The organism is Plantibacter sp. lyk4-40-MEA-4, from assembly GCF_030209415.1.
Taxonomy (GTDB): domain Bacteria; phylum Actinomycetota; class Actinomycetes; order Actinomycetales; family Microbacteriaceae; genus Plantibacter; species Plantibacter flavus_A.
In genome coordinates, this window is sequence record NZ_JARVSA010000005.1 from 460615 (window position 1) to 574599 (window position 113985).

Here is a 113985-nt window from a genome sequence, read left to right on the forward strand (position 1 = left end):
AGAGCCGCGTCGCCTCGTATGTGATCCTCGCCACCGGTTCGACCGTGCGGTCCACGGTGGCGGAGCGCCTCGACCTCGACCCCGCGTCGCTCGTCGGGACGATCTCAGCCTCCAATCCCGCACAGTCGGTCCTGATCGACATCTCCGCCGTCGACAGCGATCCGGTCGCGGCAGCCCGCATCGCGAACACCGCAGCCCAGGTGCTCGTCGACCTCGTCGACGACGTCGAGAGCGCCAACGAGGTGGACGCTGCCGGCGCACCGGGCGATCCGACCCCGGTCGGGCTGACGATCGTCGAACAAGCGTCTCCACCCCGATCCCCTGTCGCACCCAACGCGCTGCAGAACCTCACGGTGGGTGTCCTCATCGGCCTCGCCCTGGGCGTCGGGATCACACTGCTCATCGAGGTCCTCGACACCCGTCTCCGCGGTCGCGCGGCGATCGAGAAGCTCACGGACACGAGCATCCTCGGCGCCTTCCACACGGAACCCGCCGACACGGCCCAACTCATCCTCGGATCGACGGAGAGCTACAGCCGTCGCGCCGAGAGCTTCCGGCAGCTTCGGACGCACCTCCAGTTCGCCTCCATCGACGGCGGACTCCGCAGTGTGATGGTCACATCCTCGGTCCCGGGCGAGGGGAAGAGCACCACCTCGGCGAACCTCGCGCTCGTCCTCGCGGAGGCGGGGAACTCCGTCCTCCTCGTCGATGCGGATCTGCGCCGACCCCGCCAGCACGAGATGTTCGGTCTCGAGGACGCGGTCGGGCTCACGACCGTGCTCACCGGCAGGATCAGCCTCGGCGATGCGGCGCAAGCGGTCGACGGGACGGGACGCCTCGCCGTCCTCACCTCCGGCGAGCTGCCGCCGAATCCGAGCGAACTCCTCGGATCAGCGGCGATGGAGCGCGCGCTCTCGGAGATGGAACGCGCGTACGACGTGGTGATCATCGACACGCCCCCACTCATCAACGTCTCGGACCCGACAGCGCTGTCGACCCTTGCGAGCGGCGTCCTGCTCGTGGCGTCGGCCGACGGGCGACTGCACCGTGACCAGCTCCGGCAGTCGCTCGAGAACCTCAGCTTCGTCCAGGCGAAGCTCCTCGGAGTCGTGCTCAACCGTGTCGAGGTGGCTCGGGGAGAACAGTCGTCGTCCTACGCGTACTACCACCGGACCGACCCGACGCGTCGACCAGGGCGGACCACGGTATGAACACCCCGCTCGATCCGTCTCCGACCCGGATCCTGATTGTCTGTACCGGCAACATCTGTCGATCCCCGTATGCCGAGGTCCTCCTCACGAGCGGGCTGGCGGAGGTCGAGGCGTGCGGCTTCGAGGTGCGGAGCGCCGGGACGGGCGCGCTGCGCGGACACCCGATCGACCCCTCGAGCGCGGCGCTGCTCGGTCCGCTCGCCGCGACGGCAGCCGGCTTCGCCGCGACGCAGCTCACCGCGGGCCTCATCACTCGACAGGACGTCGTCCTGACCATGACGCGGGAGCATCGCGGCGCCGTCCTCAGGTTGTGCCCGGAGGCGCTGCGTCGGACCTTCTCCTTGCGTGAGTTCGCCCGGCTCCTCGACACCGTCGAGTCGGGACGACTCCCCCGTTCGCGAGCAGGGCGCTGGAAGCATCTCGGCCCCGAACTGGCGGCCAACCGGACGGGCGCACGACTCCCGGATCCGGCCCAGGACGACGTCGTCGACCCGTTCGGCCAGGAACCTGAGGTCTTCCGTCGGATGGCCTCACAGATCGTCCCGGCCGTCGAGCGCATCATCGCGTTCGAGCGCACTGCCGTCCAAGAGGATTCCGGACCGCGGTGAGGACGTCGGCGTGCCTCCGCGTCCACCGGCCAACGGACGGGCTGATCACCCCGGAAACGACGAAGGCCCGCGATGATCGCGGGCCTTCTTCGTGATGTTCCTGTCTGGCTGGGGTACCTGGACTCGAACCAAGAACAACTGAACCAGAATCAGTCGTGTTGCCAATTACACCATACCCCACTGTCAGAACCGAAGCCCCGACCGAAGAACAACACTAGCCTACGGAGGCGGCCGTCTCAAATCGAAGCGTCCCGGGCGCGTCGCGGGTCACTCAGCTGGGGACGCCCGCGAGGTCCCGGTTGAGTGCGCGGGACACTCGAGCGCCGTTCCCGGCCGCCACGATGAGCTGCTGCGGACCGGGAGGCGTGATGTCGCCGGCGGCGTACACGCCCGGCACGGACGTGCGACCCCAGGCGTCGACCACGACGTAGCCGTCGGTGTCGCGATCGAGGGCGAGCCGTTCCAGATATCCGAGGGGCATGGCCCACTGCGGCCGGACGAAGCCGCCGGAGCGTGGGATGAGCACACCGTCGGCGAGGCGGACACCGGTGAAGCCATCGCGACCGCCCTCGAGCTCCGCGATCACACCGCGCTCGACCCGGATGCCCGCGGAGGCGAGCGCGGCCTCCTCCGGGCCGGTCACGGTGTCGGTCCCGTTCGTGAAGACGATGAGGTCCGACGACCACTGTGCGACGAGGATCGCCCATTCCGCCAGGTCCGTCGTCTCCCCGATGAGCGCGAGCGGCGCGTCGGCCTTCTCGTACCCGTCGCACTCGACGCAGCTGTGCAGATCCGTTCCGTAGAAGGCCCGCAGATTCGTGACCTTCGGCAACGTCTCCGTGAGACCGCTCGCGACGACGACCGTCCGGGTCACGACGTCGCGATCCGGCTCGCCGCGGACCCCCTGGGCGACGACGTGGAAGCCGTCAGCAGTCGGCTCGATCGACTGCACGGACGCGAACTGGACCTCCGCGTTCGCGTACGCCGCGACCTCCTCGCGCCCCATCCGCCGGAGATCCAGCGGAGCGATGCCGTCGCGGGTGAGGAAGCCGTGCGAGCGCAGCGTCGCAGCGTGCCGTGGGCGATTGCCGTCGAGCACGAGGATGCGCCGACGCGCGCGCGCCAGGTTCAGCGCGGCCGAGAGTCCCGCGGGTCCCGCGCCGACCACGACGACGTCGTACGAGTCGCTCATGACGCGAGGTGCGCGGAGAGCCGATCGAGTCGCGTGATCGATTCCGTCTTCCCGAGGATCTCGAGCGACTCGAAGAGCGGCGGGGAGATCCGACGCCCGGACGCGGCGACGCGGAGCGGGCCGTAGGCGATACGGGGCTTCAATCCGAGGCCCTCGATGAGTGCTCCGGCGAGCGCGTCCTGGATCGATCCGGCCGTCCACTCCGACTCCGGGACGAGCTCGAGCGCGCCGATGGATGCGGCGAGCACCTCGCCGGCGTTCGCTGGAAGGCCCTTGAGCGCGTCCTCCTGGTACTCGAGCTCCGAGGCGCCGCGGAACAGGAAGCCGAGGAGTGTGGGGACCTCACCGAGCAGCGCGATGCGCTCCTGGACGAGCGGGGCGGCTTGCTCGAGCACGGCCTGCTGCGCCTCGGTGACCGGCTCGCTCACCACACCGGCCTCGACGAGGTACGGCGTGATGCGGCCGAGGAAGTCGGCCGGCTCCAGCAGTCGGATGTGGTCGCCGTTGATGGACTCCGCCTTCTTGAGATCGAAGCGCGCCGGGTTCGGGTTGACGTCGACGACGTCGAACGCGGCGATCATCTCGTCGATCGAGAAGACGTCGCGGTCGCCGCTCAGCGACCACCCGAGCAGCGCGAGGTAGTTGATGAGCCCCTCCGGCACGAAGCCGCGGTCGCGGTGGTGGAAGAGGTTCGCCTCCGGGTCGCGCTTCGAGAGCTTCTTGTTGCCCTCGCCCATGACGTACGGCAGGTGACCGAACCGTGGGACGAAGGTCGTGAGGCCGATGTCGATGAGCGCGTGGTACAGCGCGATCTGCCGCGGCGTCGACGGCAGCAGATCCTCGCCGCGGAGGACGTGGGTGATCTGCATGATGGCGTCGTCGACGGGGTTCACGAGCGTGTAGAGCGGCTTGCCGTTCGGGCGCACGAGGACGAAGTCCGTGAACGACCCGGCCGGGAAGGTGATCTCACCGCGCACGAGGTCGTCGAAGCTGAGGTCGTCGTCCGGGACCCGCAGACGGAGCGCCGGCTCGCGGCCCTCGGCTCGGAACGCGGCGCGCTGCTCGTCAGTGAGGTCGCGGTCGAAGTTGTCGTACCCGAACTGCTTCGGCCGGCCGGCCGCCTCGTTGCGGGCGTCGATCTCGTCGGCGTTCGAGAAGCTCTCGTAGAGGTGCCCGGCAGCCGTCAGCCGCGCGATCACGTCGGCGTAGATGTCGCTCCGCTCGGACTGCCGGTACGGCGCGTGGGGTCCGCCGACGCCGACGCCCTCGTCCCAGTCGAGCCGCAGCCACGTGAGCGCGTCGACGAGCTGCTCGTAGCTCTCCTCGCTGTCGCGAGCGGCATCGGTGTCCTCGATGCGGAAGACGAGCTTGCCCCCCGTGTGCCGGGCGTACGCCCAGTTGAACAGCGCCGTGCGGACGAGACCGACGTGCGGCGTGCCGGTCGGCGACGGGCAGAACCGGACGCGGACGTCGGTGCCGGAAGCCGTGGAGAAGGGGTGCGTAATCGTGTCAGACATCGCCTGTCATCTTAGTCGCGCCGCCCAGGGACGCGGCGATCCGCAGGAGTGCAGCGACGGCGGGGATGCGGTCCGCGTGCTCGGCGCTGACGAGGTGGAGCGCCCGGTCGTCGTCGTTGCGCGTCGGCAGCACGACCACCTCGGTCGGCAGCTGCGCGGCCGCGAGCGCGAGCGTTGGTAGCAGGGCTACGCCGAGCCCGGCCGCCACCAGGGCGGTGACCGCGATCGCATTGTCGGTCTCGTGCGCGATGACGGGCTCGAAGCCGCTCGACCGGCAGAGGCCGAGGAGATGACCTCGGCAGCGCGGACAACCTGCGATCCAGCGCTCACCGGCGAGCGCGGCGAGGTCGACCTGTCGGTCACCGGCTCGAGCGTGGTCGACCGGGAGCACGAGACGCATCGGGTCTGTTCCGAACCGGCGCACGCGGAGCCCGGCCGCGCTCTCCCGATGCGGGTCGTCCGGGTCGTCCGGGTAGCTGAAGGTGATCGCGACGTCGGCTTCACCGGCACGGACCGCGGCGACGGCCTCCGGCGGTTCGGCCTCGACGAAGGAGACCCCGATCCCCGGATGCTCGTCGGCCAGACGAGCGAGGAGCTGCGGCACGAGCATCGACGACGCCGAAGGGAAGGCGACGAGGCGCACCCGGCCACTCCGCAACCCCGCGAGTGCCGCGACCTCCTCGGAGGCCGCGCGGACCGCTCGGTCCACCGCCACCGCGTGTCCGGCGAGGATCGCACCGGCCTCGGTGAGGCGGACGCCCCGACCGACGCGCTCGACGACCGGCATGCCGAGCCGACGCTCGAGCCGACGAAGGTGTTGGCTCACCGCAGGTTGACTCGAGCCGAGCGCGTGCGCGGCGGCCGTGATCGACCCGGTCGAGGCGATGGCGCCGACGACGAGGAGGGAACCGGCGTCGAGGGTCGATGACGAGGGATGCGGTGAGAGGGTGGACACCCTCGAAGCATAATCCACGGTTATGGTTCTCATCGAGAGCCTGTCCTTGTCGCATGGATACCGGGCGAAGAGACTGGATGCATGAGCACCCTCAGCCTCCAGGAAGCCAGCGGATCCTTCCCATCCGCACCCGGCTACCTGGCCGCCTGCACGCTGGGACTGCCGACGATCGGCACGACGGACGCCGTCATGGCCGACCTCTCCGCGTGGCAGGCTGCTCGAACCGATGCAGCCGCCTACGGCGCCGTCGTCGAGCGCGTGCGCGGTTCCTTCGCCGAGCTGGTCAACGTGCCGGTCCGTTCGGTCGCGATCGGATCCCAGACCTCCGCCATGGTCGCCATGATCGCGGCGTCGGTGCCGGACGGCGCCGAGATCCTCTGCGTCGAGGGCGACTTCAGCTCGCTCGTCGCTCCATTCCTCGTGCAGGCGCACCGCGGCGTGCGTGTCCGCCACGCACCGCTCACCGAACTCGCCGCCCACATCGACGCCTCGACCTGGCTCGTCGCCTACTCCGCGGTGCAGTCCGCGACCGGCGCGGTCGCCGACGTGGTCGCGATCCGTGAGGCGGCGGCCGTCCACGGCACACTGACGCTCAACGACCTCACCCAGGCCGCGGGGTGGCTCCCCGTCGACGCCTCGGCCGACGACATCACCGTGTGCCACGCCTACAAGTGGCTCTGCGCGCCACGAGGTGTGGCGTTCATGACGGTGCGCGACGAGGTGTCGGACCGCCTCCGACCGAGCCAGGCCGGTTGGTACTCGGGCGACGACGTCTGGTCGTCCTGTTACGGACCGTCGTTGCATCTCGCCGAGAGCGCTCGACGGTTCGACGTCTCCCCCGCGTGGCAGGCCTGGGTCGGCGCCGAGCCCGCCATCGCCCTCTTCGCGGCGGTCGACGCCGTCGCCGTGTACGAGCACGACACCCGGCTCGCAGCATCGCTCCGGGAGGGCATCGGCGAGAGCCGGTCGCTCCTGACGGGAACTGCCTCGGCGATCGTGACGTGGACGGACCCCGATGGACACGACCTCCGGGCGCTGCAGTCGGCCGGGATCACCGCATCGGGTCGCGCGGGCCGTGCGAGGGTCGCGTTCCATCTCTGGAACACCGACGACGACGTCGCAGCTGCGCTGACCGCTCTCGGCCAGCGCAGCTGACGCGGGTCAGGGCCGGCGGCCGGTGTTCCGGAGGATGCCGATGCCCGAGACCTCGACCTCGACGACCTGCCCGTCGGTGAAGGGTCCGACGCCGGCCGGGGTCCCGGTCAGGATGACGTCGCCCGGGAGGAGCGTCCAGACGGCGGACGCGTACTCGACGATCGCACCGATGGAGTGCACCATGTCGGAGAGCGGGGCGTGCTGGCGGACCTCACCGTCGACTCGGGTCTCGATCGTCGCGCCGTCGAAGGAGAACTCCGTCTCGATGTAGGGGCCGAGCGGGCAGAACGTGTCGAACCCCTTCGCCCGGGCCCACTGACCGTCGGACTCCTGGAGGTCGCGGGCCGTGACGTCGTTCGCGATCGTGTAGCCGAAGATGACCTCGTCGGCACGCTCCGCGCTGACGTTCTTGGCGACGCCGCCGATCACGATGGCGAGCTCACCCTCGAAGTCGATGCGCTCGGACTGCTTGGGGAAGACGACGGCGTCTCCCGGCCCGACCACGGAGGTGTTGGGCTTCAGGAAGAGCAGCGGCTCGGTGGGAGCCTCCCCGCCCATCTCGGCTGCGTGGTCGTGGTAGTTCTTGCCGACGGCGACGACCTTGGAGCGAGGGATGACCGGCGCGAGCAGGACCGCATCCGCGAGCGGGACACGCTCCCCCGTCGGTTCGAAGCCCGAGTAGAGCGGATCGCCGTCGAGGACGACGAGATCCGCATCGTCGATGATGCCGTAGCGGATGGCCTGATCGTGACTGAAGCGAGCGATTTTCACCACTCCAGCCTATCCCGAGGTGCCCCGGCGACACGGAAGCCCCGCACGAGGTGCGGGGCTTCCCAGGCTGCTCGGAGGCTACTCCGCGTCGAGCCGCGTCATCCACCCGTGACGGTCGGGCAGGCGGCCGTACTGGATGTCGGTCAGTTCCTGACGCAGCGACATCGTGAGTTCGCCCGCCGGAGCGTCGGCGTCGCCCACGGTGAAGTCCTTGGCCTTCAGCTGCGCGATCGGTGTGACGACCGCAGCCGTCCCGCAGGCGAACACCTCGACGATGTCGCCGCTCTCGACGCCGTCGCGCCACTCGTCGATCGTGACCCGACGGCGCTCCACCCGGTGTCCACGGTCCTCCGCGAGCTGCAGGATGCTGTCGCGGGTGATGCCCTCGAGGATCGAGTCCGACTCCGGCGTGACGAGCGTGCCGTCGCGCTTGACGAGGACGACGTTCATCCCGCCGAGCTCTTCGATGTAGGTCGCCTCCTGTGCGTCCAGGAAGAGCACCTGGGCGCACCCGTGCTCGTACGCCTCGGCCTGCGGGAGCAGGGAGGACGCGTAGTTGCCGCCGGTCTTCGCCGCCCCGGTGCCGCCCTTGCCCGCACGGCTGTAGTCGGTGGACAACCAGATGGACACGGGGGTGACGCCGCCCGTGAAGTACGCGCCGGCCGGGCTGGCGATGACGTAGTAGTTGACCTTCTTCGCCGGGCGGACGCCGAGGAAGGCCTCCTTGGCGAACATGAACGGTCGCAGGTACAGGCTGGTCTCCGGCGCGGACGGCACCCAGGCGCCGTCCACGGCGATGAGCTGCTTGATCGACTCGACGAAGTACTCGACCGGGAGCTCAGGCAGCGCGAGCCGCTTGGCCGAGCGCTGCAGGCGGCGGCCGTTGGCGTCGGGGCGGAACGACCAGATGGAGCCGTCGGCGTGACGGTACGCCTTCAGTCCTTCGAAGATCTCCTGGGCGTAGTGGAGGACGGCGGCGGCCGGGTCGAGCGAGATCGGACCGTACGCCTGGACCCGCGGGCGGTGCCATCCACCGCGCTCGGACCAGCAGATGTCGACCATGTGGTCGGTGAAGTGCTGCCCGAAGCCCGGATCGGCGAGGATCACGTCGCGCTCGGCGTCGGGGACGGGCTGCTCGTTGGGGGTCACGGTGAAGGCGAGCTCGCGCTGCGCCATGGGGAGGTTGATCGTCATGATGGTGTCTTCCGTCGTGATCTGCGTGTCTGGTGGGCGTCTACCGGTTCGCCGCGAGGGCTGCGATCGCATCGCCGACCTCGGTCGTCGTGCGTGCTGCGCCGGTGCGGGCGGCGATGTCGGCGGTGACGGCAGTGGCGACTCGCGCCGCCTCCGTCTCGAGCCCGAGATGCGACAGCATCAAGGAGACGGAGAGGATGGCGGCGGTCGGGTCGGCCAGCTGCTTCCCGGCGATGTCGGGCGCCGATCCGTGGACGGGCTCGAACATGCTCGGGTACGTGCCGTCCGGGTTGATGTTTCCCGAGGCCGCGAGTCCGATGCCGCCGCTGATCGCGCCGGCCAGATCGGTGAGGATGTCGCCGAAGAGGTTGTCCGTGACGATGACGTCAAATCTAGCAGGATCCGTGACGAGGAAGATGGTGGCCGCATCGACGTGCAGGTAGTCGACCGCGACGTCGGGGAACTCCGCGGACACCGCGTCGACGACGCGCTTCCAGAGCGACCCGGCGAAGACGAGGACGTTGGTCTTGTGGACGAGGGTGAGCTTCCCCCGACGCGCGGCCGCAGCGGCGAACGCATAGCGCACGACCCGCTCCACACCGTACGCGGTGTTGACCGACACCTCGTTCGCGATCTCGTGCGGCGTGCCCTGGCGGATCGCTCCGCCGTTGCCGACGTACGGCCCCTCCGTGCCCTCGCGGACGACGACGAAGTCCACGTCGCCGGGCTCGCTCAGCGGGCTCGGGACGCCCGGGTACACGACGGTCGGGCGCAGGTTGACGTAGTGGTCGAGGCTGAACCGGAGCTTGAGGAGCAGCCCTCGCTCGATGTTCGCGTTCACGAGCCGGGGGTCGCCGGGCACGCCGCCGACCGCTCCGAGGAGGATGGCGTCGTGCGAGGCGATCGCGGCGAGGTCCGCGTCGGTCAGCACGTCGCCCGTCTCGAGGAACCGGGCGGCGCCGAGCGAGAAGGGCGTCTGCTCGAACCGGACGTCGCCACCCTGCACCGCCGCATCGAGGACCTTGAGCGCCTCGCCGACGACCTCGGGACCGATCCCGTCGCCGGGGATGACTGCGAGCTTGACGGTGCGGGACATGCGACTCCTGAGGATGCGACGACGGTGTGCGCCCAGCTTAACGCCTCCGACCTCGGGCGGATCGTGCCACCCGTCTCCGGGTGGCACGATCGACGGAGCGCTACCGGATCCGGCGCAGACCGATCGCCGCGACGAGCATGGCGGCCACGATGAGGCCGACGCCGATCCACGCTGCGACACCGACACCGCTGTCGAAGGCGTGCCGCGCGGAGTCCATGAGTGCACCCGCGAGGTCGCCGGGCAGCTGCGCGGCGACGTTCGCCGCACCACCCAGTGTCTCCCCCGCCGCCTGCTGCTGCGCAGCGGTCAGTCCGTCCGGCAGGACGACCGACGACCGGTAGGAGGCGGTGAGCACGGTGCCGAGCGTCGCCGTGCCGAGCACCGCGCCGAGCTCGTACGCGGTCTCGGAGACACCGGACGCCGCGCCGGCCTTCTCCGGCGGCGCACTCGCGATCACGAGTTCGTTCGACACCGTCTCGGCGGACCCGATGCCGAGCCCGAGGGCGACGAACGCGAGACCGATCCCGAGGGCCGACACGTCTCCCCCGGTGATCGCGATGGAGGCGTATCCGACGGCGGAGACGACGAGTGCGATCGGGACCACGATGCCCGGACGGACCCGCTTGGAGATCGGCACGATCACGAGGCCGGCGATGATCATCACGATGAGCCCGGGGAGCAGGACGAGCCCGGCGTCGAGCGGCTGCAGGCCCAGCACCAGCTGCAGGTGCTGCGACACGAAGAACAGCCCACCGACGAGCGCCGTCACGCTCAGCAGGTTGATGACCACGGCGCCGCTGAACGAGGCCCGCCGGAACAGGCTCAGGTCGAGCAGCGGGTGCTCGAGGCGGAGCTGACGACGGATGAAGAGGACGCCGCTGACCACGCCGACGACCATCGAGACGACCGTGAGCACGTCGAAGCCGGCTTCCGCCAGATGCTTGATGCTGAACACGAGTGGCGTCATGGTCAGGAGGATGAGCAGGATGCTCGGGACGTCGATGCGTCCGGGGTTCGGGTCCTTCGACTCCGGGATGAGGAAGGGCGCGAGGACGACGAGCGGCAGGAGGACCGGTACGGCGAGGAGGAACACCGCACCCCAGGCGAAGTGCTCGAGGATGATCCCACCGACGATCGGCCCGAGCGCGCTGCCGGCGGCGAACCCGCTGGCCCAGACGGCGATGGCGAACCGTCGCTGGTCGCGGTCGAGGAAGATGTTCCGCAGCAGCGACAGCGTCGACGGCATGAGCATCGCTCCGAAGAACCCGAGAGCCGCCCGAGCCGCGATGAGGATCTCGGCGCTGGGCGCGAACGCCGCGGCGACGGAGACGACACCGAATCCGACGGAGCCGATGAGCAGGAGGCGACGACGACCGATGCGGTCGCCGAGGCTGCCCATCGACACGAGCAGGCCGGCGAGGACCAGCGGGTAGACGTCGACGATCCAGAGCAGCTGCGTGCCGGTCGGGGTGAGCGCGCTCGAGATCGCGGGCAACGCGAAGTTGAGGACGGTGTTGTCGACCGACACCAGCAGGACGGGGAGCATGAGGACGGCGAGCGCGAACCAGGCTCGCCGGCCGGCACGGGGAGCGGCGACGGCGGTGGGTTCGGTGGCGGTGGACACGGGGACCTCTTTCACGGCGTGGAGAACGGCGCCGGTCGGGCGCCGCCCGCTCGACTATACCGTCCAGCCGGTATAGTATCAATCCGAATCCGACGAGCCGAATACCATGGAGCCATGGCGAAGCAGACCGCAGCCCGAGAACGCGTCCTCGACGCCTTCGCCGAACTCCTCATCGAGCAGGGTGAACGCGCCGCCACCCTCGAAGCCGTCGCCGCGGCGGCCGGCGTCTCCAAGGGCGGTCTGCTCTACCACTTCGGCAGCAAGGAGGCCCTCGTCGACGGCCTCATCGAGCGGCTCTCGGACATGAGCGAGGCCGACACGGCGCGGATGCTCGCGGCCCCGGAGGGTGTCGTCGAGTACTTCGTGCGGACCTCCGTCGACTGCGGCACCCCGTTCGACCGGACGATCATCGCCGTCGCGCGGCTGGCGCAGGGACAGCACGCCCAGGCGAGCGAGGCGATGGCGGACATCCGTCGGAGCTGGTTGCGCACGGTGGAGGACGCCGTCGGCGATCCCGACACCGCCCGCGCGATCGTGTTGATGTCCGACGGCCTGTACGCCAACACCGCGCAGCTCGGCATGGGGATCAGCGATCCCGATGAGGGCAGTGACGAGTCGATCGAGCGGCTCCTGGCCGTCATCGCGCGACTGCTTCCCGCCGGCGGTCGCTGAGCCGCGACCCACGCCGGGCGTACCGAAGCGGCGACGGCGTCTCGGCGTCTGGACCTAGCGACGACGATGCCCCGCACCGGACGGCGCGGGGCATCGGGTCGGAGCAGCGGTCTGGCTACTGCTCGGTGATGTCGATCTCGCGGAGCAGCGTCGCGTCGATCGTCTCGCGGATGACCTCGAGGACGTCGTCGGCGACCGGCGAGTCGACCGTCAGGACGCTCAGCGCCGGGCCGCCGGCCTCGTGACGGGCGATCTGCATGCCCGCGATGTTGATGCCCGCCTCGCCGAACCGCTGACCGTAGACGGCCACGATGCCGGGCCGGTCGGTGTAGACCATCACGATGTGGTGCTTCGCGAACGGCACCTCGACGTCGTAGCCGTTGATCTCGACGATCTTCTCGGTCTGCTTCGTGCCCGTCAGCGTGCCCGACACCGAGATCTGCGATCCGTCGCTGAGGGCTCCGCGCAGCGTGATGACGTTGCGGTACTCCTCGCTCACCTCGTCGGTGAGCAGGCGCGTGACGACACCGCGCTGCTCGGCGAGCAGCGGGGCGTTCACGTACGAGACCGTCTCGCTGACGATGTTCGTGAAGATCCCCTTGAGCGCGGCCAGCTTCAGCACGCTGACGTCGTACCCGCTCAGTTCGCCGTGGACCTCGACGTCGACGCTCGTGAGCGACGAGGTCGACAGCGCGGCGAAGACCTGACCGAGCTTCTCGACGAGCGGGATGCCGGGACGGACGTAGGGGTCGATCACACCGCCGGCGACGTTGACCGCGTCCGGGACGAGTTCGCCGCCGAGCGCGAGGCGCACGGACTTGGCGACCGAGACGCCGGCCTTCTCCTGCGCCTCATCGGTGGAGGCACCGAGGTGCGGCGTCACGATGACGTTCTCGAGCCCGAGCAGCTTCGTGTCGGTGGGCGGCTCGCTGACGAAGACGTCGAGGCCGGCACCGGCGATGACATGGTTCGACAGCGCTTCGTACAGCGCATCCTCGTCGATCAGGCCGCCGCGGGCGACGTTGACGACGTAGGCCGTCGGCTTCATGAGCGCGAACTGCGGGCCGGCGATCATGCCCGTCGTCTCCGGCGTCTTCGGCATGTGGATCGTGATGAAGTCGGACTGCGCCAGCAGCTCGTCGAGCGTGACCAGCTGCACCCCGAGCTGCTGCGCACGAGCGGACGTGATGTAGGGGTCGTACGCGATGACGTTCGTGCCGAACGCCTGCAGACGGGCCGTGATGAGGGCACCGATACGGCCGAGGCCGATGATGCCGATGGTCTTCTCGTACAGCTCGGTACCCGTGTACTTGGACCGCTTCCACTGTCCCTGGGCGAGCGCTGCGTGCGCGGCCGGGATGTGGCGGGCGAGGCTCAGGATGTGCCCGACGGTGAGCTCGGCCGCGGAGATGATGTTCGAGGTCGGCGCGTTGACGACCATGACCCCGGCCGTCGTGGCCGCCTTGATGTCGACGTTGTCGAGACCGACACCCGCGCGCGCGACGACCTTCAACCGGGTGGCCGCCTGGATGGCCTCTTCGTCGACCTTGGTCGCGGATCGGACCAGGATGGCGTCGGCGTCGGCGATCGCCGCGAGCAGAGCCGGACGGTCCGTCCCGTCGACGGAGCGCACGTCGAAGTCGGGCCCGAGGGCGTCGACGGTTGCTGGTGAGAGTTCTTCGGCGATCAGTACGACCGGTTTCGACACGGAACGGTTCCTTCGCAGTAGCAGTGGGGTGGGCAGCGCGTCGGTGTCCGGCGGCCATCGCAAGCCTATCGGAGGCGCACCGGGCGCTTCGTCGTGTGACGAGGCGGCGGCCGGGTCAGACGGAGAGGTCGATCAACTGCTGGGCGCCGAACATCGCGAGGACCGACAGCGAGATCGCCGCGACGACGCACAGTGCGACGAGATAGCGCACGGCCTGCTCGCCGAGCGACCGGTCGCGACCGGTCCAGAAGGCGATCGCGAAGGCCACGATCGGCAGGAGCAGGCCGCCGATGAGGACGACCCAGCCGAGTGGCAGCACCGGCACGGCGAGGCCGTTCGCCGTTCCGACGATGCCGACGAGGTTACCGACGGCCTCGAAGACGTCATAGGCGAAGAACAGGCCGAACAGGACGGCGATGGACCAGCTGAGCCAGCCGGGCCGCTCGGCGGCGGGTTTCGACACGGGGTCCGCGGTGGTGGAGGGCATCAGGGTCACACTCCTCGGAGGAACGGCCAGGGCAGGATGAGCACGACACCGAGCAGGAGCATCGCGATCCTGACGACCGGTCTGCCGCCGCGGGTCAACCAGAGGGTCGCCGCCATCCAGACGGGTCCCGCGGCGACCGCGAGTCCCTGTCCGAGATCGAACATGAATCGGCCGACCGCGTCGCTCGGGACGGCCGCGTCAGGGCGGAACGCCGAAATCAGCCAACCGACGCTGTACAGCAGGAAGACCCCGCCGAAGATACCGAGCGTGACGAGCATGACCGAGCTCATCTGCTCGCGCTCTCCGACACCAGCCTCGTCCGTGACCCGATCGGTCGACTTCGCGACGTCGACCTCGACAGGAGGGGCCACCGGTTCCGCGACCGGACCGGCCGACTCCGAGGCCGACGGGACCGCCGCGGTCGCCCGACCACGCGTGATCGGCTCCTGTGATGCGGGCTCGAGCGTGGTCCGGTCGCCGGAAGCCGAGGTGTCGAGCGTCGGATCATCGTCGCCCGCCCAGCTCAGCGCGTCTTCGTCCCGCGGCTCAGTCATACCGCCAGCCTATCGCCGCCGGGCCGACCGTCGAGCGCGGCGATCTGCACTCGACGGAGCAGAATTGCCTCGTGAACCCGTTCCCGCTCCTGCAGTCCGTCCTGACCGTCGTCCTCGCGATCATGTTCATCGGCATGGGAGTCCTCCACTTCCTCCCGGGACCGGCGAAGACCATGGCCGCGATGATCCCGGGACCCTTCCGGAACAGCACCATCACACCGCGGATGCTCGTCGTCTTCACCGGTGTGTGCGAGATCGCGGGCGGCGTCGGGCTGCTCGTCCCACCCACCAGGCTCGCCGCAGTGGTCTGCCTGATCGTGTTCCTCGTCGCGGTGTTCCCGGCGAACGCCGCGGCCGCACGCCAGCCCGAGCGGTTCGGTCGCCTCGCCGTACCGTTCGTCCCACGACTGATCGGTCAGCTCGTGCTGATCCTCGCCCTCGTCATCGTGGCGCTCTGATCGCTCGATAGGACCGATCGACGATCCCCTCGGTGGCGACGGGTCTCAGACGGCGACGGCAGCGCGCCTGGCCGCGGCCACCGCGCGAGCGACGGTCGTCGCGTCCGTGATGTCGTAGCTCGGCGACCCTCCGCCGGGGCCGGTCTCGGTGACCCGGCCGGCACGACGACGGGCGGACAGGTGCACCGCGTCGACACCCGCCCGGGCGAGGGCGGGGATCGCATCGATCGTGACGCCGCCACCGGCCATGATCTGCATCGAGCTGTCACCCCTCGAGGCCATCTGCGCGAGCTTCTCCGCGCCGTCGATGCTCGCGCGCGCGCCGCCGGAGGTCAACAGACGGTCCACACCGGCGTCGCGCAGCTGGTCGGCGGACCGGACGGGGTCGGTCGTGGCGTCGACGGCCCGGTGGAACGTCACCGCGAGCGAGCCCGCAGCCTGACGCAGCTGAGCCAGCGCCTCCAGGTCGATCGTCCGGTCGGACCGGAGGGCGCCGACCACGATGCCCGCAGCACCTGCGGCCTCGAGCGCGAGGATGTCACCGGACATGACGTCGATCTCCGCGGGCGAGTAGACGAAACCACCCTCTCGCGGACGCACGAGCACGTGCACGAAGTCGCTGAGCCCGGCTTCGTCCGCAGCACGGACCGCCGCCATGACCAGTCCGATGGAGGGGGTGAGCCCACCGGTGCCGAGGGCCTGGCACAACTCGACCCGCTGGGCTCCCTCGCGGATGGCGATGCGGACCCCCTCCACGTCCTGGACGGCGATCTCGACGGCGATTGGCGACTGGAGGCTCATTGAACCCATTGTTCCAGTGATCCGCTCGAGCCGAGGACGCGCACGCCGCGGCGCTACTTGTCCGTGCCCTGCGACACCGAACCCTGCAGCTGGCGCTGGAAGATCAGGTACACGATGAGCACGGGGACGACGGTGATCACGGACGCCGCGAAGAGTGCGCCGAAGTCCACCGAGTACCCGGCCTGGGCGGCGAACGACGCCATCCCCTGCGTCAGGACGTAGTTCTGCGGGTTCGAGTTGAGCGCCACGGGCAGGAGGAACTGGTTCCAGAGCCCCACGAAGTTGAGGATCGCGACGGTCGCGAGCCCCGGCCTCGCCATGGGCAGCATCACCTGGAAGAAGGTCCGCCACTCCCCTGCTCCGTCGATCGCGGCCGCCTCCGCGATGGAGACCGGCAGCGACTTGAAGAACGAGAACAGGAAGAACACCGTGAACGGGAAGGCGAACGCCGCGTACGTGAGGATGAGTCCCGGGAGCGAGTTGAGCAACCCGAGGCTCTGCAGCACGAAGAACAACGGCACGATCGCGAGGAACACGGGGAACGTGAGGCCGGCGAGCATCAGGTAGTAGATGGCCCGGCTCCCGAAGAAGCGGAACCGCGCCAGCACGTACGCACACATCGAGCCGAACAGCATGGTCACGATGAGGGCGCCGAACACCACCACGATCGAGTTCAGGAAGAAGCTCCCGATACCGGCCGTCGTCCACGCGTTCACGTAGTTGTCGAAGTTCCATTTCGACGGCAGCGAGAACGGCGAGGCGAAGATCTCGGAGCTCGTCTTGAACGACGACATGACCGTCCAGAGCAGCGGGACGACGACCACGATCGACCAGATGATGAGCACCGTGTGCGATGCCGTCCCGACGACGCGGTCGCCCGTGGTCGGCTTGCGGCTGGCCGGTGTGCGCGTGCCGGTTCCGACGACCGCCGGGTTCGCGGTCGTCGCCGTGGTCTGGACGGTCATTCCGCCACCCCTTCATCGTTGCCGCCGGTGAGTCGGCTGACCAGGAAGACGACGCCCGCGAACATCAGGGTGACGAGCGCGAGCACGACTCCCATCGCACAGGCGTAGCCGAACTGGCCCTTGGTGAACGCCGTCGTGAAGAGCTGCTGCGACATCACGAGCGTCGTGTTGGACGGGCCGCCGCCGGGATTCAACGCGGCCATGTACACGAACGCGTCGAGGGCGAGGATGCCCATGTAGATGTACGCCGTCTGGATGTTGTCTCGGATCAACGGGATCGTGATCGTGAGCGCGGTCCGCAGGCGCCCCGCGCCGTCGATCCGTGCCGCCTCGTACACCTCGGCCGGCACGCCCTTGATCGCCGCGATGAAGAGCACCGTGTAGAACCCGATGAGTCCCCAGACGATGACGAACATGGTCGCGATCATCGCCGTGTCCGGTGAACCGAGCCAGGCGAAGGAGGTGAACTGGTCGAGCCCGATGCCGGTCAGGAAGCCGTTCAGCAGCCCGGACGACGGGTCGTAGATCTGCTTCCAGATGAGGCCGATGACGATGGCCGGCACGACGTACGGGAAGAAGGTGATCACGCGGTACACGCTCGAGTTGCGGAGGCCGCGGATCGGACCGTTGCTCGGCCCACCGATCGTGATGAGGGAGGCGAAGAGGAATGCGATCCCGAGGGTCACGAGCGGCAGGACGATCGCGAGCGCGACGCTGTTGCCCATGGACTGGAGGAAGGTCTGGTCCTGGAAGAGCTTCGTGTAGTTCGAGAACCCGACGAAGTCCATGCCCGGGGAGAACCCGGACCAGTTCGTCAACGAGTAGTACGCCGCTTGCGCGAACGGCGACACCACGAAGACGACGTACCCCACCACCGGCACGATCAGGAAGACCAGGAAGAACGTGACCCGGTCGAACGTGAAGTCCCGGCGGCGCAGCCGCCGGGCGGCGGGAGGGGTAGCCCCTCCCACCTTCCCGAGCGGTGTGCCGACAGCCGTCATTTGACGGTGACCTTGTCCACGGAGTCGTCGTTGCGGACCTTGTCGGAGATGTCCTGCATGCCCTTGGTGAGCGTGGCGACGTCGGAACCACCCTGCAGGAACGTGTTCCACAGGACGAGGAGGTCCGTGTTGAGCCCGTACAGGTCGATGAAGTTCCACGAGAACACATCGGAGCCGGCGTCGTTCAGCATCTTCACCTGGGACACGAGCGCCGTCGAGCCGAAGCCGTCCTCGGGGATCGTGTCCTTGACGATCGTCGACGAGAAGGTCGTCTTGGCGAAGTTCACCGCGGCGTCGTTCGACAGCATGGCCCGCAGGAACTCCTTGCCGCCGCCGACGTTCTTGCCCTGCGACGGGACGATGAAGCCTTCACCCGCGGTGCTGTGGAGCGCCGTGTACGGCAGGGCCGAGTTCGCGGTGACGGTCGGCTCCGGGGCCCCCGTCATCTTGAACCCGTCCTTCGTCTGGGTCTTCATCTCGTTCTCGATCCAGCCACCCGAGGGGTAGAGGATGAAGTCCTCCGAGTTGCTCCACTGGGCCTGGGCCGCGGTGAACTGCGTCCCCGCACCGCCGGGCTTGATGTAACCGGCGTCGACGATCTGCTTCATCGCGGTGAGCACGTCCTGCACGGCCGGCTTCGACCAGCAATCGGCTTCGAGGTTCTCGAGCGCGAGACGGACCTCGTCGCCACCCTCCTTGATCGCCGAGGCGATCGCCATCGTGAGGTAGTAGGTGGCCGCCTCGGTGCCCCAACCGAACAGGTACTTGCCCTGCGCCTTGGCCTTCGCACCGAGGTCGAGCGCCTCGGCCCAGGTCTTCGGGGGCGTCCAGCCGTTGGCCTCGAAGAGTGCCGCCGAGTACCAGATCGCGTAGACCGTCAGCACGTAGTTCAACTGCACGAACTTGCCGTCGAAGGTGCCCGGCTCGACGACACCCGGGTACAGGGTGTCCTTGATGACCTTGCCCTCGTAGTTCTTCGCCTCGATGACGTCCGTCAGGTCGGCGAGCTGCTCGCGGATGGTGTTGATGCCGATGAGGCCGGCACCGCTGTTGTCGATGACGTCCGGCGGGTTGCCGGCGACGAATCGCGGCTGGAGGGTCTGCGCGATGTTCGTGGCGGCCGTGACCTTGACGGTCGAGCCCGCCTGCTGCTTCTCGACGAGCTTCCCGGCGAACTCGGTGTACTCGATGCCGTACCCGCCCTTGAAGATGACGGCGTCGACGGTCGAGTTGGCGGCCATCCCGAACGGGTTGTCGGCCGAGACCGGTCCGCCGGTGGTGGTCGCCCCGCCTCCGCCGCCGACACAGGACGCGAGCGTCCCGCCCAGCGGGAGGAGGATCGCGGTCGCGAGTGCTCCTCGCAGGAAATCGCGGCGTTGGAGCGTTGCTGGCTGCTTGTCCATCGGTCTACCTTCCAGTGATTCGAGTGTTGCCCGGGTGTGGTGCTGTCGGGGTGGTGTTGTCGGGTGTGTGGTGCGGGTGCAGCGACGCCTCGGGTTCAGGCGTCACGTCTGATCCGGCCTCGGTAGCGGTCCTCGAGCACGCTGTTGTGCTCGTCGCCGCCCGGGATGTTGGCCGAGATGTAGAGCGGTGGGGTCTCACCGGTGTCCGCGATCCTCGCCGCGACGCCGATGGTGAGGAGCTGCGCGAGGTAGGCCGCCGTGATCGAGGACACCGCGCCGACCGGGACGCCGTCCTGAACCTCGATGGTCGCGTCACCGAACGGAGCACGGTTGTCGAGCACCACGTCGGCCACCTCGGAGAGCCGCAGCCCGCTCGGGTGCTTCGGCTCGACGCGCGAGGTGTGCTCGAGCGAGGTCACGGCGATGACGGGGTGGCCGTGTTCCTTGGCGATCAGGGCGAGTCCCACGATCGACCCGTTGACGCCGGAGTTCGACGCGATGATGAACACGTCACCCTCCCCCACCGGAGAGATCGCGAAGAGCTCCGCTGCGACATCGCCGCTGCGCTCCAGCGCGGCACCACCGAGGTCGTCGACGGACCGTGCGCCGCGGAGGACGACGTCCCGCAGCGCGATCTTGTTCGTCGGGATCAGTCCCCCGGCGCGTCCGGCGATCTCCATCGCGAACGCCTCCGAGTGGCCGGTGCCGAACGCCTGGATGACCGCTCCGCGCTCGAGGGCCGCGACCAGCAGGTCGATCGCGGGGTCGAGTTCGCCGGACCGTGCCGCCCGGGTGATGTCCGCGAGGCGCGAGGTCACCTCGTCGGTGTAGCGATCGACGTGATCGGTCCAGCTCGTGGTGGATGTGGTGCTCATTCGGTTCCTCTCAGACGCCCACGGGCGAGGCGGTCTCGGACAGGGCGCCGGCCTTGGTCGGTCGGCGGTGCGGGGCGACCGCGAGGGCGGAGGCCGCGAGGCGCTTGGTCGTGCGCTCGAAGTTCTGCTGCGCGACGAACAGGTACAACAGATCCAGGACGAACAGCTGACCGTGCTTGGCGGAGAGGTCGTCGGGCTGCAGGAACCGTTCGTGGGCCGAGGTGATGATGGCCAGGGTCGACGCGGCGACGAGCGGGGAGTCCGGGTTGTTGCTGATCGCCACCGTGAGCGCGCCCGCGCGACCCGCCTGGCGGAGCATCTGGATGGTCTCCTCGGTGCGCCCGGTGTTGCTGATCCCCAGGGCGACCGAGTCGGGGCCCTGGATCGCAGCGCTCGTGAGGCCCGCGTGGACCTCCGACCAGGCGTGCGTGCTGATGCCGATCCGGTACAGCCTGGCCTGCATCTCGTCGGCGAGCATCGCACTGCCGCCCACACCGTAGATGTCGACGTTCCGGCTGCGCGCGATGGCTGCGGCGATCTCGAGCATGACCTCGAGGTCGATCACGTCGGCGGTCTCCCGCAGCGTCCGCGTGTGCGCGTTGAGCAGCGTGCTCAGGACGTCCGGCGCCGAGTCGTCGGGGCCGAACGCCCGGCCGATGTCGGTCTGCCAGGAGTCGCGAGCGGTGCTGCGACCGAAGTCCTTGGCGAGGTCGACCCGGAACGGCGCGTAGCCGGTGTATCCGATGATCCGGCAGAAGCGGGTGATGGTCGCCGCTGAGACGCCCGAATCGGCGGCGAGTTCACCGATCGTGAGGGTCAGGGGGGCGTCGGGGTTCTCCAACAGATAGTCCGCGATACGCAGCATGACCCCGGACATCTCCGGCATCCGCGACCGAATCCGGTTGGTCACGCCGGTGGCGTGCTCGACCGGTGGGTCGGTGCGGATGGAAACAGTCATGGAAATTCCTTTTCTCCTTCGTTGGAGTGACGCGAAACTGATTCTTACAGTACGTTGTGGCCCACGGCAACATGTTTCGAGATGATGACGACCATGAAAACAACTCTGGCGGTCGACGCCGGCGGCACCTCGTCCCGGGCGGTGCTCGTCGACGCCTCCGGACGTCGCCTCGGTTCCGGTCGGGCGGGCGGCGGGAACCCGACCTCGTCCGGCGTGGACAGCGCTGCCACGCAGATCGCGCTCGCAGCTCGTGCCGCGCTCGACCTGGCCAGGACGACGACGTCCGTGTCGCCTCTCCCGTCCGGGTCGCCCGTGGTGATCACGCAGGCGGGGCAGGTGTCCGACGCCTACCGCCGCGCCCTGGACGCGCACCTCGCACCGCTCGGACTCGGACCGGTCGTCATCGAGCCGGATCTGCTCGGCATGTACGGCTCCGGCTCGGCGGCGCCCGACGGCGTCGTGCTCGTCGCGGGGACTGGGAGCGTTGCAGGACGGATCAGGGACCGTCTCGTCGTCCGAGAGGTGGGCGGCGCGGGCTGGCTCCTCGGTGATGGCGGCTCCGGATTCTGGATCGCTCGACGCGTGATCCGCGCGGTCGCCGCCGATCTCGACGGCATCGGACCCCGCACGGCGCTCACCCCGCTGCTCTCCCAGGCGATCGGGTCCACTCCGGACCCGTCCTCATCCGGTGGCGCCGACCACCGCCGGTCCCCGATACTCGACACACTCATCCGCTCGGTGAACGACGGTCCCCCCATCGCCATCGCCCGCCTGGCGCCGCTCGCCTTCCAAGCCGCGGATGACGAGGTCGCGCGGTCCATCCTCGACGCTGCCGTGGACCGTTTGGCCGTCCTCGTCGAACGGGTGCTGGCTCCGGATCAGGACCACCGAGAGCGCACGCTCGTCGTCGGCGGCAGCGTGCTCGTCGACGGACTCCTCCCGTCCGTCCCCTGCGCCGCGGAGCGCCTGTCATCGGCTGCCGCCGGGGCCCGACTCGTCCCGGTCGCCGACGGCCTCGTCGGAGCCGCCGCCCTGGGCATCAGGATGCTGGGCGGGGACGTCGACGACGCGACCCTCAGCCGCCTGCGCGAGGACCTGGCTGCTGGGGCGACGCGGTGACGGCGGACCGGATCGCCGTCATCGGCACCGGCGCCATGGGACTGGCGCACGTCCGCGCGCTCGCCGGACTCGGTGCAGCGGACCGGATCGCCTACCTGTGCTCGGCCCGGTCGCCGAGAGCCATGCCGCAGGCACCGGCAGCACGACTCACCACGTCGGTCGACGAGGTGTTCCTCGATGCCTCCGTGGGCATCGTCGTCATCTGCACGCCGACCGACACCCATCGGGACCTCACCGTCAGCGCGCTCCGTGCCGGCAAACACGTCCTGCTGGAGAAACCGATCGCTCTGACGCTCGCCGACGCCCACGCGATCCTGCGCACCGCCGACGCGTCCGACCGGATATTCATGGTCGCGCACGTCGTCAGATTCTTCGGCGGGTACGAGGCGATCGACGACGCGGTGCGCGTCGGCGCCGTCGGCACACCCCTCGCCGTCACGGCCGAACGGCTGAGCTCCCCTGCCGCCCCGTCACCGTGGTGGCAGGACGAGCGACGCTCCGGCGGCCCCCTCGTCGACTTCGCGATCCACGACTTCGACCAGTTGAACCAGCTCCTCGGCCAACCGCGATCCGTGTCAGCACGCCGCACCGGCGCCGGTCGCCCGATCGAGACGACCGTCGACTACGCCGACGGCGGCATCGGGCGTGTCCTCACCTCCATGGAGCTCCCGCCGGCCTTCGGCTTCAGCTCGGCCATCGAGGTGCTCGGCAGCACCGGGCTCATCGCCCACCGATTCATCGGCGCGTCCCCGACCCACACACCGCCGCTCGCGATCGACGCGCTCGGGTCGGCCGCCGCGCACGGCTTCGTCGGCCTCGACGAGACCGATCCCTACCGACGGCAGATGGCTTCCTTCCTCGGCTGCGTGGATCGAGACGTCCAACCGTTCCGGGTGACCGGCCGCGGCGCCCTCGCGGCCCTCACGGTCGCGTTGGCGGCGAAGGAATCATTGGACACCGGCATACCGGTGCAGTTCTCCGAATCCAACGACGTTCGAACCACCGACACGTAGCAAATCCGCTGGCCCGACCACACCGGTCCACCAGACAGCAGACATCCGACCTTTCGTGTTAGCCTGCCCCCGCACCGCCGTGAACCCACTCGACGATCGAAGGGCCGCCGTGACCGAGACCACCATCCCCAGACCCGACACCGCCTGGTTCGACGAGGCGAGATTCGGACTGTTCCTGCACTGGGGCCTCTACGCCCTCCCCGCACGCCACGAGTGGGTGCAGACGCGGGAGCGCCTCTCGGCCGAACACTACGAGCGCTACCGCGAACACTTCGACCCCGACCGGTTCGACCCCCGCGCCTGGGCCAAGCAGGCCAGGGCGGCCGGCTTCCGGTACGCGGTCCTCACGACGAAGCACCACGACGGCTTCTGCCTGTGGGACTCGGCGCTCACCGACTTCACGTCCACGCACACGCCCGCCGGCCGTGACCTCGTGGCGGAATTCGTGGAGGCGTTCCGCGCCGAGGGACTCCGGATCGGCTTCTACCACTCGCTCATCGACTGGCATCACCCCGATTTCACGGTCGACGGCATCCACCCGCGACGCGAGGACGCCGAGGCGCTCGCCGCGAACGCCGACCGGGACTGGTCCCGCTATCGCGACTATCTGCACGGCCAGGTGCGCGAGCTGCTCACCGGTTACGGCCCGATCGACTACCTCTTCTTCGACTTCAGCTATTCGCAGGGCATCGAAGGCCTGCCGGGCAAGGGCGCCGCCGACTGGGGCTCCGAGGAACTCGTCGAGATGATCCGCGGGCTGCAGCCGGAGATCCTCATCAACGACCGCCTCGAACTCCCGGGCGACGTCACCACCCCGGAGCAGTATCAGCCCGTGGTGACGCCGGTCGGTCCCGACGGCGACCCCCTCCGGTGGGAGGCCTGCCAGACCCTGAACGGCAGCTGGGGGTACGACCGCGACAACCTCGACTACAAGTCGCCGGAGCTGCTCCTGCGGATGCTCGTCGATTCGGTCTCGAAGAACGGCAACATGCTGCTGAACATCGGACCGACCGCGCGCGGGACGATCGATCCGCGCGCGATCGAACGACTCGACGTCCTCGCCGACTGGTTCGCGCTCCACGAGCGGGCGATCCGAGGATGCGGCCCGTCGGAGTTCAGCAGTCCGACCGACGTCCGGTATACGCAACGGGGCGACCGGCTGTACGTGCACGTCTTCGCCTGGCCGTTCGTGCACCTGCACCTGCCCGGTCTCGGCGGCCGGGTGCGCTACGCCCAGCTGTTGTCGGACGGCTCCGAGGTGCCCTTCCAGGTGCATCGCCCGGAGCACGACCTGCCGAACCAGCACACCCAACCGAAGGGACTCGGTCCCGACACGGTGACCCTGCACCTGCCGATCGGTGAACCCGACACCCCGATCCCGGTCATCGAGATCTTCCTCGAGCCCGGCACGACCGGAGCGACGACAGCCTGAGGTCTTCCGCAGACGACGGAACGCCCGCCCCGACGGATCGGGGCGGGCGTTCCGGCTCGGCGCCGCTGAGCGGCTGGTCGAGCGGAGACTAGCGGGCGACGCTGCCGTCGACGTAGTCGTCGTCGTTCGAGGCGTTCCACGCGAAGAGCTTGCGCAGCTCGCGACCGGTGGCCTCGATCGGGTGGTCCTCACCCTTCTTGCGCAGCTCGAGGAACTCGGGCGCGCCGGCGTCCTGGTCGTCGATGAAGCGCTTGGCGAAGGTGCCGTCCTGGATGTCCTTGAGGACCGCCTGCATGTTGGTCTTGACGCTCGGGTCGATGACGCGCGGGCCGGAGACGTAGTCGCCGTACTCAGCCGTGTCGGAGACGCTCCAACGCTGCTTGGCGATGCCACCCTCCCAGATGAGGTCGACGATGAGCTTCAGCTCGTGGAGCACCTCGAAGTAGGCGATCTGCGGCTGGTACCCAGCCTCGGTGAGGGTCTCGAAGCCGTACTGGATCAGCTGCGAGACACCACCGCACAGGACGGCCTGCTCGCCGAAGAGGTCGGTCTCGGTCTCCTCGGTGAAGGTGGTCTTGATGCCGCCGGCACGGAGGCCGCCGATCGCCTTGGCGTAGGACCAGGCGAGCGCCCAGGCACCACCGGTCTCGTCCTTCTCGACGGCGACGATGACGGGGACGCCACGGCCGGCCTCGTACTCGCGACGGACGGTGTGGCCCGGTCCCTTCGGGGCGACCATGAAGATGTCGACGCCCTCGGGAGCCTCGATGTAGCCGAAGCGGATGTTGAAGCCGTGGCCGAAGACGAGCGCCTTGCCCGGAGCGAGCTGGTCCTTGATGGACTCGGCGAAGATCGTGCGCTGGTGCTGGTCCGGAGCGAGGATGACGATGACGTCGGCCCATGCGGAGGCGTCGGCGACGTTCTTGACGGTGAAGCCCTGCTCCTCGGCCTTGGCGATCGACTTCGAGCCGTCCTTCAGGCCGACGACGACCTCGACACCGGAGTCGCGGAGGTTGAGCGCGTGTGCGTGGCCCTGCGAGCCGTAGCCGATAACGGCAACTTTCTTGCCCTGGATGAGCGACAGGTCTGCGTCCTGGTCGTAGAAAATCTCAGTCACTGGTGGTTCTCTCCTTGGTTGTGGTTTCGCAATACGTCGCAGATGCGACTAGTTCTTGAAGACGCGTTCGGTGATGGACTTCGAGCCGCGCCCGATGGCGAGGAGACCCGATTGGGCGATCTCCTTGATGCCGTAGGGCTCGAGCACCTTGAGGAGCGCGGTCGTCTTCCCGGAGTCGCCCGTGACCTCGATCACGAGGGCGTCGGTCGCCACGTCGACGACGCGGGCCCGGAACAGGTTGACGGCTTCCAGCACCTGGGAACGGGTGGAGTTGTCGACGCGGACCTTGATGAGCAGGTGCTCGCGCTGGACGGACTGCGCCGGATCCAGCTCGACGATCTTGATGACGTTGATGAGCTTGTTCAGCTGCTTCGTCACCTGCTCGAGCGGAAGCTCCTCGACGTCGACGACGACCGTGATCCGGGACAGACCCTCGATCTCGCTGTGGCCGACCGCGAGGCTCTCGATGTTGAAGCCCCGGCGGGCGAACAACCCGGCGACGCGGGTCAACAGACCGGGCTTGTCCTCGACGAGGAGGCTCAGGACGTGGCTGCTCATGCTCAGGCCTCCTCATCGAACGACGGACTGTGGTCCTTGGCGTACTGGACGTAGCTGTTGCTGACACCCTGCGGCACCATCGGCCACACCATCGCGTCCGCACTCACCACGAAGTCGATGACGACCGGACGGTCGTTCGTCTCCAGGGCGAGCTTGATGGCGGCGTCGACCTCCTCCTCCTTCGTCACGCGGATCGCGAGGCAACCGTAGGCCTCGGCCAGCTTGACGAAGTCGGGGACGCGGATGGTGTCGTGCCCGGTGTTCAGGTCGGTGTTCGAGTACCGACCGTCGTAGAAGAGCGTCTGCCACTGTCGGACCATCCCCAGTGAGGAGTTGTTGATGATCGCGACCTTGATCGGGATGTTGTTGATCGTGCAGGTCGCGAGCTCCTGGTTGGTCATCTGGAAACAGCCGTCGCCGTCGATCGCCCACACGTGGCGATCGGGCTGGGCCACCTTGGCGCCCATGGCCGCTGGGACCGAGTAGCCCATGGTCCCGGCACCGCCCGAGTTCAACCAGGAGTTCGGACGCTCGTACTTGATGAACTGCGCCGCCCACATCTGGTGCTGGCCGACGCCCGACGCGAAGACGCCCTCCGGACCGGTGATCTCGCCGATGCGTGAGATGACGTGCTGTGGCGAGAGCAGACCGTCGGTCGGCTCGGCGTAGCCCAGCGGGAACTCCTCGCGGAGGCCGTCGAGGTAGGACCACCACTCGGCGATGTCGGGGGTGACCTCGCGGGCGGCCGACTCGAACGCCGACTGGAGGTCGACGATGACGTCCTTCGCGTCGCCCACGATGGGGACGTCCGCGATGCGGATCTTCGAGATCTCCGCCGGGTCGACGTCCACGTGGACGACCTTGGCGTTCGGCGCGAAGAGCGAGGCCTTGCCGGTCACGCGGTCGTCGAACCGGGCACCGAGCGACACGAGCAGGTCGGCCTCCTGCAGCGCGAGCACTGCCGGGACGGTGCCGTGCATGCCGGGCATGCCGAGGTGCTGCGTGTGCGAGTCGGGGAACGCCCCGCGAGCCATGAGCGTCGTCACCACCGGAGCCCCGGTCGCCTCCGCCAGCGCGAGCAGTTCCTCGGAGGCCTTGGAGCGGATCACGCCGCCTCCGACGTACAGCACCGGCTTCTTGGCGTTGACGAGCAGCTGCGCAGCGGCCTGGATCTGCTTGCCGTGCGCCTTCGTCACCGGACGGTAGCCGGGCAGGTCGACCTTCGGCGGCCAGATGAACGGCGCCTCGGCCTGCTGGGCGTCCTTCGTGATGTCGACCAGCACCGGTCCAGGACGGCCGGTACCCGCGATCTCGTAGGCCGCGGCGATGGCCGCCGGGACCTCCTCCGGGGTCTTGACGAGGAAGGAGTGCTTGGTGATCGGCATGGTGATGCCGACGATGTCCGCCTCCTGGAACGCGTCAGTGCCCATGAGGGTCGAGAACACCTGACCGGTGATCGCGACCATCGGCACCGAGTCCATGTAGGCGTCGGCGATGGCGGTGACGAGGTTCGTCGCGCCGGGGCCCGACGTCGCGATGCACACGCCGATCCCGCCGCCGGCGGCGGCGTATCCTTCCGCCGCGTGGCCGGCGCCCTGCTCGTGGCGGACCAGGATGTGACGGAGCTTCGTCGAGTCCATCAGCGGGTCGTAGGTCGGCAGGATCGCGCCGCCGGGCAGACCGAAGATGTCGGTGACCCCGAGGAGCTCGAGCGACCGGACGATCGCCTCGGCTCCCGTCAGGATCTCCGGTGCGGCCGGGGCCGCAGGTGTTCTGGGATGAGGCACGGGTTGGGATTCCGTGGGCATGATGATTCCTTCAGCGATGAGATGCACGAACGAGATGCTCGGTTATCCCGTGATCGCGCCCTCCGCTGCGGAGTGCACGAGACGAGAGTACTTTGCGAGAACGCCACGGGTATAGCGCGGGGGAAGAGGCGCCCAGCCGTCGCGGCGGGCTTCCAGCTCTGCTTCGTCGACGAGTAGGTCGAGCGAGCGGCCAGCGATATCGACCCGTATCAGATCACCATCGCGCACGAAGGCGATCGGACCTGCGTCCACCGCTTCGGGTGCTATGTGGCCGATGCACAGTCCGGTTGTGCCGCCTGAGAATCGACCGTCCGTCAACAGTAGTACATCCTTGCCGAGTCCGGCGCCCTTGATGGCTGCCGTGATCGCGAGCATCTCGCGCATCCCCGGTCCGCCCTTCGGGCCCTCGTAGCGGATGATGACGACGTCGCCCTTGTTGATCTTGCCCTCGGTGAGTGCGTCCATGGCACCGCGCTCACGTTCGAAGACCCGCGCGGGTCCTTCGAAGACCTCGGCGTCGAATCCGGCCGTCTTCACGACGGCGCCCTCGGGCGCGAACGACCCCTTGAGGATCGTGATGCCGCCGGTCGCGTGGATCGGGTTGTCGAGCGTGCGGATGACCGTGCCGTCGATCGGGTCGGGGTTGATGTCGGCGAGGTTCTCGGCGACGGTCTTGCCGGTGACCGTGAGGCAGTCGCCGTGCAGCAGACCGGCGTCGAGCAGCGCCTTCATGACGACGGGGACGCCGCCGTGACGGTCGACGTCGTTCATGACGTACTGGCCGAACGGCTTCAGGTCGCCGATGTGCGGCACCTTGTCGCCGATGCGGTTGAAGTCGTCGAGCGTGAGGTCGACCTCGGCCTCGCGGGCGATGGCGAGCAGGTGCAGGACCACGTTCGTCGATCCGCCGAAGGCCATCGCGACGGCGATGGCGTTCTCGAACGCCTCCTTCGTCAGGATGTCACGCGCGGTGATGCCGAGTCGGAGCATGTTGACCACGGCTTCGCCCGAACGGTGCGCGAAGTAGTCGCGACGGCGATCGGCCGAGGGCGGCGAAGCCGAACCCGGGAGGCTCATCCCGAGGGCCTCGGCGACCGACGCCATCGTGTTGGCCGTGTACATCCCGCCGCACGCACCCTCTCCCGGGGCGATGGCGCACTCGATGCGCTTGAGGTCCTCTTCGCTCATGTTGCCGGCTTTGCAGGCCCCGACCGCTTCGAAGGAGTCGATGATCGTGACCTCCTTCTCGGTGCCGTCGGAGAGCTTGACCCAACCCGGCGCGATCGATCCGGCGTAGAGGAAGACCGAGGAGAGGTCGAGTCGTGCGGCCGCCATGAGCATGCCCGGCAGCGACTTGTCGCAGCCGGCGAGCAGGACCGTACCGTCGAGGCGCTCGGCCATGACCACGGTCTCGACGCTGTCGGCGATGACCTCGCGTGAGACGAGCGAGAAGTGCATGCCCTCGTGGCCCATCGAGATGCCGTCGGAGACGGAGATGGTGCCGAACTGCAGCGGGTATCCCCCGCCCGAGTGCACGCCCTCCTTGGCCCCCTGTGCGAGGCGGTCGAGCGAGAGGTTGCAGGGCGTGATCTCGTTCCACGAGCTCGCGATGCCGATCTGGGGCTTGTCCCAGTCCTCATCGCCCATGCCGACGGCGCGGAGCATGCCGCGCGAAGTGGTCGCCTCGATCCCGTCGGTGACGGCACGACTGCGTGGTTTGATGTCGATCTCTGGCATTTTAAGAGTCTACGGCTTCCTTGTTGCTTCGATATTCCGCGAGCATGCCGAGGACGCGCGCGATCTCCGACGGTCCTTCGACCCTGAAGTCGGCGGCGGTCACGCCGGCACCGCTCTTCACCCCGAGGTCGCCGGGGCCGAGTGCGCCGAACGCGTCCTCGTCCGTGACGTCGTCGCCCGCGTAGAACACGGCATCTGCTTTGGTGTACCGCCGGAGGTGTTCGACGGCTTCGCCCTTGGTCGCGCTCCTGAGCGAGAACTCGAGGACGTTCTTGCCCTCTCGAACCGTCAGGGCGCCGAACTCGTCCTTGGTGTGGGCGAGTGCTTCGAGGTGGGCGATCCTGGAGTCTTCTTCACTGGCGAGCCTCGTGTGCAGGGCGAACCCTGCCGGCTTCCGCTCGATCCAGACATTATCGTAACCCTCCGCGACGTCCTGGAGGATCCGTTGGAGGGTCTCCCGCTGTTCGCGTTCCTCGTCGTCGAGGGCGAGGGCGTCGTCGGGGTTGTCGAGCCGGATCTCGACGCCGTGCGAGCCGGCGAACAGAGCGTGGTCGGGTAGCTCGGCCACGGCCACGAGACTGTCGATCGCGCGCCCGGACACGAGTGCGACGCGTGTCCCGGGCAGGTCCATCAGCGCCAACACGGCCTTGCGGGCCGCGGGCAGCGCGCGCGCCTGATCCGGGTCGTCGACCTCCGGGGCCAGCGTGCCGTCGAAGTCCAGGGCCACCAGGAGCTTCGGGACGTCGGCCAGGCGGCGGAGTTCCGCACGCAGTCCGAGGGGAAGCCCCCCGAGGGTGTCGGTGGGCTCGTCGGTGGTGCTCATGACTGGGTGGTGCTCCCCTGCTCGATGGTCGGTGACTGGTCGCGCACGCGCTGCAACTCGTCGAGGAAGGACGCCGACCACCGCGCGACGTCGTACTCCATGACGCGCTTGCGCAGCGCCCGCATGCGACGACCACGCTCGGCCTTCGTCATGTGCACGGCCTGGAGGATCGCCGACTTCATCCCCTCGATGTCGTGCGGGTTGATCTTGAGGGCCTGCTTCAGTTCGTCGGACGCGCCGGCGAACTCGCTCAGGACGAGGACGCCGTCGTTGTCGTAGCGAGCGGCGACGTACTCCTTCGCGACCAGGTTCATGCCGTCGCGCAGGGCCGTGACGAGCATGACGTCGGCGGCGAGGTAGAGCGCGGCCATCTCCTCACGGGGGTACCCGTGGTGCAGATACTGGATCGCGGTGTGGCCGATGGTGCCGAAGTCGCCGTTGATCCGGCCGACCGTCTGTTCGATGTCGTCGCGGAGCTGGCGGTACGTCTCGACGCGTTCGCGGCTGGGGCTCGCGACCTGGACGAGCGTGACGTCCTCGACCGCGAGCTTCCCCTGTGCGAGGAGTTCGCCGAAGGCCTTGAGTCGGTGCCCGATGCCCTTCGTGTAGTCGAGACGGTCGACGCCGAGCATGATCGTCTCCGGGTTGCCGAGCTCCTCGCGGATCTGCTTGGCACGGGCGATGATGTCGGAGCGCTGCGCGAGGGCCTTGTACCCCTTGCTGTCGATCGAGATCGGGAAGTGTCGGGCGATCACCGTGCGGTACGGGGCGCCGCGCTTCGAGGCGGCCGGTGCGGCGTCCGTCGTGACCGACACGAGTGCCGCGTCGAGCGGGACCTGGATCGCGGCCCCCTTCGTCTCGTACCCGAACAGGCGGCGGACCGCCCGGGAGAAGTTGCCCGCGTCCGCGACGCGCTGGAAGCCGATGACGTCGGCGCCGAGCAGTCCCTCGATGATCTGGCGTCGCCACGGGAGCTGCGAGTAGATGCCGTAGGCCGGGAACGGGATGTGGTTGAAGAAGCCGATCGTGAGATCGGGTCGCAGCTCACGCAGGATCTTCGGCACGAGCTGCAGCTGGTAGTCCTGCACCCAGACCGTCGCACCGTCGGACGCGGCCGACGCGGCGGCCTCCGCGAACCGTCGGTTCACGGCGACGTAGGAGTCCCACCACTCGCGGTGGTAGCTCGGCGGAGCGATGACGTCGTGGTAGAGCGGCCAGATGGTGTCGTTCGAGAAGCCCTCGTAGTAGCGGGCGATCTCGTCCTCGGACAGCGGGACCGGGATGATCCACATCTCGTCGTTGTCGAACGGTTCGATCTCGAGGTCGGCCGAGCCGGCCCATCCGATCCATGCGCCGTCGGCACCGCGCATGACGGGTTCGAGGGCGGTCACGAGTCCACCGGGTGAGGTCCGCCAGCTCTCGGCACCGTCTGCGTCGACGACGCGGTCGACCGGCAGCCGGTTGGATACCACGATGAAGTCGAAGGTCGACGCTGATCCGCCGTCAGGCGCGGAATATCTGGTGATGATGGCCCTCCCGGGGTACTCGGGTTCGCTGTTCAGGCTAGCAGCGTTCCGCATGGCGAAACCGCGTGTTCAGACGGCGAGCATATGCTTGCGCTGATGATCCGCCATGGCATGAGCACCTCCTGCGTCTACCCGCTGGGAACCCGGCGCGCGTTCGAGTTGGCCGCCGAAGCCGGCTACGACGGCGTCGAGGTCATGGTCACCCAGGACCGCGTGACGCAGGACGCCGACGCACTCCGCGCCCTCGCCGCCGAGACCGGCCTGGACATCCTCTCCATCCACGCGCCGGTCCTGACCCGGACCGCGTTCGTCTGGGGCCGCGACCATCGGGAGAAGCTCCGGCGCTCGGCGGAGCTCGCCGCCGCCGTTGGCGCGTCGACCGTGGTCGTGCACCCGCCGTTCCGCTGGCAGCGGCGCTACGCGCACGCCTTCGTCGACCTCGTCGCGGAGTTGACCGAGACACACGGACTCGAGCTGGCCGTCGAGAACATGGCGTGCTTCCAGAGCCGCGGGCTCCGGGTGCAGCCGTTCGCCTTCGGCTACGACCCGGCCCCACTCGCCTGCGCCGCCCTGACGCTCGACTTCTCCCACGCGGCCCTCGCGGGTGAGGACTCGCTCGAGATCGCGACCCGCTACGGCGACCGCCTCCGACACGTGCACCTGTGCGACGGGACCGCGCCGTCGCCGCGGGGTGCCTTCCTCGACGAACACCTCCTCCCGGGCGCCGGTGAGCAGCCGGTCGCCGAGGTCCTCGAGCTGCTGCGCGCGGCGGACTGGTCGGGGAGCATCGTGGCGGAGGTGCACCTGCCCGCGACCGGCGGCGACACGCTCCGCCTCGCCCAGCTGCGGGCCTCACTGGCCTTCGCGAGGCGTGCGTTCGCTAGCACAGGCGAGAACCCGAAGGAAAGCCCGGATGCGGGGGGCCTCCCCTACCGGCTAGCGTGAAGACATGCGCAAATTCCTCTTCAACGGCAGCATGATCTCCACGGTCTTCGGCGGCATCTCCGCCCTCCAGGCGACCCGCCAGGGACCGCGGGACTGGAAGCTCGCCCTCCTCTGGGTGAGCTGGGGCATCTCGCTCGCCCTCGCGATCAGCTCGGTGCTCGAGGACAGCAAGCAGGCTGAGATCGGCCGCTGAGGTCGCGCCGGACGCGTTACCACGACCGCGCGGCAAACCCGAGAATTGGGGCGCTCGCCCGCGTGTCTCCGCGTCGTTCCGCGCCTCGTGATCGACAATGAGGGCAGTCCAGCCTCACGGATGATCCGCTTTCGATGAAGGGCCCGCCATGTTCGGTCGCCGACGCCACGCAGCACCAGTCTCCGCATCGAAGCTGTCCGAGAAGCAGCTGTTCGACCTCGTCCACGCACGACTGGCGAGCGAACTCGGTGCCAACGGCGCCTGGGTGCTGTCGCGCCGTACCCCGAGCTCCGGCGACGAGATCTTCCACGAGGTCTACGCCCAGCAGCTCGCCCACGAGATCGCGACGGACATCGACCTCGAGCAGGCAGCGGTGACGGTCCATGCCGAGGCCGTTCCGGCGCGTGGATGGCGCCTCTGGTCACGCGGTCAGGAGGAATCCGCGGTCGACGCCGCCGACGAGGTCGAGTCCCTCGAGATCGTCGAGCCGGCCGTCGCCGAGGAACCCGCCGCCATCACCGAGACGGTCGACGCCCCGTCCGAGGCGCAGGCTGGTGACGACCACCCCGAGGCCGCGGCTGACGACACCGAGCCGACGCTCGTCGAGCGGACCCTCCTCGAGCCGCAGCACTACCCCATCACCGTCTGGGCCGAGCCCGAGTTCATCGACGCGAGCCTCGTCAACCCGGTGCCGGCGCGCCGCAGCTCGGTCGCCTGAGCAACGAAGCACGTCGACAACGGCCGTCCACTCCGGTGGGCGGCCGTTTCGTCGTACCGGACCCCTGAGCGGGCATGACGCCTCATCGAACCCGAATCGATGAGGCGTCACGGCGCTGGTGGGCACGAATGCCCGACCGTCGCTCTGCTCCGCACGGTGGGGTGACCACGCGGAGGCTTCCGTCGGCAACGGCAGGACCCGATCCCGCCATGCTGCCGACCCCTCCAGGGTCTCATGCCTGAGCCCCGCTCCGGCCCGATGACGCGAATCGGACGGGAGCTGTCGCGAAACGCTACCGGAGCGCTTCGTCGAGCCGAATGCTCGAACACGAGCCGAACCGCAATGCAGAACGGCCCCGTCCGAAGACGAGGCCGTTGCTGGTGTGGTGCACCCCCCCGGACTTGAACCGGGAACCCACTGATTAAGAGTCAGTTGCTCTGCCAATTGAGCTAGAGGTGCGTGGTTTCGGAGTGTTCCGAACCGAGATATGACACTAGCACCCAACTGGCCCGGGTGCGAAATCGAGCCCGTCGGCGTGTCGCGGAGGCACGTCTCCTGCCTTTCGGGCGTCGTCCGATCAGGCCCGCGCGACCCTATCCTGGAGGGGTGACCGAACCCGTGACCGTCTCCCCCGCCGACCTCGATCTCGCGCTCCGGCTCGCCGACACGGCCGACCGCATTGCCATGGGCCGTTTCGAGGCACGCGACCTCGACGTCTCCACCAAGCCGGACCGCTCGCACGTCACCGACGCCGACCTCGCCGTCGAACGCGCCATCCGCGGCATCCTCGAGACCGAGCGCCCGGACGACGGCGTGTTCGGCGAGGAGTACGGCGCGCAGGGCCCGACGGATCGACAGTGGATCATCGACCCGATCGACGGGACGGCGAACTTCCTCCGCGGCGTCTCGAACTGGGCGACGCTCATCTCCCTCGCCGTCGACGGCGTCCCGGTCGTTGGCGTCGTCAGCGCACCCGCCATGCACGCCCGCTGGTGGGGCGCCATCGGACACGGCGCGTGGGGCGTCCGGTTCGGCGAGACCACCCCTCGCCGACTGTCCGTCTCGGGGGTCTCCGACCTCGCCGACGCGTCCTTCAGTTTCCAGAGCATCGCGCAGTGGGCCTCGGTCGGGCGGATCCCGCAGCTGCTGGCCCTGTGCGGCTCCCTGTGGCGCGATCGGGCCATCGGTGACATGTGGCCCTACATGCTGCTCGCCGAAGGCTCGATCGACGCCGTGGCCGAATTCGGCGTGCAGGAGTACGACCTGGGCGCACACGTGCCGATCGTCCTCGAGGCCGGCGGTCGCTTCACGGACATCGACGGCATCGAGACCATCTCCACACGGAGCTCCCTCGCGACGAACGGGCGCTTGCACGACGCCTTCCTCGCCGAGCTGCCGCCCGTCGGCTGACACGGGCGCACGGCGCGGCGCAAGCCCGCCGAGCGGGATCCGAGCGCGTCGTACGCTGGGCGGATGGTACGACTGAGGCGCAGCGACGTGAACGGCCAGGGCATCCGACGGGTTCGATCCGGGCGCGGCTTCAGCTACCGGTTGCCGGACGGTTCGCTCCTCGACGATCAGGAGATCCGAGCCCGGATCGACGGTCTGGTGGTCCCTCCAGCCTGGAACGACGTCTGGATCACCCCCTACGCCAACGGGCACATCCAGGCGACCGGTATCGACGCGGCCGGTCGGCGGCAGTACCTCTACCACCCGTCGTGGCGCGAGCGTCAGGACCGGAGCAAGTTCGACCGCGCCCTGGCCCTCGCCGAGGCTCTCCCGGCCGCGCGAGGTCGGGTCACCCGGGACCTTCGGCTCGAGGGGTACCCGCTCGCACGGGTGTCGGCCGGCGCCTTCCGCATGCTCGACACGGGCTCCCTCCGCGTGGGCGGAGAGCAGTACGCGGAGGCGAACGGGAGTCACGGCCTGTCGACCCTCGAGGGCGCGCACGCTCGCGTGAGCGGCGACACCGTCGCACTGAAGTTCCCGGCGAAGAGCGGACAGCCCTGGGAGTCCGACATCGTCGACGCCGACCTGGCCTCACTCATCCGCTCCTTGAAGCGCCGCGGACCGCACGCCCGCCTCCTGGCCTGGAAGGACGGGAACCGGTGGCGGCACCTCCAGGCGAGCCAGATCAACGACTACGTCCGGGCACAGACGAACGGTGAATTCACCGCGAAGGACTTCCGGACCTTGCACGGCACCGTCGCGGCTGCGGAGAGCCTGGCGAAGACCGGACCCGTGCAGACCAAGACGGCACGCTCGAAGGCGCTCGCACAGGCCATGCGTGACGCCGCAGCGGTCCTCGGCAACACCCCGGCGATCGCGAAGTCCAGCTACGTCGACCCGCGGGTCGTCGATCGCTACACGCACGGCGAGACGATCCCACCGGACGGTCGCGGCTCACCGGAGACGGCGCTGCGCGTCCTGCTCGTGGGGACGGACGACCCGTCCTAGCCGTGATCCTGGTCGTGGGACTCGGTGCCCGCGTCGCGCGGCGCTCCGTTCCCCGCGAGGTACCCCTCGACCTCGGACTCCGGGATGAGCTGCAGCCCTCGGGGGGTGTGCGATGAATCCGAGAGGACCTCGAGCCACGCACGGTTGAGTTCCGGCGGACGGCTCCCGAAGAAGCGGAACTGCAGCGGGATGCTCGGGGACAACCACAGCGAGCGTCGTCCGGAACCGTGCTCGGGATCGTTCGCCCAGCTGAGGAAGAAGCTCTCCTGGCGGCGCAGCTTCGCCCCGATGACGGCCTTCAGGTGCGCGAGCGCGCGGTCTTCGATCTCGTACTCGTCGCCTGACCCGTAGATGAGCATTCCCATGGAGATATTGTGCCGCTATTCGGGCGTGTGGCCGGGATGTCGTTCCTCGCCGAGTTCTTCGCGTCCCGCGAGCTCGTCGCGGACGAGGACGGCCCCGTCGAAGTTGCCGCTGCGGTAGGCCGCCCGGGCGACCATGTGCGCGGAGATCGGCGCGGTGAGGCTCTGGAACACGATGATCGCGATCGCGATCGTGATGGTTCCGACCGTCGGGCTCGAGACGGCGACGTCCGCCATGATCGCGATGAGCCCGAGGATCTGCGGTTTGGTCGCCGCGTGCAGGCGGGACAACACGTCGGGGAAGCGCAGCAGGCCGACACCGGCGGCGAAGCACATGATCGCCCCGACGAGCACGAGGGCCCCGGTGACGATGTCTCGGATCAGCTCGCCGGTCATGCGTCGTCCTGCTTCGACATGAACCGCGCGACGCTGACCGAGCCGACGATCGCGAACATCGCGAGCGCCAGGAGGACCGGCAGGCCGTCCGTGTGACGGTTGATCGCCATCTCGGCCCCGATCGCGCACATGACGGTGGCGACGAGCACGTCGGAGGCGATCACGCGGTCGAGCAGGCTCGGCCCGCGGATGATCCGGTAGACGGCCGCGAGGGCCGCGGCACCGAACAGCACGGAGACGATGACGATCACGACGAGCATCACTGCCCCCTTCCGATCGAGACGTGGTCATGGTCGTGGCGGAAGGCGTCCGCCTCGGCGCGGGAACCGATCGCGAGGATGAGCCGTCGCTCCGTCCCGAGGACCTCGGCGACGACCGCGTCGATGTCGGCGTCGTCATGCACGTTGAGCGCGTGCAGGTAGAGCGTCGAGGCCGTGCGGTCGAGGTCCACCACGATCGAGCCCGGGACGATCGAGACCGCCTCGGCAGTCCAGCTCATGATGAGGTCGGAGGTCGTCCGCAGGCGGACCGCGATCACCGCGTTGCTGGACCGGAACCTCGGCTTGAGGACGAGCCACGCGATCTCCGCACTCGCCCGCACGATGTCGATGAGGAGCTTGCCCAGGAAGATCGCGGTCCGCCAGAGGTTGATGCGGCCGCTCAGCTCGACGGCCGGCAGGTAGAACAGGAACGACACCAGCAACGCGACCCCGAGGCCGGTCACGAGCGTGAGCAGGTCGAACATCCCCCAGAGGAGACACCAGAGCAGGATGAGTCCGGCCAGGAGGAGGGCCTGGCTGAACAGAGCGCGACGACGTGACGGTTGCATTACTCCAGGTGCTCCGTTCCGTCGGGGAAGACCGCGGTGATGTAGTTGTCCGGGTCCTCGATGTTCTCCGCCGCGCGCGTGGCCAGTCCGAAGAGCGGCCCCGCGAAGACCGTGAGGGCGAGGGTCAACGCGACCATGCCGGTCGTGGCACCGATCATCGGGCGCGAGATGGTCTTGGTGTCGACCGACCCCGAGTCCTCGGGGCTCTCCGCGAGCTGGTCGAGCAACGGCGACGAGTATCCGGCGACCTCGTCCTTCCCGCGCCAGAAGCCCATGTTCCACACGCGTGCCAGGGCGTACAGGGTCAGGAGCGAGGTCGCGGCTCCGGCGGCGATGAGGATGTGCGACAGCGGGTCGCCCAGGGCGACACCCGCCTGGAACAGCCCGATCTTGCCGAGGAAGCCCGAGAACGGCGGGATGCCGCCGAGGTTCATCGCTCCGATGAAGAACAGCACGCCGACGATCGGGGAGGCCTTCAGGATGCCGCCGAGCCGGGAGATGGAGGTCGTCCCTCCGATCCGCTCGACGAGACCGGTGGTGAGGAACAGCGTGGTCTGGACGACGATGTGGTGGACGATGTAGTAGATCGTCGCGGCGGTCCCGGCGACCCCGCCGACGGCGATGCCGAAGATCATGTAGCCGATGTGACTCACGAGCGTGAACGACAACAATCGTTTGATGTCGGCCTGGGCGACCGCGCCGAAGATGCCGATGAGCAGGGTCAGGAAGGCGATGACCATCAAGGGTGTCGCCAGCGGCACGTCCTTGAAGATGAGCGTGTCGGTCCGGATGATCGCGTACACACCCACCTTCGTCAGCAGGCCCGCGAACACCGCCGTGACCGGCGCCGGCGCGGTCGGGTAGGAGTCGGGCAGCCAGAACGAGAGCGGGAACACCGCAGCCTTCACCGCGAACCCGAGCAGGAGCGCGGCGCAGAGGATCGCCTGCACCTCCATCGGCAGGTCGCGCACGCGGTCCGCCACGAGGGCGATCGTCACCGTGCCCGTCGCGCCGTAGATGAGGGCGATCGCGGCGACGAAGAGCAGCGACGACATGAGGCTGATGACGATGTACGTGACACCGGCGCGGATCCGCGCGCCGGTGCCGCCCAGGGTGAGGAGGACGTAGCTGGATGCGAGGAGCATCTCGAAGCCGACGTACATGTTGAAGAGGTCGCCCGCGACGAAGGCGTCGAACAGCCCGGCCGCCAAGACCAGGTAGGTCGGGTGGAAGATCGACACCGGCGTCTCGCGGTCGCCGTCGACGATGCCCTGACCGATGGCGAAGATGAGGACGCCCAGCAGCATCAGGGCCGCGACGAGCAGCATGATCGCCGACAGCCGGTCGACGACGAGCACGATCCCCCACGGCGGGGACCAGCCGCCGAGCTCCACGACGATCGTGCCGCTCTGGTCGACGGCCGCGAGCAGGATCGCGCTGATCACGGTCACCGCGGTGAGCGCGATGACGCTGATCGCCACCTGCGTCTTGCGGCGGTTGCGGAACATGAGCGCGATCGCCGAACCGATCAGCGGGATCATGACCACGAGCGGGACGAGTGCGTTCATTCGCCTGCCCCCTTCCTGGTCGTCTTGCGATCGTCGCCGTGCTCGTTGCTCTCGTCGAGGACCCGTTGGATGGCCTCGTCGTCCAGGTCGACCTGGTTGAAGACCGCCTCCGTCGCCGCCTCGGTGTCGTCGGCGTGCTCGTCGCTGAGGGTGTCGCCCTCGTCGCCGAGCTGCGCCAACCACCAGGTCCGGTAGATGAGCGCCAGGATGAAGGCGGTCACGCCGAAGTTGATGACGATGGCCGTGAGCATGAGCACCTGCGGCACCGGGTCGACCATGCGTTCGTCGGAGGCGGTGCCCGTGACGAGCGGTGCGGTGCCGCTCGGGCCGCTCATGATCAGGATCAGCAGGTTCGTCGCGTTACCGACGAGCACGAACCCGATGAGGAACCTGGTGAGGCTCCGCTCGAGCATGACGTACACCCCGGTGCCGTACATGACGGCCATCAGGACGACGAGGGTCAGTGAGGCGCTCATTGCTCGACCTCACTCGCCGAGAACTCGTCCGTACTCTGCTCGTCGATGTCGGCTTCCTCCTGTTGACGGTCGACTTCGGCCCCGAGACTGCGCAGGATGTCGAGTGCCAGTCCGACGACGACGAGGTAGACGCCGATGTCGAAGATGCTGGATGTGCCGAACGAGAGGTGTCCGAGGATCGGGACGTCGGCCGAGAAGTACGCGGACTGGAGCGCCTCGCCGCCGAAGAACAGGGAACCGACGGCCGTCCCCACCGCGAGCAGCAGCCCGACGCCGAGCACCTTGCCCGCGTCGATCGGCACGGCTTCGCCGAGCTCGTAACGTCCGCCGGCGAGATACCGCATCACGAGCGCGAGGCCGGCGAGCAGACCACCGGCGAAGCCGCCGCCCGGCTCGTTGTGGCCGACGAAGAGGAGGAAGACGGAGACGACGATCGCCGGGTGGAAGAGGAGCCGCACGAGGACCTCGAGGAGGATCGAACGGTTCGCCTCGGCGATCGCCCGGCCACCGATGAGCCATGAGTGCCGCCCCACCGCGTCGCGAGGCGCCTCCATCTCGCTGTCCGCGAGGTGGGGGTCCGACACGACCTGGGATCGGAGGCCCGGGATACGTCGGCGCCGCGCACCGCTGAGGCGCGGGACCTCGGCGCCCCGCTGTGAGACGAAGAGCAGGCTCGCGATACCGGTGGCCACCACGACGAGCACGGAGATCTCCCCCATGGTGTCCCAGGCCCGGATGTCGACGAGCATGACGTTCACGATGTTCTTGCCGTGGCCCTCCTCGACGGCGAGCCGTGGCAGCTCGGTCGCGATGCTCTCGGCCTGCCGCGCGCCGAGGGCGATGACCCCGATGAGCCCCATGACCAGGCCGGTCAGCGTTCCGATGACGATCCGACGGACGCGGTGGACCGGGGCGTTGCGCTGGGCGATCTTGGCCGGCAGTCGGCGGAGCACGAGGACGAACACCACGATCGTGATCGTCTCGACGAGGGCCTGGGTCAGCGCGAGGTCGGGAGCGCCGTGCAGGGCGAACAGTGCGACGAGCCCGAACCCGGTGACGCCGACGAGGAGCACAGCGGCCATGCGCTGCTTCGCCCGGGCGGCCGCGATCGCCGCGGTCGCCATGATGAAGGCGATGGCAACCTGGGCGGGATAGTCCCACAGTCGGATCTCGCTCGGCCAGGCGCGCCCGAGGAGGGCGATCGTGCCGAGGGTGAGGACGAAGACCACGAGGATGGTGGACAGGTACTGGACGAGCCCGCCGCGCTGGGCGAACAGGGTGACCTTCGCGGAGAGCCGGTCGATGCCCTGGGTCGCCGCCCAATAGCCCTTCGACGAGTCGATGAGGGGTGGCAGGCGGTCCTGCAGACGCGCGACCGGGAGCCTCCAGCGGAAGAGCAGCAGACCGAGCAGCACCACGACGGCCGAGATGCCGAGCGCCGGCTCGAGGCCGTGCCAGAGCGCGAGGTGGTAGTCGCCCTCCCCCACGGAGTCCGCGTAGGGCGCGAGCACCGTGTCGATGGGCTTCGTCGCGAAGCCGAGAGCGATGGTCGCGACGGCGAGGATGCCCGGCGCGATCATGATCGTTCCGGATTCGGCATGCAGTTCGGTCGGCGCGGCGCCGCGTCGGTCGCCGAAGGCGCCCCAGAGGAATCGGGCGCTGTACGCGACGGTCAGCACGGACCCGACGGCGGTACCGATGATCGCGACCCACCCCCACACGTCGCCCTCGAGCGCGCCCTCCAGCAGCGAGGTGAAGACCGCCTCCTTCGCGACGAACCCGAAGAGCGGTGGGATGCCGGCCATCGACGCGACCGCGATCGCCGCGATGACGGCGAGCACCGGCGTCTGACGTCCCAGACCGGAGAGGTGCCGCCAATCACGCGTCCCAGCACGGTGGTCGATGATGCCGACGACGAGGAAGAGCGCAGCCTTGTAGATGGCGTGGGCGAGCAGGAGCGCGACGGCGGCCAGGGCCGAATCGCGGGTGCCGTACCCCGAGATGACCATGAGGAATCCGAGCTGGCTCACCGTCCCGTAGGCCAGGACCAGTTTGAGGTCGTACTGACGCAGCGACCGCCAGGCTCCGGCGACCATGGTGAGGACGCCCAGACCGACGAGCATCGCGTCCCAACCCGGGGTGTCGGCGTAACCGGGAGCGAGCCTCGCGACGAGGTAGATCCCGGCCTTCACCATCGCCGCAGCATGCAGGTATGCGCTCACGGGCGTCGGTGCGGCCATCGCGGCCGGCAGCCAGAAGTGGAACGGCACGAGCGCGGACTTCGAGATCGCCCCGACGAGGATGAGGAGGATGGCGACGGTGGTCGCGGGGCCGGTCAGACCCTGCTCGACGATCGAGGCGAGCGAGGTGCTCTGCGCCTGCACGGAGATCATGATGACGCCCACGAGCATGACGAGCCCGCCGAATGTGGTCACCAGGAGCGCCTGGAGCGCGGCACCGCGACTCTCCTTGCGATCGGTGTAGTGCCCGATGAGCAGGTAGGAGAGCACACTCGTGATCTCCCAGAACATGAACATGACGATGATGTCGTCGGCGGTCACGAGGCCGAACATCGTGCCGGCGAAGGCGAACAGGAGCGCGGCGAAGCGACCGAGGCCGGGCTCGGTCGACGAGAAGTAGCGGCCGCAGTAGAGCAATACGAGGGCACCGACGCCGGTGACGACGAGGGACAGCAGCCAGGCGAGCGTGTCCATCCGGAACGAGAGCGCGATGCTCAATTGCGGGATCCACTCGATCGTCTCGACGACCGTGCCGCCGGCCGTGATCGTGCCGGCTTGGAAGAGCGTCCAGACGAATGCCGCCGCGGGCATACACGCGATGACGTAGAAGACCTTCGTCGACAGCACTCGAGTGAGTGTGGGCGTGACGACGGCGATCGCAGCAAAAACAAGCAGGATTGTCGCCATGCAGGTCTCCCGGGTGGTGGCGGCCTCTGGACTCCCAGGTTAGCAGCCCGTCGGTACCCGTCCGACCCCAGGAACGACGACAGGCCCCCGCCGAAGCGGGGGCCTGTCGTCGACTCGGCAGCGTGTGACAACGTCCGGAGTGGAGATGGGGGGAATTGAACCCCCGTCCACTGCTGTGATTCTGCGCCTTCTACGGGCGTATCCCTTGACACGTTCTACTCGGCCCCGACCATTGACAAGGGCATCTTGGTCGACGGGCCCAGCCGAAGAAAAGTCCCGGATGACGTCGCGGCTCCGTCATCCAGCAAGTCCCCTAGATGACGCCAGGATCCGAGACGGGGACACGCTCGGTCTGACGGACTATCGGGCTCGCTTAAGCAGCGAGGGCGAAGTCAGTGCGCTTAGAGTTGGCACTTGTTGTTTTGCAGAGATCGTTAACGAGATAACCCTGCATCCTCGACCCGCTTCTCGCAGTTTCGCAGGCAATGTCGAAACCGATCATCCCCATGGACTCAGCGCCTCGGAGAACGAGGCGAAGAGGGTCGTTGTCACACGCTGTCGAGTTGTCAATCCACCGCGAACGGTGGACGAGCACCTTGCGGTGCAGCTTTCAATTGTACCGCGCCCGAGTGGCGCCTGTCACCTATTCGCCGAGCCGGTTCCTGGTGGCCATCGCACGCGCGGCCTCACGGGTGTCCTGCTTCTCTCGCAGGGCATGCCGCTTGTCGTATTCCTTCTTACCCTTCGCCACGGCGATCTCCACCTTGGCCTTGCCGTCCTTGAAGTAGATCTTCAACGGCACGAGGGTGAAGCCACCCGGGGCGATCTTGTGGGCGATCTTGTCGATCTGCTCGCGGTGCAGCAGCAGCTTGCGCTTGCGCCGTGGCGGGTGGTTCGTCCACGTGCCCTGACCGTACTCGGGGATGTGCACCGCGTCGAGCCACGCCTCACGGCGGTCGATGAAGGCGTACCCGTCGACGAGCGACGCCCGCCCGGCTCGCAGCGACTTCACCTCGGTACCCGTCAAGACCATGCCGGCCTCGTAGGTGTCCTCGATCGTGTAGTCGTGGCGGGCCTTGCGGTTCGTGGCCACGACGTTCTCGCCCCGTTCCCTCGGCACGGTGTACTCCTGACGTTCTGGTTCGGATCCATCGGAACGGACCGGCCGCGATCGCGGCAGCCTGTCAGTCTAACGCAGAGCGAGCGGTGCGGTGGCCGCACCGCCTCCCCGCTAGACCTTGAGGTACCGCGAGATCGCGAAGTTGGCCGAGATCGCCGCCAACAGCACGCCGACGAGCAGCAGGATCGGGAGGACCACGAAGGCGTCACCGAGATCGACGAAGTTGACGTACCGCATGCGGTCCGCCAGGTATCCCTGGACGAACACCTGGACGATGGTGATCACCGCCCCGGCCGCGAGGATGGAGCCGATGAGCGCGGCGAACACACCCTCGAGGATGAACGGTGTCTGGATGAACCGGTTCGATGCACCGACCAGTCGCATGATGCCGAGTTCCCGGCGTCTCGAGTACGCCGACAGTCGGATGGTCGTCGCGATCAGCAGGGCTGCAGCGACCAGCATGAGTGCCGCGATCCCGATCGCCGTGTAACTGGCGATGTTCAGGACCGAGAAGATCTGGTCGAGGTACTGGCGTTGATCCGTCACCTGCTCCACGCCCGCGACCCCGGAGAACGCTTCGACGAGCACGTCGGACTGCGAGGCGTCCTTCATGTTCACCCAGAAGGTCTCGGGCAGCTGGTCCGCCGTGACGAACTGTGCGATGTCGTTGCCCTTGAACTGCTCTTGGAAGTTCGTGAACGCCTGCGCCTGGTCCTCGAAGTAGAACTTGTCCACGAAGGGGGCGAGGGTCGACGACTCGAGGGCGCTCTGGACGGCGGCGCGCTGCTCTTCGGTCGCGGCACCGGCGGCGCAGGTGTCGCCCGCGCTGTCGGCCGTGCAGAGGTAGATCGCGACCTGCGCGCGGTCGTACCAGTAGTTCTTCATCTGGCCGATCTGCATCTGCAGCAGGACGGCCGTACCGACGAAGGTGAGCGAGATGAACGTCACGAGCACGACGGAGACGACCATCGAGACGTTGCGACGCAGGCCGTTCCAGACCTCGGACCAGATCAGTGCGAGTCTCACTTGGTCGGCCCCACGTTCTGCTCTCCGTCTTCAGTGCCGCGCGCCGCGGCACGCAGGCCGAGTCGCTCGGCGAGCGACAGGTGTTCGACCTCGATCGGGTCGATCTCGTTGCGTGCCGGGAGCCCGATGGGGCCCGTGGCGTTGCTCAGGCGTTGCGGAGGCGCGACCTCCGGGACCGCAGCCGCCGGTGGCACGGCGGGCTCCGCTTCCGGCGTCGTCGGCTCGGCCTCGGGCGCTTCCGGTGTCGATTCCGCGGCTCGGGTCGCCGGCGTCTCAGGCTCGGCGACGGGTGCTACGGCCGGTTCCTGGATCGGCGTCGAGCCGGACACCCGGGTGACGACCTCGTCGGTGTCGGTCTGCGGTGTGGTCTCGCGCGAGACCGCGGCGGGCGCGGTCGGTGCGGCTGGGGCGGTCGGCGTGGCCGCGGTGGCTGCGACTGCGGCTGCGGCCACGGCACTCGTCGTGGGCTCGGAGCTGGCAGCGACGGACGAGGTCGTGGTCGTCACCGGAACCGAGGAGGTCTCGACGACGGGTGCGACCGGAGTCGAGGCCGTTGCGGGAGCTGACTGTGCCGCCGGAGTGGCAGGCTTGGAGGATCCTCTGACGAGACCCGGGATGGCCGCGGTCGTGCCGTACCCACCGTGGCGTTCGTCACGGACGATCTGACCGTCCTGCAGCTCGATCACCCGGCGCTGCATCTGGTCGACGAAGCCGGCCTCGTGCGTGGCCATGACGACCGTCGTCCCACCCGCGTTGATGCGCTCCAGCAACTGCATGATGCCTGCGCTGGTGGCGGGGTCGAGGTTACCGGTCGGTTCGTCGGCCAGCAGGATCTGCGGCTTGTTGACGATGGCGCGGGCGATGGCGACGCGCTGCTGCTCACCACCGGACAGCTCGTGCGGCAGGCGCTGCGCCTTGCCGTCGAGTCCGACCATCTTGAGGACGTCGGGGACGGCCTCCTGGACGAAGCCGCGCGACTTGCCGATCACCTGGAGGGTGAAGGCGACGTTCTGGTAGACCGTCTTGCTCGGCAGCAGCCGGAAGTCCTGGAACACGACCCCGAGGCTGCGCCGGAAGTACGGCACCTTGCGGTTCGAGATGGAACCGAGGTCGTGGCCGAGCACATGGATCTTGCCCTTGCTCGGCTTGTCCTCCTTGAGCATCAGGCGGAGGCAGCTCGACTTCCCCGACCCCGAGGCGCCGACGAGGAAGATGAACTCTCCCCGGAGGATCTCGAAATCGACGTCGTTGAGCGCGGGACGCGAGGTTCCCGGATACTTCTTGGAGATGTGATCAAACCGAATCATGGCTCCTTGAGCTTAAGGAGCGACCTGCCGATTACGGGCAGGACACGCCCGCGATCCGTACCCTGTACGAGGGCTGGGCGAACACTATGCCGCGCCGCGCTACTCCGCCTTCGACATCGACCGCCAGCGGATGCCCGCGGCGATGAACCCGTCGAGATCGCCGTCGAACACCGCTGCGGGGTTCCCCTGCTCGTGCTCCGTCCGCAGGTCCTTGACCATCTGGTACGGCGCGAGCACGTAGGAGCGCATCTGGTCGCCCCAGCTCGCCGTGATGGTGCCGGCCAGCTCCTTCTTCGTCGCGGCCTCCTGCTCCTTCTGGATGAGGAGGAGTCGCGACTGGAGCACGCGCATGGCTGCAGCGCGGTTCTGGATCTGGCTCTTCTCGTTCTGCATCGAGACGACCGTGCCGGTCGGCAGGTGGGTGATGCGCACGGCGGAGTCGGTGGTGTTGACCGACTGTCCACCGGGGCCGCTGGACCGGAAGACGTCGACACGGATGTCCGACTCGGGGATCTCGACGATCTCCGTCTCCTCCATGAGCGGGATGACCTCGACGGCGGCGAAGCTCGTCTGTCGCTTGCCGGCGGCACCGAAGGGGCTCATGCGCACCAGGCGGTGCGTGCCCGCCTCGACGCTCAAGGTGCCGAACGCGTACGGTGCGTCGACCTCGAAGGTGGCCGACTTGATACCGGCCTCCTCCGCGTAGCTGGTGTCCATGACGGTGACCGGGTACTTGTGCTGCTCGGCCCACCGCAGGTACATCCGGAACAACATGTCGGCGAAGTCGGCGGCGTCCACGCCACCGGCGCCGGCGCGGATGGTGACGACGGCGGGGCGCGGGTCGTACTCGCCGCTCAGCAGGGTCTGGACCTCGAGTTCGCCGAGCACCTTCTGCAGGCTGACGAGCTCCTGGCGGGCCTCTTCGGCCGACTCCTCGTCCTGGGCGTCGGTCGCGAGTTCGATGAGCACCTCGAGGTCGTCGAGTCGGTTCGCGATGCTGGTGATGCGGGCGAGCTCGGACTGACGGTGGCTGAGGGCACTCGTCACCTTCTGCGCGTTCGTCGTGTCGTCCCAGAGATCCTGGGCACCCGCCTGCTCGCTCAGCGTCGCGATCTCGGCTTCGAGACGGTCGACGTCGACGACGGTGCGGATGTCGTCGAAGGTCGAGCGGAGGGTACTGATCTGTGTGGAGAGGTCCAAGTCAAACATTTGGCTTCAGCCTACCGCGCAGGGCCGCGGGCGTACGATCGAGGGGATGACTTCCGACGAACGCCCGTTCCAGCTGCGCTCCGTGGCCGTCTCGGTCTTCCTCCCCACACTGTTGTTCTCGATCGGTGAAGGCGCCATCATCCCGATCATCCCGGCCGTCGCCGGGAACCTGGGGGCGACGCTCGCCGTCGCCGGCGTCATCTCGTCGCTCATCATGCTCGGCGAACTCGTCGGCGACGTCCCGTCCGGGTGGATCGTCAGCCGGATCGGCGAACGCTTCGCGATGATGTGGGCGGCGCTGCTCGCGGTCGTCGGGGTCGCGACGGCGGCCATCTCCCCCAATCCGTTCGTCCTCGCCGTGGGCATCTTCTGCATCGGGCTCGCGACCGCCGTGTTCGGTCTGGCACGGCACGCGTTCATGACGACGTACGTGCCGATGCGGTACCGGGCGAGGGCGCTCTCCTCGCTGGGCGGTGTCTTCCGCGCCGGCACGTTCATCGGCCCGTTCCTCGCGGCGGGCGTCATCCACCTCACCGGGACGTCGCAGGCGGCGTTCTGGGTGATGGTCGTCTGCTGCGCCGGCTCCGCGATCACCCTGCTCGTCCTCCCCGACCCGGCGGAGATGTTCGGGCGACCGCCGTCGACGCGCACCGCTGACGGCGAGGAGCGGACCGAGGGTGAGGAGCTCGCGTCCGAGGAGTCGAGCGGCCTCATCGCGTCGATCCGAGCCCATGGCGCGGTGCTCACCAGGATGGGGACGACCGCTGCACTCGTCGGCGCTCTGCGCTCGTGCCGGGCGGTGCTGCTCCCGCTGTGGGCCGTCAGCATCGGCGTTTCGGAGACGGACACGGCGCTCATCATCGGCGTCGTCGGTGCGGTGGAGTTCGCCCTGTTCTACGCCAGCGGTCAGGTCATGGACCGCTGGGGGCGGATCTGGACCGCCGTCCCGTCGATGATCGGGCTGGGCTCCGGCTTCATCGTCCTGGCCTTCACGCACGACCTCGACGAGGCGCGGGTCTGGTTCATCGCCGTCGCCCTCGTGCTGGCACTGTCCAACGGGCTCGGCAGCGGTATCCTCATGACCCTCGGCTCCGACCTCGCGCCACCGGACCGTCCCGCGCCGTTCCTCGGCGCCTATCGCTTCCTGGGCGACGCGGGCACCGCCGCGGCTCCACTGGCGATGTCCGGGATCACCGCGGCTGCGTCGATCTCCCTCGCCGCCGGCACCATCGGCGGTGTCGGGCTCATCGGCGCGTTCCTCCTCTTCCGGTTCATCCCCCGCTACATCGATCGCGGCACCCGCCCCTTCCCCTGATCGTCGGCAGGTCCGTCCGCCGTCACCAGAAGACACTGCGAGCACTCGCGGTCGCCTCGATCCGGAGGCCCTGCGGGACGAACAGCGTCAGCATCGGTGGCCGCCAATCCGACGCCAGCGAGACCTCCGCGCTCCGGCCGTCCGGCGTCCGCGCTGCGACGATCTCGACGCCGGTGAGCGCACCCGCACCGCCGGTGATGAGATCGGCGCGTGCACTCGAACGGACCGAGTCGTCATCGAGGACGGGTCGGAAGGTCCCGTCGGGCTGGATGGCGACGTCGTCGATGGAGAAGGACTCCGCGGCGGTCGCGGCCAGGCGGTCGGCGAGGTCGAGGAGCCGCTTGTGCTCCACGTACAGGGAGGTGGCGGCGCTCCCGACGAGGACCACGGCGAGCGCCACGACGGCGAATCCGATCGTCAGGAGCATGGTGGACCCGTCCTCCTCGCCGACGTCCAGATGTCGTCGTCTGCCCGGCACCCTCATTCCGCCTCGCTGAACCGGTCGTCGAACCGGGAGATCGGTGCCGTGGCGGCGCCGGTCACGGGGACCGCGGCCTGGACGCCGACGATCTCGGGCATCAGCGGCAGGACCACGAGGATGTCGACGGTGACCGTGACGGCACCGCCGCGCTGCCCGCAGGGGAGACCGGCTGGTGCGCAGTCGAGGGTGACGGACGACTGGGACCGGTCGAGCCCGAAGTCGTCCAGTGCGAGTGCGAGCGAGTCCTCGACGCGGTCGCGACCCGTGGCGTCGTCGTCGGCCCGCGCGTAGAGTTTCGCCGCCTGCGCCGCGGCCCCGCCGGCCGCGAGCACCGCCGCCTGCACTTCGGCGAGCGCGACGATGAGATAGACGATCGGCACGAGGAGGACCAGACCGACGGTGATGAACTCGAGGGAGGCCGATCCGTCGTCGTCCAGTGTGGTCGGTCGGTGGCGCAGCTCATCATTCGAGTGTCTCGAGGACCGCATGACCCTCCACCTCCAGGACGCCGGGCAGTCCGATCAAGCCCACGACCGGAAGCGGTGCGCGGACGGTCACGGTGACGATGCCGACTCCGCGCTGTTCGGCCAGTGTGGTGCTGACATCACCGGTGTAGCCCTCCCCCACGGCGACGGCGATGAGCTGTCGTGCTCGGTCGGCACCATCGAGCAGCTCGGTGTCGGCCAGTGCGCCGAACCGAGCACCCTCCGCCACCGCGTCGATGAGCGTGTTCCGGACGTGGAGGGCGAGCGCGAGCTGGACCACGGACATCATCAGGACGGTGAGGATCGCTCCGACGAACACGAACTCGGCGACGGCTGATCCGTCCTCGCCGCGCACGAGCCGCCGCTGCCATCCGCCGATCTCGGGCTCAGATGCCGGAGACACGGTCGATGGCCTGTTCGAACACCTGCGTGAGTGCCGGGCCCGCGACACCCCAGATGAGGAGGACGAGCCCGGCCGTCATGAGCGTGATGAGGACCCAGCCGGGGACGTCGCCGCGCTCCTCGGCGAGGAGGGCGCGACTCCGGCGAAGCGTGCGGTCGAGGAAGGAGGGGGAGGACATGTGGAACCTTTCGTCAGAAGCCGGTCCGGAGCACGAACACTCCGGGGAAGACGGCGATGATGATGGACAGGGGCAGGATGAGGAAGACGAGGGGCACGAGCATCGCGACCTCTTTCTTCCCGGCGGATTCGAGGAGACGGCGTTTGGCGATGTCGCGTCCGTCGTGTGCGTGGTCGAGGAGCACGGCTGCGACCGGTGTGCCTCGTTCGAGCGCGCCCAGGATCTGGTCGACGCATCGCGACAGCATCGGCATCGCGAGTCGTGCCTCGAACTGCCGGAGAGCGGTGGCGAACGGGATACCGGTGGAGACGTCCGCCATCACCCGGCGGAACTCCCTGCCGAGCTCCCCGCTGGACCCGATGCGCGCCACGCGGTCCATGGCGTCCGTGATCGCCTCGCCCGCCGCGAGACTCAGACTGAGGAACTCGAGCACCGTCGGCAGCTCCTCCTCGATCCGGGCGAGGCGGCGACTGGCGGCGAGTGCCAGCAGCTGGTCGCGGAGGACGATTCCGGCCACCGCCCCGACCGCGGGGAGCGGTGCTGCGAACGGGAGCGCCAGTCGTCCGTTGCTGAAGGAGAACACGGCGAGCGCCGCGGCGACCGCGAAGCCGCCGAGCCCCCACAGGACTTGCAGTAGTCGGTACCGCTCGAGCGTCGGTCCGCCGGCTTGACCCAATCGACGGATGACGAGTTCCTGATCGGCGCCGACCAGGCCGAGCGACCATCGAAGGGCGCGGAGGACCGGCACCAGCAGGGTCCCGAGGACCGGTAGCGGGTCGGTCGAGCGGCGCGCGGCTTGTGACCGGGCGTCGCTGGAGAGGTCGGCGACGTAGGGGGCGATGCGGTCCGCGAGCCGCGGTCGTCCGAGTGCCGGCAGGAGCATCGCGAGCGCCCAGAGGCCGACCCCGAGCACGGCTCCGAGGCTGAGCGCCCACGCTCCGTCGGCACTCACCGGAACCACCGTCGTTCGGGCTGGAGGCGTCCGACGCGGAGCATCGCCTGGTAGGCGAGGGCGGAGACCACGACGCCGGCGATGATCAGGACCGCTCCTTCCCGGGAGTTGTAGGCGGCGGACGCCTCCGGCCGGGACGACAGGAGCAGGAGGATCGCCCAGGGTGCTGCGACGCCCAGCTTCGCGGCGTTCACCACCCAGGACTGTCGCGCCTCAGCCTCGGCTCGGATGGCCGACTCCTCGCGCAGCCCCGCGGACAGCGCTCGGAGCACCGCCGGCAGTTCCGTGCCTCCGACGTCGCGGGCCATGCGCACCGTCTCGAGGATGCGGTCCGCGACAGGGTCGGCGAGCGCGGTCTTCAGGTCGTCGATGCCGTCGGCGAAGCGGCCGGCAGCCCGGTAGTCGGCACTGAACGCGGCGAACGCCGGGCGGAGCGGTGCGGGTCCGACGGTGTCGAGCGCGGCCACCGCATCCGGGAGCGAGAGCCCTGACCGGATCGCGGACAACAGGTGGTCCACGACATCCGGCCACAGTCCCCGCTGCAGGCGACGTCGAGAGGTGGCGCGGGCTCGGAGCATGATCACCGGGGCGACGAGTCCTGCGACGGCGACGACGGCGCTCAACGGCAGGACCCGGCAGAGCGCCTGGACCACCGCGCCGGAGACGAGACCGGCGAGGACGGAGACCACGATGGCGGCCGCCCAGTACCGACCGGGCAGACCGGCCAGGATCAGGAGTTCGCGGAGCGCAGCGACCGGCCGCCATCGCTCCAGGGTGTCGCGCAGTGGCTCAGGGTCCGGCCACCACCAGGGGGCGACGGTGAGGAGGAGCCCTGCGGCGAGGACCGCTCCGACGACGAGACTCATCGCTCGCCGACGGCGAGGATCGAGGCGAGCGAGATCCCGGCCGCCCGGTACTTCGCGTCGTTCAGCGGGAAGCGACCGGTCGCGCGGAGCTCTCCGTCGCGCTGCTCGAAGAGGGTGGAAGCCTCGATCGTGTGGGACTCCCCGCTCCCGCCGACCGCGATGATCTCCGCCACCCGTCGGCGTCCGGACCGGTCGAGCTCGCAGTGCACGACGAGGTCGACACAGGACGCGACGGCCGGGCGTACGAACCCCGAGTCGATGTTCCGACCCGCGAGCAGTGGCAGCGTGCAGAGTTTGCCGATCGCGTCGCGCGCGGAGTTCGCGTGGATACTGCAGAGCCCGGGCAGTCCGCTGTTGAGGGCGATCAGGAGGTCGAGGCTCTCCGCCTCCCGGACCTCGCCGACGACGATGCGGTCCGGCCGCATCCGGAGCGCTTCCTTGATGAGCCGACGCAGCGTGATCTCTCCCGTGCCCTCGAGACTGGCCTGCCGGCACTGCATCGCGACGACGTCGCGGTTGCCCGGCGCGAGCTCGAAGGTCTCCTCGACGGTGACGATGCGGAGGGCTGGGTCCAGCGCCGCGATGAGGGCGCCGAGCATCGTGGTCTTACCGGCCTGGGTCGCGCCGGACACGAGCAGGTTCGCCCCCGCGGTCATGCTGGCGCGGAGGAACTCGGCGGCCTGGTAGCTGATCGACCCGGCGGCCACGAGCTGACCGAGGTCGCGGATCCGCGCGGAGAACTTGCGGATGTTGATGGACATGTGCCGTCGCGTGACGTCGGGGATGACGACGTGCAGCCGCGAGCCGTCCGGAAGCGAGGCGTCGACGAACGGGTTCGCGAGGTCGACCCGTCGACCGGTGGCGCGCAGCATCCGCTCCACGAGGTCGCGGACGTCACCTTCGCCGAGGACCACGTCCGTGAGCTCCGACATCCCACCACGGGCGACGAACACCTTCGTCGGCTCGTTGATCCAGATCTCCTCGACACCCGGATCGTCCAGCAACGGCTGGATCGCACCGAACCCCGTCACCGCGGCGAGCACCTCGCTCGTCATCCCGTGCTCATCGTCGATCAGCGGCATCGTGTCGTTCAACGCCCGCTCGTTGTAGCGACGCACCTCCTCGCGAGCGATCCGCCCGGCTCCCCCACGCCGACCCGGCTCCCCGAACTCCTCGCGCACCCGGTCGCGCACGCGCGCCGTGATGATCTCCGCCGCTGTCCCCATGCGGCCATCCTGACGAACACCGGCCACACCCCGCAGAAGTTATCCACAGCACCACCTGCTCGACCCGTGACTGAGTGGTCACTAGGCTCGGGAACCGTGCCGACCACCTTCCGCATCGACGGCTCCCGCATCCACGACATCGCCTCGTTCTACGCGGTGATGAACGAGCTCGTGATGCAGGACGAGGACTGGGATCTCGGCCCGAGCCTCGACGCCCTCGACGACGTCCTCTATGGCGGAATCGGTGCGCTCCGCGATCTCGAGGACGTGCACTTCGTCTGGACTGACCACGACGCGAGTCGCACCGCCCTCGGCGTCACGGCCACCCGCGCGTGGCTGCAGGAGAAGCTCGAGCGGGGCGCGCCGTTCGACACGGCGCGGATCACCACGCAGCTCGACGACCTCGACGCCGGCCGCGGCAAGACCTACTTCGACCTGCTCCTCGAGGTCTTCGCCGGCCACCCGGACATCCGACTCGAACTCGCCTGAACCGGTCGATCCGCCGGCTGTTCCGGTGCCGGTCCCCGATCGCAACCGCTTGCGGCGGTCGACGCGAGCCGGAAGAGTGGGCGCCATGATCAACGGCTACACCGCAGACCAGGTCCGAGCCGCAGAGGCACCACTCCTGAAAGCCGGGGAACCGCTCATGCCGCGAGCCGCCCACGGACTCGCCGAAGAACTGCGGGCGGTCCTCGCCGACCGCGCGGAGGGCCTCGAGGGCGAAGCACCCGACCTCTGGAAGATCCTGCTGCTCGTCGGATCAGGCGACAACGGCGGTGACGCCCTCTTCGCAGCGGCGGAACTCGCCGGCACGACCGGTCCGGACGACATCCCACTCGACCTCGTCGTGGCCAGGACCGGTGACCACGCCCATGAGGCGGGTTACGCCGCCGCCGTCGAGGCCGGCGTCCGCTTCCTCATGAACTCCCCCGCCGAGCCGGACGACACCGCCGACGAGGCCAAGGGCGCCGCGCTCGTCGTCGATGCCGTCTTCGGCATCGGCGCAAGCCGGAACCCCACCCTGCGCGGTGCGCCGAAGGCGATCGTCGAGGCGGTCCTACCGGTCGTGCAGAGCGCGGGCGGGCCGACCGTCGTCGCCGTGGACGTCCCGAGCGGCATCGATCCCGACGAGGGAAGCGTCCCCGAGGGTGCCGTCCTGCCGGCGGAGGTCACGGTCACCTTCGGCGCGGTGAAGGCCGGGCTGCTCATCCCACCCGGCTCGGCCTACGCCGGCGACGTCCGCCTCATCGACATCGGCCTCGGACCGCAGCTGGCCGACGTCACGCCGTTCACGACGCTGGACCAGGCGGACGCCTGACCGGCTGCCCAGCCCGGCACCTCGCCTGGGCGGTCGGCATCACCGACCGTCCAGGCGGCGCATGACGCTCAGGAGCCGACGGCGGCAGTCGATCGCCCGGATGCGACACCCGCGAGCGCATGGCCCGCGAGCGACCCGAGGGTGCGGAGCCCGTCGCGCGACAGCACCGACTCGAGGTGCCCCTGGACCGACGCGAACCCGCGACCGCGCATCGCGAACACGTCGCCCGACGCCGCATCGGCGGCGATCTCGACCCCACCGACCGGAGCCTCACCCGCCAGCCGTGCGGTAAAGGTGTTGTAGAACCCGATCAACGACTGCTCGCCGAAGAGGTCCAGGTCGAGCTGCAGCCCCTGACGGGGCGCGTCGAGGCGTTCGATCGGCAGCCCGAGCTGGATCGCCAGCACCTGATGGCTCAGGCAGACGGCGAGCAGTGGCGCTCCGGCGGCGAGGCGCGCCGACACGATCTCGTGCATCCGGCGGACCCGCGGGTCGGCGAGGTCGAGCGGGTCGCCCGGACCCGGGCCGGCGACGAGGAGGTCGACGTCCACGAGTGCGTCGGTCACCGCCGACCAGTGCTCCACGCTGACGGTCATCCCGAAGTGGCGCAGCTGGTGGGCGAGCATCGCGGTGAACTCGTCCTCGGCGTCGACGATGACCGCGGTACGGCCCGACAGTGAACCGACGGGCGCCGGGTGCTGCGGCTGCAACCAGAAGGACGCCAACCGCTCGTTCCGCGCTCGGAGCGCGTCCTGTACGCCCGGCTCCGCCGCGAGGTCGACGGTCGGGCCGAGCTCGGCGGGCGCCATGACGCCCAGAGCGGTCAACACGCCGGCCGCCTTCGCCGCCGTCTCGGCCACCTCCGACTCGGGATCCGAATGACGGACGAGCGTCGCACCGGCGGGCACGCGGACGAGGCCGGCGTCGTCGACGTAGGCGGTGCGGATGAGGATCGGTGCGTCGAGTTCGTAGTCGCCGTCGCCCACCGGGGTGAACAGCGCGAGCACGCCGGAGTAGTAGCCGCGCGCGTTCCGCTCGTGGCGGGCGATGACCGAGCACGCGTTCTGCATGGGCGAGCCGGTGACCGTCGGTGCGAACATCGTCAACCGCAGGACCTCGCGGACGTCGAGCTCGCTCGTCCCGGCGAGCAGGTACTCGGTGTGGGTGAGGCGCGACATCTGCTTGACGTAGGGGCCGAGGATGCGTCCACCGGAGGCGCACACCCGGCTCATCATCTTCATCTCCTCGTCGACGACCATGAAGAGTTCCTCGGTCTCCTTGACGTCGCCGAGGAACGCGCGGAAGTCGTCGCCCGTCGCGCCGGAGCGCGGGTGGCGGAAGGTGCCGCTGATGGGGTTCATGGTGACGGTGCGTTCACCGGTCGAAGCATCGCGGGCGACCGCGACGTGGCGCTCGGGCGTCGCACCGGCCATCGAGACGCCGGGGGTGTGCACGGCGAACGTCCAGTAGGCGCCGGTCTCCCCCGACAGGAGTGCCCGCAACCAGGCGAGGACCGCGCGCTCGGCCGGCACCTCGGTCGTCGCGGTGAACTCGCGCCGGATGACGAAGTTGGCGCCCTCGCCGCGTCCGATCTCGTCCTCGATGACGCGGCGCACGATCGACGCGTAGTCCTCGTCGGAGACGTCGAACCCGCCGTCGACCAGCGGGACCGCGTCGGCGGGGAGTCGCTCGAGCATGTCGTCGAGCGTCACCGTCTCACGCTCGCTCACCACGAGGCAGCGCAGCGGGGCGCCGTCGTCCATCGCCGCGAAACCGCGCTCGCGTACCTGGCGATAGGGCACGAGCGTGAGGACCTCGGGCTGGTGGTCGTCGCCGGTGGCTCCGAGCGGGATGTCGGCGAGCGACTCGACGTCGACGACCTCACCCGTGTAGAGGTCGACGGTGTCGCTGCCGTGTCGGCGGAGCACCGCGAACGGGAAATCGGGGCCGGCGTGCAGCACGCGGTGGAGCAGGGTGGTCATGGTGGTGTCCTCAGGCTGGGACCGATCCGACAGGGCCTCCGAACGAGAACGACCGCCCTGTCAGGCGGTCGAGTCGTCGTGTGTGCACGTGAGCGGTCCGCCTAGGAGGCGGGCCACCAGCTCGTTGCACACGTCGTTCGCATGGAGCCGAGCATACACGGGCCGACCCGGGCTCCGCTGTCCGTGGCTCCTCCCCGAAGCTCAGGACGTTCCCGACCTCGCTCCCGTAGACTGAGCGGGCCGCGGGAGTGGTGGAATTGGCAGACACGCAGGATTTAGGTTCCTGTGCTTTCGAGCGTGAGGGTTCAAGTCCCTTCTCCCGCACGCGACATCGTCGTACGCCGTTCCATCCCTCCCCCGACAGCAGGAGCTCCGCATGGTCCACACCGCCCTCATCCCCTGGCTCGACCCGGAGGGCATCATCACCGCCGTCGGTCCCTGGGCCCTCGTCGTGGTCTGCGCGATCGTGTTCGCCGAAACCGGCCTCCTCGTCGGATTCCTGCTCCCCGGCGACACCCTGCTCGTCATCACCGGTCTCCTCGCGTTCGGCTCCGCCCGCGTCATCGAGATCGACATCTGGTGGGTCTGCCTCGCGATCGGGTTCTCGGCGTTCCTCGGCGGCGAGGTCGGGTACCTCATCGGGCACAAACTCGGGCCGAAGGTGTTCGAACGCAAGGAGTCCGGTCTCTTCAGCATCAAGAACGTCGAGCGGACGAACGCCTTCTTCGAGCGCTTCGGTGCCCTCGCGGTCATCCTGGCGCGCTTCGTCCCGATCGTCCGGACCTTCGCCCCGGTCGCTGCCGGCATCGGCCACATGAACTACAAGAAGTACTCGCTCTACAACCTCATCGGCGCGCTCATCTGGGGCGCAGGGCTCACCTTCTTCGGCTACCTGCTCGGATACATCCCCCCGGTCGCCACCTTCGTGCAGAACTACATCGACGTCATCCTCATCGGAGCCGTCGTCCTCACCCTCATCCCGACCACCTGGCACTACATCCAGTCGAGCCGGAAGGCGAAGGCGCTGCAGGGCACCATCACCGAGGAGGAGCGTCGGGCCGCGGCTTCGAAGCTCGCCGACCAGGACGTCTTCAAGCGCGACCGCGGGAACGAAACGGTCTGATCGCCGGTGGCGCCGCTCGCGCGAGCGGTCGCCACAACCGGGCCCGCCCCGCGCGTCAGCGGTGGTGCGACTCCTCGTGGGAGGCGTGTTCCTCGGGCTCCAGCTGGAACGTCGAGTGCTCGACGTCGAAGTGGTCGTGGAGGCACGAACCGAGACGGTCGAGCAGCTCCCCCGTGCCACCGTCGGCGAACACCTCCTGCCGGGCGACAACGTGGGCCGAGAAGACCGGCTGGCCGGACGTGATCTGCCAGACGTGGACGTCGTGGACGGCGACGACCCCGTCGGTGCCGAGCAGGTGGTCCCGGATCTCCTGCACGTCCGTGTCGGACGGTGCGGACTCGCTGAGGACGTGGACGACGTCGCGGAGCAACGACCACGCCCGCGGCACGATCATCGCGGCGATCGCGAGCGACGCGATGGCATCGGCCTGCGCGAAGCCCGTCAGCATGATGACGACCGCGGCGATGATCACGGCGATCGAACCGAGGAGGTCGCCGAGGACCTCGAGGTACGCGCCTCGCATGTTGATCGACGTGTCACGGCCGCCGCGCAGCACCTGGAGGGCGGCGAGGTTCGCGACGAGACCGATGACGGCGACGATCAACATCGGAAGGCTCTTGACCTCCGCGTCCGCCGAGTCGACGAGGCGGGACACCCCCTCGATGAGGACCGACACCGCGACGGCGATCAGGATGAGCGCGTTGATGAGCGCGCCGAACACCTCCGCGCGCTGATACCCGAAGGTCTGCCGGTCGGTGGCCGGTCGGGCGGCGACGATCGTGGCGACGAGCGCGATGATCAGCCCGGTGAGGTCGGACAGCATGTGCCCGGCGTCGGCGAGCAGGGACAGCGAGCCACTCACCCAGGCGCCGACGAGTTCGACCACGAGGACGGTCGCGATGATGGCGATCGCCACCGCGAGTCTCCTGCGGTTGGCGGTGCCAGCGTGTGCGTGATCGTGACCCATGATGCAACAACCGTAGGAGCTTCCCAGCGCCCGCGGAAGGGTTCATGCCGAGATAGGAATGGTCCTGAGTATCATGCTCAGCTGGCGGTCGACGCCGGCCCCTCGGGCACGAGCCGCTGCAGCACCGGGACGAGCGCCCGGAAGGCGAGTGCGCGGTGGCTCAGCTCGTTCTTCTCAGCCGGTGACAGTTCCGCCGCCGTCCGTCGCTCACCGTCCGGGATGAACGCCGGGTCGTAGCCGAAGCCGTTCGTCCCGCTCGGCTCCGTCGCGAGGGCTCCACGCCACGTGCCGACGGCGACGTGCTCGAACGGGGCCGTCCCGTCGATCCCCGGCGGCACCACGAGGGCGAGGTGGCAGGCGAACCAGGCGGCACGATGCTCCTCGTGCACGTCCCGCAGCTGATCGAGGAGGAGGGCGAGGTTCGCGGTCGAGTCGTGCTGCGAGCCGGCCCAGCGCGCCGAGAAGATACCCGGCGATCCACCCAGGATCTCGACGCCGATGCCGGAATCGTCGGCGAGGGCGATGGAGCCGGTGTGGGCGGCGGCGACCCGCGCCTTGATCAACGCGTTCTCGCTGAAGGTCGTGCCGTCCTCGACAGGCTCCGGACCGTCGTAGGCGAGGACCGTGATCCCGGGGACGTCGCGGCTGACGAGCCGCTGGAACTCCTCAACCTTGTGCTGGTTGTGCGTCGCGAGGACGATCTCGACGCCCATCAGCGTCCGAGGGCCTCGAACTGGATGGCCTTGAGCGACGCCGCGCCACCGACGGCGAGGTCGAGCAGGGAGTCGAGCTCGCGACGGTCGAACGGCGCACCCTCGGCCGTCCCCTGCACCTCGACGAACGATCCGCCGCCGGTGACGACGACGTTCATGTCGGTCTCGGCGCGCACGTCCTCGACGTAGGCGAGGTCGAGCATGGGCACGCCGTCGATGATGCCGACCGAGACGGCCGAGACGCTGTCGGTGAGGGGCGACGCCTTCTGCGAGATGAACTTCTTGCCGCGCGCCCACTCGATCGCATCGGCGAGGGCGACGTAGGCGCCGGTGATCGCCGCGGTGCGGGTGCCACCGTCCGCCTGCAGGACGTCGCAGTCGATGACGATCGTGTTCTCGCCGAGGGCCTTGGTGTCGATCACGGCGCGGAGGCTCCGACCGATGAGTCGCGAGATCTCGTGGGTACGACCGCCGATCTTGCCCTTGACCGCTTCACGGTCCATCCGCTCGTTGGTGGAACGGGGCAGCATCGCGTACTCCGCGGTGACCCAGCCGCGACCCTTGCCGTTCAGCCAGCGCGGCACGCCGTTGGTGAACGAGGCCGTGCAGAGGACCTTCGTCCGGCCGAAGCTGATGAGTGCCGACCCCTCGGCCTGCTCGCTCCAGCCGCGCTCGATCGTGATGGGACGCAGCTGGTCGTTGGTGCGGCCGTCGGCGCGCGCGATGTCACTCATGGATGTGCTCCTCGAACTGGTGGGATGGAAGGTCGATCACGCCGGTCTGGACGAGCGAGACGGTGGAGATCTCCCGACCCATCAGACGGTTGGCGAGGGCGATGAAGTCGTCGGCGCTGCTCCCGGTCGCCTCGTACCGGTGGGTGGCGGGTTCGCTGCTGTCGCGCAACAGGTCGCGGGTGACGAGTACGCGGTAGACGTCGTTCGCGGTCTCGGTGTCGCTCGAGACGAGCGACACCTGCGGACCCATCACGTAGCTGATCGCGCCCTTGAGGAAGGGGTAGTGGGTGCACCCGAGGACGACGGTGTCGACGCCGGCGTGCCGGAGCGGGGCCAGGTACTCCTCCGCCGCCTCGAGGAGGTCGGGGCCGGTCGTGACGCCGGCCTCCACGAACTCGACGAACCGGGGGCAGGCCTGGCCGAACACCGTCAGCTCGGGATTGACCTCGAACAGGTCCTGATAGGCCCGCGAGTTGATCGTCCCCTCGGTCCCGATGACGCCGATGCGCCCGTTCCTCGTGCTCCGGACCGCGGTCCGCACAGCGGGCTGGATCACCTCGACCACCGGGACCGAGTAGCGCTCGCGGGCATCGCGGAGCATCGCAGCCGATGCGGTGTTGCAGGCGATCACCAGCATCTTCACGCCCTGGTCGACGAGCGAGTCGAGGACCTCGAGCGAGTAGCGCCGCACGTCGGCGATGGGCTTCGGACCGTAGGGCGAGTGGGCCGTGTCGCCGATGTAGATCACGGACTCGGCGGGGAGCTGATCGCTGACCGCTCTCGCCACCGTGAGTCCGCCGACGCCGGAGTCGAAGATGCCGATGGGTGCGTCGTTCACGATGACCCAGCCTACCGCCCCTGCCGATGGACGTGGCGGACCGACCGATCACCACGTTCCGAGCACGCTCGCGGCTAGGCTGAACGGGTGCACGAGTCCTCAGCTCTCCTCACCGACCGATACGAACTCACGATGCTGGACGCCGCCCTCCACCGCGGTACCGCGGATCGGGAGTGCCTGTTCGAGCTCTTCGCCAGACGCCTCTCCGGCGGCCGCCGCTACGGCGTGGTGGCCGGCACGGGCCGCTTCCTCGAACTGCTCAAGCACTTCCGCTTCGGTGAATCGGAACTCGAGTGGCTGCGCGAGGAGGGCGTCGTCAGCACGACGGCGCTCGACTGGCTCGCCGACTACCGTTTCTCGGGATCGATCTGGGGCTACCGCGAGGGCGAGGTCTTCTTCCCCGGTTCGCCGATCCTGGTCGTCGAGGGCACGTTCGCCGAGGCCGTCATCCTCGAGACCCTGGCGCTCAGCGTGTTCAACTACGACAGCGCCGTCGCCACGGCTGCCGCCCGCATGACCTCTGCGGCTGGCAGCCGCCCCCTGGCCGAGATGGGCTCCCGTCGGACGGGCGAGCGGTCGGCCATCGCCGCAGCCCGGGCGGCGTACATCGCCGGCTTCAGCGCCACCTCGAACCTCGAGGCCGGACGCAGCTGGGGCATCCCCACGATGGGGACGGCCGCACACTCCTTCACCCTCCTGCACGACTCCGAGGAGGACGCCTTCCGAGCCCAGATCGACACGATGGGCGCCGGGACCACGCTGCTCGTCGACACCTACGACATCGAGGAGGCCGTGCGACTCGGCGTCCGCCTCGCGGGTCCGGAGCTGGGAGCCGTGCGCATCGACTCCGGCGATCTGCCGATCGTCGTCGACCAGGTCCGCCGCCTCCTCGACGAGCTCGGCGCCACGTCGACCCGCATCACCGTCACCAACGACCTCGACGAGCACGCCGTCGCCGCCCTGGCCGCGTCCCGGGTCGATTCCTACGGCGTCGGCACCTCCGTGGTCACCGGCTCCGGCTCCCCCGCCATGGGCATGGTCTACAAGCTCGTGGCGCACCGCGACGACCAGGGCGACTGGATCAGTGTCGCGAAGAAGTCGGCCGAGAAGGCGACCGTCGGCGGCCGTAAGACGGCTGCGCGGGCCTACGACCGGCACGGGGTCGCCCGCGAGGAGCGCATCTACCTCGGCGACGGTCCGGCCGGCGAACACGAGGGTGCGGCCGACGCCGCCTCGGAACGCCCCTTGATGGTCCAGCTCGTCGAAGGCGGACTCGTGGACGAGCGGTACCTCGGTGCTGCAGGCACGCGTCAGGCCAGGGAGCACCGGGCACAGGCGGTGGCGGAACTGCCGCCCCGGGCCGTCAGCCTCACCCGTGGCGACCCCGTGCTCCCGACCGTCTACCTCGAAGGCTGACCGAGGCGAGGCGTCTCAGCGTCGGCCGCGGTGCGCTCCAGCGTCAGTCGCGGAGGAGCTTCTCGTAGATCTCCTTGCAGGCCGGGCAGATCGGGAACTTCTCGGGGTCACGACCCGGCGTCCACTTCTTGCCGCAGAGCGCCTTCACCGGCTTGCCGCTCAACGCCGACTCGAGGATCTTCTCCTTCTTGACGTAGTGCGAGAAGCGCTCGTGATCACCGGGCTCGATGTTCTCGCTCTCGATCAGCTCCTCGAGCTCACGATCCATGATCGCCGTGCTCCCACCGTCGGGCGTGCCACCGGGATCGATCGTGCTCATCTGCTGCTTCGTGCTGTCATGCTGCGCCATGGCTCCATGGTACCGCCGGACGGCACCCTGGTCTCCTGCGGACCGATCCGGTCGCCGACGTCGGGTCAGTGCGAGCTGGCGAAGCCGACGATCTCAGGGCTGCGGCGGTCGAAGACGCGACCGCCGGCGAAGATCCCGATCGCGAGGACCAGGATGCCCGTACCCGCACCGACCGCGAGTGCCCCGAAGTTCCAGTTCGGCTCGCCGGTGAGCCCGAGCACCGCCAGCCAGCCGGCGGGAACTGTGAGCAGCACGGTGCCGAGCAGGCTCAGGAACTGCGCGGACAGACCGCTGCTGCCCGGAACCTGCGGCTGCTGGAACGGGCTGTCACCGGGAAGCGACGTCGGGTACGGGAACCGTGCGGACACGAAGCTCGCGATACCCGCACCGCTGAACAGCAGGCACGTGCTCACCCCGATCATCGACGGCAGCGCGTCCCAGTCGCCGTAGAACAGGATGCTCAGCGTCGACCCGACCGCGATGAGCGGGATGCCGATGAGGAGCACGGGGAAGAGTCGGCCGATCCGATCCGATCGTCCGCGGACCCCCGAGGCGACGTGCAACCAGACCGCGGTCGAATCGAAGGCGAGGTCGTTGTGCAGGAGCCAGCCGAGGAACCAGCAGACGACCGGGAGCGGGACGAGTGCGAGGACGTTCATCGGGATGCCGGCGACGAGCATGGGCACGAAGAAGATGAAGGGCGCGATCGGGATGATCACGAGGGAGACGAGGTACCGTGGGTCGCGCAGCCAGTAGGTCATGCTCCGAGCGGCGATGGCTCCGGACGGGGAACCGGGGAGCAGGTCGAACCAGCCCAGGCCGGTGCTGTCGCGGCCAGTGCCGAGGCGCTCCGGCGCCACGAGCAGTCGCGCGACGAACGCCTGCCAGGCGAACCAGAGCAGGGCGATGGTCGCCGCGGTGAGCAGCAGCTTGACGATCGCCGGCGCGATGCCACCGAGTGCTGCGTCGCCGGGGAACGACCACACGGCACCGAGCGGGGTCCAGCTGAGGATGTCCGCGACCCGTCCGAGGACGGCGAATCCGTCGCGCTGCCAGTCCACGGTTGTGAGGGCGATGATCGCCGGGGCCACAGCGATGATGAGCACCAACCCGAGGACACCCATGACCTCCTTGGCGCGGCGCGTCGCGAGGAGGCTCGCGGAGATCGAGGTGGCGATGCGGGCCAGGAGCGCGCAGAGCAGCACGCCGAGGACGGCGGAGACCACGGCGAGGACGGCGGGCAACGGTGACCGCGACCAGGTGACCACCGAGGAGGCCGCGAGGACGGCGAGGACGAGCGACGGGACCGACACGAGCGCCGCCACGAGCAAGCCGGCGGACAGCGTGCGGTTGGGCAGCCCGAAGAGGGAGAACGCCCGAGGATCCAGCTGATCGTCGACACCGAAGACGAGCGGCAGGATGATGAACCCCAGCACGACGGCCGACCCGGCCAGCACGAGCAGGTTGCGGGTGACCTCCGGATCACCACCGCGCAGTGCGACGAGACCGGTGCTCGCGAGCACGACGATCCACACGCCGACCGCGATCGCGAGGACGAGCCCGACCAGTCGCCAGGGGCTGCGGCGGAACGCGTTGAGCGTCAGCTGCAGTTTCAGTCGGAGAAGCTGTGCAACCATTCCATTCCCTCTGCCGACTTGCGGCCCCCGGCGAGCTCGACGAACCGCTCCTCGAGCGTGCCCGTTCCGCGCACCTCGTCGACGGACCCGGCGGCCAGCACCTTGCCCTGCACGATGATGGCCACGTGATCGCACACGCGCTGGATGAAGTCCATGCCGTGGCTCGAGAGCACGACGGTCCCGCCGTTGGCGACGTACCGCTGGAGGATCTCGATGACGTTCGCCGCGGAGACCGGATCGACCGATTCGAACGGCTCGTCGAGGATGAGGACACGCGGCGAATGGATGAGTGCGGCCGCCAACGCGATCTTCTTCGTCATGCCCGCCGAGTAGTCGGAGACGAGACGGCCGAGCGCGTCGTCGAGACCGAAGGCACGAGCCAGATCGGTGGTCCGTGACTTGACGGTCGCGGGGTCGAGCCCCCGCAGGACGCCGGAGTAGTACAAGAGCTGGCTGCCGGTCAGGCGGTCGAAGAGCCGCAGCCGGTCGGGCAGCACGCCGATCGCCCGCTTGGCTTCGGCGGGATCCTGCCAGACGTCGACGCCCTGGACCGTGATGGACCCTGCGTCGGGACGGAGGAGACCCGTGACCATGGACAGGGTGGTCGTCTTGCCGGCGCCGTTCGGCCCGACGATGCCGTAGAACGAGCCACGTCGGACCTCGAGGTCGACGCCGTCCACCGCGACCGTGTCGCCGAACTGCTTGACGAGTCCCGAGATCGACAGGACGACGGGATGGGCGCCATCGCCGTCGGCCTCGCTGCGCTGCGGCGTCGCGGCGGGTGACGAGGTGGCGGCGGACGACGGTGTCGGCGCGGGACGGCCGGCAGGACGCTTCGGTGCTGCAGCCGGAGTGACGGCCTCCTCCCGCGGAGGCGCCACCGATACGGACCCCGACGGTGCCGGCGTCGCCTGCCGGGCCGTGTCGTCCACAGCCTCCTCGGCGATGGATGACGCGGTCGCCGGGGTCTCGGTCTGCGTGGCGTCGGCCCGAGGCTCCTCGACGGTGATCCGGTCGACGACCTCAGGGGAAGGCTGCTCGGAGGGCGTCGACGTCGTCGGCCGTTCGACCGATCCCGGTGCGCTGACCTCGTCGAGCACGCCGGCGGCTGCGGCGGCCGTCTGTTCGGGCTGCTTCGCGACGCTGGTGCGCGCCGGCGTGCGCTTGGCCGGCGTCCGGGCCGTCGTGGACTTCGTCGTCGAGGTGCGGGCGGTGGTCGTCTTGGCGCCGGCGGCCTTGGTCGCCGGCTTCGCGGCGGCGGAGCGCGCGGTCGTCGACCGGGGCGTCTTCGGGGTGGTGCTCGTCTCGGCCGACGCAGTGGCCTCCGGAGCATCGGCAGCTGCAGCAGCCGACTTCGCGGGCGTGCGCTTCGCGGCGGTGGTGCGCGCCGTCGTCGACTTGGTGGCCGTGGTCTTCGCCGTCGAGGTCCGAGCGGTCGTCGAGCGTGCCGTGGTCGTCTTGGGTGCCGGCTTCGTGGCGTCCCCGGGCTCCCCCGAGGTCTCGCTCGCCGACGTGGTGCGGGTGCGGGGCGTGCTCGGCCGCTTCGCCGGGGCCTTCGCCGTTCCGGCAGCCCGAGGCGTCGTCGAGCGGGGTGCGCGCTTCGGTGCCGTCGGCGCCGCAGCGGCCTGATCGTCGGAAGCGGTCGACGGCGCAGGAGCGCCGGTGGCGTCGGCGGTGTTCGGCGTGCCCGGACTCGTCGGCGTGCCGTCGGCAGGCGCCGGCTGCTGAGCGGGATCTGGCGGAGTCGTGGAAGTCACCAAGCAAACCTACCAACAGCGGCGGCCGCAGCGGACAGCGGAGTCTCAGGATGAACGGTTGACACATCTCCCCCAAGCTGTGTAAACGCCGGGCGGTCGATCACAAAACGACAACGGACCCTGGGAACCCCTGACAGACGGAGTTCACCGCGGCTAGCCTGTATTTTGGCATAACGGAGTGTCTTTCAATGCACGTCTTGGTTAATCCTCGGTGAATCGTCCACAGCATCGTGGCACCGCGTGATTCCATACCCACACTGAGGAGAACAACGTGACCACCCAGGTAGTGATCCTTGCCGCGGGGATGGGCAGCCGTCTCGGCCGCTCGCTTCCCAAGCCCCTGACCGAGCTCAGCGACGGCCGCACCATCATGCAGCAGCAGTTCGACAACATCCACCACGCGTTCGGAGCGAGCGCCAAGGTGACGATCGTCGTCGGCTACAAGCTCGAGCACATCATCGAAGCGTTCCCCGACGCCTCCTTCGTCTACAACGAGCAGTACGACCAGACCAACACCTCGAAGAGCCTCATGCGCGCCCTCGCGGCGTCTCAGGCCGGCGGCGTGCTCTGGATGAACGGCGACGTCGTCTTCGACCCCGCCGTCCTCGACCGCGCTGCCGCGATGATCGCCAAAGACCGTTCGTTCGTGACCGTCAACACCTCCAAGGTGTCCGACGAGGAGGTCAAGTACACGACGAGCGCCGAGGGCTACATCAAGGAGCTCTCGAAGACCGTCGTCGGCGGGCTGGGCGAGGCCGTGGGCATCAACTACATCTCGTCGCAGGACAAGACGATGCTCCACCGCTACCTGACCAAGGTCGGCGACCAGGACTACTTCGAGCGCGGCATCGAGCTCGCCATCGAGCGCGAGGGCATGCTCGTCGAGCCGGTCGACATCTCCGACCTCTACGCGGTCGAGGTCGACTTCGCCGAGGACCTCGAGCGCGCGAACCTCTTCGTCTGAGGTCCCCGTCCACATCGCACACGAACGCCGTCCCGACGCTGAGCGTCGCGGGCGGCGTTCCTGCGTCACCTCGATAAGGTTGGTCACGTGAGTTCTTCAGCTGAGACGCGGCCAAGGATGTCGCGATCGGCGAGGTACCGCCACGCGCTCTGGATCCTGACGGTCCGAGACCTGCGCGTGCGCTACTCGACGAGCGCGCTCGGCTACGTGTGGTCCATCCTCGACCCCCTCGTCATGAGTGGGATCTACTGGTTCGTCTTCACGCAGGTGTTCCGGCGCGACGTCGGCGAGGAACCCTACATCGTGTTCCTCCTCGCGGCACTGCTGCCGTGGATGTGGTTCACCGGATCGGTGTCCGACAGCACCCGCGCCTTCCTGCGCGAGGCGAAACTCGTGCGTTCGACGACGATCCCCCGGACCATCTGGGTGAACCGGATCGTGCTGTCGAAGGGCATCGAGTTCCTCGCTGCGCTCCCGGTCCTCGCGGCGTTCGCGATCTTCAGCGGCGCGCAGGTCAACCTCGACATCGTGCTGTTCCCGCTCGCCATCGTCATCCAAGCCGTCCTGACCATCGGGCTCTGCCTGATCGTCGCTCCACTCGTCGTGTTCTTCCGCGATCTCGAGCGCGCCGTCAAGCTCGTCCTGCGGTTCATGTTCTACGCGACGCCGATCATCTACAGCACGACGGCGCTGCCCGACAGGATCGAGCCCTTCGCGGCGTTCAACCCGCTCAGCGGGATCTTCGCGCTGTACCGTTCCGCGTTCTTCCCACAGGAACTCAACTGGCACCTCGTGGGTGTGTCCGCCGCCATGTCCACGGTCATCCTCGCGGTCGGTCTCCTCGTCTTCAAGCGCTGCGAGCGCTCCGTGCTGAAGGAGATCTGATGCCCACAGGCAACGCAACCGCCGCTCGGCCGGCGATCTCGGTGGCCGACGCAGGGATCCGGTTCCGGCGCAACCGTGGCGGTCGGCGGAGTTTCAAGGACCTCTTCGCCGGTCGCGACCGACGCTCGAAGCCGGGTGAGTTCTGGCCCCTGCGCCACGTCTCCTTCGATGTCGCCCCCGGCGAGGCCATCGGCGTCGTCGGACGGAACGGTCAGGGCAAGTCGACGCTGCTCAAGCTCGTCGCGGGCGTCGTCCTGCCCGATGAGGGCACCATCGGCGTGCACGAGGGTGTCGCGCCGCTCATCGAGATCACCGGCGGCTTCGTCAACGACCTGACGGTCCGCGACAACGTGTACCTGACGGCCGGCCTCCACGGCATGTCCCGGCGCGAGATCGACGGACGGTTCGACGACATCATCGCCTTCGCCGAGATCGCCGACTTCGTGGACACCCCGTACAAGCATCTCTCGAGCGGCATGAAGGTCCGCATCGCCTTCGCGGTGATCGCGCAGCTCGAGGAGCCGATCATCCTCGTCGACGAGGTCCTCGCCGTCGGCGACCGCGCGTTCCGCGAGAAGTGCTACCGGCGCATCGAGGAACTCCTCGATGGCGGGCGCACCCTGTTCTTCGTCTCGCACAACGAGAAGGACCTCCGACGGTTCTGCACGAGGGGGCTCTACCTCGACAAGGGGGCGCTCGTGCTCGACGCGCCGATCGACGACGTGCTCGACCGCTACAACGCCGACTACAACAGCTGAGGCCTGCCAGCAAGCGTCAGTCGACCCGCAGTGGGTCGACGTAGACTGGCCGCCCCGCCCACGAGGAGGCCGTCATGACCGGACCGCAGCCGGGACCCGTTCCGGGTCCCGCCCAGTTCCCCACCGCCGCAGCACAGCAGCCCATGCTGCCTGAGCCGGGATGGGTGCGGGCGCTCGACCGACTGCTCTGGGTCCAGCGACCGGTGGTCGTGGCACACATCCGGTCGATCCGGCGGATGTACCCGAACGCGACGGCGGACCAGCTCATCCGCGTCCTGGAGCGCCGGTACCTCACGACGGTGACGACGACGGGAGCCGCTGTGGGCGCGACCGCCGTCGTCCCGGCGATCGGGACGGCGACGACCCTTGCGCTCTCCGGTGTCGAGACGGCGGGGTTCCTCGAGGCGACCGCCCTGTTCGCCCAGTCGGTCACCGAGGTCCACGGCATCGCCCTGGCCGATCCGATGCGATCCCGCGCGCTCGTCATGACCATGATGCTCGGCAAGGCCGGAACCGACCTCCTGCGGAACTTCGGATCCCAGGCGGCCGGGAAGGGCATCCCCCGGCAGGCGTTCTGGGGCCAGACGATCACCCAGGGTCTGCCGTCCATGATCGTGGGCCCCGTCGCCGACCAGTTGCGGGTGCGCTTCATGAAGCACTTCGCGGCGAGCGGCAGCGCCGGCGTCATCGGCAAAGCACTGCCCTTCGGCGTCGGAGCTGCCGTCGGCGGCATCGGCAATCACATGCTCGGCCGACAGGTCGTCCGTGCCGCACGCCAGGCGTTCGGACCGGCGCCGTTCGTCGTCCCCCTCGACCTCGAGCCACGGATGCGGGCCGTCTCCGGCCGGTCCGGCCTCGGGAAGGTCCGCGACCAGGTGTTCCGTCGCCGCAAGCACCTGGCCATCGAGGCCGGCGGCGATGCGGCCGGCAGCGAGACGGTCGACCCGGACGGGCCCGAACAGCGTCCCTGACCACCCTCGGCGCGCTCGGGCTCAGCGCCGACCGGGCCGGTCCGGATGCGGCATCCCTCCAGGTCCATCGCGTACCGTCGGAGGGTGAGACTTCCATTCCTGCGCCGTCCCCAGAAGCCCTTCCCGGAAGGCCGCCACTTCGCGGTGACCTGGGGTCTGTCGGACGACTTCGGCGGCATGACGGAGGCGATGCTCCAGCGCTCGCGCGCGTTCATCCGATTGGCCGACACCCCCGTCGACGTCCTCACCTTCGACCACCGCGCGGACTACCCCGAGTTGGAGGCACGGCTGCGCACGCGAGGAGACCTGATCGACGGCCTCCGGGTCGTCAACCTCTGGGACTGGCTGCGCGACAACCCCCTGCCGGGTGGGTCCCTCGACCTGGCCCGCCACGGGTTCACCCCGCTCCCCCTGGAGAACGGCAGCGCGGAACGACGCCGCGGCGACGTGGTCCTCGGCCGCGAGCGACACGACGAGTCCGGTCAGATCCTGCAGGTCGACGTCTACCGGACCGACGGCACCCTGCTCCTGTCCGACCGCCGCGACACGCGCGAGCGGGGTGTCAAGGGCGGCCGGTCCGTGGTCCTCTGCGACGACCAGGGCCGTCCCGTCCGGTCCTGGGGGCGCATCTGGTCCCTGTACCGCGCCTGGTTCGACACGCTCACCGCGGGCGCTCCGGCCTGGATGATCGTCGACAGCAAGACCATCGCCCCGTTCGTCCTGAGCTACCGGAAACGCAACGTCGTCACCGCGCATGTCGTGCACGCCTCGCACCTCCAGGGCACGGAACGACCACACGGTCGGCTGCGGGAGTCACGGCGAGCGGTGTTCGAGGCGCTCGACGACTTCGACCTCGTCGCCCTCCTCAGCGACCGCCAGCTCGCGGACGTGACGACCATGCTCGGCGAGCACGCCTCGCTCGGGGTCATCCCGAACTCGCGCGAACTCGTCGCACCGGACGTCGCGAGTGCACCTCGGCCTCGCAGCCGCGGCATGTTCCTCGGTTCGCTCACGGCCCGGAAACGGCCGGCGAACGCGATCCGCGCCGTCCTCGCCACCACCCCGGTGGACGGGCCTCCCCCGACACTCGACGTCTACGGCGGCGGGGAACTGCTCGACGAGTTGCAGACGCTCCTCGCCGCCGAGGACCCGGACCACCGCGTCGTCCTGCACGGTTACGACCGCTCGGCCCGGCAGCAGCTCGGCTCGGGTTCGTTCCTCGTCATGACCTCGACCTCCGAGGGCTTCCCACTCGTGCTCATCGAGGCGATGGCGGCCGGGTGTCTCCCCATCGTCGTCGACGTACCGTACGGGCCGGCCGACATCGTCCGCGACGGTTGGAACGGGTTCCTCGTGCCGTCCGCGGAACCGGCCGTCGTGTCAGCCGCCATCGAACGCCTCCTGTCGCTCCCCGAGGGCGAGGTGGATGCGATGCGTCAGCACGCCAGGGCGACCGCAGAGCAGTACGACGACGAGGCCGTCACCCGTCGGTGGGCTCAGGAGTTGCACGCGGCCGCTCGCCGGAAGAAGCGGAACGCACTCGTCCCTCGCGTCGGCTGAGCATCCGGGAACGCACCGCAGCGACCCCCGACTGTACCCCCCGACCGACGCTGCGCGCGAGGCCGTGGGACGGACGCTCGACGAGCTGGAAGAACCCGGCGGCGATCAGCAGGCTCAGTGGGACACCGACGATCCCGACCAGCCACCAACGCTCATCTCCGAACGAGAAGGCGAGTGTGGCCAGGATCGGGGCGTGCACGAGGTACAGACTGAAGGACACCTTCCCGAGCCAGAGGACCGGCGGCGCCTCGAGGAGCCGACGGGCGAAGGGGCTTCCGATGGCGACGACGATGAGGCCGGCCGCGCCCACACCCGACAGGCCCCAGAGCGCCTGACCGAGCGTCGATGAGGATTCGACGAACGGTCGGGAGAGCCAGCTCGCGACGAGCAGGAGCGCGGACCCGCCCGTGAGCAACGCCCATTGCAGCGGGCGGGACCGATCCGCAGCCCAGGCTCGGAGGTCGTCGAGCCTGACGGCGATCAGCGTACCGATGAAGAACGCCGGCAGGTACACGGCGGCGTCCAGTCCCGCGACCCGTCCGAGCACCATGATCACGGACATCAGTGCGGCGACCGGCCACGCCCAGCGGCGCAGCAACCGAGCGAGGAGGACGGCGATCGGGAGGAGGAGCGTGAAGATCAGCTCCCAGCGCAGCGACCACAGGGTGTTCACCAGCGTGTAGCTCGCCGGCGTCAGGGTGGCCTCTCTCAGGAGGTGCAGCGGGTCGACACTCGTCGCGTTCGCGTTCGCGATCCACTCACCGGTGGTCACCGACGCCGGGTCCCTCGGAATGAGGAGGATGAGGGCGGCGGCGAACAGCAGCGATCCCCACACGGGGAGGTAGAGCCGCACGAATCGGGCGGCGAAGAACCCCGGCCAGCTCGCGCCGCCTCGCAACAGCGGCAGCGCGACGACGAGACCGCTGAGGACGAAGAACACCTGCACGGCCTCGGTGCCGGCGAAGAGCAGCTTGAGTGGCGTCTCGGTCGCGATGTCCCAGGCGGGCTCCGAGATCCGGCCCGTCGCGAAGGGTCGTGCGAGCAACGACACGTGGTAGAGCACCACGACGACGCTGGCGACACCACGGACTCCGTCGAGGGAGGCCAGTCGCCCGGAGGACGGATTCACCTGCCCGACCCTACGCGGTTCTCCTGGGCGCGGACTCAACGGCTCAGGGCGCCTCAGGCGCGTCCTCTGTCGTCGTCATCCTCGTCTTCGTCCTCGTCGTCCTCATGCTCGTCGAGCTTCGGCCGGCCATCGGCGTGCGCGAGGGCGAACCGTTCCCATTCCGACATCAGATGCTCGATGGCGCTGTGGAACCTCGCCGTCGTCACTCCGGGCGTCGTGTCGCCGAAGTAGTACTCGACCCAGTGCTGCAGCCGAGCGACCGTCTCGGGATCACCGAGGAGTCGGTCGACGCCGTCGACGATGTCCGCGGCGTCCGACGCATCGAGCCACTCGCACGCCGAGAGGTACCCTCCGGTGTCGATCTCCGCCTCCGGGTTCACGGGACGGGTGATCATGAGCGGCTTCCCGCTCGCGAGGCGGTCGTAGACCATCGCGGAGATGTCGACGATGGCCGCGTCCGCCGCCGCCAGCTGCCAACCGAGGTCGGCACCCGTGTCGACGACGTGCTGGGCCGAGGCGTCCGCACGGTTCGCTTCCTGAAGCGCGGCCATGATCTCGCGGTTCGCGCTCGCGTAGGCCGGATCGACGACACCGCTCCGCGGGTGCGGACGGTACACGACGCGGTGCCGCCCGGTCGCGATGAGTGCTCGGACGAGGGCGACGCCGTGGCTCGCGATCGAGCCGTACGCCGCGGCCGCGCGGTCGCCCTCCCAGGTGGGCGCGTACAGGACCACGGTTCGCTCATCGGGCGTGTAGGGCAGTTCGCCCGAATAGTGGTCGGCCTGGGGGCGGCCGATCATGATCGCGCGCTTGTCGAAGTCGTAGTCCCAGAGCACCCGCTCCAGCCGGTTCCTCGCCGCTTGGCCGGCGATGAGGCTGTAGTCGTAGGCCTTGAACTGGTTGGTCGTCATGTACATCTTGTCGCTCTCGCCGTGGTTGACGAAGACGTGCCAGCGGGAGCCGTAGCGGAACATCTGGAAGTTCTTGGCGTTCTGGTTGACGTACAGCACGACGCGGATGTCCTGTTCGGCGAGCGTGCGCTCGAGGGCGACGACCGTCCGGACGTAGGCCGTCGGGATCGGCGACTCCTCGAACAGCTTCGCCGCCGCCGTCGCACCGCGGCTGAGGATGAGGACGGGCCACCGCTTCGACAGTTCGGCGAGCGGCCGGTACCACTGGCGGATCTGGTACATGTTGACGGCACCGTCCGCGAAGTACACGGCCACCTTGTAGCGCCCCGGCTCGATCACGGGAGCCGCCTGCATCTGCGCCGCGAGGACGGCTCTGGCGCGGCGGTTGGCGAGCAGGTCCTTGGCGAGCGTGATGGCACGACGACCGTCTCTGATCAGTCCCATGTCAGCTCCAGCATCCGTCAAGCGTAACGACGCCAGGTCACGGTCGGATCACGACGGGCGCCGGCCGCTCAGATGACCGGAGGTCGCCCTGCGCGCGTCATCCGCCAGACCGTCCGCCAGCGCAGTGGGCGACGTTCGCCGGGGTCCGTCCGCCAGCCCTCACGCCAGCCGCCGAACCAGGGGCGGAGGGCCTCCGGCTTCCGCCACCACCGGATCACCTGGATCGCGGTCCAGGAGCCCACATACAGCGGAATGAGCGGTGCGGGGAGGTTCCGCCGTGCGAGCCAGACCCGGTTCCGCGCGTTGAGCCGGTAGTAGGCGGTGTGCCTCGTCGGTTCGGTCACCGGGTGGTTCGCTTCGAGGGAGGCCTCGTACCAGGCTCGCCTCCCCTGGTCCCAGACCCGCCAGGCGAGCTCGATGCCCTCATGCGCGTAGAAGAACGGGTCGGCCCACCCACCGACGGCGTCGAACACCGACCGCGGCAGCAGGACGGCCGCTTCGAGGCAGGAGAACACGGCGCTCGAATGCCTGGGGTCCTTGTCGTGCGTTCGCGGCACCCAGCGGGACGGCGTCGCTGCTCCGTCCGCGTCGGCGAGCCGGGGCTGCATGAGGCCGATGGACCGGTCCGCGTCGAGCATCGCGATGGCGTCGCGGAGGAACGTGGTGGACGGGATGGTCGCGTCGTCGTCGAGGAAGAAGACGAACTCCCCCTGCACGGCGTCGGCACCGCGGTTGCGTCCGGCGGGGATCCCGAGGTTCTCCGACAGGGCCAGGCCTCGAGCGCCGTCCGGAAGTCCGGTCGGCTGCCAGCCGTTACCGACCACCACCACGTCGAGCTCCACCGCTTGCTGGGCGAGCACGCTCTCCACGGCTGCGGTGAGCTCGACCGGGCGGGTCCCCTGCGTCAGGACCACGACGCCGACGGAGCGCGTGACCGGGATCGGGCCGGACATCACGCGTGGAGCCGTTTCGACGAGACGATCGCGACGAAATGCCCGACGAGCGTCAGGAGCGCGAGCGGTACGAGAATCGCGAGCACCCAGCGCATCGCCTCGACGTCGCCGACGAACAGGCCGACCACGGAAGCGGCGAAGATCACCATGGTGAGTTCGACCGAGTGGAAGAGCCGGTGGAACGGGAGGAACCGCGCCACTCTCCGCGCCGTCGCGAGCAGTCCCCCGCGCGGCGCCGACTCCTCGGTCGAGTAGGTGAGTTTCGGCGCCCCGAAGCCGGCGCGGGCGACCCGCACCATGTCGTTCAGCGCCTTGTTGAGCACGACGAACAGCGCGAGCGCGAATCCGAGGGTGATCCAGACCAGGTCCTCGGGCGCATCCACCGGCCACGCGGCGGCACGGACACCGAGCGCGATCGCGATGAGTGACTCGGTGGAGTAGTGGCCGACGGAGTCCAGGAACGCACCTGCCGGACTCGACGTCCGCCGCCAACGCGCGACCTCGCCGTCGCAGCAGTCGAGGAGCATCTGCGTCTGCCCGAGCACGAGTGCGAGGGCCGCACCGCCGAATCCGGGGATGAGGAGCGCGGCGGCCGTCGCCCAACCGGTCAGGATCATCAGACCCGTCACGCCGTTCGCGCTGATGCTCGTGCGCAGCAGCAACCACGTGATGTACGGCGACAGGTCTCGCAGGTAGAGGTCGGCGGTCCAGTGCTCGGCGTTCTTCCGCGCGCGGACCTCCGGCGGTTGCGCCACGGCTCGGAGTTCGGCGATCGTCCGCGGGGGCGTGAGCCGCGGACCGGTTCCGGCCGTGCTGGGATCCGACATCTAGACCGCCTTCGGTGGATTGCGCAGCGCGGAGATGCCCTTCGCGAGCGAGCCGTAACCGAGCACGAACCCCGTGCCCCAGCAGAAGTGGATGCACGGCAGGACGGCGAGCATCCAAAGGCTCGTGCGCATCCCGTCCCGCCCGGTGACCACGATGCTCGCGAGCAGCACGATGGCCGCATAGGCGATGGGGGCCGCGAACCCGATGAGCAGCCACGGCGTCGCTCCCGCTCCCAGCTGGACCAGGCCTCCGAGCCCGAGCAGCGTGCCGAGCACGACGCCGAGCACCAGGACCGGTGGCGCGAAGTAACGGAGCGTGCCGCGGGTGGGGAAACTCCGACTGAGTTCGCCGCGCCAGAGTCCGGTGGAGAAGAACTGTCGCGCCAGGGCGCGCATGCTCGCACGCGGGCGGTAGACGACGCGCAACGCGGGCGTGAACCAGACGAGGCCACCGGCCTGCTTGATCCGGCGGTTGAGCTCCCAGTCCTGTCCGCGTTTGATGCGCTCGTCGAACATGCCCACCCGCATGAGCATCTCGCGGTCGAAGACGCCGAGGTAGACCGTGTCGGCCGGCCCCTCTCGACCGCCGACGTGGTGGGGTGTGCCACCGAGTCCGACACGCGAGCCGTACGCCCGCGCCACCGCCGTCTCGAAGCTCGTGCGTCCCTGGGCGTCCATGATGCCGCCCACGTTCTGCGCCCCCGTGCGGAGCATGGTCTCGACCGCGAGACGCGCGTAGTCGTCGGGCAGCTCCGAGTGGGCGTCGACCCGGATGACAATCGGATGCGTCGACGCGGCGATCGCCAGGTTGAGCCCGGCCGGGGTCGACCCGACGCGGTTCTCCAGCACGTGGATGCGGGGGTCGGCCGCCTGGAGCTCTCGGACGAGCTCGGTCGTGCCGTCGATGCTCGGCCCGACGGCGATCGTGATCTCCACGTCGCCGGCGTAGTCCTGCGCCAGGAGGCTGTCGACAGCTGCTCTGACGTGTCGGACGTCGTTCAACACCGGCATCACGTAGGAGACTCCGGGCGACGACGGTGCGTCGGCCTGGCCTGTGTCGTTCGACATGGGGGTTCACTCCGTGTTTCGTTCGATCGAGCCTAGCAGCCGGTCGTCGGGGTGGCCCGGACGCGGAGGACGCCCGCACGGAGGCCGTGCGGGCGTCCTCCGGGGCGTGACGCCCCGGGGTGTCAGAGCGCGAGCTCGCCGAGCGTGACCTCGGCGGTCTGCGAGTCGTTGCCGCGGGTGAAGGTGAGCTTCGCCGTCGCCCCCGCCGCGAGCGCCCGCACCTGAGCGGTCAGGTCGTTCGCACCGGTGACCGGGACGCCGTTGAACTCGGTGACGATGTCCCCGGACTTCAGACCCGCGGCCTGCGCGGCGCCGTTGTCGGTGACCTTGTCGATGAGCGCGCCCGCGACCGTGCTCTTGGCGTCGCTCGAGGCGTCCTTCACGGTCGCGCCGAGCAGGCCGTGGGTCGCCTTACCCGTCTTGATGATCTCGTCCGAGACGCGCTTGGCGATGTTCGCCGGGATGGCGAAGCCGACACCGATGCTGCCGCTCTGCGACGACGAGTCGGTGCTTCCGGCGCTCGCGATCGCGACGTTGACCCCGATGAGCTTGCCGGTGCCGTCGACGAGCGCGCCACCCGAGTTGCCGGGGTTGATCGCCGCGTCGGTCTGGATGACCGCGATGGAGATCGAGGAGGTCGGCGCGGTCGGGGTGGTCTGCCCCGGCACGTCGAAGTTCCAGGGGCTCTGGTTGTCGCCGTTCGAGTCGCCGGACCCGCCGTCGTCGCTCGATCCGGAGTCCGGAACGGCGGAGGAGGCGACGGTGATGCTCCGGTTGAGGGCGCTGACGATGCCGTCGGTGACGGTTCCCGCCAGTCCGAGCGGCGCACCGATCGCGACGGCCGTCTCGCCGACGTTGAGCTTGTCGGAGTTCGCGAACTCCATCGGGCTGAGACCCGAGGCGTCGTCGAGCTTGATGACGGCGAGGTCGTAGATCGGGTCCGTGCCGACGATCTTGGCGTTGTACAGCTTGCCGTTCGCATCGGTGACCCGGATGGTCGGGTCGGCGACCTGGCCGTCCAGGGTGACCACGTGCGTGTTCGTCAGGACGTAACCGTCCTTGCTGAGGATGATCCCCGAGCCGGTGCCGGCGCTCTGCCCGCCCTGGACCGAGAGGGTCACGACGCTCGGCCCGGCCGTCGCGGCGATGGCCGTGGTCAGGCTGACGTCGGCGTCGTCGTTGATGGTGAACGCCTTCGAGCCAGCCTCGTTGCTCGAGACACTCGACTTCGTCGCGTTCGTGACCCAGAGCGTCGCCCCGGCACCGGACGCTCCTCCGATGAGGGCGCCGACGGCGAGCATCGCGACCATCCCCGCGAGCGGGCGGTTGGTCTTCTTCGTCCGCGCTGCCGGTGGCGTCGGGACGCCAGGGTGCTGCCCGGTCGGCTGCTGGGCGTACGGGGACGCACCGTAGGGACCGTGCTGCTGACCAGGCTGCGGCTGGGCCGCTGGCTGCTGACCGGTGGGCTGCTGGTAGGCGGCGTACGGGTTCGGCTGCTGCTGACGGGAGAAGGCTGCGGACGGGTGCTGCGGCGCCTGCTGGTACGGCGAGCCCTGCTGGGCCGCGCCGTACGGCTGCTGCGTCGGCTGACCGGCGGGCGGTGCGACCGGTGGCATCGCGGTCGGGGGCGGGAAGTACGCTCCTGAGGTCGACGGCCGTGCCTCGCCCGCGGGAGGCACGGTGCCGCCCGCCTGCTCAGCGGGTGCGGACTGCGGCGCGGTCTCACCGTTCGGGGTGGACTGGGGGTGTTCGGCGGGCTGCTGTCCGTCTGCGGTGTCGGTCATGGCAATTCTGCTCCTTCCAAGCGCAGTCAGCTTCCCGTGCTGAGCTGAGTGTTTCATTCGCGCCCGCTGTGCGCCGGCTAGGGCTTCGCCGTAAGGACCTGCGCACGGTGTCCTAGATTGGGAGCGGCCCGCGCCCGCGGCCACGGAAGGATATCGACATGGTGGTTGACGGACCCTGGCGGCGCACCGCCGAAGGCGCCGGCCTCGTCGACGAGGACGGACACGTCTCGTCGACGATCTTCGCGGAGATGAGCGCGCTCGCGCTGCAGACCGGAGCCGTCAACCTCGGCCAGGGGTTCCCCGACGAGGACGGACCCGAGGCCGTCCTGGCCGAGGCGGTCGCGGCCATCGAGCGCGGCGAGAACCAATACCCGCCCGGCCCGGGCACCCTCGACCTCCGCACCGCGATCAGCGAGCACCAGCGACGGTTCTACGGTCTCCAGCCAGACCCGCAGGGAGAGGTGCTCGTCACCGCCGGAGCGACCGAGGCGCTCGCCGCGACCCTGCTCGCCCTCGTCGAGCACGGCGACGAGGTCGTGACCTTCGAGCCGTTCTACGACGCGTACGGCGGACTCATCGCCCTCGCCGGTGGGCGGCATCGGACGGTCAAGCTGCGCGCACCCGACTTCCAGCCGGACCCGGACGAGCTCCGCGCCGCCGTCACCGACCGGACCAGGGTCATCCTGGTCAACACGCCGCACAACCCGACCGGCACCGTCCTCGACCGCGCGACGCTCGACCTGGTCGCCGAGTTGGCGGAGCGCCACGATGCGATCATCGTGACCGACGAGGTCTACGAGCACCTGACCTTCGACGTCCAACACGTTCCGATCGCGACCTTGCCGGGTGCCGTCGAACGCACACTCACGATCTCATCCGGTGGCAAGACCTTCAGCACGACCGGGTGGAAGATCGGCTGGTTGAGCGGACCCCGCGAACTCGTCTCGGCCGTCTCGACGGTCAAGCAGTACCTCAGTTACGTCAACGGCGCACCGTTCCAGCCGGCGATGGCGACCGGACTCCGACTGCCCGACGCCTCGTTCACGGCCATCGCCGACGGCCTGCGCGGCAAGCGGGACCTCCTGAGCGCGGGCCTCTCAGCCGCCGGTTTCGACACCTTCCGGCCGGACGGCACCTACTTCATCGTGGCCGATGCGGCTCCGTTGGGCTTCGACGATGCTGCGGCGTTCTGCCGGGCGCTGCCCGCGCTCGCCGGCGTCGTGGCGGTGCCGCTGTCGGCGTTCTGCCTCGACCGGCACGACCCGGACTACGCGTCACTGGTCCGGTTCGCGTTCTGCAAACGCGTCGAGGTGCTGGAGCGGGCCGTCGACGGCCTCGCCCGACTCCGCAGCTGACGCTCAGATGCACGAGACGACGGGCACCGGATCGCTCCGGTGCCCGTCGTCTCTTCGATCCGCTACTTGGTGAGCGAGTCCACGTACTCCTGGTTGTCGCTGATCCACTGCTTGACGACCGGCGCGTAGTCCTTCGAGTCACCCTCGTTGAACATCGCGTTCTCGAGCGAGAACAGTCGCTCCGAGTCGAAGTCGAAGTCCTTCAGCCACCCGGCGAGCGTCGGGTACTCGTCCGCGAAGTCGGCCTTGCCGAAGCTGTGGATGCCTTCGGCGTCCCCGAGCGCGCCCTTCGGGTCCTCGAGGTCCTTGATCGGGAACGCGTCATAGGCCCAGTGCGGACGCCACAGCGTGACGGCGATGTTCTCACCGGCGTCGGTCGCGGCCTTCAGCTCCGACAGCATCGCCGGGGTGCCCGAAGTCAGGAACTCCCAGTCGTCGAGGCCGTACTCGGGGATGACCTTGTCCTGGGTCGCCTCCGTGAGTCCGGCACCGGGGTCGATGCCGACGAGGCGGCTGTCGAAGAGGTCCGCGTTGGCCGCGAGGTCCTCGAGCGAGTCGACGGGGGCGTCCTCGTTGACGGCGATCGTGAGCTTGGCGTCGGTGTTCCAGGCGCCGAGGTCGACGACGTCGTCACCGAACTTCTCGATGTAGCTCGCGTGGGTCGTCGGCAGCCAGACGTCGAGCGTCAGGTCGTAGTCACCGGTGCTGAGGCCGGAGAACACCGGGGCAGGCTCCGCCTCCTCGAGGGTGACGTCGTAGCCCTGCTCCTCGAGCACGGCCTTCCACAGCTCGGAGGCCGCGATGCCCTCGTCCCAGCCGCTGAACACGGCGATGGTCACCGCCTGCTTGTCGCCGTTCTCGAGCGTCTCATCAGCGGCGCCGGCGGAGCAGCCGGAAATGGCGAGCGTCGCCGCCGCCCCCGCTGCGATGGTGGTTGCGATCTTGGTGCGGTACTGCATGTTCGATGATTCCTTTCGTCCCGCGTGACGCGGGGATCGGTGTCGTCGGATGGAAAGCTGTGTGCCGGTGGGTCACCGCACGGCGGTCGGCGACTCGGCGGGGGTGCGCTGTTCCTCGCCTGAGGCGGTGCTGTCGGTCGTCGTGGTGCTTGCGGCCGGTGCCGGGCGGATCCCGGCGGGCGAAGCCGGGGCAGCCTTCGTACGCTTGCCGCGCTGCTTGCGACCGCCGCCGAGGGAGGCGGTGAGACGGTCCAGGAAGATCGCCAGGATGACGACCGACAGGCCCGCTTCGGAGCCGAGCTGGATGTCGATCCGGGAGAGGCTCTTGACGACGTCGCCTCCCAGGCCGCCGGCGCCGACCATGCCGGCGATGACGACCATCGAGAGCGAGAGCATGATGACCTGGTTGACTCCGGCCATGATGTTCGGCATCGCGAGCGGCAGCTGGATCTGGCGCAGGATCCGCCAGGAGGAAGCACCGAACGCGTTGCCGGCCTCGACGACCTCGCGGTCGACGTTGCGGATCCCGAGTTCCGTGAGACGGACTGCCGGGGCCAGCGCGAAGACGATCGTCGCGACGATGCCCGGGACGACGCCGATGCGGAACAGGATGAGCGCGGGGATGAGGTACACGAACGCAGGAGTCGTCTGCATGAAGTCGAGCAACGGGCGGATGATCGACGATGCGACCTTCGAGCGGGCCGCCAGGATGCCGAGCGGGATCCCGATCACGATGGCGATGAGACCGGCCACGAGCACGAGCGAGAGCGAGTCCATCGCGTTGTCCCACTGCTCGACGCCGACGATGATCAACAGCCCGACCGCGGAGCCGACGGCGAACACCGGGCCCCGTGCGACGAGGGCCAGCAGGGCGGCGACGATGATGATCACCCAGAACGGCGGACCGCTGAGCACGAGGTCGACGCCGTCGTACAGCCCCTGGAAGACGCTCCGGATGACGTCGAAGACGGGCTGGAAGACGTCGGTGATGAAGTCGACGAAGGCTTCGACCCACGCACCGATCTCTGGGCGGGTGATGGCGTCCAGGAACCCGGACGACTGGAGACGGATGCCGTTCATCGGACACTCCCTTCCGGCAGGCTCGCTGCCGGTTCGGCGGCGCTGGTCTCGATCGACGAGGTCACGTCGTCGGGGTGCTGCGGGTCCTCCGCGGTCGACCGCAGGGTCGCCGTGATGAGCTCGACGGGCACCGTCGCCGGCGGCCCGACGAGGCTGATCTCGTCCGTGTTGGTCGGGACGTTGCCGACGGCGGCGAGCAGGGTCACCCGCGGGACGACGCCGAGCAGGCGCGTCCGCTCGTCCACGACGGCGACGGGCAGGGCACTCTCGACGGCGGACTCGAAGAGGTCGACGAGCGCCGCCTCCGGCGAGACCGTGGCGAGGTCGGCGGTGATGACGCTCCCGAGCTGGTGGTCGCCCGCCCGGACGAGACGCAGCACGTCCTTGTCGCGGACGACGCCGAGGAGCTGCCGGCCCGGACCGACCACGAAGGCGGTCGAGGTCTGCAGGTCGCGCATGATGCGCAGGGCAGCCCGGGGTCCGGCGGACGCGGAGACGACGGAGCGCGCGGGTTCCATCACGCCACCGGCGGTCAGGACGCGGGCGCGGTCGACGTCCTGGACGAACTGGGCGACGTAGTCGTTCGCCGGGTCGGTCAGGATGTCGTTCGGGGTGCCGACCTGGACGATCCGGCCGTCACGCATGACGGCGATCCGGTCGCCGAGGAACATCGCCTCGTTGAGGTCGTGGGTGATGAACACGATGGTCTTGCCGAGCTCGGCCTGCAGCTCGACGAGCTGCTCCTGCATCTCGCGGCGGATGAGGGGATCGAGCGCGGAGAACGCCTCGTCCATGAGGAGGATGTCGGTGTCCGAGGCGAGTGCGCGGGCGAGGCCGACGCGCTGCTGCATCCCGCCTGAGAGCTGGCCCGGGAGCTTGTCCTCCCAGCCTGCGAGCCCGACACGCTCGACGACGGCCTGGGCCCGCTCGCGTCGTTCAGCGGCCGGCACACCCTTCACCTCGAGTCCGTAGGCGGCGTTCTCGAGCACTGTGCGGTGCGGCAGCAGGGCGAAGTGCTGGAAGACCATCGAGATGTTGTCCTGTCGGACCGCACGCAGCTGCTTCGAGGACACCCCCGAGATCGGCTTCCCGGCGATGGTCACGGTGCCCGCCGTCGGCTCGAGCAGGCCGTTGAGCATCCGGATCAGCGTCGACTTGCCCGAGCCGGAGAGGCCCATCACGACGAAGATCTCGCCCTGCTTCACCTCGAACGAGGCGTCGATGACGGCCGCGGTGGTCCCGCCGGAGGCGAGTTCGTCACGCGCGGCACCGGCCTGCAGGCGTTTCACGGCTTCCTTCGGCTTCCTGCCGAAGACCTTGTACAGTCCCGTCGCGGAGACGGCAATCGTTTCGGTCATGTGTTCTCCTGGAAGCGCACGCGGAACCGCGGTGCGCTCTTCCTGTCGATCGTCAGGCCGGGTCGAACGGCTCTCGATCCGCCCCATCGGCGCACTGATGGACAGCGCGCGGGCTCGGATCACGTGGGGCGACAACGGCTACCGCGTGGCGTTCGACCGTACGTCCAGCACGCCGTCACGGGGCGACAGGGGGCGGGACGCGGTTACGTAGGTCAGCCCTTGCGGGCCGTCGACAACGCTAACGAAACTCACAGCTGCTGGCTAATCGGCGATCCGCCAAAAGGCGGACATCGCGCACGGCCTCCATGGCAAAACCGAACATGGTCAGGGTTTTCCGTTCGAGTCCTTCGTTATGCGTTCGTGACCTTCACCCGGCCGGTACAGCCGCGGATCACGGTCACTCCCCCACCGCGACGCCGATGAACGAGTGATCGAACACCAGACTCGTGCGCGTCGAGGCGACCGTCGGATCCGCCGACAGGTGCTCGACGACGAAGTCGCGGATGTGGGCGCTGTCCCGCGCCGCGAGATGGATGACGAAGTCCTCGGAGCCGCCGAGGAAGAACACCTGCACGACTTCCGGGAGCTGTCGGATGCCGGCGCTGAACTCGGCGATACGGGCTCGAGCTCCTGCCCTGATGTTGACGCTGATGAGCGCCTCGAGACCGAGCCCGACCGCGACCGGATCGATACGCGCCGAGAACCCCGTGATCACGCCGCGATCGACGAGCGACCGCACCCGGGCGACGCACGTCGAGGGCGCGATGCCGACGAGCTCCGCCATGCGGGCGTTCGTCATGCGCGCGTTCTCCTGGAGGAGCCGCAGGAGTGCGTGATCGACGTCGTCGAGGTCCGCACTGCTGTGCAGATTGTTCGTCATGCTGCGCCTGCTCTCGATCTTTTCCGAATCATCGGCGATTTTCAGGGAAGATTCCGTGAAAGCTGCGGTGTTCATGAGCCTGAAACGCAGCAACCTCAGAATAGTCGCACACCGTCCACCGACGAGCGGGAGAGCCGAGCCTTGGCCCAGCCTGCGAGAGGAACCAGCCATGCGAATCGGCATCCCCACGGAGATCAAGAACAACGAGAACCGGGTGGCGGCGACGCCCGGCGGCGTCCACGAACTCGTCCGACACGGCCATGAGGTCGTCGTCCAGGCGGGCGCCGGCCTCGGGTCCGGCAATCCCGACGAAGCGTATCGCGCCGCCGGCGCGACCATAGCCGCCGATGCGGCCTCCGTATGGGCGGCGGGCGACCTCCTGCTCAAGGTGAAGGAGCCCGTCGCCGCCGAGTACGGCTTCCTGCGGGCAGACCAGACGCTCTTTACCTACCTGCACCTCGCAGCGGACCGACCCCTCACCGACGCCCTGCTCGCCTCTGGGACCACCGCGATCGCCTATGAGACCGTCCAACTCCCCAATCGCTCCCTGCCGCTCCTGCAGCCGATGAGCGAGGTCGCGGGACGACTGTCGACGCAGGTCGGCGCGTACCACCTCATGCGAGCCACCGGCGGACGCGGAATGCTCCTGGGCGGCGTGCCCGGAACCCCCAAGGCGAAGGTCGTCGTCATCGGCGGCGGGGTCGCGGGCGAGCACGCCGCGGCCAACGCGCTCGGCATGCAGGCGGACGTCACGATCATCGACATCTCCATCCCTCGCCTGCGCGAGCTGGAGAACCGTTTCAGCGGGCAGATCCAGACCAGACCGTCATCGGCGTACGAGATCGCGGAGCAGCTCCGCGACGCCGACCTCGTCATCGGCTCGGTCCTCATCCCCGGGGCTCAGGCCCCGAAGCTCGTCACCGACGCCATGGTGGCGGACATGAAACCCGGCTCGGTACTCGTCGACATCGCGATCGACCAGGGCGGCTGCTTCGAGGGCTCCCGGCCGACGACGCACGACGACCCGACGTTCCGGGTCCACGACAGCCTGTACTACTGCGTGGCCAACATGCCCGGCGCCGTCCCGGAGACCTCGACACGCGCGCTGACCAACGCCACCCTCCGGTACGCACTCGCCATCGCCGACCAGGGCACGGGAGAAGCGGTGGCCGCCGACGCAGCGCTCCGCGCGGGCGTCAACGTCCACGCGGGTGCGGTCACCAACGCCGGCGTGGCAGCAGCGTTCGGCCTCCCGGTTGCAGCGCTCGACTGACCCTCGAGCCCGGACCACCCACACCCGGTCACTGAGCCTGTCGAAGCGCCCCGACCCGACCGCCCTTCGACAAGCTCAGGGACCGGGTCGTTCCAGACCATACTTCTCCGTAAACGACGAAATCCCGGTCTCGAGGAGACCGGGATTTCATCTTTTCTGTTGCAGGGGCAGGATTTGAACCTACGACCTCTGGGTTATGAGCCCAGCGAGCTACCGAACTGCTCCACCCTGCGGCACAAGAGATAAACCTAGCATGCATTCTGGGGCCGTGCAAATCGCGTACCGCCAAGGACCCCGTCGCCGGCAGAATCCCTCCCCCTCGAACGCCGAACGGCGTCGCCCGTCAGGGCGACGCCGTTCAGATCGTGGGCTCGGAATCAGCCGTTCAGCAGCGCGAGAGCCTGCGCGAGAGCGTCCGACACCTTCTTGTCCGCCACCCCGTAAGCAGCCCAGTCGCCGCTCGCCATCGCGGCGTCCTTCTCGACCATCGCAGCCTTCGCCTGGTCGAGGAGCGTCTTGATCTGAGCGTCGACCGTCGGGTCGCCCGTGCTCGGGGTCGTTCCACCGTCGGTGCCGCCTCCGGTGTCCGTGCCGTCCGTCGGGGGTGTGGTGCTGTCTCCCGGCACGTTCGTGTCACCGGCGTCGGCACCCGAGTCTCCACCGAACAGGACGTCGAGCGCTTCGTCGAGGGTGTCCTCGAACGCGATCTTGTCGCCGAAGGCCACGAGCACCTTCTGCAACAGCGGGAAGCTCGTGTCGCCCGTGGACTTCACGTACACCGGTTGGACGTACAGCAGCCCACCTCCGACGGGCACCGTCAGCAGGTTGCCGTTCAGCACCTCGGTCTGACCCTGCTTCAGGATGTTGATCTGGCTCGACACGCTCGGGTCGGAGTCGAAGGTGTTCTGCACCTGACCAGGGCCCGGCACGGTGTCGTCTTTCGGGAGGGTCAGCAGTCTGATCTTGCCGTAGTCGGAACTCCGCTTCCCGTCCTCGGCGCCGGCGTTCGCGTCGACCGCGAGGTAGCCGGTGAGCACGTTCCGCGACTGTTCACCGCCCTGACGAGGGATGAACGTCGAGTACAGCGAGAAGGAGGGAGACTCCTGGCCAGGCAACTGCATCGTCAGGTAGTAAGGCGGCTGATAGGTCTTGTTCGTATCGGTCGACTGCGGATCGTTGGGGGTGACCCAGGCGTCCTCACTCGAGTAAAACGAACCGGCGTTGGTGACGTGGTACTGACCGAGCACCGAGCGCTGGACCTTGAAGAGATCGGCCGGGTACCGCACGTGGCTCATCAAGTCGCCGGACATATCCGACATCGGCTTGACCGTCGACGGGAACACCTTCTGCCAGGTCTTGAGGATCGGGTCCTGGTCGTCCCAGCTGTAGAGCGTGACCTTGCCGTCGTACGCGTTGACGGTCGCCTTCACCGAGTTCCGGATGTAGTTGACGTCGTCGAGCGCGTAGTTCTGCGCCGGCGTGACCGAGTCGGAGATGGTGTCCGACAGGCTCACGGTCTTCGAGTACGGGTAGCTGGCGCTCGTCGTGTATCCGTCGACGATCCAGACGATCTGACCGTCCACCACCGACGGGTAGGGGTCGGAGTCGAGCGTCAGGTAGGGGGCGACCTTCTGGACCCGGGTGAGCGGGTCGCGGTCGTAGAGGATCTGCGACTTGCTGTTCACGGAGTCCGACAGGAAGATCTGCTCGGACTGGAACTTCAGGGCGTAGACGAGCTTCTTGAAGACGTTGTCGAGCTTGGGCCCGCCGTCGCCGTCGAAGGTGGTGTAGGTCTGCGACTCGCCCTGGGTGCCCGACGGATAGTCGAGTTCCACCGGGTCAGAGCCCTTGGGGGCACCGACGATGGAGTAGTCGGGCGACTGCTCGCCGAAGTACACGCGCGGCTCGAAATCGCCGAGCGAGCCGGTGGTGGGGATGCCGGACTCGAGGAAGACCGGCTCGCCGGAGGCCGAGCGCTGGTTGCCGTAGGCGGCGACCAGCCCGTACCCGTGGGTGTACACCACCGTGTTGTTGATCCACGACTGCGAGTTGTCGAGACCGGCGACGTTGAGTTCGCGGACCGCGACGACGGCGTCCTGCGTCTTGCCGTCGATGTTGTAGCGGTCGACGTCGAGCTGCTTGTCGAAGGAGTAGAACTGCTTGAACTGCTCCAGCTGTGCCACGGATGCGCTCACGAGCGACGGGTCGATGATCCGGATGTTCGCCGTGGTCTCGGCGTCCTGACGGAGCGCGCCGGGAGTCGCGTCGGTGGTCGCCGCGTACTCCTCCTCCTCCACGCCGGCGATCCCGTAGGCGTCGCGCGTCATGTCGATGTTCCGCTTGATGTACGGCGTCTCGAGACTCTTCGCGTTCGGCTCCACCTGGAAGCGCTGGACGATCCACGGGTATAGGCTGCCGACGATGAGCGACGCGACGATCAGCAGCGCTGTGCCGACGAGCGGCAGACGCCAGCGGCCGGTGAACGCGGTGACGACGAACAGGACCGCGACCATGAGCGCGATCCCGGCGAGGATCACCCGACCGGGGATGGTCGCGGCGACATCGGTGTACGAGGCTCCGGTGATGAGCGTGCCGGTGTCGTTCAGGGTCGTGTACTGATCGAGCCAGAGGCTGACGGCCTGCAGGATGAGGTAGAGCGCGGCGAGCACCGAGATCTGTACGCGGGCCGCCATCGAGATCCAGACCTCGCGGCTGACCACCCGGATGCCTCCGTAGAGGTAGGTGACGACGGCGGTGGCGATCAGGGCGATCAGGACGACCGCCGAGGAGAAGGCGACCACGGCCTGGAAGAACGGCAGGTCGAAGAGGTAGAACGAGACGTCGAGGTTGAACTGCGGGTCCTTGGTGCCTGCGGGCGTGCCGTTCATCCAGAGCAGGACCAGCTGCCAGCGCGAAGCGGCGGCGACACCGCCGAAGAGGCCGAACAGCGCGGGGATACCGTAGGTCGCGAGTCGGCGCAGCGGCTCGACGACCTGCTGGTAGCGGTCGACCTGGGAGCTGAGCTTCGCGTACACCGGGCGTGTCCGGTAGGCGATCTCGATCGCGAGCCACACGGGCAGGGCCATACCCACGAACCCGACGAGGAACATGGCGATTGCCGCGATCCACTGCGTGGTCAGGACCTCGGTGAAGCCGAGCTGTTGGAACCACAGCAGGTCGGCGTAGAACCCCGAGAACACGAAGAACCCGATCAGGAGCGCGGCGATGATCGCCACCGTGATCGCGATCGGGGCGCGTCGGCGCTGAGTGGACAGGGGCTTCTCTGCTGCTGCGGATGTCACGTGTGGCCTCTTCAGATAGGGGTCGTCCCACCCATCCTAAAGCGGCCGGGCTGGGAGAGCGCCCGAAGCGTTCAACCGGCCGAGCAGGTGGGCAGCTTGCTCGTGTCGGCTCCGTCGGCGATGGCCTCGAGCGCTGCGAGCGAATCGTCGAGGGTCTTCACGGCGAAGACCGTCAACCCGTCGGGGACGTGTCCGACGACCTCGTCGCAGTTGCTCTCCGGCGCGAGGAACCACTCGGCACCGGCGTCCTTCGCACCGAACAGCTTCTGCCGGATGCCGCCGATCGCGCCGACGTTGCCGTCGGCGTCGATCGTCCCGGTCCCGGCGACGTCCTTCCCGCCGTTGAGCTCACCCGGGGTGAGCAGGTCGATCATGCCGAGCGCGAACATCATCCCTGCGCTCGGGCCGCCGACGTTGTCGAGCTGGATGGTGATGTCGACGGGGAGGTCGTAGGTGGTCTTGGTACCGATGCCGATCACGGTCGAGGTCGTCCCGTCGGACGCGGTCGCGGTCGTCGGCGTGATCTCGACGGTGCTCGCCGCTCCCCCGCGCACGATGTCGAGCGTGACCGGCTTGTCCGTGCCGTTGGCGTTGATCGCGTCCCGCAGGGCCGCCAGGCCGGTCACCGGCGTACCGTCGACCGCGACGATCTCGTCGTCGAGCTGCAGCACACCCTGCGCGGGGGCACCCTCCGCGATCTGTGCCACCACGATGTGCTCGGGGACCTCGTACCCGAGCTCACGCAACGCCGCCGCGACCGAGTCCTGCTGCGAGTCGACCATGAGGGTCGCGTTCTGCTCGTCGCGCTGCTCGGTCGTGACGCCGGGCGGGAAGTAGAGGTCCATCGGCACGACGGCGCGGCTCGGGTCGAACCAGGCCGAGACGATGTCGAGCCAGCCCGGGCTCCGTTGCGGATTCCCGACCAGCTGGACCGTCAACATGTCGAGCGTGCCGCCGGTGTCGTAGGTCTGCTCGTCGTGGACCTCGATGAGCGGGACGTCGCCGTCGTCGCCCTCGGTCGTACCCAGCACGTTGAACACGGGACCCGGCTGTTCGATGACGTACGGCGCGGGTACCGCCGACAGCACTCCGAGGAGGACGAGCGAGAGGCTGAGCACGATCCAACCGAACCGGGCGTGACGATTGCGACCCTGACCGGTCGGCGCCGAAGCGGTGGGAGCCTCATCGGCGAAGAGCGACATGCAAGCCTTCCGGAGTGTTCGCGGTGGGCGGAAACCCGACCAACCATACCCCGGCGATTCTTCAGCGAGGTGCGACTAGCGTAGAAGGCCCAGCACCGAGCTATCTGAGAGGCGGCTGACGTGCCAGAGGATTCCGACAAGAGTCCGGAGGACGAGTTCCGCGACATGCTCCGCGAGCTCCTCTCCGGCAACGGTTCGTTCGACCCGAGCCAGCTCGCCGGCGCGGCCGGCCTCCCCAGCGATCCGGCCAGTCTCGCTGCGCTCATGTCGCAGCTCCGGGGCGCACTCCGCTCCGGTGGCGACGGCATCAACTGGGACACCTCGCTCCAGCAGGCGAAGACCATCGCCGGGGACGGCGCCCAGGACACGACGCCCGAGCAGCGTGCGGCGTTCGAGCAGGCTTTCCACATCGCCTCCCTGTGGCTCGCCGACGTCACCGACGTGGCCGAGCTGTCGAGCGAACCGGCCCTGTACACGAGGACCCGCTGGGCCACGAAAACCATGCCGTTCTGGACGCAGCTCGCCGAGCCGGTGGCCACGAACATCGCGAACGCCCTGACCGGCGTGCTCACGGAACGCGCGCCCGAGGAGCTGTCGAGCATGATCGCGAACGCCGGACAGCTCGTCCGCGGCATCGGCGGCACGCTCTTCGCGATGCAGCTCGGACAGGTCGTCGGTCAGCTCTCCAAGGAGGTCGTCTCCGGCGGCGACATCGGCATCCCACTGCTCGACGACAACGAGGCAGCCCTGGTGCCCCAGAACGTCGCCGACTTCGGCGAGGGTCTCGACATCCCGGCGGATCAGGTCCAGATCTACCTCGCGGTCCGTGAACTCGCGCACGCACGACTCTTCCGCCACGCCCGCTGGCTCCGCCTGCACCTCATCTCCTCGATCACCGACTTCGCGCGCGGCATCCGGATCGACACCGAGCGACTCGAGGAGCTCGCCGAGAGCTTCGACCCGTCGAACCCCGAGGAACTCCGCGAGGCCATGACGAGCGGAGCGCTCATCCCCGCCCGAACCGAAGCGCAGGACGCGAGCCTCGCTCGACTCGAGACGACGCTCGCCCTCATCGAGGGCTGGGTCGACGTGGTCACCGCGGCAGCCACCGAGCGTCTCCCCCGCTCCGCGGCCATCGCGGAGACCGTCCGCCGACGCCGCGCCGCCGGTGGGCCGGCCGAACAGGCCCTGGGTGCACTCGTGGGACTCGAACTGCGCCCCCGCCGGCTGCGTGAGGCTGCGCAGATGTGGCAGCAGGTCACCGACGCCGTGGGCACCGCGCAGCGCGACGCCCTGTGGTCGCACCCCGACCTCGTGCCCACCGCAGCCGACATCGACGCCCCGGAGGCCCTCATCGCGCGCCTCGAAGCCGAGGCCAGGGGTGAGCGTCCGGAGCAGGACGAGATGGATCTCGCGCTCGAAGACCTCCTCCGTGGCGAGGAACGCGGCGACCAGCACGACGACGAGCCCGGTTCGGAGCCCTCCGGCCCGAACGGTGCCGGCGGCCCCCCGGTCTGACCCACGGCGACGCTCCACAACTCGTCCTACCGGGCGGGCTGTGGACAGTACCGACGCGACCGGTCGTCGACCCGCCATCATCGATGGATGACGACGCGCATCGATCCCAGGAGACCACTGCTCTGGCGGACCCCGCACAGCCTGCAGGTGGGCGTCGATGAAGCGGTCGTGCTCGAGAGCGTCCGGACCGAGACCGAGCAGGTCGTCGCGGCACTGCGTGCCGGCTTCCCTGACCTGGTCGAGCGACGACTGCCGGACGCGTTCGACATCCCGGCCCAGGAGTTCGATCGCGTCCTCTCGACACTCGACCCGGTGATCGAGCACCACGGCGCCACCTCCGGAACCGCCATGATGCATCGGGTCGTCGTGGACGGCGCGAGCCCGGCGGCCGAGCTCGTCCGACGCCTCCTCTCCGAGCATGAGGCGGTCGGACTCCTGCCGCCGGAGTCCGTGTCGACGGAACCCGGGCCGCAGCCCGACCACGTCGCCGTCGCCGTCCTCTTCGCCGACTTCGTCATCCCGCCGAGTCGGTACACGCGTTGGCTGCGCGACGACGTCCCGCACCTGCCGGTCGTCTTCAGTGATCGAGTCGTCAGGATCGGGCCGTTCGTGACACCGGGTTCAGGGCCGTGCCTGCACTGCGTGGAGCTGCACCGCACCGACGACGATCCGACCTGGCCGGCCGTCGCATCCCAGCTCCTCGGCCGCCGTTCGCCGCTCGACACCCAGCTCCTCGGCGCGGAGGTCGCGACCCGCGTGACCCGCCTGGTGATCCGCCATCTCGACGCGTCCCAGCCCATCCTCGCGAGCACCCAGCTGGTGGTCGACGCCGCGACCGGTGGGGTCAGGCGCCGCGTCGTCCGGGAGCACTCGAGGTGCGCATGCCGAGCTCTGCCAGGAACCGCGACGGCTCACGTCGACCACCGCGTTGCTGCATCTCGGACCAGGACAGGTTGAGCAGCCGCTTGGCGCGCGTGATACCGACGTAGAGAAGCCTCCGTTCCTCGTCCGCCTGCTCGAACTGCTTCGCGTAGGAGATCGGCAGGTATCCCTCGGAGAGCCCGATGAGGTGCACCGCCTCCCACTCGAGGCCCTTCGCCGAGTGCAACGTCGCCAGCGTGACCGCCTCGACCGTCGGTTCGTGCTGAGCGGCCTGCCGCAGTTGCAGCTCATCCGTGAAGGCGCGGAACGAGGTGCCTTCCGGCGCCTGGTCGACGAGCCCCATGATCGCGTTGAGCGACTCCCAGCGGTCGCGCACCGCACCGCCGCCGTCGGGCGGGTCCTGGCTCCAGCCGAGCGACCGGAGCACGTCGCTCACGGACTTGAACAGGGGCTCGCCGCTGATCGAGACGGAGGCCGCGCGGAGCTGGAGCAGGGCCTGCCGCACCTCGGGCAGCTCGAAGAAGCGCTTGGAGCCGTGCATGACGTAGGGGATGCCGGCTTCGCCGAGGGCCGTCTCCAACGCCGCCGCCTGGACGTTGATCCGGTAGAGCACGGCGATCTCCGAGGCCGGGACGCCCGCCTGCAGCTGCACGAGGATCTCCGAGGCCACGCCTCTCGCCTCGGACAGCTCGTTCGGATACTGCCGCAGGCCGACCGCCGGCGTCTCGGGCCGTGCGGTCTGGGTGCCCTCGTCGTCGCGTGCGGTGGCCGCTGAGAGGTGCAGTGCCCCCGGACGACCCCGCATGAGCGTGTTCGCCGCGGCCACGACGGGCGGGGCGGAGCGGTAGTTGCGCTCGAGCCGGACGACCGTGGCGTCGTGGTACCGGGTCGGGAAGTCGAGCAGGTAGTCGGACCGCGCACCGGCGAAGGAGTAGATGGTCTGGCTCGCGTCGCCGACGACGCACACGTCCCGTCGACCGCCCAACCAGAGTTCGAGGAGACGGTGCTGCAGCGGCGAGACGTCCTGGTACTCGTCCACGACGAAGAACCGGTACTGCTCGTGCACCTGCATGGCGACGGCGGGCTCGGTCTCGATCATGCCGGCGCAGGCGAGCAGGACGTCCTCGAAGTCGATGCGCCGACGCTCGTCCTTCAACTGCTCGTAGGTCTCCTGGAGCGAGACGACCTGCTCGAGGGACAGCTTGGCCGGCAGCGGCCGGTTCGACGCCGCGTACTGCTCGAGGGTCAGGCCGGACACCTTGCGCCATTCGATCTCACCCGCCACGTCGCGCAGGGTCGCCGTGTCGACCCGCAACCGGAGTCGCTCCGCCGCGTGCCCGAGGACCCTGCCCTTGCTCTCGACGAGCGCGGGAACCTGTCCGCCGACGACCTGGGGCCAGAAGAAGTTCAGCTGCGAGAGCGCGGAGGCGTGGAAGGTCCGGGCCGAGACCCCCTCGGCGCCGAGGGCCCGGAGCCGGCCACGCAGTTCCGCAGCCGCGCGACTGGTGAAGGTGAGCGCCATGACGCGCGACGCCGTGTACGTCCCGGTCGCGACGCCGTAGGCGATGCGATGGGTGATCGCACGGGTCTTGCCGGTGCCGGCGCCGGCGAGCATGCACACGGGGCCCCGGAGCGCCTCCGCCGCGACAGCCTGGTCGGGGTCGAGTCCGGCCAGCAGTTCGGCCGGGCTGCTCATCGTCGACCCTCGGTGGTACCGCGCCTCATCGAGACCAGGATCCGCGGAGCCATTCGTCGATCACGGCTCGTGCGATCGACGACGGTCCGGGGAGGATGACGTCGGCGGCCGGGTCCTCGAGTTCCTCCCGCGTGAACCACCGCAGGTCGAGGATCTCCTGACCGTCCGGGACGAGTGCCTCAGGATCCTGATCCGCCGCGAGCGGGGCGACGAAGCCGAGCATGAGCGAACGAGGGAACGGCCACGGCTGCGAACCGAGGTAGACGGGCGTCCCGAGACGCATGCCCGACTCCTCGAAGATCTCGCGGGCGACGGCCTGCTCGAGGGACTCGCCGGCATCGACGTACCCGGCCAGCAGCGAATACCGGTTGTGCTCCCACATCGCGTTCGACCCGAGCAGGATCCGTCCCTGAGGATCGACGACGGCGACGATGACCGCGGGGTCCATGCGCGGGAAGAGCTCGTTGCCGTCGACCGGGCAGTGCCGCGCCCAGCCGGCGTTGCGGACCGTGGTCGGCGAGCCGCAGTGCGCACAGAACGGCTCAGCACGATGCCAGCCGGCGATGGCGAGCGACGTCGCCAGGATCCCGACATCGCGGTCCGACAGGCGATGTCCGCTCCGACGGAGGTCGAACCAGCGGTCCTCATCCTCGGTGATCGCGTCGGCGTCGGCGTCGGCGAGGACCCAAAGCAGGATGTCCGTGCCCGGTGGCGTCCCCGGGCTGTCCTCGACGGTGCTTCCGAGGTAGACCATGAGCTCCGGCTCGGGCAGATCCGAGGGAACCAGGAGGTCGAGCGCGTCGCCGGTCACGAGTGCGCGCCGACCGCGGAGGACGACGGCTCGGGCGTTCGGGTCGACCCGCAGCCCGTCGAGCACGTCCGGTCGGGAACGGAGCTCGCCGTGACGGTCGAGTCCGCCCCTCGCGAGCGGTAGACCGGCGAGTGCGCGAACCTGAATCGTCATGGACAACCTCTCTGAGGGCGTGGCGAGCGCGGCTCACCGGGACGGCCCCGTACCCTGGATGTCATGGCCAGATCCCATCTCACTCTAGCCGCGTTGGCCACCTCGGCCGTCGCCGACCTCCAGGTCCGCGGGTCCGGCGCGCACACCGCCGGCGGCGAGGGGAACTACGACGCGGCCCGTCTCGTGACGGGCGACGGGCGCGAGCTCATCGTGCGCATCCCGACCTCGCAGCAGGCCGAGACGGAGCAGTCCGCGGACCTCATCGCCCTGCGCGCACTCACGCCCGGTATCCGCAGCAGATTGCCGTTCGACGCCCCGACCGTCGTCGGACAACTGCCCGTCGACGGCACTCGCGCCGTCGTGCTCGACTTCGTGGCCGGCAGTCACCTCGACCCGACCGCGCTCGGCCGCGACGAGGTCCTCTCGGACTCGCTCGGTGCCGCGGTCGCCGCGATCCACTCCCTCCCGACGGCGTTCATCGCGGAAGCGGGCCTTCCGTTGCTGTCCACCGAGCTCATCCGGGCGGACGCGCACCGCATCGTGTCCCGCGCCGCCGAGACACGGCTCCTCCCGACCGCCGTCCGGGAGCGCTGGCAGGCGGCCGTCGAGGACCACTCGCTCTGGCAGTTCCAGCCCACCGTCATCCACGGATCCCTCGCCGCGGACCGCGTGCTCGTCATCCGTCAGGACGGCCATGGCCTCGTCAACGGCGTCATCGAGTGGGGCTCACTGCGGGTCGGCGACCCGGCGCTCGACCTCCACTGGATCGCGACGCTCGGCGCGACCGGCGAGCAGGCCCTGTCCGCCTACGCCGCCTCGTGCTCTCGCGGACCCGACCGGTTCGTCACCCTCCGCGCCCGGCTCTACGCGGAACTCGAGATCGCCCGCTGGCTCCTGCACGGTCGCGACAGCCACGACGAGACCATCGTCGAGGACGCCGTCGCGATGCTCGACGGCCTCGTCGACCGCGTGCTCGGCGACGTGACGGACCCCCTCGGCACCACGACCGGACCCGTCCTGGACGTCGACGAGGTCGAGGACATGCTCGACCGCACACCGATCGGCTCGTCCTCCCCCGGCATCGCGATGCAGACCGACACCTACGACCGCTCAGAGCTCGAGCGCGCCCTCGGCCGCGATCCCGGCGGCTCCACCGACGACGACACCGACGACGGTGAGGCCGACGACGATCCCGACCACGCCGGAACCGCCGCGGACGCGAACGCCACGGATCAGATCGACACCTCGTCGTTCGAGCTCTGGGACTCGGCCGCCTCCCCGAAGGACCGCTCCCACTCCGACAGGAGCTCCTCCTCCGAGTAGAGGCGTTCCGGCCGGAGTTGCACGTCGTGGCTCACGTAGTAGAGCACGGCGTCGATGCGCTCGGGGTCGACCTCCCGGTGGTGCGCGTACGCCAGACGGTAGAGCGCGAGCTGGAACGAGGCGTTCCGTACGTCCTCCGGTGTCGTGGGTACCGCGCCGGTCTTCCAGTCGACGATCTCGAACCGGTCCCCGCGCTCGAACACCGCGTCGAGCTTGCAGACCACCACTCGTCCGGTGTCGCCGAGCGGCACGTGGATCTCGGTCTCGACCTCGATGGGACGGACGTCCGCCCATTCCGAGGCGAGGAACCGTTCGGTGAGCTCCTCGAACCCGATCCCCTCCGACGCCTCCGGCCCCGGGCGTTCGACGTCGAGCTCCTCGGGGAGCGCGTCGACCAGCTCCTGCAATCCGAAGCGTCCGTAGTGCGCCTCGACCCACGAATGGAACCGGGTTCCGAGGCGGGTCTGCCGGTATGGCCGTTGCGGGACGGGGCGACGCAGTCGTTCGAGTGCGGCCTCCGGTTCCGTGACGAACTCCTTGAACTTGGACGCGGGGATGCGCACCGGGAGTTCACCGCGCGCGGTCGTCGTCGCGGCACGGCGTCGTTCCTCGAGGAGCAGCGTCAGCTCGTTCTCGAGGGGGCCGAGGGTCGCCAGCAGCTCGGACTCAGGTCGCCCGCGCCGCTGCTCGACCTCGGCCGCCGCCCGTTCGACGACGCTCCGACGCGCTCCGAGCGGATCGAGTGGCCAGTCGAGGACCGCGGCACCTGAGTCGACCGGGTTCTCCTCGAAGGCGGATGCGGCGGGGAGCGGTGCGATGACGCCCGCCGACGCCAGCTCCAGGAGGTAGGTGCTCGCGGCCCGGGGCCGCTTCCGATCGCCCGACCAGAACGAGCCGGTGAGCAGGAGGTCGTGCTTGGCGCGGGTCACCGCCACATACGCGAGCCGCCGCTCCTCGTCGAGCGCGCGTTCGCCGAGCGCCTCCGAGAAGGCGAGCTGAGCGTCGACGACCTCCTTCCGCGTCTCGGCCGTCCGCCAGGCGAACTCCGGCAGCTCCGCCGCGTCGCCTCGGAAGTCGTACGGCAGCGTCCCGAGACGCACCCAGCCTTTACCGTCCTTCGGTTTGGCGGGCAGCTCGTCGACCACGAGCCGCGGGATCGCGACATGGTCCCATTCGAGGCCCTTCGAACCGTGGATGGTGAGCAGTTGGACCGCACCCTGGTCGGGTGCGTCGCTCGCCGGACCGAGGTCGTCTCGGGCGAGCGAGCGGTCGATCCAGGCCAGCAGGCTGCCGAGCGTCACCTGCTCCTCCGCCTGGATGAACGAGATGACCTCGTCATGGAACGCCTGCAGTCTGGCCGGAGCGCGGGCCGCGGATCCGGTCGACTCGTTCGCGACGACCTCGATGTCGAGTCGCAACTCGCGTTCGACCGCTCTGACGAGATCGGGGAGGCCGCTGCCCGCACGACGCCGTAGGGAGGCGAACACCAGTCCGGCCTCCCGGAGGCGCGAACGCGCCTCGTCGGTGAACCCGGCGGCGAGGCCCGCCGGCACGCGGTCCGCGGCGATGAAGTCGAGCGCGTCGATGATCGACCGCCCGTCATCGTCGGCGACCGACTCGCGGAGCCGGGCGGCCAGTTCGGCGTCGTACCGCTTCGTCTTCCAGTCGATGGCCTGCAGGTACCGGGCCACCTCCACGAGGTGACCGAGGTCGTGGACGCCGATCCGCCAGCGAGGCCCGCTCAAGAGCCTGATGAGCGAGGACCCGGCACCGGGATCGTGGATGACCCGCAGCGCCGCCGTCACGTCGACGATCTCCGGCGAGGAGAGCAGACCCCCGAGACCCAGGATGTGGTGGGGGACGCCGAGCGCAGCGAGGCCGTCGGCGAACTCCTGCATCGGTCGACGTGCCCGGAACAGGATCGCGGCCGAACCGGCCGGGTCTCCCCCGCGTTCGGCGAGCAACCGGTCGGCGCACCATTCGGCGACCATCCGGATCTCCTCGGCACCGGTCTCGGGGAACTCGACGGCGAGGGAGCCCGCCCCGGCGCCGGGCTTCGGCTCGAGGTCGAGGACGCGCAGCTTCCCCGCCGTCTGCGCCTGCTGCTGCAACGGGCGGACGAGGACGTTCGCGGCTTCGAGGACCGTATGGTCGTTGCGCCAACTCGTGGACAGGTTGAACTGGGTGGCGACGACCTCCCGACCGAAGTCGCGGGAGAACCGTGCGAGGTTCGCCGCGCTCGCGCCCCGCCAGCCGTAGATGGACTGATGCGGGTCGCCGACCGCCATGACGGGGTGGTCGGCGAACAGGGTCGACAGCAGTCTGGTCTGCACGACCGAGGTGTCCTGGTACTCGTCGAGCAGGACGACGCCCGCGCGATCGCGCGCGACGGCGGCGACCTTCGGCGAACGTTCGCAGGCGGCGAGCGCGAGGGCGACCTGGTCGGAGAACTCGACGAGTCCCTGCCGGCGCTTCTCGTCGGCGTACCGGTGCGCGAGATCGAGCAGGACCGGCAGGGCACCCACGACTTCGACGGCCTGGTCGATCTGCGCGTACGCCCCGCGACCGCCGTCGGGGAGCTCGCCGATGCCGACAAACCGTTCCACGAAGCCGAGCAGCTCCTCGGTGGTGCCGTCGATCTCGGCGAGCTCGTGACTCAGCGAGAGGACGAGCTCGGCGACCTGGTCGACGGACTTGCCGAGGGTGGCGAGCCGTTCGTCTCCGTGCCGGACCACGACGCGTCGCGCGAGTCGCCAGGCGGACGCCTCGGACAGCAGGACCGACTCGGGCTCACGGCCCACCAGGAGAGCGTTGTCGCGGAACAGGGCGTTCGCATAGGCGTTGTAGGTGGACACTTCGGGACGGTCGAAGAGGGCGTCTGCCGCGGGATCCAGGATCCCGATGTCCTGGAGGGCGGCGATCCGCTTGCCGATCCGTGCCGCCAGCTCACCCGCGGCCTTCCTCGTGAAGGTGAGCCCCAGGATCCCGTCGACGCTCACGTGCCGGTTGGCGAGCAGCCACACGACGCGTGAGGCCATGGTCTCGGTCTTCCCGCTGCCGGCACCGGCGACGACGAGGACCGGGGCCATGGGTGCCTCGATGACCTCGACCTGCTGCGTCGTCGGTTGCGGAAGGCCGAGCAGGCCGGCGAGCATCTCGGCCGAGTAGGTCTCCTCCGTGCTCATGAGCTCACCGCCGGGACGACATGGATGGCGCACTCGCCGAACGCGAACGGGTCATGGCAGTGGGTCCCGACACGGGCCTCGAACACCGCTCCCGCCATGCCGATCGCGTCCGCCAGGACACGCTCGCGGAAGCGCTCGAGGGCCTCGTCGTCGAAGGCCGGCTGGGCCGGGTCGTAGTACTCCTTGCGCTTCGTGCCTGCCGACACGACGATGAGCTTCGCGCCACCGCTCAGCAGCCCCTCCGTACCGGCGATCGCGCCCGACGCCAGCGCGAGCTGGTAGGCCCCGAGCTGCGCCATGTCGGCGACCTCCCGGTCCTGTCTCGGCGCCGAGCCGCCGGTCTTGAGGTCGGCGATCACGACGCGCCGTGTCCCGTCGGTGTCGGGCACGAGCTCGACGCGGTCGATCGAGCCGCCGAGCACGGCCGCGCCGCCCAGCTCACCGATGGGGATGCGGAGGCTGAACCGGCTCTCGTTGCCGATGGAGGTCACGCCCGCCCGCTCCGCGTCGTGGAGGTACGCCGACAGCCGGTGGACGAGTTCCGCCGCACGCCGTTTCGTCGCTGCGCCCTCCCAGTCCGCTTCGAAGTGGAGTTCGTCCCAGCGGTCCTCCACCGCTGCCCAGAGCGCGGCCTCGTCGGAGGACTCCGCGTGCTCGAGCGCGGCGTGCACGATCGTGCCGAGACCGGAGGCGAACCCGGAGGCACCGCCGCCCAGTCGGGCGATCGCCCAGTGCAGCGGGCACTCCTCGAAGGCCTCCATGCGGGACGGGGAGACCGGCAGCTCCTCGACGGCGGGGTCGTGCAGCGGTGCCGTCGAGCTCGGTGCGGCCACGCCGTACCACTCCTCGGTCGGGGCGCCGGGGACTCCCGCTGTCGCGAGGATGGCCAGGGCCGAGGCGGACGCGGCACGCTCGGCAGGGTCCGCGGGGCGGATCCGGCGAGTGAGCGAGCGACGCAGGGTGCCGACGAGGCCGCGGAGCGACAGGGGCGACAGGGATGCCCGGTGCGGATCGGGTTCCGGGAGCAGCGTGAGGAACGGGCTCGCCTGGTGGTCGTCGTCGACCACCGCGACCACCATGAGCGACCGGTGCGCACGGGAGGTCGCCTGGGCGAAGAGTCGGAGCTCGTCGTGGAGGACCGCGCGTCGTGCGTCCGCCGTCGCCGTGGCCGTACCCTCCAGCAGCTCCACGAGCTCCGAGGCGCCGAGCAGTGAGTCGCGGACCCGCAGGTTGGGCCACACGCCGTCCTGCATGCCGGCGACGACGACCGTGTCGAACGCGGTACCGACCAGGGCGGCGGGCGTCGCGATCGTGACCGCCTCCCGGAGGCCGGTCGGCGCGAGGGAGTCGTCGCCGACCGTCTGTTCGAGCAGGCGGTCGAGGAAGACGGAGGCCGGGGTGTCGGGCTCCGCCTCGACGAAGGTGCGTGCCGCATCGGCCAGCTGGGTGATCGCGTCGAGGTCGCGGTTCGCCTCCTCGGCGGCCTGACCGCTGCCCTTCGACAGCGAGACCCAGGAGCGCTCGAGTCTGCTCCGCGACCAGAGGCCGTAGACGAGTTCCTCGGCGGACGCGCCCGCCGCGGCCTGCGCGCTCGCCTCGGCGAGGCTGTCGGCGAGTGAGCGGGCGCGGGCGGCGGAGGGCGTCTCGAGTCCGATGAGTGCACCGGGGACGGCGAACGCCTCCTCCAGCAGGCGGTCCGCGCTGCGGTCGAGGCCCTCAGCGAGATCGGCGTGGCGGAGCGCGGCCCGGAGTCGCCTGACCCCGATCGAGTCCAGTCCGCCGAGCGCGCTGTGGAGGAGTTCGGTCACGACCTCGGCGTCGAGCGGCGTCCGCCCGAGCGCCACCGACATGGCGAGGAGGACCGACCTGACGAACGGGTGGTCGCGCAGCGGTGCTCCGCCGGTGCTCGCCCGGGTGGGCACCTCGAGGGAGGACAAACCCCGTTCGATCGCCGGGATCAGCCCGCCGCTGCGGACGACCACCGCCATGTCGGCCCACGCGACACCGTCGAGGACGTGGCGCTCGCGGAGGAAGCGTGCGACGACCGCGATCTGCTCGGCCGGGGAACCGGCCGCCACGGTGACGACGGAGTGTTCGGGCGTCTCCGCGTCATCGACCGGTGGCGCGGCCGTGCGATGGAGTCCGGCGCCGGCCGTGCCGATGCGCTCGGCGACGCCGCGGACCGTCGCCCGGATGTCCGGTGTCCCGCGGTGGACCTGCCCGAGGACGAGCGTGTCCACCGGGCGGCCGAGCACCTCGGCGAACCGCCCGAGGGCGTCGGCACGGGCACCGTGGAAGGCACCCGTCGTGAGGTCGGGGTCGCCGAACGCGACGATCGCGACCCCGTGTCGGGCGAGCGCGGCGAACAGCTGCAGGACGCCGTGGGTCGCCTCCTGGGCGTCGTCCACGAAGACCACCCGCAGGCTGCCGAGCACGCCCGTCCCCGGTTCCTGTCCGTCGAGGAGCCGGACGGCGCGGGCGAGGGCCGCCGCGGGCGTGAGGTGTCCGCGCCAGTCGTCGGCGAGGAACCCCTCGATGAAGCCCGCGGACGCGACCCACTCCGGACGCCCGTGCTCGGTACCGAGCCGACGTAGCTCGGCTGGCGCGACGTCGTGTTCGACGCTGCGTTCCATGAGGTTCCGGAGCTCGGTGCGGAATCCCTGCAGGCGACTGACCTCGGGACCGAGCTCCGCTGGCCACAGCGGACCGGTCGCGTCCTGTTCGTCGCCGAGGAGTCGCTCGGCGATGGTCTGGTCCTGCTCGCCGCCCGTCAGCAACCGCGGTCGTCCTGAACCGGCGAACGCCCCGGAGCCCGCGATGACCTCGAGGGCGAGGGAGATGGCGGTGCGCGCCAGGGATCCGGGTGTGGCGCGCGCCACCCGGGCCTCGAGGCGGTCGCGGAGGACCTGCGCCGACGACCGGGAGGAGGCGACGACGAGCACCTCGTCCGTGCGCAGCCCGCGCGAGTGCACGCGTTCCGCGACCGCTTCGATGAGCGTGGTGGTCTTGCCCGTGCCGGGAGCCCCGAGCACGACGGCGGACCGGTCGTCCGCGAGCCGCAGCACGGCCTCCTGCGAGTCGTCGAGCCGGACGCCCGTGCCGACAGCCGGGTCGCCGACGGGAGCGCGGTCCGCGTCACGGACCGTACCCGTCGGATCGTCGGAGGCGTCGGGAACCGTCATGGTCCGCACGTTACCGGAGCCTCCCGACATCGCCGCGACGGCCGACCGGCGTTCCGTTGTTCGCTGACAGCAGCCGACCCGCGCCGGTCGGAGGACCACGACTCCCGTAGTCTTGCCGTACGCAACCGAAAGGCACTCAAGGTGGAAATTCGCATCGGAATCCTCAACAGCCCTCGCGAGATCGGCTTCGAGACCTCGCAGCCGGCGTCGGAGATCGAGCAGGCGGTCAAGACCGCGCTCGAGACGGACGCCAAGCTGCTCGCACTCAAGGACGACAAGGGCACCAGCTACCTCATCCCGACCGCGGGCATCGGCTACGTCGAGCTCGGAACCGAGGAGTCCCGCCGCATCGGATTCGTCGGCTGACCATGGAACTCCTCTTCGTCGTGCTCGGCGGTGCCATCCTCGGTCTCGCCGTCCGCTACCTCCTGCCCGGCCGCGACCAGCACGGGGCCGCGCTCATCCCGGCGGTCGCGACGCTCGTCGCCGCCGTGGTCTGGGTCGCGGCGACGTGGGCCGGCATGGCGTGGGACGGCGGCTGGATCTGGGTGCTCGCCTTCGGCGCGTCCGTCGTCGTGAGTGCGGTGGTCGACCTCGTGCTCGTCCGCGTCCGCACCTCGTCGGACGAGGCGATGCTGACCCGCTTGCAGCAGGGCGTCGCCGCCTGACCCGAAGCGCTCGATCGATCGACGCCGTCGCTCCAGCCGGAGCGGCGGCGTCGTCGTGTCGGAGGGAACGACCGGTCAGGCCGTGAGCCCGAGCGCGTCCATCCGTCTGGTGTGGTTCGCGATGAGCTCCGTGTAGACCGGTTCGACCCGGGCGTCGTCCGGCAGCGCCTTGCTCTCGGTCACGAGGGCCGACCTGGCGACGAGCATGGTGTCGCCGAGCAACCGGCGGCCCCACATCGCGAGCGTCGAAGCGCGCTCCGGGTGCGATGCGATCACCCGGTGCAGGATCCCGACGAGCGGGTCCTCCTCGGGACCGGGGGCGACGATCGCAGCCAGATCCCGGGCGTCCGCTCCGTCCAGACCGCGTGCGAGCTGCGCGAAGAACTCGTCGAGGAAGCCCCGCGCCACGAGGACGCCCAGCAGGAGTTCGTCCCAGGTACCGGTTCGCAGGATCGCCTGGAACTCGTCCCGCGTGCGTGCGTAGGGTTCGAGCACGGCGACGGGGTCGTCGCTCGTCCTCCGGAGCCACGCGAGCAGCGCCTGGTGCTTGCGCAGCGCCGTGGCGGCGGCCTCTGCGAGCGTCTCCCGATCGGCGTCGTTCGGAGCGTGCTCGACGGCGAACGACAGCGTCATGAAGAACCCGAGCTGCAGCTGCGCCACCTGACCGAGGTAGTCCGCGGTGCTGGGCGCGAGCTCGTGGAGGTCGACGCGGGTCGCCTGGACGGCGTCCTCCCGCGAGCGCAGACGAGGCGTCTGCGTGCCGGGACGCCGACGTCGTGCAAACCAACGAGCCATGCGACCACCCTATCCGCAGCGCGCCGATCGCCGTGTTCCGCGCGCCCAGCGGCCTCTCGGGACCTCCCGGGTAGAATAGCCGTGCCCCGGCGTCGGATCGGGGCCCTACACCTGTGTGCAATCGAAGGTGTAGACCATGACTGCACTGACAGGTATCTCCGTGACTTTCTCTGATCTCGGTGTCGACCAGGACATCGTCGACGCCCTCACGTCCAAGGGCATCATCGAACCGTTCCCCATCCAGGAGCAGACGATCCCCCTCGGGCTCGCCGGCCAGGACATCATCGGCCAGGCCAAGACGGGCACGGGCAAGACCTTCGGGTTCGGCATCCCGATCGTCCAGCGCCTCGGCCTCGACCCGGCTCCCGGCGTCAAGACCCTCGTCGTCGTCCCGACCCGTGAGCTCGCCGTCCAGGTGTCCGAGGACATCGAGATCCTCATCTCGAACCGGTCCACGACGCTCGTCTCCATCTACGGTGGCAAGGCCTACGAGGGGCAGATCGAGCAGCTGAAGGCCGGCGCCCAGATCGTCGTCGGCACGCCCGGCCGTCTCATCGACCTCAACAACCAGCGTCTCCTCGACCTCTCGGGCATCACCGAGATGGTGCTCGACGAGGCCGACAAGATGCTCGACCTCGGCTTCCTCGCCGACATCGAGAAGCTCTTCTCCAAGACCCCCGCCGCGCGTCACACGATGCTGTTCTCGGCGACCATGCCCGGTCCGATCGTGGCCCTGGCCCGCCGCTTCATGAGCAAGCCGATCCACATCCGGGCGAGCGACCCCGACGAGGGGCTCACGCAGGCCAACATCAAGCACCTCATCTACCGCGCGCACTCGCTCGACAAGGACGAGGTGATCTCGCGCATCCTGCAGGCCGAAGGACGCGGCAAGACCGTGATCTTCACGCGGACCAAGCGAGCCGCCGCGAAGCTCGTCGAGGAGCTGACCGACCGCGGGTTCAACGCCGCGGCGGTGCACGGCGACCTCAACCAGGAGCAGCGCGAGCGGGCGATGGCGTCGTTCAAGGCCGGCAAACGCGACGTCCTGATCGCCACCGACGTCGCCGCCCGTGGCATCGACGTCGACGACGTCACCCACGTCATCAACCACACGATCCCCGAGGACGAGAAGACGTACCTCCACCGCGTCGGCCGTACCGGTCGTGCCGGGAAGACGGGTATCGCCGTCACGTTCGTCGACTGGGACGACCTCCACAAGTGGGCGCTCATCAACCGCGCCCTCGAGTTCGGCCAGCCGGAGCCGACGGAGACCTACTCCTCGAGCCCGCACCTCTTCACCGACCTCGGGATCGCCGAAGGCACGAAGGGCCGTCTGAAGCCCGCCAAGGCCGTCGAGCCCGCTCCGCGACGCGAGGGTTCGCGGAGCGCAGGCGGACGCGACGGTTCCCGGACCGGCGGCGGACGCGACGGTTCGCGGACCGGCGGCGGTCGCGGTGGTGAGCGCGGCGGACGCGGAGGCGACCGCACCCAGCCGACCAGCACGCGGCTCGAGTCCCAGCCGAGCACCCGCGCCCACTCGCGGACGCACGACGCCGCCTCGACCGACACCGCCGACCGCAGCGCGCCTGCGGCAGGCACACACGACGGCCACGGTCCGGAGCACCGCGACGGCAACAGCGCTCCCCGCCGTCGGAGCCGGACGCGCCGCACCGCACCCCCGGCACCGACGGCGTAGATCCACCACGCAGAACGCCCGCACCCTTCCGGATGCGGGCGTTCCGCATGTCGCGAGCGCCGCGCTCGGAGCCGGACGCCCCGTGGGCACTTCGGCAGGCTCAGTGACCGGAAGAGGTCCGACGGGAGCTCCCGGCGCGCCGCGGGTCAGTCGGGCAGGACGGGCGCCGAGCCGGTGGCCTCGCCCACGATGCGCCGGACCACGTCGATGTCCGTGGTGTTCTCGCCGAGGCGGTTCGGCTTACCGGTGCCGTGATAGTCGCTCGAGCCGGTAGCGACGAGGCCCAGCTCGGAGGCGATCCGGCGCACGACGACCTTGCCCTCCTCGGTGTTCTCGCGGTGCTCGATCTCGAGCCCGAACAGACCCGCATCGGCGAGCTCGCGGAAATACGGCTCCGGCAGCATCCGGTCGCGACCGGCCGGGACCGGGTGGGCGATCACCGGGACACCACCGGCGGCGCGGACGAGCTTGACCGCCGTGAGCGGGTCGGGCGCGTAGTGCGGCGCGTAGTACCCGGTGCGCGGATGCAGGATGCCGTCGAATGCTTCACCACGGTCGGCCACGATCCCGAGGGCGACGAGGGCGTCGGCGATGTGGGGCCGTCCGACGGTCGCGCCTTCGCGGGTCTGCGCGAGGACGTCAGACCAGGACAGCGGGTAGTCGTCACCGATGCGTGCCACGATGCCTTCGGCCCGCCGGAGCCGGGACTCCCGGATCTTCGCGGTCTCCTGGAGCAGGTCGCCGTTCAGCGGATCGATGAGGTACGCGAGCAGGTGCACGCTCCGCCACTCGTAGCGGGTGCTCAGTTCCATTCCGGGGAGCAGGGTGATGCCCTGGCGACGCGACTCGACGGCCGCCTCGGCCCAACCGGCGGTGGAGTCGTGGTCGGTGAGGGCGATCGTGCCGAGCCCTGCGGCGCCGGCAGCGCGCATCAGCTGCGTCGGCGTCTCCGTGCCGTCCGAGACGCTCGAGTGCGTGTGCAGATCGGCGGGGCCGTGCATGTCTCGAGCGCTCACCACGCTTCCACCCTAGTCGCAGGTCCCGCCCCGAGGACTCCCAGACCGCTCGCCTACGCTGACGCGGGTGCTGAAGACCGTCGGTGGCGTCATCGCGGCCGTGCTCGCGATCGCGACCACGGCCCTGCTGGTCGTGGCCGTCCTCCCCGGCCTGTTCGGTCTCGAACAGGCCCAGGTCGTCGTCCAACTGAGCGCGTTCCGCCTCGTCGTGGCGATCGCCGCCGCCGGCGGCGCCCTCCTCTGCCTCGTGACGACGATCCTGGTCCGGGGATCCCGCCGCGTGCTCCCCGCCATCCTGGCGGTCGTCCTCGCCGCGGTCTCGGTCACCGGCGCCGTCGTCACCGCCAACCGCGGGGTCGACGACCAGATGGTCGCCGGAGAGGCGACCGATCTCGCGGATCAGGTCACGGTCCTCGCCTGGAACACCCTCGGCGACGCCGTCGACCCCGGGACGATCGCGGCGATCGCGGTGCGTGAGGGCGCCGACGTCGTCGCCCTCCCGGAGACCTCGTCCGACACCGCGGCGGTCGTCGCCGCCACGATGACCGCCGCCGGACGGCCGATGGTGGCGCATTCGACCGCCGCCGACGCAGGAGGGACGAGCCTCCTCATCAGCACCGGACTCGGCGAGTACGCGGTCCGCGTACCGACGGCGACCGGGCCGACCGCCATCGAACGCTCGGAGACCCTCATCGCCGATCCGGTCCTCGGTCGCGGACCGACCCTCGTCGCCGTCCACACCACGGCCCCACTGCCGAGTCGGCTCGACGATTGGCGCTCGGAACTCGCCGATCTCGCCAGCCGCTGCACCGACGACGCGGACATGATCATGGCCGGTGACTTCAACGCGACGCTCGACCACCTCGCCGGATTGCGCGGCGTCGGCGACCTGGGCGCATGCCACGACGCCGCCGCAGCCGACGCGGCAGCCGGGCTCGGTACCTGGCCGACCGAGCTCCCGGCGGTCCTCGGCGCGCCGATCGACCACGTCATGGCGTCACCGGGATGGGTCACCGTGTCGGCTCGCGTGCTCACCGACGTCGACGGCACCGGCAGCGATCACCGGCCCGTGGTCGCGACGCTGCTCCCCCGCACGGCGGGCTGAGCGACGGGCACCTGTCGCCACCGCAGTGCGACAATGGAGGCATGGCGACTTCCGCAGACACATCCAGTTCGAACACCGTCCAGACCGAGGCGACCTCCAACCGGGCGGCCGCCTGGTCCGAGGGCTTCCGTGCCTTCATCGGCACCGGGTGGGCGGACCGCCCCGAGGTCCTGCCGGAGCCGCGGGAGACCGCCGGCCTGGCAGCGGCTCGTCGTGAACGCCTGTCCGCTCAGTTTCCCGGTCAGCGTCTCGTCCTCCCCGCGGGCGGGATGAAGCAGCGGTCGAACGACACCGACTACCTGTACCGGGCGCACTCCGCCTTCTCGTACTACACCGGCTGGGCGGCCGACACCGAACCCGACAGCGTCCTCGTGCTCGATCCCGAGGGGTCCGGCCACACCGCGACCCTGTACTTCCGAGAGCGAGCGGGCCGCGACACCGACGAGTTCTACACGAACGCCGCGATCGGCGAGTTCTGGATCGGTGCACGTCCGTCGCTCGCCCAGGTGGCGGCTGACCTCGCGGTCACGACCGCCGACCTCTCGGCGTTCACGGCCGACGCCGCCGATCTCACGGTCGACGTCGACGACGAGCTGACGCGCGCCGTGTCGGAGATGCGCCTCGTGAAGGACGCCTACGAGATCGCGCAGATGCGTCTCGCCGTCGACGCGACCGCGCGCGGCTTCGACGACGTCATCGCCGAACTCCCGAAGATCCTCGCTCACGAGCGCGGCGAGCGCATCGTCGAGGGCGTCTTCGCCGGGCGGGCTCGCGCCGATGGGAACGGCGTCGGGTACGAGACCATCGCCGCCGCCGGACCGCACGCCTGCATCCTCCACTGGACACGCAACGACGGACGGGTCGTCCCGGGCGACCTCATCCTCATCGACGCCGGCGTCGAGCTCGACAGCTACTACACCGCCGACATCACCCGCACGCTCCCGGTGTCCGGCACGTTCACCGAGGTCCAGCGCAGGGTCTATGAGGCCGTCCGCGAGGCGGCCGACGAGGCCTTCGCCATCGTCCGCCCCGGCATCCGGTTCCGAGAGGTGCACGCGGCCGCGATGGCGGTCATCGCGCGCAAGACCGCCGAGTGGGGGCTGCTCCCCGTCACCGCCGAGGAAGCGCTCCTGAAGGAGAACGAGCAGCACCGGCGGTACATGGTGCACGGGACGAGCCACCATCTCGGCACCGACGTGCACGACTGCGCCCAGGCCCGCCGCGAGATGTACGCCGACGCCGTGATCGAGCCAGGCATGGTCTTCACCATCGAGCCCGGCCTCTACTTCCAGGTCGACGACCTCACGGTCCCCGAGGAGTATCGCGGCATCGGCGTCCGGATCGAGGACGACATCCTCGTCACCGAGGACGGCGCGGAGAACCTGTCCGCCGGCATCCCGCGCACCGCGGACGAGGTCGAGGCCTGGCTCGCGCGCTGAGCCCGTCCGTCGGGCGACGGCTCGGAGCCTGACGCGGCTGGATCAGCCCGCGTCGGTCTCCGGGCCGCGCTCCAGGAGGTTGCGTGCACGGTTCGCGAGCTCACCGCCGACGATGAGGTCGTAGCGCGTCGCGACGACGAGCGTGGCCGAGGTGTACTCCTGCCGCTTGCGGGTCACCGAGTACGACACGATGCCGAACAGCATGCCGAACGCGGCACCCATGAGCACCGCGGCACCGAGCAGCATGAGGTTCGTCTCGGGGTTGAAGATGACGAGGACGAGCCCGAGGAACAGTCCGAGCCAGGCACCGCTGACCGCACCGGCTCCCGCAGCACGGCCGTAGCTGAGGCGACCGGTGACGCGTTCGACGCTCTTGAGATCGCTGCCGACGATCGAGATCTCCTTGACCGGGAAATCGGTGTGGGCGAGCGAGGAGATCGCGGCCTGCGCGGACTCGTAGCTCTCGTAGCTGGCCACCGTCTCGCCTCGCGGGATGACGCCGAGCGTCGGGGCGCCCTTCCGGCCGAACTGTCGCGGATCACTCATACCTCCATCCTCTCACCCCGCCCGGAGCGGACACTCCAGGCCGACCACCGGCGGGTAGGTTAGTAGTCGTGAGTGCAACCAGAGTGTTCGTCGCCAGGCTCGCCGGGTGCACCGTCTTCGACCCCGCGGGCGATCGTGTCGGCAAGGTCAGGGACGTGCTCGTCGTCTACCGCACCGGCAAACCACCGCGGGTCGTTGGCCTCATCGTCGAGATCCCCGGCAAGCGCCGCGTGTTCGTCTCGATCGGCCGCGTGACGAGCATCGGCGCCGGGCAGATCATCACCACGGGACTCATCAACGTCCGCCGGTTCGAGCAGCGCGGTGGCGAGGTGCGCGTGATCGCCGAACTCTTCGGCCGACGTGTCGTCTTCCGGACCACCGGCGAGGAGGCGACGATCGAGGACGTCGCCATCGAGGAGCAGGGGCCCGGCGAGTGGCAGGTGTCGCAGCTGTTCGTCCGCCGCCCGAAGACCACCGCCTCCCCCTTCGTGAAGGGCCCGACGACCTTCGCCACCTGGAACGAGCTGCGCGAGGAGCAGGAACTCGGCGAGGCGCAGTCCGCCGAGCAGCTCATCGCGACCTATGCCGACCTGAAACCGGCCGACCTCGCGAACACGCTCCTCGACCTCCCGCGCGACCGGATGATCGAGGTCGCTGAGGAGCTGTCCGACGACCGACTCGCGGACGTGCTCGAGGAGATGCCCGAGACCGACCAGGTGCAGATCCTCGGCCAGCTCGACGACGACCGCGCGGCTGACGTCCTCGACCAGATGCAGCCCGACGACGCCGCCGACCTCATCGCCCAGCTCCCCGAGGATCGCGGAGAGCACCTCCTCGAGCTCATGGAACCGGAGGAGGCCGAGGACGTCCGCATGCTGCTCCGGTTCGACCCGGAGACCGCGGGTGGCCTCATGACGACCGAGCCGATCATCCTCTCCGCCGACGCCACCGTCGCGGAAGCCCTCGCGTCGATCCGACGCTCCGAGTTGGCACCGGCGCTGGCGGCCGGAGTCTGCATCACCCTGCCGCCGTACGAGTCCCCGACGGGACGCTTCCTCGGGATGGTGCACTTCCAGCGCATGCTCCGCTACCCGCCGCACGAGCGCCTCGGCACGCTGCTCGATCAGAGCCTCGACCCGGTGGGCGTCCGGACCTCCGCCGCCGAGGTCTCGCGGATCCTCGCCAGCTACAACCTCGTCCAGGTGCCCGTCGTCGACGAACAGCACCGCCTGCTCGGGGTCGTGACGATCGACGACGTGCTCGACTACCTGCTCCCCGACGACTGGCGCAGCATCGACGAGAACGACGAACTCCCGCCGTCGGAACAGCGGCTCGGAACGAACGGAAGGAGGGCAGGTCGTGGCACGAGCTCCCCGCAATGAGATCAGGCTCGACGCTCCGAAGGGACTTCGCAGTTCCGTGCGGTCCATCCGCCGCGCACCGGCCTCGCGCGACCGCTTCGGCCGCTTCACGGAGTGGATCGCCCGGGCGATGGGCACCCCGTGGTTCCTGCTCGGCCTCACGCTCTTCGTCATCCTCTGGATCGGCTGGAACACCTACGGACCGCTCGCCCTCCGGTTCGACTCCGTCGACATCGGTTTCGTCGCACTGACGCTCGTGCTCTCCCTCCAGGCCTCCTACGCGGCGCCGCTCATCCTGCTCGCCCAGAACCGCCAGGACGACCGCGACCGCGTGCAGATCGAGCAGGACCGGCAGCGGTCCGAACGGAACCTCGCCGACACCGAGTACCTCGCCCGTGAGGTCGTCGCGCTGCGCCTGGCCCTGAAGGACATGGCGTCGAAGGACTTCATCCGCGCCGAACTGCGCTCCCTGCTCGAGGAACTCGATCGGGATCGCACCGACCAGCCCGAACACGACGGGCCCGAGCGTCGGCGTGGCTGACGCCGACGCCGCTGACACCGGCCTCGCCGAGCGGATCAGGACTGCTCTCGCCCGGGTCATCGACCCCGAGATCCGCAGACCGATCACCGAACTCGACATGGTCGGCCCGATCACGGTGGACGACGACGGTGCGGCCGATGTCACGATCAAGCTCACGATCGTCGGCTGCCCGGCAGCGGCGAGCATCGAGCGCGACGTGCGTGAGGCCACCGCGGCGACCCCCGGGGTCACGAGCGTCGCGGTCGACGTCCAGGTGATGTCGACGGCGGAGCGTCAAGCGCTCACGGAGCGCCTGCGAGGCGGCCGGAGCGCCCGCGGCATCCCGTTCGGCCCGGACTCACTGACCCGTGTATACGCCGTGACGAGCGGCAAAGGCGGTGTCGGGAAGTCGACGGTGACCGCGAACCTGGCGGTCGCACTCGCCGCCAGTGGTCTGCGGGTCGGCCTGGTCGACGCGGACGTCCACGGGTTCTCCATCCCGGGGCTCCTCGGCCTGGTCGAGGACGGCGTGGCCGTCAAACCGACGCAGGTCGGCGACATGATCCTGCCGCCGGTCGCCCACGGCGTGAAGGTCGTCTCGATCGGCATGTTCATCGACGCACCGACGGACGGCACCACCGCCGTCGCCGTCGCCTGGCGCGGACCGATGCTCCACCGCACCATCCAGCAGTTCCTGACCGACGTGTTCTTCGGCGACCTCGACGTCCTGCTCCTCGACCTCCCGCCCGGCACCGGGGACGTCGCCATCTCCATCGGCCAGCTGCTCCCCCACGCCGAGGTGCTCGTCGTCACGACACCGCAGCCGGCCGCCGCCGAGGTGGCCGAGCGCAGCGGCGTGGTTGCGCGCCAGACCGGGCAGCGCGTCCACGGCGTCATCGAGAACATGGCGGGTCTCCCCCAGCCCGACGGCAGCATCCTGCAGCTGTTCGGCTCAGGGGGTGGCGAGGCGCTCGCAGCGCGGTTGTCGATCGGCCAGGACGCACCGGTACCGCTCCTCGCCTCGGTCCCGCTCAGCGTCCCGCTTCGGGAAGGTGGAGACGCCGGGCTGCCGATCGTGCTCTCGGATCCGACGGATCCCGCGGCCGCCGAGATCCTCCGGCTGGCCGGACAGCTCGCTGCCAGACCGCGTGGCCTCGCCGGTCGCCGTCTCGGCGTCAGCACGAACTGAGCCGTCCGGGTCGGACGCGTGCGACCGAAGCGGACTCAGGTGGCTTCGAGGTCGAACGGGGGCGCGGCGGTCTCGCCGGCTGCGAGTCGGCGCAGGCGCTCGTCGGTCGCCGCCTGGATCGACTTCGGTTTCTCGAGCGACGGAACGGCTGCAGCGGCGGCCGCGGGAGCCGCGTCGAGCGGAGCGGTCGTCGCGACCGTCGGCGTCACCGGGGGCTCGTCGTCGAGGAGCGCCTCGCGGATGATGCGCCTCGGATCGTACTGACGTGGGTCGAGCTTCTTCCAGTCGACCTCGTCGAACTCCGGCCCCATCTCCTCGCGCATCCGGTCCTTGGCACCGGAGGCGAGGTCGCGGAGGGTGCGGACGAGTCGTGCCAGTTGCGAGGCGTAGTACGGCAGCCGTTCCGGACCCAGCAGGAACACGGCGATGACCCCGATGATGAGGAGTTTGTCGAAGGTCAGACCGAACACGAGATCAGACTACCGCGCGAGCCTCAGCTGTCGGAGCAGTTCCAGGCCATACGCTGGGATCCGGAGGCAAGGTGTCAGAACACAATCTCAACTGGAAGTACGCGGGCGACGTGGTCGTCGAGAGCGCGGCGATGCTCACGGCGCGCGCTCACGCGC

105 protein-coding genes, 4 tRNA genes and 1 other RNA gene (2 of these 110 cut by a window edge) are annotated in these 113985 nt (G+C 69.3%); 38 read left to right on the forward strand and 72 right to left on the reverse strand.

Features of this window, described 5'->3' with window-relative positions:
* Together QRN44_RS12090 and QRN44_RS12095 are read left to right on the forward strand one after the other, a co-directional pair.
* A protein-coding gene (locus QRN44_RS12090; protein WP_121290165.1) for a tyrosine-protein kinase domain-containing protein crosses the window boundary here: on the forward strand, positions 1-1211 show its 3' portion. Its footprint begins 196 nt before the window's first position; 1211 of the gene's 1407 nt are visible here — the last part of the coding sequence; its start codon lies beyond the left edge, outside the window; it ends in the stop codon at positions 1209-1211.
* Positions 1208-1819, forward strand: a complete 612-nt coding sequence (locus QRN44_RS12095; RefSeq protein WP_121290163.1) for an arsenate reductase/protein-tyrosine-phosphatase family protein — start codon at positions 1208-1210, stop codon at positions 1817-1819. The genes QRN44_RS12090 and QRN44_RS12095 overlap by 4 nt, the downstream gene beginning before the upstream one ends.
* 105 nt (positions 1820-1924) lie before the next feature.
* On the opposite strand, the gene QRN44_RS12100 is transcribed toward QRN44_RS12095, so the two are convergent.
* The 4 genes from QRN44_RS12100 to QRN44_RS12115 form a co-directional block, all read right to left on the reverse strand.
* A tRNA-Gln gene (locus tag QRN44_RS12100) sits at positions 1925-1999 on the reverse strand.
* 91 nt (positions 2000-2090) lie between these two features.
* A complete protein-coding gene (locus tag QRN44_RS12105; RefSeq protein WP_121290161.1) occupies positions 2091-3011 on the reverse strand; it encodes an NAD(P)/FAD-dependent oxidoreductase in 921 nt (306 codons plus the stop codon).
* Positions 3008-4528: a glutamate--tRNA ligase gene (gene gltX, locus QRN44_RS12110; RefSeq protein ID WP_121290159.1), complete on the reverse strand. Its 1521-nt coding sequence runs from the start codon at positions 4526-4528 to the stop codon at positions 3008-3010. The genes QRN44_RS12105 and gltX overlap by 4 nt, the downstream gene beginning before the upstream one ends.
* Positions 4521-5483 carry a LysR family transcriptional regulator gene (locus QRN44_RS12115; protein ID WP_285039230.1) on the reverse strand — a complete coding sequence of 321 codons (963 nt, stop codon included), beginning with the start codon at positions 5481-5483 and terminating at the stop codon, positions 4521-4523. Before QRN44_RS12115 ends, gltX begins: the two co-directional genes overlap by 8 nt.
* 81 nt (positions 5484-5564) lie before the next feature.
* Between QRN44_RS12115 and QRN44_RS12120 the strand changes: the two genes are divergently transcribed.
* Positions 5565-6638 (forward strand): aminotransferase class V-fold PLP-dependent enzyme, encoded by a 1074-nt coding sequence (locus tag QRN44_RS12120; RefSeq protein ID WP_121290155.1) that lies wholly within the window; start codon positions 5565-5567, stop codon positions 6636-6638.
* A gap of 6 nt (positions 6639-6644) precedes the next feature.
* Here QRN44_RS12120 and QRN44_RS12125 read toward each other — a convergent pair whose 3' ends face one another.
* The 4 genes from QRN44_RS12125 to QRN44_RS12140 all read right to left on the reverse strand — a co-directional run bounded on the left by QRN44_RS12125 (position 6645) and on the right by QRN44_RS12140 (position 11323).
* Positions 6645-7409 carry a fumarylacetoacetate hydrolase family protein gene (locus QRN44_RS12125; RefSeq protein WP_064296260.1) on the reverse strand — a complete coding sequence of 255 codons (765 nt, stop codon included), beginning with the start codon at positions 7407-7409 and terminating at the stop codon, positions 6645-6647.
* A gap of 78 nt (positions 7410-7487) precedes the next feature.
* On the reverse strand, positions 7488-8603 hold the full coding sequence (locus tag QRN44_RS12130; RefSeq protein WP_083397275.1) for a branched-chain amino acid aminotransferase: 1116 nt from the start codon (positions 8601-8603) through the stop codon (positions 7488-7490).
* A gap of 40 nt (positions 8604-8643) precedes the next feature.
* Positions 8644-9699: a 3-isopropylmalate dehydrogenase gene (locus QRN44_RS12135; RefSeq protein WP_121290153.1), complete on the reverse strand. Its 1056-nt coding sequence runs from the start codon at positions 9697-9699 to the stop codon at positions 8644-8646.
* A gap of 100 nt (positions 9700-9799) precedes the next feature.
* The gene (locus QRN44_RS12140; RefSeq protein ID WP_285039231.1) at positions 9800-11323 is read right to left on the reverse strand and encodes an MFS transporter; all 1524 of its coding nucleotides are present in this window, start codon (positions 11321-11323) and stop codon (positions 9800-9802) included.
* A gap of 114 nt (positions 11324-11437) precedes the next feature.
* Between QRN44_RS12140 and QRN44_RS12145 the strand changes: the two genes are divergently transcribed.
* The gene (locus QRN44_RS12145) at positions 11438-11995 is read left to right on the forward strand and encodes a TetR/AcrR family transcriptional regulator (protein WP_285039232.1); all 558 of its coding nucleotides are present in this window, start codon (positions 11438-11440) and stop codon (positions 11993-11995) included.
* Positions 11996-12110: 115 nt separating this feature from the next.
* Here the strand turns inward: QRN44_RS12145 and serA are convergent, their stop codons facing one another.
* The 3 genes from serA to QRN44_RS12160 form a co-directional block, all read right to left on the reverse strand.
* The gene (gene serA, locus QRN44_RS12150; RefSeq protein ID WP_079705615.1) at positions 12111-13703 is read right to left on the reverse strand and encodes a phosphoglycerate dehydrogenase; all 1593 of its coding nucleotides are present in this window, start codon (positions 13701-13703) and stop codon (positions 12111-12113) included.
* A gap of 115 nt (positions 13704-13818) precedes the next feature.
* Positions 13819-14190: a hypothetical protein gene (locus QRN44_RS12155; RefSeq protein ID WP_085510588.1), complete on the reverse strand. Its 372-nt coding sequence runs from the start codon at positions 14188-14190 to the stop codon at positions 13819-13821.
* 5 nt (positions 14191-14195) lie between these two features.
* Entirely contained in the window at positions 14196-14744 is a 549-nt protein-coding gene (locus QRN44_RS12160) for a hypothetical protein (RefSeq protein WP_285039233.1), read from the reverse strand.
* A 71-nt stretch (positions 14745-14815) separates the two neighbouring features.
* On the opposite strand from QRN44_RS12160, the gene QRN44_RS12165 reads away from it, so the two are divergent.
* A complete protein-coding gene (locus QRN44_RS12165) occupies positions 14816-15202 on the forward strand; it encodes a DoxX family protein (protein WP_285039234.1) in 387 nt (128 codons plus the stop codon).
* A 45-nt stretch (positions 15203-15247) separates the two neighbouring features.
* On the opposite strand, the gene QRN44_RS12170 is transcribed toward QRN44_RS12165, so the two are convergent.
* From QRN44_RS12170 to QRN44_RS12195, 6 genes are all read right to left on the reverse strand, one after another.
* Positions 15248-16003, reverse strand: coding sequence for a copper homeostasis protein CutC (locus QRN44_RS12170; protein WP_064296255.1), 756 nt, complete (start codon positions 16001-16003; stop codon positions 15248-15250).
* A 53-nt stretch (positions 16004-16056) separates the two neighbouring features.
* Positions 16057-16968: a carbohydrate ABC transporter permease gene (locus QRN44_RS12175; protein WP_079705611.1), complete on the reverse strand. Its 912-nt coding sequence runs from the start codon at positions 16966-16968 to the stop codon at positions 16057-16059.
* Positions 16965-17969, reverse strand: coding sequence for a carbohydrate ABC transporter permease (locus tag QRN44_RS12180; protein WP_079002198.1), 1005 nt, complete (start codon positions 17967-17969; stop codon positions 16965-16967). Before QRN44_RS12180 ends, QRN44_RS12175 begins: the two co-directional genes overlap by 4 nt.
* Entirely contained in the window at positions 17966-19372 is a 1407-nt protein-coding gene (gene ngcE / locus QRN44_RS12185; protein WP_064296252.1) for an N-acetylglucosamine/diacetylchitobiose ABC transporter substrate-binding protein, read from the reverse strand. The genes QRN44_RS12180 and ngcE overlap by 4 nt, the downstream gene beginning before the upstream one ends.
* 95 nt (positions 19373-19467) lie before the next feature.
* Positions 19468-20247 (reverse strand): sugar isomerase domain-containing protein, encoded by a 780-nt coding sequence (locus tag QRN44_RS12190; protein WP_121290145.1) that lies wholly within the window; start codon positions 20245-20247, stop codon positions 19468-19470.
* 10 nt (positions 20248-20257) lie between these two features.
* Positions 20258-21205 carry a MurR/RpiR family transcriptional regulator gene (locus QRN44_RS12195; protein WP_079002196.1) on the reverse strand — a complete coding sequence of 316 codons (948 nt, stop codon included), beginning with the start codon at positions 21203-21205 and terminating at the stop codon, positions 20258-20260.
* 93 nt (positions 21206-21298) lie between these two features.
* Here QRN44_RS12195 and QRN44_RS12200 point away from each other — a divergent pair, with 93 nt between their 5' ends.
* The 3 genes from QRN44_RS12200 (at position 21299) to QRN44_RS12210 (ending at position 24769) form a co-directional block, all read left to right on the forward strand.
* Positions 21299-22324, forward strand: coding sequence for an N-acetylglucosamine kinase (locus tag QRN44_RS12200; protein ID WP_285039235.1), 1026 nt, complete (start codon positions 21299-21301; stop codon positions 22322-22324).
* On the forward strand, positions 22321-23337 hold the full coding sequence (locus QRN44_RS12205) for a Gfo/Idh/MocA family protein (protein ID WP_285039237.1): 1017 nt from the start codon (positions 22321-22323) through the stop codon (positions 23335-23337). Before QRN44_RS12200 ends, QRN44_RS12205 begins: the two co-directional genes overlap by 4 nt.
* A 109-nt stretch (positions 23338-23446) precedes the next feature.
* The gene (locus QRN44_RS12210; protein WP_285039239.1) at positions 23447-24769 is read left to right on the forward strand and encodes an alpha-L-fucosidase; all 1323 of its coding nucleotides are present in this window, start codon (positions 23447-23449) and stop codon (positions 24767-24769) included.
* An 88-nt stretch (positions 24770-24857) separates the two neighbouring features.
* Here the strand turns inward: QRN44_RS12210 and ilvC are convergent, their stop codons facing one another.
* The 6 genes from ilvC to otsA are packed head-to-tail and all read right to left on the reverse strand — an operon-like array spanning position 24858 to position 32392.
* Complete coding sequence (gene ilvC / locus QRN44_RS12215) at positions 24858-25886, reverse strand: ketol-acid reductoisomerase (protein WP_064296249.1); 1029 nt, start codon at positions 25884-25886, stop codon at positions 24858-24860.
* Positions 25887-25934: 48 nt separating this feature from the next.
* Entirely contained in the window at positions 25935-26444 is a 510-nt protein-coding gene (ilvN, locus tag QRN44_RS12220; protein ID WP_064296248.1) for an acetolactate synthase small subunit, read from the reverse strand.
* Positions 26445-26446: 2 nt separating this feature from the next.
* The gene (locus QRN44_RS12225; protein WP_121290139.1) at positions 26447-28252 is read right to left on the reverse strand and encodes an acetolactate synthase large subunit; all 1806 of its coding nucleotides are present in this window, start codon (positions 28250-28252) and stop codon (positions 26447-26449) included.
* Positions 28253-28294: 42 nt separating this feature from the next.
* Positions 28295-29989 carry a dihydroxy-acid dehydratase gene (ilvD, locus tag QRN44_RS12230; RefSeq protein WP_064296246.1) on the reverse strand — a complete coding sequence of 565 codons (1695 nt, stop codon included), beginning with the start codon at positions 29987-29989 and terminating at the stop codon, positions 28295-28297.
* A gap of 1 nt (position 29990) precedes the next feature.
* The gene (otsB, locus tag QRN44_RS12235; protein ID WP_064296245.1) at positions 29991-30812 is read right to left on the reverse strand and encodes a trehalose-phosphatase; all 822 of its coding nucleotides are present in this window, start codon (positions 30810-30812) and stop codon (positions 29991-29993) included.
* Positions 30809-32392, reverse strand: a complete 1584-nt coding sequence (gene otsA, locus QRN44_RS12240; RefSeq protein WP_285039243.1) for an alpha,alpha-trehalose-phosphate synthase (UDP-forming) — start codon at positions 32390-32392, stop codon at positions 30809-30811. The genes otsB and otsA overlap by 4 nt, the downstream gene beginning before the upstream one ends.
* A gap of 42 nt (positions 32393-32434) precedes the next feature.
* Here otsA and QRN44_RS12245 point away from each other — a divergent pair, with 42 nt between their 5' ends.
* The 3 genes from QRN44_RS12245 to QRN44_RS12255 all read left to right on the forward strand — a co-directional run bounded on the left by QRN44_RS12245 (position 32435) and on the right by QRN44_RS12255 (position 34194).
* On the forward strand, positions 32435-33283 hold the full coding sequence (locus QRN44_RS12245; protein WP_285039246.1) for a sugar phosphate isomerase/epimerase family protein: 849 nt from the start codon (positions 32435-32437) through the stop codon (positions 33281-33283).
* Positions 33284-33287: 4 nt separating this feature from the next.
* Positions 33288-33476, forward strand: coding sequence for a hypothetical protein (locus tag QRN44_RS12250; RefSeq protein ID WP_071260933.1), 189 nt, complete (start codon positions 33288-33290; stop codon positions 33474-33476).
* A 148-nt stretch (positions 33477-33624) separates the two neighbouring features.
* The gene (locus QRN44_RS12255) at positions 33625-34194 is read left to right on the forward strand and encodes a hypothetical protein (protein ID WP_285039247.1); all 570 of its coding nucleotides are present in this window, start codon (positions 33625-33627) and stop codon (positions 34192-34194) included.
* A gap of 383 nt (positions 34195-34577) precedes the next feature.
* Here QRN44_RS12255 and QRN44_RS12260 read toward each other — a convergent pair.
* Positions 34578-34653 (reverse strand) — tRNA-Lys (locus QRN44_RS12260).
* Between the two features lie 147 nt (positions 34654-34800).
* Between QRN44_RS12260 and QRN44_RS12265 the strand changes: the two genes are divergently transcribed.
* Both QRN44_RS12265 and QRN44_RS12270 read left to right on the forward strand, forming a co-directional pair.
* Complete coding sequence (locus tag QRN44_RS12265; RefSeq protein ID WP_285039248.1) at positions 34801-35604, forward strand: inositol monophosphatase family protein; 804 nt, start codon at positions 34801-34803, stop codon at positions 35602-35604.
* Positions 35605-35667: 63 nt separating this feature from the next.
* Positions 35668-36651, forward strand: a complete 984-nt coding sequence (locus QRN44_RS12270) for a DNA topoisomerase IB (RefSeq protein WP_121290131.1) — start codon at positions 35668-35670, stop codon at positions 36649-36651.
* Here QRN44_RS12270 and QRN44_RS12275 read toward each other — a convergent pair.
* The 12 genes from QRN44_RS12275 to prfB all read right to left on the reverse strand — a co-directional run bounded on the left by QRN44_RS12275 (position 36648) and on the right by prfB (position 47871).
* Entirely contained in the window at positions 36648-37016 is a 369-nt protein-coding gene (locus QRN44_RS12275) for a DUF7882 family protein (RefSeq protein ID WP_121290129.1), read from the reverse strand. The genes QRN44_RS12270 and QRN44_RS12275 overlap by 4 nt on opposite strands.
* 15 nt (positions 37017-37031) lie before the next feature.
* On the reverse strand, positions 37032-37409 hold the full coding sequence (gene mnhG / locus QRN44_RS12280; protein ID WP_285039249.1) for a monovalent cation/H(+) antiporter subunit G: 378 nt from the start codon (positions 37407-37409) through the stop codon (positions 37032-37034).
* Positions 37406-37669 (reverse strand): MrpF/PhaF family protein, encoded by a 264-nt coding sequence (locus QRN44_RS12285; RefSeq protein WP_192018168.1) that lies wholly within the window; start codon positions 37667-37669, stop codon positions 37406-37408. Before QRN44_RS12285 ends, mnhG begins: the two co-directional genes overlap by 4 nt.
* Positions 37669-38238 (reverse strand): Na+/H+ antiporter subunit E, encoded by a 570-nt coding sequence (locus QRN44_RS12290; protein WP_285039250.1) that lies wholly within the window; start codon positions 38236-38238, stop codon positions 37669-37671. Before QRN44_RS12290 ends, QRN44_RS12285 begins: the two co-directional genes overlap by 1 nt.
* Positions 38238-39806, reverse strand: a complete 1569-nt coding sequence (locus tag QRN44_RS12295) for a Na+/H+ antiporter subunit D (RefSeq protein ID WP_285039251.1) — start codon at positions 39804-39806, stop codon at positions 38238-38240. Before QRN44_RS12295 ends, QRN44_RS12290 begins: the two co-directional genes overlap by 1 nt.
* Positions 39803-40282, reverse strand: coding sequence for a sodium:proton antiporter (locus QRN44_RS12300; protein ID WP_064296234.1), 480 nt, complete (start codon positions 40280-40282; stop codon positions 39803-39805). Before QRN44_RS12300 ends, QRN44_RS12295 begins: the two co-directional genes overlap by 4 nt.
* Positions 40279-43209, reverse strand: a complete 2931-nt coding sequence (locus QRN44_RS12305; RefSeq protein ID WP_285039252.1) for a Na+/H+ antiporter subunit A — start codon at positions 43207-43209, stop codon at positions 40279-40281. Before QRN44_RS12305 ends, QRN44_RS12300 begins: the two co-directional genes overlap by 4 nt.
* A 137-nt stretch (positions 43210-43346) precedes the next feature.
* Positions 43347-43715, reverse strand: a transfer-messenger RNA (tmRNA) gene (gene ssrA / locus QRN44_RS12310).
* A gap of 137 nt (positions 43716-43852) precedes the next feature.
* Entirely contained in the window at positions 43853-44329 is a 477-nt protein-coding gene (smpB, locus tag QRN44_RS12315) for an SsrA-binding protein SmpB (protein ID WP_056007115.1), read from the reverse strand.
* Between the two features lie 111 nt (positions 44330-44440).
* Positions 44441-45355: a permease-like cell division protein FtsX gene (ftsX, locus tag QRN44_RS12320; RefSeq protein WP_064296231.1), complete on the reverse strand. Its 915-nt coding sequence runs from the start codon at positions 45353-45355 to the stop codon at positions 44441-44443.
* The gene (gene ftsE / locus QRN44_RS12325; RefSeq protein WP_285039253.1) at positions 45352-46662 is read right to left on the reverse strand and encodes a cell division ATP-binding protein FtsE; all 1311 of its coding nucleotides are present in this window, start codon (positions 46660-46662) and stop codon (positions 45352-45354) included. Before ftsE ends, ftsX begins: the two co-directional genes overlap by 4 nt.
* 99 nt (positions 46663-46761) lie before the next feature.
* Complete coding sequence (prfB, locus tag QRN44_RS12330) at positions 46762-47871, reverse strand: peptide chain release factor 2 (RefSeq protein ID WP_175116078.1); 1110 nt, start codon at positions 47869-47871, stop codon at positions 46762-46764.
* 46 nt (positions 47872-47917) lie between these two features.
* Here prfB and QRN44_RS12335 point away from each other — a divergent pair, with 46 nt between their 5' ends.
* Positions 47918-49186, forward strand: coding sequence for an MFS transporter (locus tag QRN44_RS12335; protein ID WP_285039254.1), 1269 nt, complete (start codon positions 47918-47920; stop codon positions 49184-49186).
* 22 nt (positions 49187-49208) lie between these two features.
* Here QRN44_RS12335 and QRN44_RS12340 read toward each other — a convergent pair whose 3' ends face one another.
* Genes QRN44_RS12340 through QRN44_RS12370 form a run of 7 tightly spaced genes read right to left on the reverse strand, consistent with a single transcriptional unit; the run spans position 49209 to position 53777 of the window.
* Positions 49209-49664 carry a hypothetical protein gene (locus QRN44_RS12340; protein WP_285039255.1) on the reverse strand — a complete coding sequence of 152 codons (456 nt, stop codon included), beginning with the start codon at positions 49662-49664 and terminating at the stop codon, positions 49209-49211.
* 2 nt (positions 49665-49666) lie between these two features.
* Complete coding sequence (locus QRN44_RS12345) at positions 49667-50155, reverse strand: TadE family protein (protein ID WP_285039256.1); 489 nt, start codon at positions 50153-50155, stop codon at positions 49667-49669.
* On the reverse strand, positions 50130-50555 hold the full coding sequence (locus QRN44_RS12350) for a TadE/TadG family type IV pilus assembly protein (protein ID WP_285039257.1): 426 nt from the start codon (positions 50553-50555) through the stop codon (positions 50130-50132). The genes QRN44_RS12345 and QRN44_RS12350 overlap by 26 nt, the downstream gene beginning before the upstream one ends.
* A complete protein-coding gene (locus tag QRN44_RS12355; RefSeq protein WP_175116082.1) occupies positions 50539-50733 on the reverse strand; it encodes a hypothetical protein in 195 nt (64 codons plus the stop codon). The genes QRN44_RS12350 and QRN44_RS12355 overlap by 17 nt, the downstream gene beginning before the upstream one ends.
* A gap of 13 nt (positions 50734-50746) precedes the next feature.
* Positions 50747-51685 carry a type II secretion system F family protein gene (locus tag QRN44_RS12360; protein ID WP_175116083.1) on the reverse strand — a complete coding sequence of 313 codons (939 nt, stop codon included), beginning with the start codon at positions 51683-51685 and terminating at the stop codon, positions 50747-50749.
* On the reverse strand, positions 51682-52551 hold the full coding sequence (locus QRN44_RS12365; RefSeq protein ID WP_285039258.1) for a type II secretion system F family protein: 870 nt from the start codon (positions 52549-52551) through the stop codon (positions 51682-51684). Before QRN44_RS12365 ends, QRN44_RS12360 begins: the two co-directional genes overlap by 4 nt.
* Positions 52548-53777, reverse strand: coding sequence for a TadA family conjugal transfer-associated ATPase (locus tag QRN44_RS12370; RefSeq protein ID WP_285039260.1), 1230 nt, complete (start codon positions 53775-53777; stop codon positions 52548-52550). The genes QRN44_RS12365 and QRN44_RS12370 overlap by 4 nt, the downstream gene beginning before the upstream one ends.
* A 96-nt stretch (positions 53778-53873) precedes the next feature.
* On the opposite strand from QRN44_RS12370, the gene QRN44_RS12375 reads away from it, so the two are divergent.
* Both QRN44_RS12375 and QRN44_RS12380 read left to right on the forward strand, forming a co-directional pair.
* Positions 53874-54266, forward strand: coding sequence for a barstar family protein (locus QRN44_RS12375; RefSeq protein WP_175116086.1), 393 nt, complete (start codon positions 53874-53876; stop codon positions 54264-54266).
* An 85-nt stretch (positions 54267-54351) separates the two neighbouring features.
* Positions 54352-55095: an NAD(P)H-hydrate epimerase gene (locus QRN44_RS12380; RefSeq protein WP_285039261.1), complete on the forward strand. Its 744-nt coding sequence runs from the start codon at positions 54352-54354 to the stop codon at positions 55093-55095.
* Positions 55096-55163: 68 nt separating this feature from the next.
* On the opposite strand, the gene QRN44_RS12385 is transcribed toward QRN44_RS12380, so the two are convergent.
* Positions 55164-57077 carry an anthranilate synthase family protein gene (locus QRN44_RS12385; protein ID WP_285039262.1) on the reverse strand — a complete coding sequence of 638 codons (1914 nt, stop codon included), beginning with the start codon at positions 57075-57077 and terminating at the stop codon, positions 55164-55166.
* 242 nt (positions 57078-57319) lie between these two features.
* Here QRN44_RS12385 and QRN44_RS12390 point away from each other — a divergent pair.
* Together QRN44_RS12390 and QRN44_RS12395 are read left to right on the forward strand one after the other, a co-directional pair.
* Positions 57320-57401 (forward strand) — tRNA-Leu (locus tag QRN44_RS12390).
* A gap of 52 nt (positions 57402-57453) precedes the next feature.
* Positions 57454-58200, forward strand: coding sequence for a DedA family protein (locus tag QRN44_RS12395; protein ID WP_175116089.1), 747 nt, complete (start codon positions 57454-57456; stop codon positions 58198-58200).
* 55 nt (positions 58201-58255) lie between these two features.
* Here QRN44_RS12395 and QRN44_RS12400 read toward each other — a convergent pair whose 3' ends face one another.
* The 4 genes from QRN44_RS12400 to murI form a co-directional block, all read right to left on the reverse strand.
* The gene (locus QRN44_RS12400; RefSeq protein WP_285039263.1) at positions 58256-59167 is read right to left on the reverse strand and encodes a cation diffusion facilitator family transporter; all 912 of its coding nucleotides are present in this window, start codon (positions 59165-59167) and stop codon (positions 58256-58258) included.
* Between the two features lie 77 nt (positions 59168-59244).
* The gene (rdgB, locus tag QRN44_RS12405) at positions 59245-59880 is read right to left on the reverse strand and encodes an RdgB/HAM1 family non-canonical purine NTP pyrophosphatase (RefSeq protein ID WP_071260975.1); all 636 of its coding nucleotides are present in this window, start codon (positions 59878-59880) and stop codon (positions 59245-59247) included.
* The gene (gene rph / locus QRN44_RS12410) at positions 59880-60614 is read right to left on the reverse strand and encodes a ribonuclease PH (RefSeq protein ID WP_064296204.1); all 735 of its coding nucleotides are present in this window, start codon (positions 60612-60614) and stop codon (positions 59880-59882) included. Before rph ends, rdgB begins: the two co-directional genes overlap by 1 nt.
* Positions 60607-61452, reverse strand: coding sequence for a glutamate racemase (gene murI / locus QRN44_RS12415; RefSeq protein ID WP_071260977.1), 846 nt, complete (start codon positions 61450-61452; stop codon positions 60607-60609). Before murI ends, rph begins: the two co-directional genes overlap by 8 nt.
* An 87-nt stretch (positions 61453-61539) precedes the next feature.
* Between murI and QRN44_RS12420 the strand changes: the two genes are divergently transcribed.
* Positions 61540-62868, forward strand: a complete 1329-nt coding sequence (locus QRN44_RS12420) for a nicotinate phosphoribosyltransferase (RefSeq protein WP_285039264.1) — start codon at positions 61540-61542, stop codon at positions 62866-62868.
* A gap of 43 nt (positions 62869-62911) precedes the next feature.
* On the opposite strand, the gene QRN44_RS12425 is transcribed toward QRN44_RS12420, so the two are convergent.
* The 3 genes from QRN44_RS12425 to QRN44_RS18615 all read right to left on the reverse strand — a co-directional run bounded on the left by QRN44_RS12425 (position 62912) and on the right by QRN44_RS18615 (position 66611).
* The gene (locus QRN44_RS12425) at positions 62912-63187 is read right to left on the reverse strand and encodes a DUF3039 domain-containing protein (RefSeq protein ID WP_064296346.1); all 276 of its coding nucleotides are present in this window, start codon (positions 63185-63187) and stop codon (positions 62912-62914) included.
* A 95-nt stretch (positions 63188-63282) separates the two neighbouring features.
* On the reverse strand, positions 63283-64854 hold the full coding sequence (locus QRN44_RS12430) for a hypothetical protein (protein ID WP_285039265.1): 1572 nt from the start codon (positions 64852-64854) through the stop codon (positions 63283-63285).
* Entirely contained in the window at positions 64830-66611 is a 1782-nt protein-coding gene (locus QRN44_RS18615; RefSeq protein ID WP_350310098.1) for an ABC transporter ATP-binding protein, read from the reverse strand. The genes QRN44_RS12430 and QRN44_RS18615 overlap by 25 nt, the downstream gene beginning before the upstream one ends.
* A gap of 271 nt (positions 66612-66882) precedes the next feature.
* Here QRN44_RS18615 and QRN44_RS12440 point away from each other — a divergent pair, with 271 nt between their 5' ends.
* The 5 genes from QRN44_RS12440 to QRN44_RS12460 all read left to right on the forward strand — a co-directional run bounded on the left by QRN44_RS12440 (position 66883) and on the right by QRN44_RS12460 (position 71749).
* A complete protein-coding gene (locus QRN44_RS12440) occupies positions 66883-67575 on the forward strand; it encodes a phosphocholine cytidylyltransferase family protein (protein WP_064296200.1) in 693 nt (230 codons plus the stop codon).
* 117 nt (positions 67576-67692) lie between these two features.
* A complete protein-coding gene (locus tag QRN44_RS12445) occupies positions 67693-68460 on the forward strand; it encodes an ABC transporter permease (RefSeq protein ID WP_064296199.1) in 768 nt (255 codons plus the stop codon).
* The gene (locus QRN44_RS12450; protein WP_064296198.1) at positions 68460-69218 is read left to right on the forward strand and encodes an ABC transporter ATP-binding protein; all 759 of its coding nucleotides are present in this window, start codon (positions 68460-68462) and stop codon (positions 69216-69218) included. The genes QRN44_RS12445 and QRN44_RS12450 overlap by 1 nt, the downstream gene beginning before the upstream one ends.
* Before the next feature lie 74 nt (positions 69219-69292).
* Entirely contained in the window at positions 69293-70189 is an 897-nt protein-coding gene (locus QRN44_RS12455) for a hypothetical protein (RefSeq protein ID WP_502928643.1), read from the forward strand.
* Positions 70190-70273: 84 nt separating this feature from the next.
* On the forward strand, positions 70274-71749 hold the full coding sequence (locus tag QRN44_RS12460; protein WP_285039266.1) for a glycosyltransferase: 1476 nt from the start codon (positions 70274-70276) through the stop codon (positions 71747-71749).
* Here QRN44_RS12460 and QRN44_RS12465 read toward each other — a convergent pair.
* From QRN44_RS12465 to QRN44_RS12490, 6 genes are all read right to left on the reverse strand, one after another.
* Positions 71670-72878 (reverse strand): acyltransferase family protein, encoded by a 1209-nt coding sequence (locus QRN44_RS12465; RefSeq protein ID WP_285039267.1) that lies wholly within the window; start codon positions 72876-72878, stop codon positions 71670-71672. The two genes, QRN44_RS12460 and QRN44_RS12465, sit on opposite strands and share 80 nt — an antisense overlap.
* A gap of 53 nt (positions 72879-72931) precedes the next feature.
* The gene (locus QRN44_RS12470; protein ID WP_285039268.1) at positions 72932-74233 is read right to left on the reverse strand and encodes a CDP-glycerol glycerophosphotransferase family protein; all 1302 of its coding nucleotides are present in this window, start codon (positions 74231-74233) and stop codon (positions 72932-72934) included.
* Between the two features lie 68 nt (positions 74234-74301).
* Complete coding sequence (locus tag QRN44_RS12475; RefSeq protein WP_285039269.1) at positions 74302-75186, reverse strand: glycosyltransferase family 2 protein; 885 nt, start codon at positions 75184-75186, stop codon at positions 74302-74304.
* A complete protein-coding gene (locus QRN44_RS12480; protein ID WP_285039270.1) occupies positions 75186-76013 on the reverse strand; it encodes a CDP-alcohol phosphatidyltransferase family protein in 828 nt (275 codons plus the stop codon). The genes QRN44_RS12475 and QRN44_RS12480 overlap by 1 nt, the downstream gene beginning before the upstream one ends.
* On the reverse strand, positions 76014-77081 hold the full coding sequence (locus tag QRN44_RS12485) for a glycosyltransferase family 2 protein (RefSeq protein WP_121290048.1): 1068 nt from the start codon (positions 77079-77081) through the stop codon (positions 76014-76016).
* 122 nt (positions 77082-77203) lie between these two features.
* The gene (locus QRN44_RS12490; RefSeq protein WP_175116101.1) at positions 77204-78865 is read right to left on the reverse strand and encodes a S1C family serine protease; all 1662 of its coding nucleotides are present in this window, start codon (positions 78863-78865) and stop codon (positions 77204-77206) included.
* A gap of 158 nt (positions 78866-79023) precedes the next feature.
* Here QRN44_RS12490 and QRN44_RS12495 point away from each other — a divergent pair, with 158 nt between their 5' ends.
* On the forward strand, positions 79024-80220 hold the full coding sequence (locus QRN44_RS12495; protein WP_285039271.1) for an aminotransferase class I/II-fold pyridoxal phosphate-dependent enzyme: 1197 nt from the start codon (positions 79024-79026) through the stop codon (positions 80218-80220).
* A gap of 62 nt (positions 80221-80282) precedes the next feature.
* Here QRN44_RS12495 and QRN44_RS12500 read toward each other — a convergent pair whose 3' ends face one another.
* The 4 genes from QRN44_RS12500 to QRN44_RS12515 form a co-directional block, all read right to left on the reverse strand.
* Positions 80283-81179 carry a glycine betaine ABC transporter substrate-binding protein gene (locus tag QRN44_RS12500; RefSeq protein ID WP_064296188.1) on the reverse strand — a complete coding sequence of 299 codons (897 nt, stop codon included), beginning with the start codon at positions 81177-81179 and terminating at the stop codon, positions 80283-80285.
* 72 nt (positions 81180-81251) lie between these two features.
* Complete coding sequence (locus QRN44_RS12505; protein ID WP_285039272.1) at positions 81252-82259, reverse strand: ABC transporter permease; 1008 nt, start codon at positions 82257-82259, stop codon at positions 81252-81254.
* Positions 82256-83617: a quaternary amine ABC transporter ATP-binding protein gene (locus QRN44_RS12510; RefSeq protein ID WP_082916171.1), complete on the reverse strand. Its 1362-nt coding sequence runs from the start codon at positions 83615-83617 to the stop codon at positions 82256-82258. Before QRN44_RS12510 ends, QRN44_RS12505 begins: the two co-directional genes overlap by 4 nt.
* A 397-nt stretch (positions 83618-84014) precedes the next feature.
* Positions 84015-84497, reverse strand: a complete 483-nt coding sequence (locus tag QRN44_RS12515) for an Lrp/AsnC family transcriptional regulator (RefSeq protein ID WP_064296186.1) — start codon at positions 84495-84497, stop codon at positions 84015-84017.
* A gap of 169 nt (positions 84498-84666) precedes the next feature.
* Here QRN44_RS12515 and ald point away from each other — a divergent pair, with 169 nt between their 5' ends.
* The gene (ald, locus tag QRN44_RS12520; protein WP_285039273.1) at positions 84667-85770 is read left to right on the forward strand and encodes an alanine dehydrogenase; all 1104 of its coding nucleotides are present in this window, start codon (positions 84667-84669) and stop codon (positions 85768-85770) included.
* Positions 85771-85929: 159 nt separating this feature from the next.
* On the opposite strand, the gene QRN44_RS12525 is transcribed toward ald, so the two are convergent.
* The 3 genes from QRN44_RS12525 to QRN44_RS12535 all read right to left on the reverse strand — a co-directional run bounded on the left by QRN44_RS12525 (position 85930) and on the right by QRN44_RS12535 (position 90274).
* Positions 85930-86003, reverse strand: a tRNA-Met gene (locus QRN44_RS12525).
* Positions 86004-86147: 144 nt separating this feature from the next.
* Positions 86148-89072 carry a UPF0182 family membrane protein gene (locus QRN44_RS12530; RefSeq protein ID WP_231884394.1) on the reverse strand — a complete coding sequence of 975 codons (2925 nt, stop codon included), beginning with the start codon at positions 89070-89072 and terminating at the stop codon, positions 86148-86150.
* Positions 89073-89143: 71 nt separating this feature from the next.
* Complete coding sequence (locus QRN44_RS12535; protein ID WP_285039274.1) at positions 89144-90274, reverse strand: YlbL family protein; 1131 nt, start codon at positions 90272-90274, stop codon at positions 89144-89146.
* A 165-nt stretch (positions 90275-90439) separates the two neighbouring features.
* Here QRN44_RS12535 and QRN44_RS12540 point away from each other — a divergent pair, with 165 nt between their 5' ends.
* Complete coding sequence (locus QRN44_RS12540; RefSeq protein ID WP_285039362.1) at positions 90440-91792, forward strand: zinc-dependent metalloprotease; 1353 nt, start codon at positions 90440-90442, stop codon at positions 91790-91792.
* Between the two features lie 87 nt (positions 91793-91879).
* On the forward strand, positions 91880-92749 hold the full coding sequence (locus QRN44_RS12545) for a TOMM precursor leader peptide-binding protein (RefSeq protein WP_285039275.1): 870 nt from the start codon (positions 91880-91882) through the stop codon (positions 92747-92749).
* Here QRN44_RS12545 and QRN44_RS12550 read toward each other — a convergent pair.
* Both QRN44_RS12550 and nudC read right to left on the reverse strand, forming a co-directional pair.
* The gene (locus QRN44_RS12550) at positions 92637-94370 is read right to left on the reverse strand and encodes an ATP-dependent helicase (protein ID WP_121290032.1); all 1734 of its coding nucleotides are present in this window, start codon (positions 94368-94370) and stop codon (positions 92637-92639) included. The genes QRN44_RS12545 and QRN44_RS12550 overlap by 113 nt on opposite strands.
* Positions 94371-94395: 25 nt before the next feature.
* The gene (gene nudC / locus QRN44_RS12555; RefSeq protein ID WP_121290030.1) at positions 94396-95334 is read right to left on the reverse strand and encodes an NAD(+) diphosphatase; all 939 of its coding nucleotides are present in this window, start codon (positions 95332-95334) and stop codon (positions 94396-94398) included.
* A gap of 63 nt (positions 95335-95397) precedes the next feature.
* On the opposite strand from nudC, the gene QRN44_RS12560 reads away from it, so the two are divergent.
* The gene (locus tag QRN44_RS12560) at positions 95398-96657 is read left to right on the forward strand and encodes a phosphotransferase (RefSeq protein ID WP_285039276.1); all 1260 of its coding nucleotides are present in this window, start codon (positions 95398-95400) and stop codon (positions 96655-96657) included.
* Here the strand turns inward: QRN44_RS12560 and QRN44_RS12565 are convergent.
* Positions 96567-99842 carry an ATP-dependent helicase gene (locus tag QRN44_RS12565; RefSeq protein WP_285039277.1) on the reverse strand — a complete coding sequence of 1092 codons (3276 nt, stop codon included), beginning with the start codon at positions 99840-99842 and terminating at the stop codon, positions 96567-96569. The genes QRN44_RS12560 and QRN44_RS12565 overlap by 91 nt on opposite strands.
* Positions 99839-103024: a UrvD/REP family ATP-dependent DNA helicase gene (locus tag QRN44_RS12570; protein ID WP_285039278.1), complete on the reverse strand. Its 3186-nt coding sequence runs from the start codon at positions 103022-103024 to the stop codon at positions 99839-99841. The genes QRN44_RS12565 and QRN44_RS12570 overlap by 4 nt, the downstream gene beginning before the upstream one ends.
* Before the next feature lie 141 nt (positions 103025-103165).
* On the opposite strand from QRN44_RS12570, the gene QRN44_RS12575 reads away from it, so the two are divergent.
* Positions 103166-103390 (forward strand): DUF3107 domain-containing protein, encoded by a 225-nt coding sequence (locus QRN44_RS12575; protein WP_064296179.1) that lies wholly within the window; start codon positions 103166-103168, stop codon positions 103388-103390.
* Positions 103391-103392: 2 nt separating this feature from the next.
* A complete protein-coding gene (locus QRN44_RS12580) occupies positions 103393-103692 on the forward strand; it encodes a hypothetical protein (RefSeq protein ID WP_285039279.1) in 300 nt (99 codons plus the stop codon).
* A 75-nt stretch (positions 103693-103767) separates the two neighbouring features.
* Here QRN44_RS12580 and QRN44_RS12585 read toward each other — a convergent pair whose 3' ends face one another.
* Entirely contained in the window at positions 103768-104487 is a 720-nt protein-coding gene (locus tag QRN44_RS12585; RefSeq protein WP_064296177.1) for a ferritin-like fold-containing protein, read from the reverse strand.
* Positions 104488-104623: 136 nt separating this feature from the next.
* Between QRN44_RS12585 and QRN44_RS12590 the strand changes: the two genes are divergently transcribed.
* On the forward strand, positions 104624-106183 hold the full coding sequence (locus QRN44_RS12590; RefSeq protein WP_285039280.1) for a DEAD/DEAH box helicase: 1560 nt from the start codon (positions 104624-104626) through the stop codon (positions 106181-106183).
* Between the two features lie 146 nt (positions 106184-106329).
* On the opposite strand, the gene QRN44_RS12595 is transcribed toward QRN44_RS12590, so the two are convergent.
* Positions 106330-107184 carry a PHP domain-containing protein gene (locus QRN44_RS12595; protein ID WP_064296175.1) on the reverse strand — a complete coding sequence of 285 codons (855 nt, stop codon included), beginning with the start codon at positions 107182-107184 and terminating at the stop codon, positions 106330-106332.
* Positions 107185-107266: 82 nt separating this feature from the next.
* On the opposite strand from QRN44_RS12595, the gene QRN44_RS12600 reads away from it, so the two are divergent.
* The gene (locus tag QRN44_RS12600) at positions 107267-108304 is read left to right on the forward strand and encodes an endonuclease/exonuclease/phosphatase family protein (RefSeq protein WP_285039282.1); all 1038 of its coding nucleotides are present in this window, start codon (positions 107267-107269) and stop codon (positions 108302-108304) included.
* Positions 108305-108345: 41 nt separating this feature from the next.
* Positions 108346-109743 (forward strand): aminopeptidase P family protein, encoded by a 1398-nt coding sequence (locus QRN44_RS12605; RefSeq protein WP_064296173.1) that lies wholly within the window; start codon positions 108346-108348, stop codon positions 109741-109743.
* Positions 109744-109785: 42 nt separating this feature from the next.
* On the opposite strand, the gene QRN44_RS12610 is transcribed toward QRN44_RS12605, so the two are convergent.
* Positions 109786-110289 (reverse strand): YflT domain-containing protein, encoded by a 504-nt coding sequence (locus QRN44_RS12610; RefSeq protein ID WP_121290020.1) that lies wholly within the window; start codon positions 110287-110289, stop codon positions 109786-109788.
* A 68-nt stretch (positions 110290-110357) separates the two neighbouring features.
* On the opposite strand from QRN44_RS12610, the gene QRN44_RS12615 reads away from it, so the two are divergent.
* The 3 genes from QRN44_RS12615 to QRN44_RS12625 are packed head-to-tail and all read left to right on the forward strand — an operon-like array spanning position 110358 to position 113359.
* On the forward strand, positions 110358-111671 hold the full coding sequence (locus tag QRN44_RS12615; protein WP_121290018.1) for a magnesium transporter MgtE N-terminal domain-containing protein: 1314 nt from the start codon (positions 110358-110360) through the stop codon (positions 111669-111671).
* Entirely contained in the window at positions 111649-112191 is a 543-nt protein-coding gene (locus tag QRN44_RS12620; RefSeq protein ID WP_121290016.1) for a DUF1003 domain-containing protein, read from the forward strand. The genes QRN44_RS12615 and QRN44_RS12620 overlap by 23 nt, the downstream gene beginning before the upstream one ends.
* On the forward strand, positions 112184-113359 hold the full coding sequence (locus tag QRN44_RS12625) for an Mrp/NBP35 family ATP-binding protein (RefSeq protein WP_175116114.1): 1176 nt from the start codon (positions 112184-112186) through the stop codon (positions 113357-113359). Before QRN44_RS12620 ends, QRN44_RS12625 begins: the two co-directional genes overlap by 8 nt.
* Positions 113360-113394: 35 nt before the next feature.
* Here QRN44_RS12625 and QRN44_RS12630 read toward each other — a convergent pair whose 3' ends face one another.
* Complete coding sequence (locus tag QRN44_RS12630) at positions 113395-113829, reverse strand: twin-arginine translocase TatA/TatE family subunit (protein ID WP_064296168.1); 435 nt, start codon at positions 113827-113829, stop codon at positions 113395-113397.
* Between the two features lie 71 nt (positions 113830-113900).
* Here QRN44_RS12630 and QRN44_RS12635 point away from each other — a divergent pair, with 71 nt between their 5' ends.
* Positions 113901-113985 carry the 5' portion of an O-methyltransferase gene (locus QRN44_RS12635; RefSeq protein WP_064296167.1) on the forward strand. 548 nt of this gene lie beyond the right edge of the window, so the window shows 85 of its 633 coding nt (coding positions 1-85); it begins with the start codon at positions 113901-113903; its stop codon lies off the right edge, out of view.

Coding starts and splice junctions, on each gene's coding strand:
- QRN44_RS12095 (WP_121290163.1), top strand. CDS start 1,208: ATGAACACCCCGCTCGATCCGTCTCCGACCCGGATCCTGATTGTCTGT.
- QRN44_RS12545 (WP_285039275.1), top strand. CDS start 91,880: ATGACGACGCGCATCGATCCCAGGAGACCACTGCTCTGGCGGACCCCG.
- QRN44_RS12270 (WP_121290131.1), top strand. CDS start 35,668: ATGGTACGACTGAGGCGCAGCGACGTGAACGGCCAGGGCATCCGACGG.
- QRN44_RS12355 (WP_175116082.1), bottom strand. CDS start 50,733: ATGTCCTCCCCCTCCTTCCTCGACCGCACGCTTCGCCGGAGTCGCGCC.
- otsB (WP_064296245.1), bottom strand. CDS start 30,812: ATGAGCACCACCGACGAGCCCACCGACACCCTCGGGGGGCTTCCCCTC.
- QRN44_RS12605 (WP_064296173.1), top strand. CDS start 108,346: ATGGCGACTTCCGCAGACACATCCAGTTCGAACACCGTCCAGACCGAG.
- QRN44_RS12485 (WP_121290048.1), bottom strand. CDS start 77,081: ATGTCGAACGACACAGGCCAGGCCGACGCACCGTCGTCGCCCGGAGTC.
- nudC (WP_121290030.1), bottom strand. CDS start 95,334: ATGACGATTCAGGTTCGCGCACTCGCCGGTCTACCGCTCGCGAGGGGC.
- QRN44_RS12290 (WP_285039250.1), bottom strand. CDS start 38,238: ATGCAACCGTCACGTCGTCGCGCTCTGTTCAGCCAGGCCCTCCTCCTG.
- QRN44_RS12580 (WP_285039279.1), top strand. CDS start 103,393: ATGGAACTCCTCTTCGTCGTGCTCGGCGGTGCCATCCTCGGTCTCGCC.
- QRN44_RS12195 (WP_079002196.1), bottom strand. CDS start 21,205: ATGACTGTTTCCATCCGCACCGACCCACCGGTCGAGCACGCCACCGGC.
- prfB (WP_175116078.1), bottom strand. CDS start 47,871: ATGTTTGACTTGGACCTCTCCACACAGATCAGTACCCTCCGCTCGACC.
- QRN44_RS12450 (WP_064296198.1), top strand. CDS start 68,460: ATGCCCACAGGCAACGCAACCGCCGCTCGGCCGGCGATCTCGGTGGCC.
- rph (WP_064296204.1), bottom strand. CDS start 60,614: ATGAGTGACATCGCGCGCGCCGACGGCCGCACCAACGACCAGCTGCGT.
- QRN44_RS12135 (WP_121290153.1), bottom strand. CDS start 9,699: ATGTCCCGCACCGTCAAGCTCGCAGTCATCCCCGGCGACGGGATCGGT.
- QRN44_RS12500 (WP_064296188.1), bottom strand. CDS start 81,179: ATGCAGTACCGCACCAAGATCGCAACCACCATCGCAGCGGGGGCGGCG.
- QRN44_RS12345 (WP_285039256.1), bottom strand. CDS start 50,155: ATGCGGTCCTCGAGACACTCGAATGATGAGCTGCGCCACCGACCGACC.
- QRN44_RS12370 (WP_285039260.1), bottom strand. CDS start 53,777: ATGGGGACAGCGGCGGAGATCATCACGGCGCGCGTGCGCGACCGGGTG.
- QRN44_RS12295 (WP_285039251.1), bottom strand. CDS start 39,806: ATGAACGCACTCGTCCCGCTCGTGGTCATGATCCCGCTGATCGGTTCG.
- QRN44_RS12190 (WP_121290145.1), bottom strand. CDS start 20,247: ATGAGCACCACATCCACCACGAGCTGGACCGATCACGTCGATCGCTAC.
- QRN44_RS12455 (WP_502928643.1), top strand. CDS start 69,293: ATGACCGGACCGCAGCCGGGACCCGTTCCGGGTCCCGCCCAGTTCCCC.
- QRN44_RS12255 (WP_285039247.1), top strand. CDS start 33,625: ATGTTCGGTCGCCGACGCCACGCAGCACCAGTCTCCGCATCGAAGCTG.
- QRN44_RS12540 (WP_285039362.1), top strand. CDS start 90,440: ATGCTCCGCGAGCTCCTCTCCGGCAACGGTTCGTTCGACCCGAGCCAG.
- QRN44_RS12570 (WP_285039278.1), bottom strand. CDS start 103,024: ATGACGGTTCCCGACGCCTCCGACGATCCGACGGGTACGGTCCGTGAC.
- QRN44_RS12275 (WP_121290129.1), bottom strand. CDS start 37,016: ATGGGAATGCTCATCTACGGGTCAGGCGACGAGTACGAGATCGAAGAC.
- QRN44_RS12285 (WP_192018168.1), bottom strand. CDS start 37,669: ATGCTCGTCGTGATCGTCATCGTCTCCGTGCTGTTCGGTGCCGCGGCC.
- QRN44_RS12335 (WP_285039254.1), top strand. CDS start 47,918: ATGACTTCCGACGAACGCCCGTTCCAGCTGCGCTCCGTGGCCGTCTCG.
- gltX (WP_121290159.1), bottom strand. CDS start 4,528: ATGTCTGACACGATTACGCACCCCTTCTCCACGGCTTCCGGCACCGAC.
- QRN44_RS12365 (WP_285039258.1), bottom strand. CDS start 52,551: ATGAGTCTCGTCGTCGGAGCGGTCCTCGCCGCAGGGCTCCTCCTCACC.
- QRN44_RS12535 (WP_285039274.1), bottom strand. CDS start 90,274: ATGTCGCTCTTCGCCGATGAGGCTCCCACCGCTTCGGCGCCGACCGGT.
- QRN44_RS12445 (WP_064296199.1), top strand. CDS start 67,693: ATGTCGCGATCGGCGAGGTACCGCCACGCGCTCTGGATCCTGACGGTC.
- ngcE (WP_064296252.1), bottom strand. CDS start 19,372: ATGGACAAGCAGCCAGCAACGCTCCAACGCCGCGATTTCCTGCGAGGA.
- QRN44_RS12160 (WP_285039233.1), bottom strand. CDS start 14,744: ATGACTGAGCCGCGGGACGAAGACGCGCTGAGCTGGGCGGGCGACGAT.
- mnhG (WP_285039249.1), bottom strand. CDS start 37,409: ATGACCGGCGAGCTGATCCGAGACATCGTCACCGGGGCCCTCGTGCTC.
- ald (WP_285039273.1), top strand. CDS start 84,667: ATGCGAATCGGCATCCCCACGGAGATCAAGAACAACGAGAACCGGGTG.
- otsA (WP_285039243.1), bottom strand. CDS start 32,392: ATGCGGAACGCTGCTAGCCTGAACAGCGAACCCGAGTACCCCGGGAGG.
- QRN44_RS12305 (WP_285039252.1), bottom strand. CDS start 43,209: ATGGCGACAATCCTGCTTGTTTTTGCTGCGATCGCCGTCGTCACGCCC.
- QRN44_RS12180 (WP_079002198.1), bottom strand. CDS start 17,969: ATGACGGCTGTCGGCACACCGCTCGGGAAGGTGGGAGGGGCTACCCCT.
- QRN44_RS12595 (WP_064296175.1), bottom strand. CDS start 107,184: ATGCACGGCCCCGCCGATCTGCACACGCACTCGAGCGTCTCGGACGGC.
- QRN44_RS12105 (WP_121290161.1), bottom strand. CDS start 3,011: ATGAGCGACTCGTACGACGTCGTCGTGGTCGGCGCGGGACCCGCGGGA.
- QRN44_RS12175 (WP_079705611.1), bottom strand. CDS start 16,968: ATGACCGTCCAGACCACGGCGACGACCGCGAACCCGGCGGTCGTCGGA.
- QRN44_RS12475 (WP_285039269.1), bottom strand. CDS start 75,186: ATGTCCGGCCCGATCCCGGTCACGCGCTCCGTCGGCGTCGTGGTCCTG.
- QRN44_RS12200 (WP_285039235.1), top strand. CDS start 21,299: ATGAAAACAACTCTGGCGGTCGACGCCGGCGGCACCTCGTCCCGGGCG.
- QRN44_RS12395 (WP_175116089.1), top strand. CDS start 57,454: ATGGTCCACACCGCCCTCATCCCCTGGCTCGACCCGGAGGGCATCATC.
- QRN44_RS12515 (WP_064296186.1), bottom strand. CDS start 84,497: ATGACGAACAATCTGCACAGCAGTGCGGACCTCGACGACGTCGATCAC.
- QRN44_RS12550 (WP_121290032.1), bottom strand. CDS start 94,370: ATGAGCAGCCCGGCCGAACTGCTGGCCGGACTCGACCCCGACCAGGCT.
- ilvD (WP_064296246.1), bottom strand. CDS start 29,989: ATGCCAGAGATCGACATCAAACCACGCAGTCGTGCCGTCACCGACGGG.
- QRN44_RS12155 (WP_085510588.1), bottom strand. CDS start 14,190: ATGCCCTCCACCACCGCGGACCCCGTGTCGAAACCCGCCGCCGAGCGG.
- QRN44_RS12480 (WP_285039270.1), bottom strand. CDS start 76,013: ATGTCGGATCCCAGCACGGCCGGAACCGGTCCGCGGCTCACGCCCCCG.
- QRN44_RS12380 (WP_285039261.1), top strand. CDS start 54,352: ATGATCAACGGCTACACCGCAGACCAGGTCCGAGCCGCAGAGGCACCA.
- QRN44_RS12145 (WP_285039232.1), top strand. CDS start 11,438: ATGGCGAAGCAGACCGCAGCCCGAGAACGCGTCCTCGACGCCTTCGCC.
- QRN44_RS12400 (WP_285039263.1), bottom strand. CDS start 59,167: ATGGGTCACGATCACGCACACGCTGGCACCGCCAACCGCAGGAGACTC.
- QRN44_RS12300 (WP_064296234.1), bottom strand. CDS start 40,282: ATGAGCGCCTCACTGACCCTCGTCGTCCTGATGGCCGTCATGTACGGC.
- QRN44_RS12425 (WP_064296346.1), bottom strand. CDS start 63,187: ATGAGCACGATCGATCCCGGTGGCACGCCCGACGGTGGGAGCACGGCG.
- QRN44_RS12490 (WP_175116101.1), bottom strand. CDS start 78,865: ATGACCGACACCGCAGACGGACAGCAGCCCGCCGAACACCCCCAGTCC.
- ftsE (WP_285039253.1), bottom strand. CDS start 46,662: ATGATTCGGTTTGATCACATCTCCAAGAAGTATCCGGGAACCTCGCGT.
- QRN44_RS12250 (WP_071260933.1), top strand. CDS start 33,288: ATGCGCAAATTCCTCTTCAACGGCAGCATGATCTCCACGGTCTTCGGC.
- rdgB (WP_071260975.1), bottom strand. CDS start 59,880: ATGGGCGTCGAGATCGTCCTCGCGACGCACAACCAGCACAAGGTTGAG.
- QRN44_RS12585 (WP_064296177.1), bottom strand. CDS start 104,487: ATGGCTCGTTGGTTTGCACGACGTCGGCGTCCCGGCACGCAGACGCCT.
- QRN44_RS12130 (WP_083397275.1), bottom strand. CDS start 8,603: ATGACGATCAACCTCCCCATGGCGCAGCGCGAGCTCGCCTTCACCGTG.
- QRN44_RS12590 (WP_285039280.1), top strand. CDS start 104,624: ATGACTGCACTGACAGGTATCTCCGTGACTTTCTCTGATCTCGGTGTC.
- QRN44_RS12505 (WP_285039272.1), bottom strand. CDS start 82,259: ATGAACGGCATCCGTCTCCAGTCGTCCGGGTTCCTGGACGCCATCACC.
- QRN44_RS12560 (WP_285039276.1), top strand. CDS start 95,398: ATGGCCAGATCCCATCTCACTCTAGCCGCGTTGGCCACCTCGGCCGTC.
- QRN44_RS12565 (WP_285039277.1), bottom strand. CDS start 99,842: ATGAGCACGGAGGAGACCTACTCGGCCGAGATGCTCGCCGGCCTGCTC.
- QRN44_RS12510 (WP_082916171.1), bottom strand. CDS start 83,617: ATGACCGAAACGATTGCCGTCTCCGCGACGGGACTGTACAAGGTCTTC.
- QRN44_RS12430 (WP_285039265.1), bottom strand. CDS start 64,854: ATGGTTGCACAGCTTCTCCGACTGAAACTGCAGCTGACGCTCAACGCG.
- QRN44_RS12245 (WP_285039246.1), top strand. CDS start 32,435: ATGATCCGCCATGGCATGAGCACCTCCTGCGTCTACCCGCTGGGAACC.
- ilvN (WP_064296248.1), bottom strand. CDS start 26,444: ATGAGCAGCCACGTCCTGAGCCTCCTCGTCGAGGACAAGCCCGGTCTG.
- QRN44_RS12385 (WP_285039262.1), bottom strand. CDS start 57,077: ATGACCACCCTGCTCCACCGCGTGCTGCACGCCGGCCCCGATTTCCCG.
- QRN44_RS12470 (WP_285039268.1), bottom strand. CDS start 74,233: ATGGGACTGATCAGAGACGGTCGTCGTGCCATCACGCTCGCCAAGGAC.
- QRN44_RS12495 (WP_285039271.1), top strand. CDS start 79,024: ATGGTGGTTGACGGACCCTGGCGGCGCACCGCCGAAGGCGCCGGCCTC.
- QRN44_RS12120 (WP_121290155.1), top strand. CDS start 5,565: ATGAGCACCCTCAGCCTCCAGGAAGCCAGCGGATCCTTCCCATCCGCA.
- QRN44_RS12225 (WP_121290139.1), bottom strand. CDS start 28,252: ATGCCCACGGAATCCCAACCCGTGCCTCATCCCAGAACACCTGCGGCC.
- QRN44_RS12170 (WP_064296255.1), bottom strand. CDS start 16,003: ATGAGCCTCCAGTCGCCAATCGCCGTCGAGATCGCCGTCCAGGACGTG.
- QRN44_RS12610 (WP_121290020.1), bottom strand. CDS start 110,289: ATGAGTGATCCGCGACAGTTCGGCCGGAAGGGCGCCCCGACGCTCGGC.